Source organism: Candidatus Clavichlamydia salmonicola, from assembly GCF_015356765.1.
GTDB classification, from domain to species: domain Bacteria; phylum Chlamydiota; class Chlamydiia; order Chlamydiales; family Chlamydiaceae; genus Clavichlamydia; species Clavichlamydia salmonicola.
This window is the reverse complement of record NZ_WTCQ01000002.1, coordinates 115,344-230,686: the sequence shown is the minus strand read 5'-3', so window position 1 is coordinate 230,686 and position 115,343 is coordinate 115,344. Positions and strand designations below refer to the sequence as shown.

Annotated in this window: 96 protein-coding genes, 2 tRNA genes, 1 other RNA gene and 2 pseudogenes (2 of these 101 cut by a window edge); 45 read left to right on the top strand and 56 right to left on the bottom strand. The window is 32.5% G+C overall.

Annotated features, from left to right (window positions below; translation table 11 throughout):
• From CLAVI_RS02975 to lon, 4 genes and pseudogenes are all read right to left on the bottom strand, one after another.
• Positions 1-571 carry the 5' portion of a tyrosine-type recombinase/integrase gene (locus CLAVI_RS02975; protein WP_194844112.1) on the bottom strand. 389 nt of this gene lie to the left of the window's left edge, so 571 of the gene's 960 nt are visible here — the first part of the coding sequence; it begins with the start codon at positions 569-571; its stop codon lies off the left edge, out of view.
• Between the two features lie 40 nt (positions 572-611).
• Positions 612-1,520, bottom strand: coding sequence for a ribonuclease Z (locus CLAVI_RS02970; protein WP_194844111.1), 909 nt, complete (start codon positions 1,518-1,520; stop codon positions 612-614).
• Between the two features lie 198 nt (positions 1,521-1,718).
• The gene (locus CLAVI_RS02965) at positions 1,719-2,405 is read right to left on the bottom strand and encodes a hypothetical protein (protein WP_194844110.1); all 687 of its coding nucleotides are present in this window, start codon (positions 2,403-2,405) and stop codon (positions 1,719-1,721) included.
• Between the two features lie 231 nt (positions 2,406-2,636).
• Positions 2,637-5,084: pseudogene (gene lon, locus CLAVI_RS02960) on the bottom strand (endopeptidase La); the annotation flags it as partial.
• 307 nt (positions 5,085-5,391) lie between these two features.
• On the opposite strand from lon, the gene CLAVI_RS02955 reads away from it, so the two are divergent.
• The 4 genes from CLAVI_RS02955 to CLAVI_RS02940 all read left to right on the top strand — a co-directional run bounded on the left by CLAVI_RS02955 (position 5,392) and on the right by CLAVI_RS02940 (position 9,657).
• The gene (locus CLAVI_RS02955) at positions 5,392-6,027 is read left to right on the top strand and encodes a hypothetical protein (protein ID WP_194844108.1); all 636 of its coding nucleotides are present in this window, start codon (positions 5,392-5,394) and stop codon (positions 6,025-6,027) included.
• A 188-nt stretch (positions 6,028-6,215) separates the two neighbouring features.
• A complete protein-coding gene (gene rpsU / locus CLAVI_RS02950; protein ID WP_194844107.1) occupies positions 6,216-6,392 on the top strand; it encodes a 30S ribosomal protein S21 in 177 nt (58 codons plus the stop codon).
• Positions 6,393-6,433: 41 nt separating this feature from the next.
• Positions 6,434-7,609 (top strand): molecular chaperone DnaJ, encoded by a 1,176-nt coding sequence (gene dnaJ / locus CLAVI_RS02945; protein WP_194844106.1) that lies wholly within the window; start codon positions 6,434-6,436, stop codon positions 7,607-7,609.
• 23 nt (positions 7,610-7,632) lie between these two features.
• Positions 7,633-9,657: an alpha-ketoacid dehydrogenase subunit alpha/beta gene (locus tag CLAVI_RS02940; protein ID WP_194844105.1), complete on the top strand. Its 2,025-nt coding sequence runs from the start codon at positions 7,633-7,635 to the stop codon at positions 9,655-9,657.
• Positions 9,658-9,696: 39 nt separating this feature from the next.
• Here the strand turns inward: CLAVI_RS02940 and CLAVI_RS02935 are convergent, their stop codons facing one another.
• Positions 9,697-11,235 carry a ComEC/Rec2 family competence protein gene (locus tag CLAVI_RS02935; RefSeq protein WP_194844104.1) on the bottom strand — a complete coding sequence of 513 codons (1,539 nt, stop codon included), beginning with the start codon at positions 11,233-11,235 and terminating at the stop codon, positions 9,697-9,699.
• Between CLAVI_RS02935 and CLAVI_RS02930 the strand changes: the two genes are divergently transcribed.
• From CLAVI_RS02930 to ptsP, 3 genes are all read left to right on the top strand, one after another.
• Entirely contained in the window at positions 11,200-11,967 is a 768-nt protein-coding gene (locus CLAVI_RS02930; protein WP_194844103.1) for a hypothetical protein, read from the top strand. The two genes, CLAVI_RS02935 and CLAVI_RS02930, sit on opposite strands and share 36 nt — an antisense overlap.
• A gap of 182 nt (positions 11,968-12,149) precedes the next feature.
• The gene (locus tag CLAVI_RS02925; protein WP_194844102.1) at positions 12,150-12,410 is read left to right on the top strand and encodes an HPr family phosphocarrier protein; all 261 of its coding nucleotides are present in this window, start codon (positions 12,150-12,152) and stop codon (positions 12,408-12,410) included.
• Positions 12,410-14,224, top strand: coding sequence for a phosphoenolpyruvate--protein phosphotransferase (ptsP, locus tag CLAVI_RS02920; RefSeq protein ID WP_194844101.1), 1,815 nt, complete (start codon positions 12,410-12,412; stop codon positions 14,222-14,224). Before CLAVI_RS02925 ends, ptsP begins: the two co-directional genes overlap by 1 nt.
• Here ptsP and dnaX read toward each other — a convergent pair.
• Entirely contained in the window at positions 14,211-15,614 is a 1,404-nt protein-coding gene (dnaX, locus tag CLAVI_RS02915; protein WP_194844100.1) for a DNA polymerase III subunit gamma/tau, read from the bottom strand. The two genes, ptsP and dnaX, sit on opposite strands and share 14 nt — an antisense overlap.
• A 337-nt stretch (positions 15,615-15,951) precedes the next feature.
• Here dnaX and CLAVI_RS02910 point away from each other — a divergent pair, with 337 nt between their 5' ends.
• Complete coding sequence (locus CLAVI_RS02910) at positions 15,952-17,949, top strand: HDIG domain-containing metalloprotein (protein WP_194844099.1); 1,998 nt, start codon at positions 15,952-15,954, stop codon at positions 17,947-17,949.
• A 24-nt stretch (positions 17,950-17,973) separates the two neighbouring features.
• On the opposite strand, the gene radA is transcribed toward CLAVI_RS02910, so the two are convergent.
• A complete protein-coding gene (radA, locus tag CLAVI_RS02905; RefSeq protein ID WP_194844098.1) occupies positions 17,974-19,338 on the bottom strand; it encodes a DNA repair protein RadA in 1,365 nt (454 codons plus the stop codon).
• Positions 19,322-20,020 carry a ribonuclease III gene (gene rnc, locus CLAVI_RS02900; RefSeq protein WP_194844097.1) on the bottom strand — a complete coding sequence of 233 codons (699 nt, stop codon included), beginning with the start codon at positions 20,018-20,020 and terminating at the stop codon, positions 19,322-19,324. Before rnc ends, radA begins: the two co-directional genes overlap by 17 nt.
• A 182-nt stretch (positions 20,021-20,202) precedes the next feature.
• Here rnc and CLAVI_RS02895 point away from each other — a divergent pair, with 182 nt between their 5' ends.
• From CLAVI_RS02895 to CLAVI_RS02855, 9 genes are all read left to right on the top strand, one after another.
• Positions 20,203-20,697: a DUF5070 domain-containing protein gene (locus CLAVI_RS02895; RefSeq protein ID WP_194844096.1), complete on the top strand. Its 495-nt coding sequence runs from the start codon at positions 20,203-20,205 to the stop codon at positions 20,695-20,697.
• 135 nt (positions 20,698-20,832) lie between these two features.
• The gene (locus CLAVI_RS02890; protein WP_194844095.1) at positions 20,833-22,611 is read left to right on the top strand and encodes a phospho-sugar mutase; all 1,779 of its coding nucleotides are present in this window, start codon (positions 20,833-20,835) and stop codon (positions 22,609-22,611) included.
• 85 nt (positions 22,612-22,696) lie between these two features.
• The gene (locus CLAVI_RS02885) at positions 22,697-23,332 is read left to right on the top strand and encodes a superoxide dismutase (protein ID WP_194844094.1); all 636 of its coding nucleotides are present in this window, start codon (positions 22,697-22,699) and stop codon (positions 23,330-23,332) included.
• 58 nt (positions 23,333-23,390) lie between these two features.
• The gene (gene accD, locus CLAVI_RS02880; RefSeq protein ID WP_194844093.1) at positions 23,391-24,323 is read left to right on the top strand and encodes an acetyl-CoA carboxylase, carboxyltransferase subunit beta; all 933 of its coding nucleotides are present in this window, start codon (positions 23,391-23,393) and stop codon (positions 24,321-24,323) included.
• 15 nt (positions 24,324-24,338) lie between these two features.
• Positions 24,339-24,794: a dUTP diphosphatase gene (gene dut / locus CLAVI_RS02875; protein WP_194844092.1), complete on the top strand. Its 456-nt coding sequence runs from the start codon at positions 24,339-24,341 to the stop codon at positions 24,792-24,794.
• A gap of 4 nt (positions 24,795-24,798) precedes the next feature.
• Positions 24,799-25,284 (top strand): PTS sugar transporter subunit IIA, encoded by a 486-nt coding sequence (locus CLAVI_RS02870; protein ID WP_194844091.1) that lies wholly within the window; start codon positions 24,799-24,801, stop codon positions 25,282-25,284.
• Positions 25,285-25,965 carry a PTS sugar transporter subunit IIA gene (locus CLAVI_RS02865; protein WP_228547631.1) on the top strand — a complete coding sequence of 227 codons (681 nt, stop codon included), beginning with the start codon at positions 25,285-25,287 and terminating at the stop codon, positions 25,963-25,965.
• A 100-nt stretch (positions 25,966-26,065) separates the two neighbouring features.
• Positions 26,066-26,224 (top strand): hypothetical protein, encoded by a 159-nt coding sequence (locus CLAVI_RS02860; protein WP_194844090.1) that lies wholly within the window; start codon positions 26,066-26,068, stop codon positions 26,222-26,224.
• A 267-nt stretch (positions 26,225-26,491) separates the two neighbouring features.
• Positions 26,492-26,935, top strand: coding sequence for a hypothetical protein (locus CLAVI_RS02855; RefSeq protein ID WP_194844089.1), 444 nt, complete (start codon positions 26,492-26,494; stop codon positions 26,933-26,935).
• Positions 26,936-27,469: 534 nt separating this feature from the next.
• Here CLAVI_RS02855 and CLAVI_RS02850 read toward each other — a convergent pair.
• The 17 genes from CLAVI_RS02850 to CLAVI_RS02770 form a co-directional block, all read right to left on the bottom strand.
• Positions 27,470-28,075: a hypothetical protein gene (locus CLAVI_RS02850; protein WP_194844088.1), complete on the bottom strand. Its 606-nt coding sequence runs from the start codon at positions 28,073-28,075 to the stop codon at positions 27,470-27,472.
• Between the two features lie 66 nt (positions 28,076-28,141).
• Positions 28,142-29,122, bottom strand: coding sequence for a hypothetical protein (locus CLAVI_RS02845; protein ID WP_194844087.1), 981 nt, complete (start codon positions 29,120-29,122; stop codon positions 28,142-28,144).
• Positions 29,123-29,776: 654 nt separating this feature from the next.
• On the bottom strand, positions 29,777-30,508 hold the full coding sequence (locus tag CLAVI_RS02840) for a hypothetical protein (RefSeq protein ID WP_194844086.1): 732 nt from the start codon (positions 30,506-30,508) through the stop codon (positions 29,777-29,779).
• Between the two features lie 498 nt (positions 30,509-31,006).
• Positions 31,007-31,702, bottom strand: a complete 696-nt coding sequence (locus tag CLAVI_RS02835; protein WP_194844085.1) for a hypothetical protein — start codon at positions 31,700-31,702, stop codon at positions 31,007-31,009.
• A 235-nt stretch (positions 31,703-31,937) separates the two neighbouring features.
• Positions 31,938-32,678 carry a hypothetical protein gene (locus CLAVI_RS02830; protein WP_194844084.1) on the bottom strand — a complete coding sequence of 247 codons (741 nt, stop codon included), beginning with the start codon at positions 32,676-32,678 and terminating at the stop codon, positions 31,938-31,940.
• A gap of 495 nt (positions 32,679-33,173) precedes the next feature.
• On the bottom strand, positions 33,174-33,920 hold the full coding sequence (locus CLAVI_RS02825) for a hypothetical protein (protein ID WP_194844083.1): 747 nt from the start codon (positions 33,918-33,920) through the stop codon (positions 33,174-33,176).
• A gap of 349 nt (positions 33,921-34,269) precedes the next feature.
• Positions 34,270-34,443: a hypothetical protein gene (locus tag CLAVI_RS02820; RefSeq protein WP_194844082.1), complete on the bottom strand. Its 174-nt coding sequence runs from the start codon at positions 34,441-34,443 to the stop codon at positions 34,270-34,272.
• A gap of 362 nt (positions 34,444-34,805) precedes the next feature.
• On the bottom strand, positions 34,806-35,492 hold the full coding sequence (locus tag CLAVI_RS02815; RefSeq protein ID WP_194844081.1) for a hypothetical protein: 687 nt from the start codon (positions 35,490-35,492) through the stop codon (positions 34,806-34,808).
• A gap of 594 nt (positions 35,493-36,086) precedes the next feature.
• Entirely contained in the window at positions 36,087-36,824 is a 738-nt protein-coding gene (locus CLAVI_RS02810; RefSeq protein WP_194844080.1) for a hypothetical protein, read from the bottom strand.
• Positions 36,825-37,628: 804 nt separating this feature from the next.
• Entirely contained in the window at positions 37,629-37,829 is a 201-nt protein-coding gene (locus CLAVI_RS02805; RefSeq protein WP_194844079.1) for a hypothetical protein, read from the bottom strand.
• Positions 37,830-37,880: 51 nt separating this feature from the next.
• The gene (locus tag CLAVI_RS02800) at positions 37,881-38,066 is read right to left on the bottom strand and encodes a hypothetical protein (protein ID WP_194844078.1); all 186 of its coding nucleotides are present in this window, start codon (positions 38,064-38,066) and stop codon (positions 37,881-37,883) included.
• The gene (locus CLAVI_RS02795; RefSeq protein ID WP_194844077.1) at positions 38,053-38,244 is read right to left on the bottom strand and encodes a hypothetical protein; all 192 of its coding nucleotides are present in this window, start codon (positions 38,242-38,244) and stop codon (positions 38,053-38,055) included. Before CLAVI_RS02795 ends, CLAVI_RS02800 begins: the two co-directional genes overlap by 14 nt.
• Positions 38,245-38,602: 358 nt before the next feature.
• Positions 38,603-39,364 (bottom strand): hypothetical protein, encoded by a 762-nt coding sequence (locus tag CLAVI_RS02790; protein WP_194844076.1) that lies wholly within the window; start codon positions 39,362-39,364, stop codon positions 38,603-38,605.
• A 98-nt stretch (positions 39,365-39,462) separates the two neighbouring features.
• Positions 39,463-40,290 carry a hypothetical protein gene (locus CLAVI_RS02785; RefSeq protein ID WP_194844075.1) on the bottom strand — a complete coding sequence of 276 codons (828 nt, stop codon included), beginning with the start codon at positions 40,288-40,290 and terminating at the stop codon, positions 39,463-39,465.
• A gap of 216 nt (positions 40,291-40,506) precedes the next feature.
• Positions 40,507-41,850, bottom strand: coding sequence for a hypothetical protein (locus CLAVI_RS02780; RefSeq protein ID WP_194844074.1), 1,344 nt, complete (start codon positions 41,848-41,850; stop codon positions 40,507-40,509).
• A gap of 406 nt (positions 41,851-42,256) precedes the next feature.
• A complete protein-coding gene (locus CLAVI_RS02775; protein WP_194844073.1) occupies positions 42,257-43,501 on the bottom strand; it encodes a hypothetical protein in 1,245 nt (414 codons plus the stop codon).
• A gap of 492 nt (positions 43,502-43,993) precedes the next feature.
• The gene (locus tag CLAVI_RS02770) at positions 43,994-44,785 is read right to left on the bottom strand and encodes a hypothetical protein (protein WP_194844072.1); all 792 of its coding nucleotides are present in this window, start codon (positions 44,783-44,785) and stop codon (positions 43,994-43,996) included.
• 164 nt (positions 44,786-44,949) lie between these two features.
• Here CLAVI_RS02770 and CLAVI_RS02765 point away from each other — a divergent pair, with 164 nt between their 5' ends.
• A complete protein-coding gene (locus tag CLAVI_RS02765) occupies positions 44,950-45,108 on the top strand; it encodes a hypothetical protein (protein WP_194844071.1) in 159 nt (52 codons plus the stop codon).
• A gap of 350 nt (positions 45,109-45,458) precedes the next feature.
• The gene (mnmA, locus tag CLAVI_RS02760) at positions 45,459-46,559 is read left to right on the top strand and encodes a tRNA 2-thiouridine(34) synthase MnmA (RefSeq protein ID WP_194844070.1); all 1,101 of its coding nucleotides are present in this window, start codon (positions 45,459-45,461) and stop codon (positions 46,557-46,559) included.
• 84 nt (positions 46,560-46,643) lie between these two features.
• On the opposite strand, the pseudogene CLAVI_RS02755 reads toward mnmA, so the two are convergent.
• Positions 46,644-49,062 (bottom strand): annotated as a pseudogene (locus tag CLAVI_RS02755) (ATP-dependent Clp protease ATP-binding subunit); the annotation flags it as partial.
• 237 nt (positions 49,063-49,299) lie between these two features.
• Between CLAVI_RS02755 and CLAVI_RS02750 the strand changes: the two are divergent.
• The 11 genes from CLAVI_RS02750 to CLAVI_RS02700 all read left to right on the top strand — a co-directional run bounded on the left by CLAVI_RS02750 (position 49,300) and on the right by CLAVI_RS02700 (position 60,658).
• The gene (locus CLAVI_RS02750) at positions 49,300-50,001 is read left to right on the top strand and encodes a lipoyl protein ligase domain-containing protein (protein ID WP_194844068.1); all 702 of its coding nucleotides are present in this window, start codon (positions 49,300-49,302) and stop codon (positions 49,999-50,001) included.
• A 1-nt stretch (position 50,002) separates the two neighbouring features.
• Entirely contained in the window at positions 50,003-51,415 is a 1,413-nt protein-coding gene (locus CLAVI_RS02745; RefSeq protein ID WP_194844067.1) for a phospholipase D-like domain-containing protein, read from the top strand.
• 17 nt (positions 51,416-51,432) lie between these two features.
• On the top strand, positions 51,433-52,863 hold the full coding sequence (locus CLAVI_RS02740) for a phospholipase D-like domain-containing protein (protein ID WP_194844066.1): 1,431 nt from the start codon (positions 51,433-51,435) through the stop codon (positions 52,861-52,863).
• A gap of 110 nt (positions 52,864-52,973) precedes the next feature.
• Positions 52,974-55,109, top strand: coding sequence for a hypothetical protein (locus CLAVI_RS02735; protein ID WP_194844065.1), 2,136 nt, complete (start codon positions 52,974-52,976; stop codon positions 55,107-55,109).
• Positions 55,110-55,132: 23 nt separating this feature from the next.
• Positions 55,133-55,501, top strand: coding sequence for a glycine cleavage system protein H (locus tag CLAVI_RS02730; RefSeq protein ID WP_194844064.1), 369 nt, complete (start codon positions 55,133-55,135; stop codon positions 55,499-55,501).
• 295 nt (positions 55,502-55,796) lie between these two features.
• Entirely contained in the window at positions 55,797-56,486 is a 690-nt protein-coding gene (locus CLAVI_RS02725; RefSeq protein ID WP_194844063.1) for a hypothetical protein, read from the top strand.
• Between the two features lie 43 nt (positions 56,487-56,529).
• A complete protein-coding gene (locus CLAVI_RS02720) occupies positions 56,530-57,192 on the top strand; it encodes a hypothetical protein (protein ID WP_194844062.1) in 663 nt (220 codons plus the stop codon).
• 358 nt (positions 57,193-57,550) lie between these two features.
• Positions 57,551-58,942, top strand: coding sequence for a hypothetical protein (locus CLAVI_RS02715; protein WP_194844061.1), 1,392 nt, complete (start codon positions 57,551-57,553; stop codon positions 58,940-58,942).
• Positions 58,943-59,126: 184 nt separating this feature from the next.
• Complete coding sequence (locus tag CLAVI_RS02710) at positions 59,127-59,471, top strand: hypothetical protein (protein WP_194844060.1); 345 nt, start codon at positions 59,127-59,129, stop codon at positions 59,469-59,471.
• Between the two features lie 111 nt (positions 59,472-59,582).
• Positions 59,583-60,005: a hypothetical protein gene (locus tag CLAVI_RS02705; protein WP_194844059.1), complete on the top strand. Its 423-nt coding sequence runs from the start codon at positions 59,583-59,585 to the stop codon at positions 60,003-60,005.
• A 41-nt stretch (positions 60,006-60,046) separates the two neighbouring features.
• Positions 60,047-60,658, top strand: coding sequence for a hypothetical protein (locus CLAVI_RS02700; protein ID WP_194844058.1), 612 nt, complete (start codon positions 60,047-60,049; stop codon positions 60,656-60,658).
• Here CLAVI_RS02700 and CLAVI_RS02695 read toward each other — a convergent pair whose 3' ends face one another.
• From CLAVI_RS02695 to CLAVI_RS02645, 11 genes are all read right to left on the bottom strand, one after another.
• Positions 60,659-61,243, bottom strand: a complete 585-nt coding sequence (locus CLAVI_RS02695; RefSeq protein ID WP_194844057.1) for a bactofilin family protein — start codon at positions 61,241-61,243, stop codon at positions 60,659-60,661.
• 13 nt (positions 61,244-61,256) lie between these two features.
• A complete protein-coding gene (gene dnaA, locus CLAVI_RS02690) occupies positions 61,257-62,603 on the bottom strand; it encodes a chromosomal replication initiator protein DnaA (RefSeq protein WP_194844146.1) in 1,347 nt (448 codons plus the stop codon).
• A 212-nt stretch (positions 62,604-62,815) separates the two neighbouring features.
• Positions 62,816-63,250: a CDC27 family protein gene (locus tag CLAVI_RS02685; RefSeq protein WP_194844056.1), complete on the bottom strand. Its 435-nt coding sequence runs from the start codon at positions 63,248-63,250 to the stop codon at positions 62,816-62,818.
• Positions 63,247-63,804 carry a DUF5399 family protein gene (locus CLAVI_RS02680; protein WP_194844055.1) on the bottom strand — a complete coding sequence of 186 codons (558 nt, stop codon included), beginning with the start codon at positions 63,802-63,804 and terminating at the stop codon, positions 63,247-63,249. The genes CLAVI_RS02685 and CLAVI_RS02680 overlap by 4 nt, the downstream gene beginning before the upstream one ends.
• Before the next feature lie 221 nt (positions 63,805-64,025).
• On the bottom strand, positions 64,026-67,205 hold the full coding sequence (locus CLAVI_RS02675) for an OTU domain-containing protein (protein WP_194844054.1): 3,180 nt from the start codon (positions 67,203-67,205) through the stop codon (positions 64,026-64,028).
• A 245-nt stretch (positions 67,206-67,450) separates the two neighbouring features.
• A complete protein-coding gene (locus CLAVI_RS02670) occupies positions 67,451-68,008 on the bottom strand; it encodes a hypothetical protein (protein WP_194844053.1) in 558 nt (185 codons plus the stop codon).
• Between the two features lie 166 nt (positions 68,009-68,174).
• A complete protein-coding gene (locus tag CLAVI_RS02665) occupies positions 68,175-70,895 on the bottom strand; it encodes a hypothetical protein (protein WP_194844052.1) in 2,721 nt (906 codons plus the stop codon).
• Positions 70,896-71,010: 115 nt separating this feature from the next.
• Positions 71,011-73,161: a hypothetical protein gene (locus CLAVI_RS02660; protein ID WP_194844051.1), complete on the bottom strand. Its 2,151-nt coding sequence runs from the start codon at positions 73,159-73,161 to the stop codon at positions 71,011-71,013.
• A gap of 215 nt (positions 73,162-73,376) precedes the next feature.
• A complete protein-coding gene (locus CLAVI_RS02655) occupies positions 73,377-73,820 on the bottom strand; it encodes a hypothetical protein (RefSeq protein ID WP_194844050.1) in 444 nt (147 codons plus the stop codon).
• A 331-nt stretch (positions 73,821-74,151) separates the two neighbouring features.
• Positions 74,152-77,253 carry an OTU domain-containing protein gene (locus tag CLAVI_RS02650; protein ID WP_194844049.1) on the bottom strand — a complete coding sequence of 1,034 codons (3,102 nt, stop codon included), beginning with the start codon at positions 77,251-77,253 and terminating at the stop codon, positions 74,152-74,154.
• Between the two features lie 160 nt (positions 77,254-77,413).
• Entirely contained in the window at positions 77,414-80,362 is a 2,949-nt protein-coding gene (locus CLAVI_RS02645) for a hypothetical protein (protein ID WP_194844048.1), read from the bottom strand.
• Between the two features lie 206 nt (positions 80,363-80,568).
• On the opposite strand from CLAVI_RS02645, the gene CLAVI_RS02640 reads away from it, so the two are divergent.
• Together CLAVI_RS02640 and CLAVI_RS02635 are read left to right on the top strand one after the other, a co-directional pair.
• A complete protein-coding gene (locus tag CLAVI_RS02640; protein WP_194844047.1) occupies positions 80,569-81,627 on the top strand; it encodes a hypothetical protein in 1,059 nt (352 codons plus the stop codon).
• A 260-nt stretch (positions 81,628-81,887) separates the two neighbouring features.
• Positions 81,888-84,122, top strand: coding sequence for an ankyrin repeat domain-containing protein (locus CLAVI_RS02635; RefSeq protein ID WP_194844046.1), 2,235 nt, complete (start codon positions 81,888-81,890; stop codon positions 84,120-84,122).
• 26 nt (positions 84,123-84,148) lie between these two features.
• Here the strand turns inward: CLAVI_RS02635 and CLAVI_RS02630 are convergent, their stop codons facing one another.
• The 11 genes from CLAVI_RS02630 to CLAVI_RS02580 form a co-directional block, all read right to left on the bottom strand.
• The gene (locus tag CLAVI_RS02630) at positions 84,149-85,411 is read right to left on the bottom strand and encodes a hypothetical protein (protein WP_194844045.1); all 1,263 of its coding nucleotides are present in this window, start codon (positions 85,409-85,411) and stop codon (positions 84,149-84,151) included.
• A gap of 102 nt (positions 85,412-85,513) precedes the next feature.
• Positions 85,514-86,767: a hypothetical protein gene (locus tag CLAVI_RS02625; RefSeq protein WP_194844044.1), complete on the bottom strand. Its 1,254-nt coding sequence runs from the start codon at positions 86,765-86,767 to the stop codon at positions 85,514-85,516.
• Between the two features lie 95 nt (positions 86,768-86,862).
• Positions 86,863-87,990 (bottom strand): hypothetical protein, encoded by a 1,128-nt coding sequence (locus CLAVI_RS02620; RefSeq protein WP_194844043.1) that lies wholly within the window; start codon positions 87,988-87,990, stop codon positions 86,863-86,865.
• Positions 87,991-88,086: 96 nt separating this feature from the next.
• Positions 88,087-89,232 (bottom strand): hypothetical protein, encoded by a 1,146-nt coding sequence (locus CLAVI_RS02615; protein ID WP_194844042.1) that lies wholly within the window; start codon positions 89,230-89,232, stop codon positions 88,087-88,089.
• A gap of 90 nt (positions 89,233-89,322) precedes the next feature.
• Positions 89,323-90,456, bottom strand: coding sequence for a hypothetical protein (locus CLAVI_RS02610; RefSeq protein ID WP_194844041.1), 1,134 nt, complete (start codon positions 90,454-90,456; stop codon positions 89,323-89,325).
• Between the two features lie 53 nt (positions 90,457-90,509).
• Positions 90,510-91,691, bottom strand: a complete 1,182-nt coding sequence (locus tag CLAVI_RS02605) for a hypothetical protein (RefSeq protein ID WP_194844040.1) — start codon at positions 91,689-91,691, stop codon at positions 90,510-90,512.
• On the bottom strand, positions 91,678-91,881 hold the full coding sequence (locus tag CLAVI_RS02600) for a hypothetical protein (protein ID WP_194844039.1): 204 nt from the start codon (positions 91,879-91,881) through the stop codon (positions 91,678-91,680). Before CLAVI_RS02600 ends, CLAVI_RS02605 begins: the two co-directional genes overlap by 14 nt.
• A gap of 624 nt (positions 91,882-92,505) precedes the next feature.
• The gene (locus CLAVI_RS02595; protein WP_194844038.1) at positions 92,506-93,687 is read right to left on the bottom strand and encodes a hypothetical protein; all 1,182 of its coding nucleotides are present in this window, start codon (positions 93,685-93,687) and stop codon (positions 92,506-92,508) included.
• A gap of 17 nt (positions 93,688-93,704) precedes the next feature.
• A complete protein-coding gene (locus CLAVI_RS02590; protein ID WP_194844037.1) occupies positions 93,705-94,880 on the bottom strand; it encodes a hypothetical protein in 1,176 nt (391 codons plus the stop codon).
• A gap of 79 nt (positions 94,881-94,959) precedes the next feature.
• Entirely contained in the window at positions 94,960-96,048 is a 1,089-nt protein-coding gene (locus CLAVI_RS02585) for a hypothetical protein (protein WP_194844036.1), read from the bottom strand.
• 59 nt (positions 96,049-96,107) lie between these two features.
• Positions 96,108-96,806: a hypothetical protein gene (locus tag CLAVI_RS02580; RefSeq protein ID WP_194844035.1), complete on the bottom strand. Its 699-nt coding sequence runs from the start codon at positions 96,804-96,806 to the stop codon at positions 96,108-96,110.
• A 335-nt stretch (positions 96,807-97,141) separates the two neighbouring features.
• On the opposite strand from CLAVI_RS02580, the gene CLAVI_RS02575 reads away from it, so the two are divergent.
• Entirely contained in the window at positions 97,142-97,483 is a 342-nt protein-coding gene (locus CLAVI_RS02575; protein WP_194844034.1) for a hypothetical protein, read from the top strand.
• A 15-nt stretch (positions 97,484-97,498) separates the two neighbouring features.
• Here the strand turns inward: CLAVI_RS02575 and recF are convergent, their stop codons facing one another.
• Positions 97,499-98,614: a DNA replication/repair protein RecF gene (gene recF, locus CLAVI_RS02570; RefSeq protein ID WP_194844033.1), complete on the bottom strand. Its 1,116-nt coding sequence runs from the start codon at positions 98,612-98,614 to the stop codon at positions 97,499-97,501.
• Positions 98,615-98,731: 117 nt separating this feature from the next.
• The gene (gene dnaN / locus CLAVI_RS02565; RefSeq protein WP_194844032.1) at positions 98,732-99,832 is read right to left on the bottom strand and encodes a DNA polymerase III subunit beta; all 1,101 of its coding nucleotides are present in this window, start codon (positions 99,830-99,832) and stop codon (positions 98,732-98,734) included.
• A 113-nt stretch (positions 99,833-99,945) separates the two neighbouring features.
• Here dnaN and smpB point away from each other — a divergent pair, with 113 nt between their 5' ends.
• Positions 99,946-100,404: an SsrA-binding protein SmpB gene (smpB, locus tag CLAVI_RS02560; protein ID WP_194844031.1), complete on the top strand. Its 459-nt coding sequence runs from the start codon at positions 99,946-99,948 to the stop codon at positions 100,402-100,404.
• Positions 100,405-100,417: 13 nt separating this feature from the next.
• Here smpB and CLAVI_RS02555 read toward each other — a convergent pair whose 3' ends face one another.
• Complete coding sequence (locus CLAVI_RS02555; RefSeq protein ID WP_194844030.1) at positions 100,418-100,915, bottom strand: hypothetical protein; 498 nt, start codon at positions 100,913-100,915, stop codon at positions 100,418-100,420.
• Positions 100,916-101,168: 253 nt separating this feature from the next.
• On the opposite strand from CLAVI_RS02555, the gene CLAVI_RS02550 reads away from it, so the two are divergent.
• A complete protein-coding gene (locus tag CLAVI_RS02550; RefSeq protein WP_194844029.1) occupies positions 101,169-101,528 on the top strand; it encodes a late transcription unit protein LtuB in 360 nt (119 codons plus the stop codon).
• Between the two features lie 145 nt (positions 101,529-101,673).
• Entirely contained in the window at positions 101,674-102,741 is a 1,068-nt protein-coding gene (locus CLAVI_RS02545) for a hypothetical protein (protein WP_194844028.1), read from the top strand.
• Here the strand turns inward: CLAVI_RS02545 and CLAVI_RS02540 are convergent.
• Positions 102,738-104,141 (bottom strand): amino acid permease, encoded by a 1,404-nt coding sequence (locus CLAVI_RS02540; RefSeq protein WP_194844027.1) that lies wholly within the window; start codon positions 104,139-104,141, stop codon positions 102,738-102,740. The two genes, CLAVI_RS02545 and CLAVI_RS02540, sit on opposite strands and share 4 nt — an antisense overlap.
• 14 nt (positions 104,142-104,155) lie before the next feature.
• Positions 104,156-105,211, bottom strand: a complete 1,056-nt coding sequence (locus CLAVI_RS02535) for a class I fructose-bisphosphate aldolase (RefSeq protein ID WP_194844145.1) — start codon at positions 105,209-105,211, stop codon at positions 104,156-104,158.
• Between the two features lie 499 nt (positions 105,212-105,710).
• On the opposite strand from CLAVI_RS02535, the gene rpmG reads away from it, so the two are divergent.
• The 5 genes from rpmG to rpsI all read left to right on the top strand — a co-directional run bounded on the left by rpmG (position 105,711) and on the right by rpsI (position 109,185).
• On the top strand, positions 105,711-105,869 hold the full coding sequence (gene rpmG / locus CLAVI_RS02530; protein WP_194844144.1) for a 50S ribosomal protein L33: 159 nt from the start codon (positions 105,711-105,713) through the stop codon (positions 105,867-105,869).
• Between the two features lie 21 nt (positions 105,870-105,890).
• Entirely contained in the window at positions 105,891-107,453 is a 1,563-nt protein-coding gene (locus CLAVI_RS02525; protein ID WP_194844026.1) for an ABC transporter permease, read from the top strand.
• Entirely contained in the window at positions 107,443-108,126 is a 684-nt protein-coding gene (locus CLAVI_RS02520) for an ABC transporter ATP-binding protein (protein ID WP_194844025.1), read from the top strand. The genes CLAVI_RS02525 and CLAVI_RS02520 overlap by 11 nt, the downstream gene beginning before the upstream one ends.
• Before the next feature lie 184 nt (positions 108,127-108,310).
• A complete protein-coding gene (gene rplM, locus CLAVI_RS02515) occupies positions 108,311-108,763 on the top strand; it encodes a 50S ribosomal protein L13 (protein ID WP_194844024.1) in 453 nt (150 codons plus the stop codon).
• Positions 108,764-108,783: 20 nt separating this feature from the next.
• On the top strand, positions 108,784-109,185 hold the full coding sequence (gene rpsI, locus CLAVI_RS02510; RefSeq protein ID WP_194844023.1) for a 30S ribosomal protein S9: 402 nt from the start codon (positions 108,784-108,786) through the stop codon (positions 109,183-109,185).
• Between the two features lie 95 nt (positions 109,186-109,280).
• Here the strand turns inward: rpsI and CLAVI_RS02505 are convergent, their stop codons facing one another.
• Positions 109,281-110,174, bottom strand: a complete 894-nt coding sequence (locus tag CLAVI_RS02505) for a C40 family peptidase (protein ID WP_194844022.1) — start codon at positions 110,172-110,174, stop codon at positions 109,281-109,283.
• 57 nt (positions 110,175-110,231) lie between these two features.
• Positions 110,232-111,299, bottom strand: a complete 1,068-nt coding sequence (locus tag CLAVI_RS02500; RefSeq protein WP_194844021.1) for a phospholipase D-like domain-containing protein — start codon at positions 111,297-111,299, stop codon at positions 110,232-110,234.
• Between the two features lie 298 nt (positions 111,300-111,597).
• Between CLAVI_RS02500 and CLAVI_RS02495 the strand changes: the two genes are divergently transcribed.
• The 3 genes from CLAVI_RS02495 to CLAVI_RS02485 all read left to right on the top strand — a co-directional run bounded on the left by CLAVI_RS02495 (position 111,598) and on the right by CLAVI_RS02485 (position 112,618).
• Positions 111,598-111,670, top strand: a tRNA-Ala gene (locus CLAVI_RS02495).
• 5 nt (positions 111,671-111,675) lie between these two features.
• A tRNA-Ile gene (locus CLAVI_RS02490) sits at positions 111,676-111,749 on the top strand.
• Positions 111,750-111,835: 86 nt separating this feature from the next.
• A complete protein-coding gene (locus CLAVI_RS02485; protein WP_194844020.1) occupies positions 111,836-112,618 on the top strand; it encodes a hypothetical protein in 783 nt (260 codons plus the stop codon).
• An 11-nt stretch (positions 112,619-112,629) separates the two neighbouring features.
• On the opposite strand, the gene ssrA is transcribed toward CLAVI_RS02485, so the two are convergent.
• Positions 112,630-113,074, bottom strand: a transfer-messenger RNA (tmRNA) gene (ssrA, locus tag CLAVI_RS02480).
• Between the two features lie 192 nt (positions 113,075-113,266).
• Between ssrA and ileS the strand changes: the two genes are divergently transcribed.
• Positions 113,267-115,343, top strand: partial view of an isoleucine--tRNA ligase gene (gene ileS, locus CLAVI_RS02475; RefSeq protein ID WP_194844019.1) — the 5' portion only. Its footprint extends 1,046 nt past the window's final position; only the first 2,077 of its 3,123 coding nucleotides appear in the window; its start codon is at positions 113,267-113,269; its stop codon lies off the right edge, out of view.

Genomic DNA, 115,343 nt, shown 5'->3' with positions numbered 1-115,343 from the left:
TTTTAATCAATAATTCATCAGGATAAAAATGATTCAATTGAAGGTTAGCTAGTTCGCTGATTCTAACGCCTGAACTATAGAATAATTCCATAATAGCGCGATCTCTGAAGCCTTTTATTGTTTCTATATCAGGTTGTGATAAAAGTATTTCTACTTGTTTATAGGATAGTGAAATAGGAAGTTTTTTAGACGTTTTTGGCCCTTTAATCGAGAAGACAGGATTGATCTCAATGAATTTATTAGTCATGCAAAATAAAAAAAAAGATCGAATAGATGCTAAAATTCGAGCGATTGTGCTTTTTTCATACTCTTTAAGCTGAAGAGAACAAAAAAATTCTCTAATGAGTTGTTTTGAAATATTTTTTAAAAATAATGGATTATCCTCAGGCATAGCTTCAAAATAAGAAGAATAGGGAGTAATTTTATGAGATAACCACGAAATGAGTTTATATTCATGTTCAATAAATTCTTTTAATCGGTTTAGGTCAATAGCATAATTTCTTAAAGTATGTACTGATGCATGACGAACATTTTTTAAATATTCAAAAAAAAGAAAAGAATTTTTTAGCATAACATAGTGACCATGGTGATCAAGCGTACTATAAAAATTTTTATTTTTTCGGAAAAGGAATAACTTTTAGGTCTTCAGCAATGTGGATGTTTGGAAATATTGCAGCAGCTTCTTCAAAAAATAAAGAAAGGTCGCGATAACGAGCAGAAAAATGAGTAAGAACAAGTTCTTCTACATTTGCATCTTTTGCAATGCTAGCTGCTTGTGCAGCAGTGAGATGGAAATGATTACGAGCTAAATGTTCATGCTCGCTAAGATAGGTGCTTTCACATAGCAATAAGCGCGCATTTTTGGCAATTTGTACTGTTTGAGGACAAAGAGCTGTATCACTGATAACAGCAACAGAATCACCTTTTTGAATCCAGCTAACATCATCTAGTTGAACAATTCTATCATTTATTTTTAAAAATCCTTGTTCGCTAAGCAGGCGGACTGCAGGACCATGAATTCCCGATGCTTTTAGAGCAGCAGCATCAAATCTTCGAACATCAGGCTCTGTAATTCTCCATGCTATATTTTCTACACCATGATCTAAAAAGACAGCTTCTATTAAAAAATTTTTTAAGTCTTCTACAACACCTTCTTCAGAAACAGGATGTTCTATTACAGTAATAGTTTCATGATACATGGTGCCATAACGCAGTCTATCAAAAAATTTTTTACCTGACGCAGGATAATAGCAATGAATAGTATGACGAACTTTATCTAGATTTAGACGCATTAGCATAGACCCTAGACCAAGGCAATGGTCACCATGGAAATGACTAATAAAAATACGAGTTACTGTAGGGGGTGCTATATTGGCAAAGATAAACTGTCTTTGAGTGCCTTCTCCTGGATCAAATAAAAGTCCCTCTCCATTCCAGCGAATTAAATAAGCGCCATGATTACGTTGTCTAGTGGGTTGTTGGCTGGAGGATCCCAGGATAACCAGTTCTCTTAAACTCATATAATTATAATAGGAGGAGCAAAAATGTTAGCTTTGCTGTAAATAAAAAAAAATTAAATATAGTGTCTAAAAGACCTATATCTTTAGGTTGAAACAAGAGAATCTTATCCAGCACCTTATTAAAAAACAAGCTTAATGGTGAGAGTGAAAAATAAGTCATTGTCCTAAAAGGAAAAAAATATTTGAATAAATTTTTTCTTAAAAAGAAAGGTTAGATAGTTCTGGAAGGGATTGTAATGAAGAAGAACTAGATTTAATTAATGGCAATAGAGTTGTTTCAAGAGGATTATCAGGTAAGGAAATTACAACATCTATAGAAGATCTTTGTGAAATTGGACTATTAGGTATAAGCATTTCTTTAGTTAAAAGAGGTGAATTTTCTGAAGCAAGAGATAAAACTGGAGCAAGTATAGCATGATTATTTTCAGAAACACTATCTTGGTCAGAATGTTGTACAGGTAGAGAAAAAAGAGGTTTTTGATGAAAAGGAGGCGCTTTTTTTCTACGAGGATGTTTAATCAGGCGGGTGTTTTTTTTAATAGGCTCTATTGGTCCAAGAGTTTCTGGTTGAAGAGGAGAATGCTGCTCTAACTTTTTTAATGAAAAGCCATTAGCTTTTGCTGTTTTATGCTTATGGGTATTTAAAATAGCTATGATAATAAAGGGCAAGATCCATCCAGGCAAACAATAAACAGGGGACATTACTGGAATAAAATTAGGAATAGAAAGAACAGCTAAAACAAAAGTAACTAAAACTATAATGACGAGACAAATCAAGCAAATGCGAATACCAAGATCACATAGTGCAATTTTTGATAAAGCAGCTGAAGAAAATTCAGGAACAGTGGTAGCAGGATTTGCTGATGATGTAATAGGTGATGCCATGAAAGCTTATAACAATCAAAATATTAGATAGAGTTAAAAAAAAAATTAAGAAAACTCTTATTTTAATCTCTTTGTATGTAAGTGCATTAAGTTAAAATCTTAAAGCATAAAAGGCTATATTTTTTTCATGAAAAAATGAATAGCCATTTATTTTGTGCAATAATTAAAAATATTTCGAGAAGATTTTTTCTTTGTGATGGATGCTTTTTTTTCTAAAATTACCTCATCACTAGGAAAAGCGATCTTAAAAACTTCATCATAATGTGAAACAAACAAGATGGTGAGATCTTTTTTAAGATATTCTGGTAGTTCTGCATAATCTCTTTCATTATCTTTAGGAAAGATAAGAGTGGTAAGATGAGAACGACGTGCTGCAATTAATTTTTCCCGAATACCACCTACGCCTAATACACGACCTGTAAGAGTAATTTCTCCTGTCATGCCTAGATCATGTAAAACAGGAACATCTATTAATAATGATAACAGTGAAGTCACCATGGTAATCCCTGCTGATGGACCATCTTTTGGAGTAGCGCCTTCAGGAATATGTACATGTACTTGAAAGCGATCAAAGAATGTATGGCCAGGGGCATATTTATGTATAGCGCTATGTAAATAGCTCCAAGCAATTTGTGATGATTCTTTCATTACATCGCCAGCTTGCCCAGTTAGCATCATTTCAGTTTTTAGAGAAGAAACTTTAATAGTTTCAATATATAAAGTGGCCCCACCCATAGAAGTCCAGGCAAGTCCTGTTGTTACTCCAACAGGATTGTTTTCATAAAACCGATCTGCAGAAAACATAGGCTTGCCTAGGTATTCTTCAATGTTGCTAGGAGAAATGGTATATTTCAGTTTTTTTGTATCATTATTTTCTTGTCTTTTGACAATTTTATGAGCAATCTTTCTTAAAATCTTTTTAATCGTATTATCTAAATTGCGAACGCCAGCTTCTCTTGCATAGTTATTAATAAGGATGGGAAGTGAATCTGGAGAAAAAACAGCTAAGTCTGTCTTTAAGCTCATATCTTTTCGTGCACGAGGAATAAGATATTTTGTTGCTATCTCTACTTTTTCTTCAAGAATGTAACCAGATAATCTTAAAACTTCCATTCTATCTAATAATGGTTCAGGAATAGAATCTAAAACATTAGCAGTAATAATGAATAATACTTGAGAAAGATCAACCCGTGCATCAAGGTAATGATCAAGAAAATCTTTGTTTTGTTCAGGATCTAAAACTTCTAGTAAAGCAGAAGCTGGGTCCCCATGATGACTATTTCCAATTTTATCAATCTCATCGATCATGATAACAGGGTTCATGGTTTGGGTATGCTTCAAGGCTTGTACTGGTTTTCCTGGCATGGAGCCAATATAAGTGCGACGGTGTCCTTTGATTTCTGCTTCATCTTTCATGCCGCCAACAGAAAAGCGATAGAATTTTCTATTGAGTACTTTAGCTATACTTTTGCCAATGCTAGTTTTTCCAACACCAGGAGGTCCAACAAGGCATATAATATTACCTTTAAGTCCACCAGAAAGTTTACCAACACTAATTAATTCAAGCACACGTTCTTTAATGTCTTCAAGTCCATAATGATCTCGACTAAGGATTTTTTCAGCTTTTTTGAGATCATGAGATTCTTTAGTTAAAGTGCCCCATGGTAGAATAGTTAGCCAATCTAGATAATTTCTACAAACAACATATTCTGCAGATGCAGTCTCTAATGTTTGAAGTTTTTCAATTTCTTCTTGAATAACTTCCATAATATGTTCTGGAACATGCTTTTTCTTAATTCTATCAGAAAATTTTTCAGCATCAATGAGACGGTCTTCTTTTTCCATCCCAAGTTCTTTTTTTATAGTCTTAAGTTGCTCTCTTAAAAAAAATTCTTTCTGGCTTTTGGTAATAGTTGCTTCAATTTTTTGATTAATACTGCTTTGAAGCCTACTAAGATCTAATTCTTTTTTTAATAAGATAAGTGCTTTGTCTATACGGGAATGCATGTCAAATGCTTCAAGAATTTCTTGAAGCGATTCGCGAGTTGCTGTTGTTAAAGCAACAGCAAAATCAGCAAGTTTTCCTGGTTCAGTAAAATCAGAATGTCCTAAGAAAATTTGTAATTCTTCTTTAAAAAGAGGATTGAGTTTGAGAAGTTCTTTAATTACAGAGATTACATTAATAGAATAGGCTTTAATTTCATCAGTAATATGCTTGCTAGTAGGATAATAGCGAACTTTTGCTTTGAGTAATTTATTTTTCAAAGGCGCTACAATTTCCATGCGCTCTTCCATATTCAGGACAACTTGAGCGCTGCCACCTTCTACTGGAATAATACGAAGTATTCGAGCAAGCACGCCAACTTTGTGTAATTGGGGAAAGCCTGTTTTATAAATATTGGCAGTTTCTTTTTTAGTAAGAAGTAGTCCAATATATTTTTGAGAATCTTTAGCAACTAATTTTAAAGCTTCATAATAAGGACCAGGCTCTATAAGTATAGGTGCAGCCATTCCAGGAAAGAAAGGTCGTCTATTTATGGGGAGAATAAAAACTTCTTCAGGAAACTCTCCAGCAGCAGCTTCATCTACTTCATCAAAAGGGCTATTTTCATCAGAAGCGATCAATTCTTGAAGAGGATCTTGTAGATCGGGGTCGTTTAAATCTTCTTTTTCGTCCATTTAACCTCTACCGGTCTTAAAATATGGGACAGAAAACCAAAAATGATAGAAACTTTAAAGAGTCTCCTTCTAGGATTTAAAGAGCTTTTTTGAAACAAAATGTTTCTACTCAAAATCCATTAATTGGTGCATAGTCCAGGTTTCCTATAGGTTAACATAACAGCCTTTTTGGATATAAGGATAAAAAATTGAAATGAGAGCCTTTTAGTTTTTGTTGTATATAAATAAATATGTTTTTACATACAACTCTTTGATCACAAAGGTTAAGAATTTTTCTAATATATTGACTTTTTGGAAGAGGTTCTTTATGAAATTCCTATTGGTGGATACAGCTTCTTTTTCTCCTTCTTTTACTTTTATAAAAGATGATGAACCAGAGCATATATTTTTTTTACAGGCCACAGGTCGAGGTACTGAAGAATTAAGTGCATGTTTTTTACAAGAGATAGAAAAATATCCTGAATTTATGCCAGAAAAATTATCTGGCATAGGTGTTGTTGCAGGTCCTGGACCATTTATTGCTTTGCGCACTGGAATGATGTTTGCGCGTGGTTTGGCTTTTTCTTTGAACATTCCTTTAATAGGGGTTTCTACATTTAGTGCTTTTATCCCAAGTCAAGAAGGTTCATTTGCAGTTGTAATGGAAAATGGTACACAGGGCGCTTTTATTTCTTTTGGCTATCATAATATAGATAATACTGTTTTTAATGGCAGCCCATGTTTTTATGCTAAAGATGAATTAAAAAAAATTCTGATCAGCAAAAAAATTACACAAGTTGTGAGTATGGGAGGTTCTAGGGTTAAGGAATGGCTAGAAGATAATTTTTTTTTAGAAACAGTAAAGCCCAATATTAAAATTTGGAAAGCTGAATTGTTTAAACAATTTATAAGTAAGAGTACTGGGTCGATTATTCAACCATTTTATTTAAGAAAGTCTTTATAGAAAAGATTTTTAAGATTTGTTCTTATCGTTAGTATCCTACAATTATTGAAGGGGTGGCTATAAAGTTGAACGGTAATATGGTTAAGTGATATGATACCTAGCTTTTTGAAAGCGTCTCTTTTGTCAAAGTATGTAGAGAGCGGTCAAAGCAATAATAAAACAAGTAAGGTAGGAAGTAAGGTAGCAAAATGCCAAGTGTAAAAGTAAGAATCGGTGAGCCTGTAGATAAAGCTTTGAGAGCGTTAAAGAAAAAGCTTGATAAGGAAGGCGTGATGAAATCAGCTAAAGCACATCGATTTTATGATAAACCTTCTGTTAAAAAACGAGCTAAATCTAAAGCTGCTGCAAAATATCGTAGTAGATAATCAAGCTCTTTAAATAGGAGAGAATTAAGATTAGGTAGTTTATGGATTATTATAATGTATTAGGTATTGATAAAACAGCTTCTTCTGAAGATATCAAAAAAGCCTACAGAAAGCTTGCGATCAAATATCACCCTGATAAAAATTCAGGTGATGGTGAAGCTGAAAAACAGTTTAAACAAGTTTCAGAAGCTTATGAAGTGCTCAGCAATCCACAAAAACGAGCTTCTTATGATCAATATGGTAAGGAAGGCGTATTTGGTGGCCAAGGTGGCTTTGCTCAGGGAGCAGGAAATTTTGGTGGTATGGAAGATGCACTCAAAACTTTCATGAATGCTTTTGGTGGTTTTGGTGGTAGCGGAGAATCTTTTTTTGATTCTTTATTTGGTGGTTTTGGTGGAAATGGGCAAAAAGAAGCTCAAACAGCTGAAGTTAATCGTGGCGCAAGTAAGAAAATTAATTTAAAAATTTCTTTTGAAGAAGCTGCAAAAGGAATTGAAAAAGAAGTAGCAGTGACTGGATTAATAGTATGTAATTCTTGCCAAGGTAAGGGTGCAGCATCTGCTAATGCGGTTAAGGCATGCTCTCGTTGTAATGGTTCTGGACAAGTTGTTCAAAATCATGGTTTTTTTGCGATGGCTTCAGTTTGTCCAGGATGTTCTGGTGAGGGGCGAGTAATTACAGATCCATGTAAATCATGTAAAGGTCAAGGAAGAGTTAAAGACAAAAATCGAGTGATGGTTAAATTACCGGCTGGTGTTGATTCTGGAATGCGACTTTTAATGGAAGGATATGGAGATGCAGGAAAACATGGAGCTCCGGCAGGGGACCTATATATTTATATAGAGGTAGCAAAGCATTTAGTTTTTGAAAGACATGGTGATGATATTACCTTAGATTTACCAGTAGGTTTTTCGGAAGCAGCTTTAGGAGCAAAGAAAGAAGTTCCGACTTTACTAGGATCTTGTAGACTTACTCTTCCAGAAGGTACTCAAAGTGGGACTGTTTTAAGAATTAAAGGGCAAGGTTTTCCAAATGTTTATGGTAAAGGACAAGGAGATCTTTTAGTTAAGATTGTTTTAGAAACACCGACTCGTTTATCAGCTGAACAAAAAGAAATCTTGGAAGCATTTGCTCGATCTGAGAAAGTGGAGAATTTACCTAAAAAACGAAGCTTTTTAGAAAAAATTCGATCTTTTTTTGGTGACTTTAACTCTTAAAAAAAAGTTTGTGAGTAATCTTCATGCAAGAAATTCCTTATGAGCAAAGAAAACATCTCTTATTGGAGATGTTTTCTTTAGTATGCCAATCTCGTGCAGCTGACGATAAAATGTTTAAGCTAACTCGACAGAACAAAGGTGGAGGATTCCAGCTATCTTGTGCTGGTCATGAATTAGTAGGTATTGCTGCAGCAAAATTATTAAAGCCTGGTGTTGACTGGAGTTTTCCTTATTACAGAGATCAAGGATTTGTTTTAGCTATTGGTGCAGATATAGGTGAATTATTTGCAGTATTACTAGGGCGTGCTTGTAAAAATCATTCTTCTGGGCGAATGATGCCCCATCATTATTCTCATAAAAATTTACGTATTTGTTGTCAATCTAGCGTGGTAGGATCTCAGCTTTTACATGCTGTTGGTCGTGCTTGGGCTATCAAACAATCAGGAGAAAAAGAAGTTGTATATGTTTCTGTAGGAGATGGAGCAACATCACAAGGTGATTTTCATGAAGCTTTAAATTTTGCGAGTATTCATCGTTTGCCTATCATTTTTGTTGTTCAAAATAATGGATGGGCTATTTCAGTTCCCATAGAAGAACAAAGTGCAGGACAGCGTCTTTCTCATATTGCTCATGGTTATCATGGATTGCAGATTTTTGAATGTGATGGATCTAATCCTGAAGAATTATTTTCTGTTTTCTCAGAAGCTATAGATGGGGCTAGAAATAAGTATAGTCCATCAATTATTTATGCATCAGTAGTACGATTAGAATCGCATAGTAATAGTGATGATCAACGTAAGTATAAAACTAGTATTTTATTAGAAGATGAAGAAAAAAAAGATCCTAAAAAATCTTTCAAGCTTCTTTTAAAAAAATCTTACGATGTTACTGATATAGAAATTTTACAAATTCAAAAAACAGCTGAAGATGTTGTAGAAAAAGCTGCATTAGAAGGAGAAGCAGTTGCATTTCCTGACGCAGTCACTATTAATGATAATTTATTTTTTCAACACAGTGAGCAACATCAATTTTCTCAAGAAGAAACACCCTTGGGTGTTCAAATGGTTATGAGAGATGCGATAGCAGAAGCTATTGATGAAGAAATGGCTAAAAATTCTCATGTTGTTGTTTTTGGAGAAGATGTTGCTGGAGAAAAAGGTGGAGTTTTTGGCGTTACTCGGGGATTAACGCAAAAATATGGAAAAAATCGCTGTTTTAATACTCCTTTGGCAGAATCAACTATTATTGGTGTCGCTATTGGTATTTCTTTTGATCCAAAATGGAAGGCAGTTGCAGAAATTCAATTTTCTGATTATGTATGGCCAGGCATTGATCAATTATTTAGTGAAGCGGCAAGTATTTGTTATCGCTCTAATGGAGAGTGGCATATTCCTGCAGTTTTTCGTATGACTTCAGGTGGGTATATTCAAGGGGGCCCCTACCATTCTCAAAGTATAGAAGCATTTTTAGCTCACTGTCCAGGATTAAAGGTTGTTTATCCAAGTAATGCCCGAGACGCAAAGGGCTTATTAAAAACAGCTATACAGGATCCTAATCCTGTAATATTTTTAGAGCATAAACTTCTTTATCAACGAAAGAAATTTTCAGCAAATGTTGTTGGTTCTTCATCAGATTATATTCCCTTTGGTAAAGCAGCTATTGTTAAAGATGGTCAAGATGTGACTGTTGTTGCATGGGGAGCTGCATTAGTAATGAGTTTAGATGCAGCTTTATTACTAGAAGAAGAAGGTATTTCTGTAGAGGTTATTGATCTTAGAACTATCGTTCCTTGTGATATTGAAACAGTGATTAATTCTGTGAAAAAAACAACCAAATTGCTTGTTGTGCATGAAGCTCCAAGTAATGCTGGTTTTGCTGCAGAAATTATAGCTCAAATTATGGAAAAAGCATTTCATTATCTTGATGCTCCAGTAAAACGTGTCTGTGGGACTAATACGCCTGTTCCTTATAGTAAAGTTCTGGAAGATGCAGCTCTCCCACAGACAGGGGAGATTATTCAGGCTTTAACTGATCTCGCTAACTTTTAATCCATTCGCAAAGAAAAAATTTAAAACTTTCAATATTTTTTATTTAATATCTTTTAAAAACCCTTTGTTGAAGGGTTTTTTTTGTGTTTGCAAGATTATACCTAAAAGAAGAATGAGTGTTAGTGATAGACAGAGAGTTAAAGGAGTCATTTTAATATATATTTTTTTGAATAATAGAGGAGGAAACTCAACCATCAAAAGAATCTTATCTGTTACATAACTTGTTAATGAAAATAAATAAGTACTGTTCATAAGCGTTGCTATCAAAAATAAAAAAACAGTCAGTAAAAAAAATGGAGGCAGTACTAGATTATAGAAGAAGGTTGCTAAAGGTAATGAGCCAAATTGGTGAAATAAGAGAGGTAAAATCATAAAATGTACAGCGCAACTTAAAGATAAGGTTTCTGCGCAATAGATTAATAACGGTTTAATATATGGAGTTAATTTAGGAAATGGAACGAGTTCAGGGTGTAATAGAAAGTGAAAGATAGTAGATATAAAAGGATAAAAAAATAAAATACCAGCAGTTGCTCCAAAGCTTAATTGCCATCCAGTATACAGACAAAATGATGGATTAATCATTAAAGTAATTATAGCAGCGTACCCTAGACGGCTTAAAGAGGTGATAGGTCTTTCTAAAATAATTCCTCCTATTAAAAAAAATTGACTGGCCCATGCTCGGGTTGATGAGGGATTTGTTCCAAAAAACCATAAAAGAAAAGAGCAGGGGAAAAGAAGTATTATTGCTAATTTTTTGGGTGCTATGAAGCCTTTTAATAAATGACGTAAAAAGGTTAGTACTAGTGAAAAATGTAATCCAGAGACCACTAGAATATGCGAAAGACCTAGATTCTGCAGTTCTATATTCAAACAAATATCATCAATCGTAGCACTAAAAAGGGCTGTGAAAAAAGAACAAGCATTTTTTTTAATTATTCTTTTTTTTATAAATTTTTCTAATTGATTATGTAATTTTAGATTGATGCTTTGTAAGCAGAAATGAGTTTGTATTCTCTGAATGATTGAGTGATTAAAAATAAAAATAGTTTTGTTTTTAATTTTTAATTTACATTTGATATTATAATCATTATTTGTTGAATAAATATGAAAAGAGTGAAAAGAAGCGTTCTTATTGTAATACATGTGATTATTAGTATTACAAAAAGTAATAAAACGCCCGTTATAGATATATCCTCTTTTCCCTAAAGTTCGAATGTTTGTGATGCGAAAAGTACCTATTCCTTCTGTTGGACAGGGGATTGTGTTTTTAGATTCTTGATTAGAAACAAAAGACAAAGGAATTAAAAAACATAAAAAACTTTTTATAAACAGGTCTTTAGGGATAAGTAAAAATAATAATGTAATGGGGAATAGGGTTAAAATGTACTTATGGGCAAATAAAGATCCTAATAGCCAGGCAGAACCAAGTAAAAAACCAGGATGACTGGTAAAAAAATTATAAAAAATAGAAAGAATAGAAAACTTCCATTCATAAAAAGTTTTTTTTAATGAAAAAAGTGATCGATTCAGGGAGTAAGTAAGATGTTTTCTGAGAAAACCAGAGATCAAATTTTTCATAAAATTCTTTTGGTCAATGATATTTCTATAAATTCCTGGGAAGAGGTTTCTAAAGAAATTTCATTATTACCAAGGGGCTGGTTTGAGTTAGCCCATCTTTCAAGAGAAGATCGTATCTTATTTACACGAGAATTTTGGTTGTTACGTCTAGGGGATGAAATATCAAGCGTAGATGTCCTGGAAAAATTAAATATATTTTTTGATAACATGGAAGATATTTCTATTTACGCTATCCAACATCTTGAAAATCAAGGGTATGAAGTTAGGATGGTATACAGCATGCGCCATGCTGGATTTTTTTTCCAGGGAGGACCACCAGCTTTTTCACTTTCTATTGAACAGCTCAATCAAAAATTTGATAATATTTTTCCAAAAGATTACTTAGCTTTTATGGGAATTCATGATGGATTTGGAAATTGTGAAGATGTGGGTATTATTCCTACAAAAGAAATGGCAAAGTCTTATCAAAAATTTCAGCAATTTCTTTCTTTAGGAGAAAGAAAATACAATGGAATTTCTTTAGATAAGATAGGATTAATTCCTTTCTATGAATCAGTAGATCTTTATTCTTATCAGTGCTTTTCTATGAATAACATTCTAGCAAATGGTGGAATGGCAAATATAAATTTTTCTTCAACTGATTTTGAATCTAACGAGAAAGGATATACGAGAAAAAGTTGTAAATTTCTATCATTTCTCTCATGGTTTGTTTCATATATAGAACAAGAATAATATTTTTTTTGCTATTATTATAGGCAAAATCCTTTGAGGATAGTTTATCAGTATGCTTGATCAAGGAATTGAGCTTATTTATAGCTATCTACTCTTATCTTTAGAATGAGAAATTTTGATTTTATATCGTAAATAATTCAAAGAGGAAAGCGTGCGTGACTGAGAATATAGAAGAAAGTTACATGATAGAAGTAGAGGTAAAAAATCTCTGTGGATTACATGTTCGCCCTGCTAGCTTAATTGCACGTTTACTACAGAATAGCCATAGTGATATTGAATTTACATATGGGAAAGAAACGATTAATGCCAAAAGTATATTGGGCATTTTGATGTTAGGCGCACCAAAAAATGCCAAAATCATGGTTACCATAAAGGGAAGAGATGCAAAAGAAACGATGGAGCGTTTGGTAACAACATTTAATGACAAGTTTGGAGAAGAGTAATGATAGAAGCTCAAGATACTGAAAAAATAGTGCAAGAGCTTTGCTTTCAAGGTATACCAGTATGTCCAGGGGTGGCTATAGGGGAACTATTTTTATTAAATTCTACAATTCATACTAGTGAAATAAAAGAAGAAAAGGTTCCTTTTGAAAAGGTAGATCAAGAGGTTTCTCGTTATTACAAAGCTTTACAAGATTCCCAAAGTGATATCATTAGCTTAAAAAGTCAAACTGCAGCAGGTATTAAGGGAGAAATCGTTACCAAAATTCTAGAAGCACATCTAGACATTATGAAAGATCCTTTAATCACTCGTGATGTAGCGCATGCAATCCGTAAAGTAAAAAAAAATGCAGAATTTGTCTTTCAAAGTGTGATGGGAGAATTTGAACAAAAGTTCAAAAAATCAATTTCTAAACCATTTTTTATGGAAAGGCTTCAAGACATACAAGATGTTTCTCGGAGAATTATTAAAAATCTTCGCGCAAGAGATACAGAGCGTATGTCTAGTACCACATGTTCCTTTATTATTTTTGCTGATCAACTATTACCATCAGACACCATGGAAGCTGATCTTATGCATATTAAAGGTTTTGTTACTCGGGTTGGAGCGCATACATCTCACACAGCTATTATAGCAAGATCAGGAGGTATTCCTTATGTAGTAGGAATAGATCTTAATGAAATTAATGGTGCAGAGTTAAATAAGGCAACAGTAATCGTTGATGGCATGACTGGCCGTGTTATTTTTAATCCTACAGAATATACTGTTACACAGTATCGTCAAGAGCAGCAGATGTTGTTAAGAGAAAAGAATCATGAAGGATTACAGGCGCTATCTTATCAGGTTAAGCAAAGTGTTAGAAAGAAAGAAAATTTAATATCAATTTCTGCCAATCTTGATACCCCAGATGATCTAGGTAAATTACAAGCTTTTCATCCAAAGGTTTCTATTGGTTTATTTCGATCAGAATTTGTAGTGTTAAGTAATAGGCAATTTCCTTCTGAAGAAGAACAAACAGCGTTATACACACAAATGATTCGTAGTAGTCCAGATGCTCCTGTAATCAGATTATTTGATATTGGTGCAGATAAGGTTACTCCAGAGATTATCAATGAAGCTGAAATTAATCCAGCGCTGGGGTGTCGTGGAATTAGGTGGTTATTAAGACATGAAGATATTTTAGTCACACAATTAAAATCCTTATGGAGGGCTTCTGTATTTGGTAAAATTCAAGTATTATTGCCTATGATTACAGATGTTGAAGAAGTTAAGGTGGTTAAGCTCATAGTTAATATGGTGCATGATGATCTAGTGATGCAAGGATGTTGTTTAATTCGAGCAAATCTTTCGATAGGTTCTATGATTGAAGTACCTTCTGCTGTAATTACAGCAGAAGCGTTAGCACAAGAATGTGGGTTTCTTTCCTTAGGAACAAATGATTTAAGCCAGTATACATTAGCTTCAGATAGGGATAATGCAAGTGTAAGATGTTATCCATTGCATCCTGCTATTGTGCGTATGATTGCCTTAACTGTGGATGCTGCGAAAAAAGCTAATGTGCCATTATCTGTATGTGGTGAAGCTGCTGGAAGTCCTTTATTTCTTCCTTTATTGTTTGGGTTGGGGATTCGTAAGATTTCAGCATCATTAACAGCATTGCCAGGTTTATTTGTAGCAGCAGAACTGCTTGAAGTAGAAGCAACTGTTCTGTTAGCCCAAGAAGCATTAAAGCTATCATCATATGATGATTTAGAGGCCTTGTTAAGGCAGTATGCAACAGAAGCAAGAATAAAGAACAAATCTAAATCTTTTTAAGAATACCATTTAACTCTTTAGCTGCAAATTGCATTAAAGTATCGATGCGACTCATTTCTTTAATAGATGGCTTTTCTTTAGCACTTTCTTCCTTCTCAGAGGGTGTTGGCGCAGGATTAGGAATTGTCCTTTTTTCAACGATATTTAAATCTTCTTGAGATTCTATTTTTTCCTTTTCAACTGAAATATTAGAAGAAGATGATGTTTGTGAAGGATTGCAAGAAAGGGACTTTACTGATAATGAGGCTAATGTTTTTTCTAGATGTAACACTTTGTTCAGTAATTGGTTTAAATCAGGTCTGTTTCGAATACTTATAATATGAAGTAGAAGTGTTTCTATGAATGATTTCTCAAAAGAAGAAAGTTTTATTTTTTGAGCAGCCTCGCTTAGTATCTGTAATATGCGAAGTATTTCATCTTCTTTGTATTGAGGAGCAATTTTTTTATAATAATTTGGAGATAGGGATAGAGGGACTTTAACACCATTTCTGGTTAAGAGTAATGCTCTAAAATGATCAGACAGTTCTTCAATAAAGAAAATAGGATTAATGCCACAGGAAAAAACTGTTTGAGCAATTTTAAAAGCATAAGGAATTTTTTGAGATAAAATTGCTTCATCAAGATCAAAGAAAAGAGTTTCTTCTGGAAGGCTCAATGCTGTCCGTACTGTTTTTTGATCAATCTTTCCATTAGAAAAAGCTAATACTTGATCAAATAAAGATTCTGCGTTACGCATACTTCCTTCTGCTAATTTAGCTAATAAAAGCAATGCGTCTTTGTCATGATCTAATTGAGATTCTTTAGCAATGAAAGTCAGTTTTCCTGCAATTTTTTCTTCAGCAATTCGCTGTAAGCGAAGTTGCTGGCATCGGCTAAGGATAGTTTCAGGGATTTTATGAGGTTCTGTAGTAGCAAGAAAAAATTTTACATGAATAGGAGGGTCTTCTAATGTTTTTAATAAGGCATTAAAAGCTTCCTTAGTTAGCATGTGTACTTCATCAATAATATAAATTTTAAATCGAGTTTGAATAGGTGCAAAAGCGAGACTGTCATTGATCTGTCTAATATCTTCTACCCCTCTATGCGAAGCTCCATCTATTTCTAATACATCCATAGAACTAAATGCGGCAATTTCTTTACAGGAAGCACAAAGATTACAAGGTTCGCCTTTATGAGAATCTTGGCAATTTAATGCCTTTGCTAGTATTCGAGCTAAAGTTGTTTTCCCTGTTCCATGACAACCAGAGAATATGTAAGCATGAGAAGAAGAATTACTTAAAATAGCATTGGTTAAAATGCGTACAACGCTTTCCTGTCCAACAATATCAGCAAAACGCTGAGGGCGATAACGACGTGAAGAAGCAAGATATGATGAAGAATAGAGTGACATAGGTAGCTACCAAGCAAAGATGAGCTTTTCTGAATTATAGAATTGACCTATTTAATTGAGGAGAAGATTTTTATTTCTACTCAAAATTTATAAAAAGACTATTTCTTGGTTTGAGAAAAAAGATTGTAAAGCGATAAGATCTTTTACATGAATAATGTTTTTTTTAAAAGTAAGCGGAATCAATTTTTTTCCTTAAATAATTGTGCACATTTTTCAAAGAAAAATGGAAATGTAAATTTCTTATTTTTCATATTTTCTCTCGTTTTCTTCTCTGTTTTTTTTTGTTCAAACGCGGTTATGCTTTTTTCCTTCTCCTGAAATAGGTTCACGAGCAGAAATGCACTTTACTTCTCCTGTTGATTGTAAATTTGCAGAAGAAAATGCTGGGATACTTTGTGAGGAAAACCCATTAGCAAGCTTTGATGATGTTAAATTATTCAATAAGCATCAAGTAGATAATATTATATCAAACTTATGTCAAGATTGCTTTAATGGAATGCCAGAAGGAACTTTTTTTAATTGTTTTGCAGCTGAAGAGTATACTTTTTCTTTAATATGCATGAGTAATTTCTTATCTTTAGCTCGTTTTATAAATAGTTCTACAGCTAATTATATTAAGCACTTTTCTTTTGATAAACTTTCTTCTCATGCTATTCCTATTTTCTATATTAAGCATAAAAATGATCAAGCAGGATTGGTTACACGTTTTTGGCAATCAGCAGAGGCATATTTGGTAAAAGAGGGTGTTTTACCTGATTTATCTCGTCATATAGTAGATTTATTAAAGACTCAGAAATGGGAAGTTGAAACAGATCATTTATTAGTAGCATACTTTCAGGAAGCTAGTAAAAAAATTCTTTCAAAAGATGTTGTTGATGTTTTAACAGGAGATTTGATCATAAAAAAAGGAAGTGTGATTACTTCTAAAGATTTAGTCATGTTAAGGTTTATTAAACAGGCATATGTTAATCATTATAAATATAATAACATGGATACTGTGATACGTAGTATCTGTATATCATGTGTTTTATCTCTTATTATTGTAAGCATTATAAGGATGTTTTCTGGTCATCAACCATTCAAGAAACAGTTGTTGTGTGTTACTATTTTTATTATTTCTTTATTGTTTTCAAAAGGAATAGAAGCTTTGGTTGTTTTTACCAAATGTAAGGGTGTTTTTGGCTTGGTAGTACCCATAGTTGTACCTTTTGGTGCTTTATTGTTTTATCATTTTTTTAATAAACAAACAGCACTTGTTATGACTGGATGTCTTTCATTTTTATGTGGTTATACGTTTGATTCTTGGGATGGAGTAGTATTAATTGGTGTAAATTTTTTTGTTACTCTTGGTATTATGCTTATTATTGAAAAAATTTCTTTTTTTCTTATAGTCCCGTGTTTAGCAGTAGGTATATGGCTTTTATCTACTTTTTCAATTTATTTATTTGGTTTTTATGATTATGCACATTTAGGAAATGCTTTGTTAACAGACTGTTTAGTTGGAGTATTATCATCATTATTGACTGTAGCTTGCCTTATAGCATCAATGTCTATGTTAGAGGGAGTATTTAGATCTTTAACAGGGCACGCATTATTAAGTTTAATGGATAGAGATCACCAATTATTATCTCGTTTGATGCATGAGGCTCCAGGTACTTATCAGCATTCTTTATTAGTAGCTCAGTTAGCAGAAGAAGCCGCTTTTTCTATTGGATCTGATAGTATTTTATGTCGTGTAGCGTCTTATTATCATGATATAGGTAAGTTGATAGGTCCATCCTTATTTTTAGAAAATCATATAGCTTCATACCATGATGTACATGATTTATTAACGCCATTACAGTCTGTTAAAATTATTTTTGCTCATGTTTCTGAAGGGGTTAAGATAGCAAGGCAATACAAATTGCCGCAAGCAGTTATAGATGTTATTGAACAACATCATGGGACTTCAGTAGTCAGATTTTTCTATAATAAATATATGAAAGAGCAAGGAACAGAAAAAGATGCAGAACAATTTTTTCGTTATCCAGGGATAAAGCCTAAAAGTGCAGAATCTACAATTATTATGATTTCAGATGCTGTAGCAGGAGCTTTTCGGTCTTTAAGGGTAGTTAATCAAGAAAACATTATACAGTTGATAGATGATATTATCTTGGAAAGATTTCAAGATGGACAATTTTCTGAATCAACCCTTTCTTTTGATGAATTAAATTTAATAAAAATCTCATTAATGAAAACATTGTTGGCGATGCATCATGCACATGGAAAATATGCTGTTGTTGTTTTAGAGAAACAGCATCATTTTACTCAAAAATCTATTTCTATAAGGGCATAATAAAATTTATATCTATATCTATATTTATAGACAAAGACGAATAGCTTCTTCTACGCTATGAATTTCAGAAATAACGATTTGCTCTTTGATTTCATCAGTTAATTGAGAGGCATTATTAGCTGGAATAAATGCTTTCATAAAACCCATTGAAATAGCTTGTTTAAGACGATTGTTTAAACAAGCTATATGACGGATTTCACCACCTAAACCAACTTCACCACATGCAATGCAAGAAGGGTCAATCACATTGTTTGTTACTGAAGAGGCGATAGCTAAAATAACCCCAAGATCTGCTCCTGGTTCTGAAATTTTTAAACCTCCTGCAACAGATACAAAAACATCATTACGATAGAGAGAATAGCCAATACGTTTTTCCATGACAGCAAGTAATAAGGCTAAGCGATTAGAGTCAAAGCCAGTTGTCCTACGAGAAGGGGTGCTAAAAACACTTTCTGTGACTAATGCTTGTATTTCTACAAGAATGGCTTCAGAGCCTTCTAAAGCAGGAATAATGACTGAGCCAGAACAATTTTTACTGCGATTTTGTAGAAAAAGTCCAGAGGGATTAGAATTTTCCTTTAATCCATTATCTTTCATTTCAAAGACAGCTATTTCATTAGATGGTCCAAAACGGTTTTTGATGCTTCTAAGAATTCGATAGTGCATATTGCGGTCACCTTCAAAGTATAGAACAGTATCTACTAAATGTTCTAAAACACGAGGGCCTGCAATTTCTCCGCCTTTTGTAACATGTCCAATAACAAAAATGGTTGTAGAGGTATTTTTTGCTAAATGCATGAGGTCTGCGGCGCTTTCTCTTACTTGGGAAACAGAACCTGGAGAAGAAGTAACTGTAGGTTTATAAATGATTTGGATGGAATCAATGATAACAATAGATGGTTTTAAATTGGCTATGTGAAGTTTGATATGATCAAGATTGGTTTCAGAAAGAAGAAAAAGGCTAGAAGAGTTAATATTAAGACGTTTAGCTCTTAAGGAGGTTTGGTTAACAGACTCTTCTCCACAAACATAAAGAACTTTTAGGTTTGTTTGAGCTAAATTATCAGATACTTGGAGTAATAAGGTTGATTTGCCAATGCCAGGATCTCCTCCAATAAGGATAAAAGAGCCAGGAACAATTCCACCTCCCATCACTCGATTAAGTTCAGGCATTTGTAAAGAGATCCGAGCTGTTTTTTCAGGTAAAATATCGTTTACTGAATGTGGAAATGTTAAAGGCTTTGAATCAAGATAAAAAGAAGATGTGCTGCTGCCTTTATCTTCTGTAAGAGTATTCCATTCACCACATTCTTCACAGCGGCCTGCCCATTTTTTTTGTAAAGAGCCACAATCGTTGCAGGCCCATATTGTTTTAGTTTTTACTGTCATTATCCTGAATTGTTGAAAGTGCTTTTTCTGCAGCTTGTTTTTCTGCTTCCTTTTTAGAAAATCCTTTACCAGTGCCAAGTATCATGGAATCTATTTTGACAATGCCTTGAAATAATTTTCTATTATCTGAAGAGTCTTTTTCAGATATTTCATAAGTAGGAGTTTTTTTAAATTTTCTTTGCGTATATTCTTGTAAAAGTGATTTTGGGTTGACCATAGAATAAGAGGCGATCTCTTGAGGAGTAGGAAGAAATCTTATGACAAACTTTTTAGCAACATTACTTCCTCCATCAAGATACAATGCTGCAATGACAGCTTCAAAGAGATTTGCTCTAGCAGAGTGCTTACCTCTTTCATGGTTCAAGAGTTCTCCTTTTCCTAAAAGAAGATATTCTTGTAAGCCAGATAGTTCTAGGTATTTTCTGCAAAAAGAAGCATCAATAAGATAAGACCGTGTTTTAGAAAGATATCCTTCACTAGCACCAGGAAATTCATGATAAAGAAAATCTGTTAAAATCCATGATAAAATCGAATCTCCAAGAAATTCTAGACGTTCATTATGTCCTGGAGAAGAAGTTAAATGTTCATTATGAAAAGAAGGATGGATAAAGGCTTGTCGTAAAAGATTTTTATTTACAAAAGAATAGCCTAATTTTTTTTCAATAGAAGCAATGTCAAACATGAAATCCTAAAAGCGTGTAGGTTATGTTTTATTTAAAGAAGGGGTCAATCTGGTTATAAGCGATTTTTAACTTAAAAGTTTATTAAATTCAATTCTTATATATAAGCCCCCTTTATCCCGGACAAGAAAGCAACGTCTATGAAAGAATGAGTGCTTGATAAAAACCATAATTGTAGAGACCAATGAAATTAATTGTTAGTTTAGAACAAAAAAGATTTTTTAATCGTTATCTTTTGTTGGAAACAGAAGGAGTATTATCAGCTGTAGATTGTAATGCACTGCTGGATGCTATAAAAAGTTTTTTTGCTAAATATAAAACAGTAAATGATTCAGATGAAGATACAGTAATGAATTTGAATCGAGCAATTCCTTTTATTACTCAGCTTATTGCTCGCCGAGGACTAGGCTTGCTAATTGGTGATTTATTGAATAAAAAAAATCTTTGGATGGTTTTTTCTGGATTTTTTAGGTCACCAGAAGAAGTTAACGCTTATAGGCCTAATTATCCCTTTGAATGTGGATTACTAATTCGTCTTTTTCCTAAAAAAGAACAAGGAAATAGTTTTTTTTTTAAAGAACATATGTTGAATATTCCAGTAGATGAACCAGGTGTTTTTCTTGCTCTAATGTTTACCCATAGATTATTGAATGAAGATTTACATCCTCGGGTACTATAGTTATTTTTCTTTTCAGAGATCTTAAAAGTTGCCTCATTTTCCATTTATAGATAGAAAGCAAAGAGTGGGGGTGTTTTTCATTAATATTAGAAAATCATGCCATACAAAATGGAAGTGTTGATGAGGTGATACAAGATGCTGAATGATGACCATCTGCAAGATAATATAAATGAATGGCTTAAAAATTCTTCCTTACAAGAACAAAAAGAGATCGAAGATCTAAAGAAGAGAGATCCTCAAAAATTTCAGAATGCTTTTTCAAAAAAACTTACTTTTGGTACAGGTGGAATTCGAGGAAAAGTTGGCTTAGGAACAGCATTTATTAATGAAAAAACAATCCGAGCGGTAACAAAAGGCTTAGCTTTTTATATTAATAAACAGAGTTTGGCTGCTGGAATCTTCAAACAAGTATTAATAGGTTATGATTCACGTATAGATTCGCGTTTTTTTGCAGAAGAAACAGCAAAGGTGTTAGCAGCAGAAGGGATCAAGGTGTATCTTTTTGACCTTTTAAGGCCTGTTGTGGCTGTTTCTTTTGGGATAAAACATCTTAATTGTTGTGCAGGAGTAATGATTACAGCTTCTCATAACCCTGCTTCTGATAATGGTTATAAGGTTTATTGGAGTGATGGAGGGCAAGTTATTGCGCCACATGATCAGGAAATCATGAATGCTATTGCTCATTTAAAAGATCCATTTCTTGTTCGAGGTGTAGATTCTCTTAATCACCCTCTTATTAAAGAGATAGGTGAAGAGGTAGATCAAGCTTATGAAGAGAAGGTTTCAGGAATTTTATTTCATCCAGATGATAACTTTCGTTATGGGAAAGACTTAGCTATTATTTATAGCAATTTACATGGAGCAGGTATCTCTTGGGTTCCACATTTGTTATCTACATTCGGATTTGATCAATTATCGTTTGTAGAGGAGCAAAGAGCTCTAAATGGAAATTTTCCAGGCCTTAAAGCTCCTAATCCTGAAGAAGAGCAAGCATTGCGTCCTGGATTAGAACAAATGCAAAAAGATAAAGCAGATATATTTTTAATAACAGATCCAGATTGTGATCGTATTGGTGTGGCAGTCATTAATAAAGGAGCTGCATTTTCTTTTACTGGAAATCAAATGGCTTGCATGTTGACTGAGTATATATGTCGACATTTACATCATAGAAATCTTTTAAGTAAAGATTCAAAATTTGTAAAAACTATTGTAACTACAGAGATTCTTAAGAGAATAGTTTCTTTTTATGGAGCTGATTTATCTGAAGTAGTTACAGGCTTTAAATACATAGGAGAAAAAATCTCTTCTTGGGAATCCACAACCTCAAAATTTATTTTTGGTTGTGAAGAGTCTTATGGATATTTATTTGGGACTCATGCCCGAGATAAGGATGCTGTTGTTACAGCTGCTCTTATTTGTGAAATGACATTACAACTCAAATTACAAGGATCTTCTTTAACTGATTTCCTCATGGCTATTTATAGCTTACATGGATTAATGAAAGAAAAAACTATAGCTATTGAGCTCTTAGATGAAGATAAAATTGACACAATTGCTCTGTTACTTAAAGAGTTAAGAGAAGATCTAGATAAAGGGGATACAGCTAAGGGAATTTCTATATTGCAGGCTGAAGATTATAAGACAGGGACTCAATATAATTATGCTCTAGGTTCAGTTCAAAAAAAAAATATAGATGGATTTCCTTGTTCAGATGTTATACGTCTTTTTACTAAAGATGGGTCTAAAATAGTTATTAGGCCTTCAGGTACAGAGCCAAAGATAAAGCTTTATGTTGAGCTTTATGATTCTTCTATCAAAGGAGCTACTACTGAGGAAGTTTTTCAAGCATTTATCTCAGGAGATGATGAAATTGATGCTATGATTCAACATATAAGAGCATTATGGCGATTATAGAAAAAGGTAGGTTTTTGAGATTTTTTAAGTTTCATTTCTTTATGATGCTAAAACCATGTTATTGATTAAATAAAACGGAGGTCTTATGGAAAACAAACCTTATACTCTACCAAATTTATCTTATGAGTATGACGCTTTAGAGCCTGTGATTTCTACAGAAATTATGAAATTACATCATCAAAAACATCATAATACTTATATTACTAACTTTAATGCGGCTTTATTAGCTTTTAATGAAGCAAATAAGAATGAAAATGTAGAAAAAATGATGTCTTTGATTCCTTTATTATCTTTTAATGGAGGTGGTCATGCTAATCATACTTTCTTTTGGAAATGTTTAACTCCAGCTTCTTCTCCTGAAGCGATTCCTTTAGAAGATAGTTTTGTTATGAAAGCCATTACAGAAAAATGGGGAAATTATACTAATTTTCAAGAAGAGTTTCAAAAAAAAGCTTTGTCTGTGCAAGGATCAGGATGGTGTTGGCTGGTGCTAGATGTAAAAAAAGCATCATTAGTTCTTCTTACTACTGCTAACCAAGAAACTGTAGAAGCAAAAGATGCATTGATTCCTCTTTTTGGCGTTGATGTATGGGAGCATGCTTATTATTTACAATATAAGAATGTAAGAGCAGATTATTTAAAGGCTATTTGGAATATTACAAATTGGAACTTTATAGATAATAATTACAAAGAAGCTTTAAGTATAGTGAAAGGCAATTAGAAAAATATATATTTTTTATTTATTTTTCTTCATCATAATTTTTTATTAATAGAGTTTTATGCGTTTTTTTTCTCATGACAAGCCTAAAATAAAGGTTCAAACTACTAAGGCGGATGGTTTTAGTGGTTGGTTGAAGTGTACTCATTGTTGTGATATGATTCATGTTAGTGAGTTAGCTCAAAATTTTAATTGTTGTCCTCGGTGTGATTATCATTATCGTCTTGCAGCTAGAGAGAGGGTAGCCAGTATTGCAGATGAAGGTTCATGGCAAGAGTTATTTTCAGATTTACGTTCAGTAGATACTTTAGAATTCAATGACACACAATCTTATAAAGATCGATTAGCAAAGGCTTCTATAGCTACAGAAAACACAGAAGGTATAGTAACAGGATTTTGTACAATTGAAAGAATGCCTAGTGCATTAGCTGTGATGGATTTTAACTTTATGGCTGGTTCAATGGGTTCAGTAGTGGGAGAAAAATTAACAGCGTTAACAGAAAAAGCGACAGAAAATTTCATGCCATTAGTGATAGTTTCAGCTTCTGGTGGAGCGCGTATGCAAGAGTCCATTTTTTCTCTTATGCAAATGGCTAAAACATCAGCAGCATTGGCTTATCATCATGAAGCTGGATTACCATATATTTCTGTTCTAACAAATCCAACTTCTGGGGGTGTTACAGCTTCTTTTGCTTCTCTTGGAGATATTATCATAGCAGAACCTAATGCTTTGATCTGTTTTGCAGGCCCACGGGTAGTTGCTCAAGTCGTTGGAGAAGATCTGCCTCCAGGTGCACAAAAGTCTGAATTTTTATTAGAAAGAGGTATGATTGACTGTATTGTTAAGAGGCCTTTATTGAAAGAATCTTTAGTCAAATTTATCTCATTTTTAACTGAAAATGATCGCTCTCGTTTTAAGAATTCTAAAGAAGAACCTGAGGTTTTAAACGACAAGATTAAAGCATTTTTTTTATTGACAGATGACAATGAATGAAGGATCATCTCCCCCATGAATCAGTTAGTGAATGAACAGGAAGTCCTGATAGAAATATCAAGCGGCAGCCAAGTCCCTTTCTATGCAACAGAAGGTGCTGCTGGTGCAGATATTCGTGCTTTTTTAGATGAACCAGTAGAGTTGTTATCTGGTAAAAGTATATTAATTTCTACTGGATTAAAGATGGCAATACCTACTGGATATGAGCTTCAAATACGACCACGAAGTGGATTGGCTTTAAAGCATCAAATTACAGTGCTTAACTCTCCAGGGACTATTGACTCTGATTACCGAGGTGAAATTAAGGTGTTATTGATCAATCATGGACTAACTTCTTTTATTATTGAACCAGATATGCGCATAGCGCAAGTTGTGCTTTGTCCAGTTGTACAAGCAAAATTTATTCCTGTAGTAACTCTTGATGACACTTCTCGCGGAAGCGGAGGCTTTGGTCATACAGGGAGGACATAGATTGATGTTGACTTCTCAGAAAGAATTAATTGATGAAGCTTGTGTTTCAGTTTCATCTTACTTATCGCCTAACTTAGTGTTATTTCTTGAGAGAGATACACGGGATGAAGTATTAGAAGATTTAGTAAAATTATTACATAGAGAAGGTTTGGTAGAAAATGCAAATGGCTTTTATCAAGCAATTTTAGCTAGAGAAGATATTTTTTCTACAGGTATAGGGATGGGTGTAGCAGTTCCTCATGCTAAGTTAGAGCATTATGATGATTTCTTTTTAGCTGTAGGTATACATCCACGAGGAGTTGCTTGGAATGCATTAGATGGCCGATCAGTTCGATTAATTTTTATGATTGGTGGGCCAGATGATCGTCAAGGAGCATATTTGCGGTTACTTTCTCGTTTGACAATGGCGTTAAAGGATGACGCAAGACGTAAAAAAATGCTTGAATTACGTAATTCTGAAGATATTTTGGACCTATTCAAAGGAATCTGAATGATGGATTTAAAAGTAGTTGATATTGCTGTTTTACTAAATGTAACTGAAAAAGAAGTTGAGCAACATGTATTAGAGTTGGGTTTACCTGCCTATCAAATAGATCAAGAATATCGTTTTAACAGGGAAGAAGTTGAAGAGTGGATTGTTCGTAGGCAAAGTCAGCTAGAAGAAGATACAACTTTTTCTTGTGGTTCTGATAAAGCAGCTTTAAAATATAGTTTATATAAAGCCTTATTCCGAGGAGATGTCCTTATAGATGTTCCTGGTAATGATAAGGAAACAATCATTCGATCTACCATGAAAATCATGGCGAATAAATTTAACTTAGATCCTGTAGTAATGACAGAGTTATTGCTTAGCAGAGAAAGGTTAATGTCTACAGGTATTGGTGATGGATGGGCAATACCCCACACACGTGATTTTTTATTAAAAACTTATTATGACGTGGTCATTGTAGTCTACCCTGAGCATCCTATTCCATATGCTTCTTTAGATGGAAAAGATGTAGATTTAATGATTTTTCTTTTTGCTAGTGAAGATAAAAATCATTTAAATTTAATTAATAAAATTGTTCATTTACGAACAACAAAGACAGCAAGAACGTTTTTAAGTAGCAAACCAAATAAAGAAGAGCTTTTAATATTCTTAAAATCTTGGGAATCAGCGCTATTTTCTTAAAATAATAGTGTTCATTTGTATATAAAATGATTTGATTTAAAAAAATAAGATATATTCTTTCAGTAATAGAGTCAATTTTATAAATGTTAAAGAATCGAAAATGAAAAAAACACGAATAGCGTCTATTGCACCAGTTAGTTTATTTTTTGTTTTATTGTGGTGCACATGTGCAGGATCAGTAAAAGCAGCAGCAAGCATACAACAGAATAGCAAAACAGAGAATCTATCATCATCTTTCCTTAAATTAGAAAAATATTGATGGAATCATTATGGCTGGAATAGTTGTGGTAGGAATAGTTATTGCTGATAAGATAAAAATCATTTAAATTTAATGACCAATAATAAGGTTTTTAAGTGTAATCTGAAGAAAGAAAAGCTTTTAATATTCTTAAAATCTTGGAAATCAGCATTATTTCCTTAAAAATAATAATACGTGACCATTGTCATATAAACTCAGTTGAGTTAAAAGGTATGACCAGTTATTGTCGCAATAAAGTCAATTTTGTGGGTTTCGGGAGAGTTGAGAATGAAAGGAACACGAACAGTATCTATTATTCTAGCTAGTTTTCTTTTGTTTCACTCTGTTGCCCATGCAGCAACACCAGTAAAGAAAGAAGTTACTACACAGAACAGCAAAAAAAGAAAGCCATCAGCACGTATTGAAAGAAAAAATCGTGAATATCATTCTTCTCGTGTTTTACAAAGTAAAGAGATTAAAAGAAAAAAAGCTTCTCATAAAGGAGTCCTGAGGAAGATCCCAGAGGATTATGCTTATGGAGTCTCTCCACATATGGAACGGCTAAATAAAATTATTCGATTTTTTGGCACAGTTGCTGTCATTCTTTTCACAGGTTATCTAATAGTACATGCAGATAATGGGACAGGGACTGTTGTAACACCTGCTGTTCCAGTTACACATGCAGTTGTAGCAGCTCTAGAAGACCCTTTTCTTGTTCAAATTTATGGATAAATGATTGTTTTAATAAATTGAAACACTCATAGAAGGCATTTTACTTCAAAGTCATCGTAGAAAAAATATTGTCCATTATTCTGATTTTCTAAAATCAAAGACTATTGGCTATGAAATCTTCTTTATACTCATCAGAATAGTTGTCATTAGGTTGTTGATATAGAATAAGATCGTTTGATGTCAACGATAAAGAATTGGAGCTCATTGTTTAATGACTGATGCTCTTAAAACTTCTTTTTATGAATAACTTTTTTATTTTTTTTAATGATTAAATTCAGAAGCAGGACAGAATATGCTTGATGAAGAGGATGGACTATAGATAGTAGTTTCTATAGATAAAATATGGCTTCTGTATGGTCATAGGGCATAAAAATTTTGAAGAAAATCTTTTAGCCAATCTCACTTGTTGTTATAAGACGTATGGATATACTAATAGGTTGAAGGAGAGCTTTTCCAAAGTAGATCTGTGCGTGGATAAAGTTCATGATAATATTATTAATAAGTATAAATCATGAATAACAATAGTTAAAATTTTTATCCACCACCTAATATTTGTTCTCTTGCAAGGAAGGCTAGTCGGATATGAACTAGCCTTGGCAAAGGACGCACGAGTCTGGGAAGAGAAGTAGAAGTCATAGAAAAGAATGCAATGATCATTCTGGTAAGATATAATACAGAAGATAGGGAACCACTTAATATTATATTAGTTCTAAGATTAGGAGATCCAGAGGTGCTAATAAGAAAGCTGGCATTTAATCCTAGCAAGCTTGCCCCTGCCAAGGAGGCAGACTCTAATAAAAATAAGCGAACAGTAGGATTAGAAAAGGGAGAAAAAACTACCAAACTATATTCAGCAGACAAATTTAAGGAAACAAGTGTTAGAGATAGTTGAGCAGCTGCTATCACAGGAAAGATTATGCATTCTGCTGGAGTAAGAGAAAATGAATTTGTTGAATAACCATGAAGAGCGCGATGAGTAATTATAGCCATGTTAACAGATAAAACTGCTGATACAGCTGTATAAGTAATAGTGGACCATTGATGCAATCCTAGATTGTTATATAAATTTCTTCTGGCTTCCTGGAGGCTTCTTGGAGGTCGTCTTCCAAAGAAAGAATATGCTGATGTAATAAAATTCATTCTACGCAAAGTGATAAAATATTTAAGGTTTATGAAAATAATTAATAGTACTTTCTTGAGTTTATGTTAAAAATTAGAGTTTTTATATATAAAAGGATTGTTTAGGTATTCATGAAGCTTAATCTCTTCTTCTTCCTCATTGGATAAATCATCCTCGCTACTAATGGAGAGAGATTTATGTTGTAATGAGCGGCAGTATGGTTCAGTAAAAGGATTAGGGTCATAATCTTCGGGGTTATAATTATTGAAATCTATAGCCCAAGAAGTGCTTATTTCAGGAGCAGTTTCATGATAATCTCTGGAGATGATTTCTTCTAATAATAAGTTTTGTGCTTCTGTAAATAGATTATCATCAGCGTAGTTACAATCAAGGCAATGATCTATTATGCATGTGCTCATGAAGTCATTAGGTGAGGTCTCTACAAAAGAGTCATCAGAGTTTCTTCTTACTTGTACTGCAGAAATATGTAAGGAAGGATTTCTGGTGTCTGATTGATTGTTTGAAATAGACATAAAAAGATAAATAAAAGTACGTAATGCAAAAATTGTTATTGAGATAGAGCTAGTGTTAGTACTAAATTTTTGTAGAGCGTGTGCTTCAGGAGAGTGTAGAGTACTTAAAGGTAAGAAGCTAATAATACTAATGAAGCCGAAAGAGCTGCCTTCTAAGTTTAAGATTTCTAAAGCATATGAGTGTTTTTGGGAAAATAAAGAAGTATTCCTTCTTATTTGATTTCGTCGACTATTTATTAATGAGATTAGAGTCAAGCAAAAAATAATACTATTAGCTGCGGCCATGATAGTTAATGCTGTTATTTTTATTATCTGGCTGTGGGATAGTGATTTATGTTCTTGAATGGATGGAAGAGGCTCATTGTGTAGTACCTTATGGCTCAAGGTGGTCATGGTGATTGTCATAGTGCCAGATATTACAGTTTGTAAGGCAGAAAAAATGCGCTTGCAAAAACATCTAAAGCTTCTGTTTGGTTGTTGCTCAGGATTATAAAGGGAACTGATTTTTCTAATGAATGGGGTGATATAGTTCATGTTAAAAATAAAGATGATTTTCCCTTGGGTGGAAGAGAGGGATATTTTTTAGCATATATAATTAATAGATTGCAATAAACATGCATTATAATCACCTCTTTAAGAGGTAAATAGGTATATCACTGTGTATGATAGGGGAATGTTGTCCCACCTCATTATTTTTTCTTAATTAGTGATATAAAAATCTCGTTATTCAAATTAGCCCATCTCTATGATTATAACTGTGTTATGGTCTCAAAAGGTTTAATTAGAAAATACTCTTTGTTACTGTCTGAAGGCAGTATCCTTTGCTTTTTTTTGAGAAGTAGTTTTTTCAGGACGGATTAAAAGACTAACCACAACTTTTATCATATAAGTTATAGAAGACATGCTTCCAGAGGTTATAGCTAATGTTTGTAATGGATGATTTGCTTGATATTATGTTTGGTTTCCAAGAACAATGCCAAATAGCATAGTGAGGCTGGGAGATAGATCTACGCCTAATTAAGATATAATGCATGATGAAGAAAAAGACTTTAGCGTTTAAAAGAGTCACAGAGGTGTTAATGATAGCTGTAGGTTATAAAAAAAGAGCTATGCATAATCTCATTATTAATATTTTTGCATAGCTTTGTTTTTTCTTAATTAGCGATATAAAAATCTAATTGCTTTAAATTAGTCAATTTCAACAAGTGTACTGGTAGAAGATCTGGATGGAAGAAAATTGTCATCACTGCCAATGCCCAATCCAGAATCTATAGATAAACTAAGTAAGTTCTCCTCATCGTCTGAAGGATCTATGAATTGCCATTCATTTCTTGTATCCTCTTCGTATATTCGAGAAATAGCTCTGTCATAACAAATTAAACAAGAAATAATAGCATCTAGTGTATACATTAGAGAAGAGCCACTTCCAAAGGTTATAGCGAATGCTTGCAATGAATTAACAGATGGGCTCTCTGTATACGTACTAAGTATAAAGTTACAAGTAGCTATTATGCCAAGAGCGCTTGCAGATAGATCACAGATTATTGCACCATATAATCGAGGCATTACAGTAGGTGTTTCTGGGTGTAATGGAGCTAGGTTATTGTGAGTATGAACAAAATATAAAGCATTAATCAGAATTATTGTGTTAGCTGCTGTCAGGATGCTTAAGGCAGATATTTTTATTTGCCTCATTTCTGGGTACCAATTAGAGTTTAAAGAGTGATGATCATCACTTAAAGGATTTCCAGCAAAAATTTGAGTAGTTAAAAACGCCATAGAAATGCTCATGGTGCTTGCTGCAGCAGCTCTCATGATATGACTATTGCATAAGCGACTCATATTATGTCGACAGTTTCTGACTATTTCAGACATGCTTCTTGGAGGAGTTAATCCAAGATAATTATATATAAAACTCATATTACAACTTATGTTAAAAAATATTTATTATTATGCGATTTTATTTTCAAAGATTTTTAATGATTATATTGTTTGCGTCAAGAATATTAAATATATGTTTGAGCTAGCTCTATTTTCAAAAATTATTAAATTCAAATAATTTGATAAAAGTGAAGAAGGGGTTTATTTTTAATTCAATGATTGTCTATTACAATAAAATGAACTGAAAGTTTCATAACAGCAAGGCTTTCTTAGTAAGGTAATTAATGTTAACATCCTCTTTGTATAGAAAGAAGTGAGTGTCCAAAGATCATTTTATTATCCAGATGGAATAGCTAATATTGGTTACTTAGGAATAAGGCTAAATAGTTTAGTGATGCTGAAAGCTGGGCTAAATCTAAGCCCATTAAGATATAATTGATGTATTAATTTGTATAATGAGAGAAATGGTGTAAGTATTTTATTTTTTCATAGCTTTTCTTTTTGTTAATTAAGGCTATAAAAATCTACTTTTTCAAATTAGTCCATTTCAGTAAATATAGTTGTTGTAGTGCTAGAAGATTGGATTAGAGATTCTTCATCATCATTATTTTCGTCTGAAGAATCCATGCGGCTCCATCTGACTGCAGTAGACTCTACAGTTCTGTGAGGGGCAGTGTTTCCCAAGCACATTAAAAAAGCAACAACAGTTTCTGTCATATAAATTGTAGAAGAGATACCTCCGGAAGTGATAGATAATGTTTGTAATCTATTAGGAAGTGGGTGCAGTAAAAAATTGCTAGAAATAAAGCTAAGAATACTTATTAGTCCAAGGGAGCTTGCAGTTAGATTGAAGCTTGCTAATATATATACCCGATCATTTCTAGTAGGAGTTGTTGCGCTTAATGTTGTTGCGCTATTATCTCCAAAAGTAGAAACTAGTGCAGTGCTCATAATAACTGCGTTAGCTAAGAGCATAACTGATAAGGCGCCTATTTTTATTGCCAAAATTGTGACAGAAGGCCTAAAGGGTTCAGGTCGATGAGAATCAATTGAATGATCATTCTGAAAAATTTGAGTAGTTACAAGCGCCATAGAAACGCCCATAGTGCCTGATACAATAGTTTGTATGCTTGGGGAATGGAATAAGCGTCTCATATTGTTTCGACAGTTTCTGGCTGCTTCAGACATGCTTCTAGGCGCTGTTAATCCAAAATAATTAGATATAAAATTCACATTAAAACTCATTAAAAAAATAATATTAACAAAATTTTTAATGATTATATTGTTTTGGTCAACAATATTTATGTTTATTAACTATTAAAAAAATAATTCTATTAAATATCTTTTAGTTAAGAAAAATCATTGCTGAAAAGTATGTTTGAGCTGGGTCTATTTTGACAAATGATGAAGTTTAAATAATTTGATAGAAATGAAAGACCTTATTATAAAAAGTATAAAAAAGGTTTATTTATGCTTCTTTAATTTCAATAAGTGTAGCTCTAGTAGGGATTGGGCTTGGAGTTCTAGTTAAAGGACATACATCTTTTGCATCATTTTCACTGTCTAAGTCAGAATTTATAGAGGTGCTAATTAAGCTCATAGCATCTATTGGCTGCCATCTTCTTGTCATGATCTCTATTTCTCTTTGAGGAATAGCTTTTGCAGTATACATCATAAGAGTAATAATGGCCTTTACTGTATAAATCACAGAAGACAGACTTCCTGAGGTTATAGCTAATGCTTGTAATGGATTAGGATGTCGATTTTGCATAGTACTACTAGAAACAAAGCTAGTAATACTTATTAGCCCAAGGGAGCTTGCAGCTAGATTTAAGTTTGTTAAGATGTATAATCGATGATTTCTAGCAGGGGTTTTTGGATTTAATGCAGTTATGCTAGTCCTTCCACAAATAGAAGTTAATGCATCAGCTAAAAGAGCTGAGTTAGCTACTTCCATGACTATTAAGGTCGCAATTTTCATTACAAATATTCTTGAAGAAGGAGAAGAAGATGGATGATTATTAATTATAGGATCATCATTAAAAATTTCATTAGTTAAAACTGCCATAGAGATGCCCATTAAAGTTGATATAGGGGCTTGTAATGCAGGAAGGCGGCATAAGCGTTTCATGTTATGTTTACAGTTTCTGACTGCGGCAGAAGCGTTTTTTGGAGGTATTAACCCCAAATAATTAGATATAAAACTCATATTAAAGCTCACTTAAAAAAAATAACAAAAAAATTTATCATGATAAAATGTTATTGATTAACATTTTTTAATGATGACATTATTTAGGTCAAGAATGTTTATTAAACATTAAAAATCATTGCTTGAAAATATTTTTGATCTGGATCTATTTATGAATTGATCATGTTTAGTCCTTCTGATCATAGATAACTTTTTTAGAACATATTAAGGAGTAAGCAATAGTGTTTATCAGATAAACATTAGAAAACGTGTGAACTCATATTAGAGTTAATGCTTGTAGATGGTTGTGAAAAGCTTGAGTTGTTAAAAGAATCGTAAAAGCTTTAATGATGCTTGATATAGTAATTTGTATAATGAGGAAGAGGTGTAGGTGCCTTACTTTATATTGATAACTATAGGATGTTAAAGAAAAGCTATGAAAAAATATTAATAGTGATATTTTCTTCTTAGCTTTTCTTTTTCTTAATTAATGATATAAAAATCTACTTGCTCAAATTATTCAATTTCAACAAGTGTAGCTGTGCTATGGGATGAGGTAGACACTCTTCCTGAGGTCCATGAGTCGTCATCACTGTCATTTCCAAAATCAGACTCCATAGTGAGATTAATCAATGGTTCATCATCGCTGTCATCTAATTGTTGGTACCTGATGCGTGCATGATCTACTCTTCTTTCAGCAACAGTTCTTCCAGAACACATTAGAAGAGATATTACAGCTTCTACTATATAAGCTGTAGAAGAAAGACTCCCTGAGGTTATAGCTACTGTCTGTAATGGATTAGGGTGTTGATTTTGTAAAGCACTACTACAAACAAAGCTAACAATACTAATTAATCCGAAGGAGCTGCCAGCTAGATTTAAGCCTGTTAAGATATATAATTGACGATTTCTATTAGGCGTTGTTACATTTAATGCTGTTATACTAGTATCTCCACACAAAGAAGCTACTGCCTCTCCTAGAATAAATCCATTAGCAATTGTCATGACTGTTAAGGTAGCTATTTTCATCCCTAGTATTGCTGGAGAAGAATGATGAGATAAAGAGTGTTGCTGACTATCTAAAGGATCACCAGCAAGAATTTCAGAAGTTAAAACCGCCATAGAGACGCCCATGACACTGGATACAGCAGCTTGTAAGCCAGGAAAGCGGCATAAGCGGTTAATGTTTCGTTGATAGTTTCTAACTGCTTGAGAAAGGCTTGTTGGAGGTCTGAACCCAAAAATATTGGATATAAAACTCATATTAAAACTCACTTTTTTAAAGAATAATCATCAACTTTTAATGATGACATTATTTGAGTCAAGAATATTTGTTTCTATTAAGTATTAAAAAAAGTTATTAATAATGTTTATTCTAAAAAAACCATATTAAATATATGCTGATTAAGAAAAATCATTTCTGTAGCAGATGTTTGAGAGGGGTTAATTTTTAAAAGTGCTTAAGTTGAAATCATTTAATTATCACTAAAGACCTTATTATAAAAAGTGCAAAGCAATTTTATTTATGATTATTGAGTGCTTATTACAATAAAATGACTGAAGGTTCAGTAACAGCATGGCTGTCTTAGCAAGGTCATTGGTGTGGATGTTCTCAGCGTATAAAGAAAAGTGTGAGACAAAGAATGATGATATTACTGGAAGTCATTATTGCTAAAGTATTTGTTTTCATGGTTGTTCTAGAATAGGAAGCTTTTTGATTCTTGTCAAATAATAGGGAAGTTTCATCTAACACTTGAGTTATTAATAAAGTCGCAGAGGCATTCATGATGTTACAGCTCACAACTTGTGTGATATCTTTTATGATTAATGCTTGTTTTCTGGATATTGCATGCTCTCTATTAGAGACAAAATTAATAGGGTCCAATAGTTCAATAGAGTTGAAAAATAGATCTAAGCTAATTGAGTTATAATTGATGACTAGGAAAAGCTTGAGTTGTTAAAAGAATCGTAAAAGCTTTCATGATGCTTGATAAGTAATTTGTGTAATAGGGAAGAGGTATAATGACCTTATTTTTTATTGACAACTGTAGGATCTTAAAGACAAGCCATGAAAAAATCTTAATAAAGATACTTTTTTCATAGCTTGTCTTTTTCTTAATTAGTGATATAAAAATCTAATTGTTCAAATTAGTCAATTTCAACAATTGTAACTGGGCTAAGGGGTGTGCTAGACCCTATCTCTGAGTCATCATCATCGCTATCGTCTAATGGCTGGTATATGATTATTGTACCATCTGTTCTTCTTTCAGAAACAGTTCTTCTAGAACACATTATAGAAGCTACAACAGCTTCTACTGTATAAGCCACAGAAGAAAGAGTCCCTGAGGTTATAGCTGCTACCTGTAATGGATTAGGGTGTTGATGTTGCAAAGTACTATTAAAAATAAAGCTAATAACACTAACTAATCCAAAGGAGCTGCCAGCTAGATTGAAGCCTGTTAAGATATATAATTGATAATTTCTATTAGGTGTTGTTGGACTTAATGTTCTTATACTACGCTCTCCAAGCACAGAAGTCAGTGCATCTCCTAGTATAGCTGAGTTAGCAATTCCCATGATTGTTAAGGCAGCTATTTTCATTCCCAGTACTATTGGAGAAGGAGTATGGGATGAAGAGGTTTGGGGATTAACTAAAGGATCGCCAGCAAAAACTTCAGCAGTTAAAATTGCCATAGAGACGCCCATGACAGTGGATACAGCAGTTTGTAAGCCAGGAAAGCTGTATAAGCGGTTAACGTTTCGTCGATAGTTTCTAGCTGCTTGAGAAAGGCTTTTTGGAGGTGCGAACCCAAAAATATTAGATATAAAACTCATGTAAAACTCATTATGGCTGTCTTAGCAAGGTCATTGGTGTGGATCTCCTCAGCGTATAGAGAAAAGTGTGAGACAAAGAATGATAATATTATTGGAAGTCATTATGTTACAGCTAGCAACTTGTGTGATATCTTTTATGATTGGAGGGGTTATTATCCTAAAATAATATGATTAGAACCTCTTTTAGAGATAATTATTATGAAACATATGAAGAGTCAAGAAAAAGCTTTTATTAGATAAACATTAAGAGGCCTGAGAGCTGATGTTATGGTTAATGCTTCTTTCTGAATATTGTATGCGCGCTATTAGAAACAAAATGAATAGGGTTAAATAGTTCAATAGAGTTGAAAAATAGATCTAAGCTAATTGAGTTATAATTGATGATTAGGAAAAGCTTGAGTGTTAAAAGAATCGTAAAAGCTTTCATGATGCTTGATATAGTAATTTGTGTAATAGGGAAGAGGTATAATGACCTTATTTTTTATTGACAACTGTAGGATCTTAAAGACAAGCTATGAAAAAATCTTAATAAAGATACTTTTTTCATAGCTTGTCTTTTTCTTAATTAGTGATATAAAAATCTACTTGTTCAAATTAGTCAATTTCAACAAGTGTAGCTGGTTCAGTAGTTGGGCTAGGCGTTCTTATTGGAGACCACACGTCTTCATCTGCAGCATCATCGCCAAATTCAAAATTTACTAAGGAATCATCATCAGAACTATCTATTGGCTGATATCTCACTATAATGGACTCTATTCTTCTTTGAGAAAGAGTTTTTGCAGAACACATTAAAAGAGCAACCACAGCTTCTACTGTATAAGCTATAGAAGACACAGTTCCTGAACTTATAGCTAATGCTTGTAATGGATTAGGTTGTTGACTTTCCAAAGCACTGCTAGAAATAAAGCTAATAATACTTGTTAGTCCCAGTGCGCTTCCAGCTATATTTAGGCCTGTTAAGATGTATAATCGATGATTTCTAGCATGTTTTGTTGGATTTAATATTGATATTCTAGTATCTCCACAAACATCAGTTAGTGCTTCCCCTAGAATAACTCCATTAGCCACTGCCATGATTGCTAAGGCGGTTATTTTCATCCCCATCGCTGTATAATCAGTATTATTGGATGAAGATTGTTGGTTACTAATTAAAGGATCACCAGCAAGAACTTCAGTAGTTAAAACTGCCATAGAGACACCCATCACGCTTGATACAGCGGCTTGTAAAACAGGATGGCGGCAGATATGTCTTAGGTTTCTTCGACAGTTTCTGGCTGCTTCAGACACGCTTGTTGGAGGTATTAAACCAAAATAATTAGTTATAAAACTCATATTAAAACTCACTTTTTTAAATAATAATAAAATTTATCGTTATAAAATCTTATTTTTGGCAGGATTTTTAATGATTACATTGTTTTGGTCAAGAATGTTTGTTGATATTAATAATTAAAAAAAAGTTAATAAAAGTATTATTTTTTTAAAAAACATATTAAATATGATCTGATTAAGAAAAATCATTGCTGTAATAGATGTTTGAGCTAGGTTTATTTATGACTGATCATGTCTAGTGCAATAACAGCATGGCTTTCTAACAAGGTAATTCATATTAATGCCCTCGGTATATAGAAAGAAGTGCATAACAAAAAATTATTCTATGAGCGTCCATTATTACTGCTAAAGCATTTTTTTTTGATAATAGTTTCAGAATAGTAAGTTTCTTCATGCTTATCAAATAATAGAGGGTTTTCATCTAAACCCTGAGTTATTAATAAAGTCACCAAGGTCTTCATAATGACATGACTAGTAACTTGTGCAAGATCTTTGTGTGACTGGAAAGATTATTGTCTTAACATAATTTTTAATAGATCTTATTGTAAATATAGAGCTGAAGAATAGATCTAAGTTAATTGAGTTATAATTGATGATTAGGAAAATCTTGAGTTGTTAAAAGAATCATAAAAGCTTTAATGATTTTTCATATAGTAATTTGTGTGATGGGAAAGAGGTATAATGACCTTATTTTTTATTGACAACTGTAGGATCTTAAAGAAAAGGCGTGAAGAAATATTCATAGAGATACTTTTTTCATAGCTTTTCTTTTTCTTAATTAGTGATATAAAAATCTACTTGCTCAAATTAGTCAATTTCAACAAATGTAGCTGGTTCAGTAGTTGGGCTAGGCGTTCTTATTGGAGACCACGTGTCTTCATCTGCAGCATCATAGCCAAATTCAAGATCTAGTAAGATCTCCTCCTTATCATCAGAACTACCTACTGGCTGATGTCTCACTGTAGTGGATTCTAGTATTCTTTGAGGAATAGTTTTTGCAGAACACATTAAAAGAGCAACAACAGCTTTTACTGTATAAGCTATAGAAGATGAGTGTCCTCAAGTTATAGCTAATGTTTGTACTGGATTAGAGTGATGATTTTGCATAGCACTATTAGAAATAAAGTTAATAATACTTAATAGTCTAAGTGAGCTTCCCAATAGATTTAGGCCTGTTAAGATGTATAATCGATGATTTTTAGCATGTTTTGTTGGATTTAATGCTGATAGCCTAAGTATCTCCACACATATTACTACATGCCTTCCCTAGAATAAATCCATTAGCCATTGACATGATTGTTAAGGCGGCTATTTTCATCACCAGTATTGCATGAGTAGTATTATTAGGTTGGGATTGTTGGTTACTAGCTAAAGGATCACCAGTAAGAACTTCAGCAGTTAAAACTGCCATAGAAAGGTCCATCAAGCCTGATGCAGCAGCTTGTAAAGTAGGAAAGCTGCAGAGACGTCTTAGGTTTGGGTCGATAATTTCTTGCTGCTTCAGACAGGCTTTTTGGAGGTTCTAAGCCAAAATAATTAGTTATAAAACTCATGTTAAAACTCATTTATTTGTTGATGTTATAGTTCATGTTTAATGGATTTCTTTCTTGATCTTGTGTGCTTGCCATTAGAGCAAAGCTGATAAAGCAGATAGTTCAATAGATTTGGCAGCTAGATATAAGTTGCTTAAGATATAATGGATGATGAGGAAAAGCCATAAAAAATATTAGTAATGATATTTTTTTATAGCCTTTCTTTTGCTTAATTAGGGATATAAAAATTTACGTGCTTAAATTATTGAATTTCAACAATTTTGAAGAGCTAGAATTTGGGTTAAAAGTTGTCTGTGGAGGCCATTTCCCAGCATCGTCATTGCCTAAGTCAACATCTATAGTATAAGTAATACTATTTTCTTCTTCTTCATACACAGTATCCATTGTTTGCAATCTTATTCTTCTAGTCTCTAGTCTTCTTGGAGAAATAGTCCTTCCAGAAGAGATTAAAAGAGCAACAATAGTTTCTGTTGTATAAGTCATAGAAGATAGACTTCCCAAAACCATAGATAATATTGGTAATGAAGTATTACTGTCTTGTGGTATAAGATTATTAAGAACAAAGCTCATAATACTTATTAGGCCAATTGAGCAACCCTCTAATCTAAAGCATGTTAAGAGGTGTAATCGACGATTTCTATAGGGTGTTCTTGGACTTAATGCTGCTATGCTATTCTTTCCAAACCTAGAAATTACTGTCTTAACTAGAATAGCGGAGTTAGCGATTGTCATTACTGTTAAGGTAGTGATTTTTATTCCCAATATTGCTGAAGAAGGATCATTGGATGGAGATTCTTGCTTATTAATCAAGGACTCTCCAGAAAAAATTGTAGCAGTTAAAAGTGTCATAGAGGCACTCATGATGCTTGATACAGCAATTTGTAGGGCGGGAAAGTGCCATAAGCTTTTCATATTTCGTTGACAGTTTCTGGCTGCTTCAGAAAAATTTCTAGGGGGCCTTAAGGCAAAATTATTAAGTATACAACTCATGTTAAAACTCACTTTATAAAAAATCATTTTAACATATGTTGGATTTAGTTTTATTTTAAAAAGTGATTAACTGGGTTTTAATCTATAGCAGAAGCGCCTTAATCATCATCACTATCATAAAAAACAGAATCGTGTTGATTTATGGTTGGATGGGCTCCTGAAGAAGTGCCTTCAAGTGGATCATCACTATAAGAGTAGTTTTGAGAACCTGTAATTGTATAAGGCTCTAGGGAAAAGTCTACTGTTGTTGAGTCATCATCTAATTCATCTATATTTTGTGTTACTGATGGTGTGCTGTGAATAATTTCTTCTGTAAATGTTTCTTCCACAACAAGTATACTATTGGACACAAATATTGCAGCGCTAGAAGGTCTAGTAGAAGATCTATTACTTATACAAGATAATATTACCATTCCTATAAATTCTGTCATATATAAGGTAGAAGATATAGCGCCTAAACTAATAGATCCTGTTTGTAAACCAAGAGAAGTTTCACTAACAGGTATAAAATGCAAAGACCAGAATGAAAAAATGCCAATATTACCTGTTAAATTAGCTGTTAATGATAGGCCCTCTATTATATGCAGTGTTCTTAAGGTGGGGCCATCATCATTTAAGGCCTCTACTCTAGCTCTTCTCCAGCATCTATAAATTGTTCTACCCATCAAGAAAGTTTGTAATGTTGTTAACATTGCAAAAATACCTATTTCTCCTTGGGGAATTTCTTCGCCTTCAGAGGTTCTAGCGGGTGTGCTTGTAAAAATAAGGGCAGTTATAGATGCCATAGAGGTGCTTAGCCCTAAGGTTAAGATGCTCTGGGGTATGTTTAAAGTATTTATTAAAGGTAATATATTTCTTGTGGTGAGAGGGGAAGGATTTTGAAATCTTGGAAATATATTGCTTAAGTAGGTAGAAAGAAAACTCATTGTAAATGCCTTATTATTTAAAATATAAATATATAACAATAATTAATTTAAAAATGATTTTATATTGTTAAAAGTTTAATAATTAAAAATTAGAAGTTTAAATTTCAATGACATTTATTTTTATATATTTGTCAGCTATAAAAAATAGCTAACTTTTAGCTTAATTATTGGTCTTCAGGCATATCTGTGGAGAAGATTGTGTTATTTTCATTATTTTTAATAAAAATCTTCTTTGGACATATATAAATTTTGGGAAGCGGAAGGAAAAGTAGCTAGAAAAGCAAGCTGATTAGATTCAGTAAAACAGTTTTCATCATCACTGCTGTTTGTGTGCCAAGAAGCTGCATCAAGGCTTGAATGTCTTTCAGATAAGCCTAAGAAGCTGTTGCTGCTTATTATGGAATCAGAATCTTCCATATCTATAAAAGTTATTTCTTGTAAAGAACCTGTTTCATCATCATTCATAGAAGTTTCCCAGGAATATAGAGAGTGCTGGGATAAGTTTGCTAAAGATGCAGCGTCATCTAAATGTTCTTCTGAATGCATGAAATTTGTTTCTAAGGACAAATTATCAAACTCTATAGTAAGACTCTCTAAAGAAGAAAGGTTAAAAAGGTTAATATGTGCATAAATAGGATCAGGCTCATATAAAGAAGGCTCATCTAATGAGGTAGAATATTGATCAGGAATAGGGGGTAACATTCGAGATTGTATGTCATTTTCTATGGATAAGGCAGTGGGATTATGGGAAAGAAGCTGTAAGGGGATTCTTTCATAAATGTTTGATTCTGAATCACCTGAATCTAAATAGAGCTCATCTAATGAGGTAGAATATTGATCAGGAATAGGGGGTAATCTTCGAGTTTGCATGTCATTTTCTATGGAGAAGGTTGTGGAATTATGGGAAAAAAGCTGCATGGGAATCCTTTCATATAGGTTTGATTCTGGATCATATGTTCGTAAGGCTAATTGCCTTAAAGAAAGCATATCCTCTCTTCTTATAACAGTAATTTTAGTAGTTCCTATGTATAAAAAAAAGATAATACAGTTGTACATATACAGTGCTGAACAGGTATAGGCCATTTCAAATCTTACTATGGGATTGCTTTCTGGAAAGTGGACTGGCTTTAAAAAAGGAAACACTCCTTTGCTTAAGCAGGTTATTAAGCTAAGGGTAGTTGTAGGCACTAATGGGCCAGATATTATTACTGTTTTTATCAATTTATGATAATAAAATCTGGTTGTTGGCAAATTGTAAAATAGCAAATATTGTTTAATAGAAGATACTAATATACCAATGTTAGCAATAGTTAGACTAGAGGCTATGATTAATGGGGCTATATTTGAATGATGATTTTCCGAGTTATTTTGAGATGGAGTAAGGGAAAAAAATTCACTAGCTAATGATGACATTCCTAATGTCATGATAGCTGTAGAAATTGTTTGTGCTAGGTGGTAGCAATGAGTTTTAGAGAAGTTATTACGAAGGTTTTGACGAAATTCACCAAAGGAGGAAGGTAATTTTCTATCAAAAAATGATAATAAAGAGAGGGAGTTCATATTAAAGTGCTTGTTAAATGGTCCTAAAGATGGTTATTGACCTTAAAGGAATGATAAAAAAAAAGTTGTGATTATGCAATGAAATATTATAATTGAGATTTTAATCAATGAATGTGATGTTTTTTAATAAAAATCTTTTTTATATCTACATTTTGGTTAGGTGTGCGATGAGTAGCTAAGAAAGTAAGTGAATTAGATTTAGCAGAAAAAGGTCATCATCATTGCTGATTTGTGTGCCAAGAAGCTGTATCGCAGCTACAGCTTCTTTCATGTAAGATTATGGAGCTGTTATAGAAGCAGAATCTTCAATAGTTACATGTTTTTGTCAAAAATATGATGTAAAAATATTAAATTATGTGTCTTCTTAGCCATATCAGAATGGGTAATCAATAAAAAATATTATTTTTTAATCAACCCCTTCTTCATGTGTATCTAAATCCTGTGTAGCTGCATGAGAAGCAGCTAAGAGTGCAAGCTGACTAGATTCAACACAAAAATCTTCATCATCACTGCTGTTTGTGTACCAAGAAGCTACATCAAAGCTATGGCGTCTTTCAGCCAAGCTTATGGAGTTGTTACTGCTTGTTTCAGAAGTAAAATCTTCTATATTTATAAAAATCATTTCATTTAGGGCAGATTGTGTATCCTCGCTCATAGTAGTTTCCCAGGAATGTAGAGAAGATGAGGATAAATTCCCTGAAGATATAGAAGGATTTAAGCTTACTGATAAATGGCTATAAGGGCTATTGGAGGATTCATTGTCAGTAAAAATAGTTGGTTCTTCAGCAAGAGAAGCTTCATCATCACTAGAAGGAAGATTTAGGTTCATATACACCTCAGAAAGGCTATTGCTATCATCTGATTGACTACCTCCTAAGGGAGGAATCATAAGATCTTGGGGTATAGGCGGTAGCAATCGAGCTTGTACTTCTGTGGGGCTAAGTGGTCTTGCTATAAAAGGTATTGTGCTATACAAGTTGTCTGGGCTAAATGTGCGAGAAAAGCGCGTTCGCTGAAATTCGAGTCTATTGCTTAAAACTTCTAAAGGTATCCCATAATTATGTGTAATAATTGTTATTTTTTTAGTTCCTAAATGAATAATGGTTATTACTAAATGAATAGCATACATACTAGAGCAAACTATAGCAGTGAATGTTCTTCTATTATTTCTTGTGGCCACTTCGTTTGCATCTAATTGGTTAGATTGGTCTGTGCTTAGGCGAGGAAAAATTCCTTCTGCTAAACATAAAAAAAATCCTAGCATGCTTGTAGGGCCTAGTAAGGTTGATAAAATGCTTACTTGGATTATTTTAAGGTAGTAAAAAGGAGAATTTGGTTTTGTGCAATAATAAACAGCTTGTACCATACTTCCTAAACAGGTTAGGCCATTCATGTAAGCAAGTGTTAAGCAAAGAGATGATTTGTAAGGGTTGTGGTTGCTTGAAGCATTATTTGAATTATTGACTTCAAGATCAAAAAGAGTGCTGGCAAACGCAGCCATACCAACGCTCATTATTCCAGAGGCTATGGCTTGAGCAAGAAGATACCAGGGACCTGAAGAGCAATTATGTCTTAAATTATTTCTGAGTTCTCTACTATTTGTAGGTAATGTTCTGCCAAAAAATGTAAATAAAGGTGAAATAAAGCTCATCTTATTATTAAGTTAAATATAATAAAAACATTTTAATAGTTTAAATAGTATTAGTCAATCTTAAAAAGATAATTGTTTTTAATAAAATATAGACGTTTTATTTAAATAAACTAATTTATATAGGTAGGGAAGATTTATATACTAAAGAATAGGAGAGATTCTCTTAATGATTTTGGCAGTAACAGTATACAAGGCTTCTTTCTCTAACTTCTCATCTAAGTAAAGTTACTGTTATCAATATCATAGTTGTAAGATTATACTGATGTTGTATCTATATTTTTGCTAATAGTGGTTCTATAATACTCATTATGCTGACTTATTAGAGGAATAAAGTTAATATACACAGTCAAAATTTTTAGCAATAGTAGCTATTGTCTGTGAGGCTTTTCTATTTTGTAATAAATGACTAAGATGAAGAAAGGTATCTTTTCTAAATATTTATTAACAGTCATAGTTTATGAATAGTAGTTTATTCTAATGTAGGGGAAGAGCCTATTCAGTGTTGTCTTCAGAGTTTAATTCGTTGCTATTCTCTTCTGATAATGCATGGACTATAATGGATAAAGGCTCTTCTAACGAAACAGAAGCAAGTAATATTTCTTCTAAAGCAGGAATGCTTAATGACCTTCCTCTTCTTCCTGTTTGGTTAGGGTCAGAGCTAACTAGATTAGCAACATGTAGCCCAACAGAAGATAGATATAAAATGCTGGACACACTAGACATTGTTTGAGAAGAGATATAGGAAGCTGTTGTACTGTTGGTGCTAGGGTCAATTTGACTTGAAATGCGTGTAGATAATGATGTAAGGGTACTAGATAAACCAGTAAGACCAGCAGCAGTGAATGTTAATGAACTTGTCATTACTTGGCGATAAGTGAATGGAGAAGCATGTTTTGGCGTTTTAATACAGGAAATACAAGCTTTACTTATAGAAGCAACTGTTGCAGCAAGGTTTATGGCCCTGACTACACTCATTAATGTTAACGATGTAGGTATGAGTGTTGGAAGAGCAGTAGGCGTTTTTGATTCTGTTGATGTATCAGGATTGTTCTTTGGAGCAGGGTTAAATGAATCATTGGTCATAGAGAGCATACAAACGCTCATAACAGATGAGGTAACTAGGCCAATAAGTTTTGAATTACTTGCCTTAACTAGATTATGTTTTATATTCTCAATACCTTCTCGTATATTTGAAGGGGGCGTTTCTTCCAAAATATCCATAAATACTCTGTATACAGCTTGTTTCTCTTGCTTGAACAATAGTATTTTGGGTTGATTTTTCATACGAATACTGGTGAAGAAATGATAACTTAAGTAAGGGTATACCAGTGCAGGTAAGTCCTGATAGGCTGGCAATAGATAATGGGATGCTCAAAAGGATTACTTTGCGAATAATAGTTGGTCTATGCTTTCGATAATTTTTAGAACAATAGAATGAGCAACTATTCATGATGACCGCTACTAACCCAACTAGATTGACTCCTGCAGCAGCTCCAAAGATACAATATTTTATTATTTTATCTAAAGATGGGTCAGTTTATGTTTGTGTGGAAGATGTAGGGATTGCTGCTAAAGATGAGGAAGACAAGCCTTCAGGAGGGAAGTAAAAAGCAGTTATGGCGGCCATAGCAACGCTCATAATAGTAGAAGTTGTGATTTGACTTATGTGGCAGCAGCTGCTTAGAGGCATTTGTTCTCGAACAGCTAGCAAAAGTTTTTATAACTATAAGGTGGTATTTTTCCAAAATATGTAAAGATAGAATTAATACAAGCCATACTAATATTTTTCATTTGTTTTTACAAAAAATCTTTCTATCAATTAATAATTTATCGACTAATTAATAATTGTTTATATGTCAAGCATAAAAAATGTTTTTAATATATATATGCTATGATGTGGTTTTATTCAATAGTTTGTTATAATAATGTTCTTTTTTCATATATAGTCATTATTTTTATGGTCATAAATAAAAGAACCGTCGTCGTTGGAATGTCTGGGGGAGTGGACTCTTCTGTAACAGCCTTTTTATTAAAAGAAGCTGGATATCGTGTTATTGGTGTTTTCATGAAGAATTGGATAGAAAATGATGAAAATGGAAATTGTCATTCTGTTGAAGATTTTGATGATGTAAGACATGTTTGTCAGCATCTTGATATTCCTTACTATACAGTTGATTTCTCTCAAAAATATTGGGATAATGTGTTTTCTGTGTGCTTAGAAAAATTTAATCAAGGATTAACTCCTAATCCTGATGTTATGTGCAACAGAGAAATTAAATTCAAATGGCTTTTTTTCAAAGCAAAGGAACTTGGTGCTGATTTTTTGGCGACAGGTCATTATTGCCGTGTGGGGAATAAAGATGGGCAATCTGTTTTATTAAAGGGTAAGGATCCTTCAAAAGATCAAAGTTATTTTTTGTATGATATTGATCCAAAGGTTCTTTCTTCAGTCTTATTTCCTATTGGAGAATTACATAAGACTGAAACGCGAAAAATTGCTGAGGAAGCAGGGCTTTCTACAGCAAAAAAGAAAGACAGTACAGGCCTCTGTTTTGTTGGAAAAAGAGACTTTAGAGAGTTTTTAAGTCGTTATATATCTCCTGAAAAAGGAGATATTATATGCGTACAAACTAAGAAAAAGCTTGGAACTCACAATGGCTTTTTCTTATATACTTATGGTCAAAGAAAAGGATTGGGTATTGGAGGACCTGGTGATGCTTGGTATGTAGTAGGAAAAGATCCAGAGCGTAATGAGGTATATGTGATCCAAGGGGATGGAGGTAATGAGTTATTTAATATAGGTTTAATCGCATCTAGGATTAACTGGCTTTACAAGCCAGCGTTACCATGTGTATGTAAGGCTAAAATACGTTATCGGGTTACTGAAGAAGTATGTCATCTTACAGAAATGTGTGATGGAACCATACAGACTATATTTAACAACCCAACCAAGGCTATAACACCTGGTCAGGCTGTAGTTTTTTATGATGGAGAAGTATGCTTAGGGGGAGGCACTATTGATAGAGTGATTACCCAGCAAGAGCACCTTCTTGGGTAACTTCTTGTTTTTTTGTGAAAACTAATTTCTGATCTTGTATGGAAGCAGAATAGTGTCTAGGGTCAGGACCATTGTATGCCTCTTGTAGAATGATTTCTGCCATTGGGTCTTCAACATGTTCTTCAATAACCCTTCTTAAAGGGCGAGCTCCCATTTCAGGTTCATTACCTAATGTAACAAGAAGATCGACACACTCAGAGGGGATATCTAAGAAGATATTTTGATTTTTTAATCGTTTTTGTACTTTGCTAATTTCCAAATGTACAATTTTTGATAAAGATTCTATATCTAATGTGCGGAAGATTACTGTGCCATCTAAACGGTTGAGGAACTCAGGTTTTAGATGTTTTTTCATGGCTGTTTCTATTTTTTCTTGCAAAACTTTGTAATCTGTTAAAGCAGATTTAGCTCCAAAACCAATGTTTGTTGCTTTTCTTACAAGATCAGCTCCTAAGTTAGATGTCATGATAATAATTGCATGGCGGAAATTAACTTTTCGGCCAAAAGCATCTGTTAATCGTCCTTCTTCTAAAACTTGTAGTAAAAGGTCAGCAATATCTGGATGAGCTTTTTCTATTTCATCAAAGAGAACCACGCAATAAGGGCGTTGCCTTACTTGTTCAGTTAAATGACCACCTTCTTCATGTCCTACATATCCTGGAGGTGAGCCCATCATTTTTGTTGAGGAAAATTTTTCCATATATTCAGACATGTCTACTTGGATAAGAGCATCTTCTCCACCAAACATTTGTGTGGCTAATTGACGGGCAAGAAGTGTTTTTCCAACACCTGTAGGTCCTAAAAATAAGAAAGAGCCCATAGGTCTATTTGGGTCTTTAATTCCTGTGCGAGATCGTCGAATCGCTCGGCAAACAATATCAACAGCAGCTTGTTGTCCAATGATTTTGTCATCAAGTGTTTCTTTTAGTTTGATCAGCTTTTGAGTTTCAGCTTCTGTAAGCTGGCTTACTGGGATTCCTGTTTGAAGAGCTACAACATGTGCTACCGCTTCTTCATCAACAGGAAGTCTATGTTCATCTTTACGGGTTTCCCATTCAGTTTTTAATTCTTGAAGTTTTTCTCGTAATTTTTTTTCTTCATCTCTAAGGCGAGCAGCTTTCTCATATTCTTGAGTGTTAATGGCTTGTTCTTTTGCGTGTTTAGCTGTTTCAATTTCAGCTTCTAAACGAATAACATCAGAAGGTTGATTCATCATAGTTACTCTAACACGAGCCCCAGCTTCATCTAAAATATCAATAGCTTTATCTGGGAGGAAACGACCATGTACATATTGATCAGCTAGAGATGCAGCAGAAGAAATAGCTTCATTAGTAATTAATACATTGTGATGATCTTCGTATTTTTTCTTTAATCCATGTAAGATTTCAATGGTGTCTTCTACGCTTGGAGGGTGAACCATGATTTTTTGAAAGCGTCTTTCTAGAGCAGCGTCTTTTTCTATGTGCTTGCGATATTCATCAACAGTTGTTGCTCCAATACATTGTAATTCTCCTCGAGCTAGTGCAGGTTTTAAAATATTAGAAGCATCAATAGCTCCTTCAGCAGCTCCAGCACCTACAATAGTATGTAGTTCATCAATAAACAAAAGAATGTTTCCATTTTTTTTTACTTCATCCATAACAGCTTTGATTCGCTCTTCAAATTGCCCACGGTATTTAGTGCCAGCAATCATTAAAGCAAGATCTAGGTTAATAAGACGTTTTTTTCTTAAATTATCAGGAACTTCACCTTTGATAATTCTTTGAGCAAGGCCTTCAACAATAGCAGTCTTTCCTACGCCTGCTTCTCCAATAATTACAGGATTGTTTTTTCGCCTGCGGCAAAGAATTAAGATAAGTCTTTCTACTTCAGGATTTCTTCCAATGACAGGGTCTAACTTGGATTCTCTGCACATTTCAGTAAGGTCATATCCATAAGCTTTTAGTGCAGAAAGTTTCTCATTGGTTTTTTCTCCACCAATATTTGTTGAAGATTTTCCTATTCCAGATGGAGAAGGATTGATGGGGTTGCCTCTTGATCCAGTAGAAGGAGGAATCTGAAGGTAAAATGTGTCTAGCTCTTTTAGAATTTCTTTGCGCATTTCTAATGGATCAATACCTAAATTTTCCAAAACTTGTACAGCTATTCCATCATTTTGATTCATGATTCCAAGAAGAAGATGTTCAGTGCCAACATAGTTATGCTCTAAATGAAGAGCTTCTTCATTAGCTCTTTCAAAAGATTTTTTAACTCTTCCAGTAAGGGTGGGGTCTCCATATACCTGAATTTCAGGGCCATAACCCACTAATCGTTCTACTTCTTGCCGTACAGTTTCAAAATCAAGACCTAAATTGCGAAGGACATTAACAGCAACGCCTTGGCCTAACTTTAATAATCCTAAAAGAATGTGCTCTGTTCCCAGATAATTATGATTGAGTCTTTGAGCTTCTTTTTTCGCCAACTTGATCACTTGTTTAGCTCGGTTGGTAAATTTATCAAACATAAGAACTCTTATTTGTTTGTTTTGGTAACAAGCATATACGATATTTAAATTAATGATGCAATAGTTGCCAAAATCCTGCTTTATCTATCTTTTTCATAAAATATCTTGACTTTCAATAAAAATCAGAAAAAATCTTGATTTAATTTAGTTTTTAATTAATAAAGTAAAAATTTAATACTCTCTGATAATCAAATGATTCAAGTTGATTTTTTTTTATTTCTATCATAAAATATATTGATGAAATGGCATGTTATTGATGGTCCTAAGATGATGGCCCAAGAAAATATGGACAAAGATTTTCTCTTGTTAAAAAATTTGAAAGCTTTTGGGCCTAGCTTGATACATTTTTATGATTGGTCTACAAACGCAGTAACTTATGGATACTTTATTAATCCTAAGAAGGTATTTTCTGAAAATGCTGCTCTTTTATTTGACTTAGCAAAAAGGCCTACTGGAGGAGGAGTAGTTTTTCATCAGTACGATTTTGCTTTTTCAGTCCTTGTTCCTAGTGGATCTACTTCTTTTTCAGAAAATATTTTGGATAACTATGCTTTTGTTAATCAGGCAGTTATAAAGGCTCTAGAAGGTTTGGGTATTGTAGGAGACTTAATGCCAGAAGAAAATAATGGCAAGGAGATTACAGCATCTTTTTGTATGGCAACACCTACAAAATATGATGTCATGTCAGAAGGAAAGAAAATAGGAGGTGCAGCTCAAAGAAAAACTAAGCAAGGCTTTTTACATCAAGGAGTAATTTTTTTAAGAACGCCTACAAGAGAGTATTTACAGGCTTTGTTGAAAGATGCTCTTTTGGTAGAAAAGGCTATTCAGGATAAAGGTGGTGCTGTTTTAGAAAATCAAAAAGATATATATGTATCAAATGAATTTAAGTGTGAATTTAAACAAAAGCTGATGGCAGCCATAACTAGGAGTCCCTAACATGAATAAAAAAGGTTATACATTTTTTTTAGGAATGCTGCTTACGATGTCTTTTTTGTCATTTAATATAGCGTTTGGAGAAGAGAAAAAAGAAGACAAGGTAGCAGTCTTGGTCTGTCAAAATAGCATGGAGATGTACGATCAAGTATGTTCTTTAGTAAGTAAAGCAGAAGTTCGTATTGATATGGCGCTTTGTTTTACTGGTGGAGAATATTTTAGAAATTTGCTTTCCATTGTTGAAAAGCGCATGACTGAAAATCTTAAAGTGTCATGCTTTATCCTTTATGATCTTATCTTGATGAATCCTGAAGATAAGGAAAAACTACAACTGTTAGAAGAAAAATTTTCCAATCGACTAGAAAGTGTTATCTCAGATTCTGCTGCAATGCCATTTCCTTCAATGAATGTTTATCGCTCTCATGTTAAAATGATTATTGTAGATGGTAAGTATTGTGCTTTTGGAGGCACAAACATAGAAGATAGAGGATGCTCAGAAGGTTCGTATACACCATTGCATATGAATCTAGAAACTACAGAAGCTCTTAATTTATGTGAAAGGCCTTTGGGTAACCGAGATCAAGATATTGTTTGTAGAGGACCAATTAGTCAGCTGCTTAGTGAAACTTTTCATCTTTATTTTGCGCAATGGAAAAAATATGCCTCGACTCGATTTTTTCAGAAAGATCCAGAAGATCAGATAAAGAATACTCTATTTACAACTATTCCTTTAGAAAATGCTTGTAGCGATGATCATTTTGATCAACGTTCAGATTTAATTGCTGTTGAATCATCTAAATTAAAGGTTCTTTTTGGAGGACCTCATCAGGTATGGATAAAAAATCCAATTCATCAAGAGTATATAAAATTAATTAATGAAGCTGATTCTTCTATTCGTATAGCCAGCTTGTTTTTTATGCCAAACGCTGTTCTTAAAGAAGCCTTAATGGCAGCAGCAAACAGAGGTGTTCGTATAGAAATTATCACCAATGGTTGTGATCAAGGCTCAGCTGGAATTAATCAATTTTTTTCCTGGGGAAATCGTATTGCATATTTTCCAATGTTTTATGGAAAAGGTTTTAATTTATGGCAAAAAGCAACAGTTAAAGGTATTTCTCCATTACCTAATGTATTTATTTTTGAATACGCTGTTCCTTTTGTAGAATTACATAAGAAAGTCATGATTATAGATCAAAAAATACTCGCTATTGGTAGTTATAATATAGCTCAAAGAAGTTATTCTTATGATTATGAAATATGTGCTTTTATCGATAGTCCAGGGGTTGCTGCAAATGCTTTAAAAATTTTTGAACAAGATAAAACTCTTTCACGACCAATATCATCACAACAAAGTTATGAATGGTATTTTGATGCCGTAATTAGAGGCAAAGGGATAGTTCAAATGAGATACAATTAATAAAGGGTAAATAATGTATGAAAAAAATGAAACAAAAGGGATTTTGTATAATTTTAGTTTTCATGACTTTATGGGGAATTATAATTTCTCCAAAAGTCGAAGGGGTAGAAAAAACTAATCTTTCTAATGAGGCTATGTTATTGGTTACTCAAAATAGTCAAGAGTCGCTTTATTGGTTAAAAGCTATAATAGCTGAAGCCCAAGAAACTGTAGATATGTGTCCTTGTATGGCAGGAGGAAAGGTCTTAGAAGAGATTTTATCTACAGTGCGTTATAGACTTCAAGAAGTGCCTAATTTAAAAGTGCGGCTTCTTTTGCAGCCCATCTTTCTTGATGAAAATGATTATAAAATTTTACACACTCTTAAAAAAGATTTTTCTAACCAATTTTCTATTCAATTTGCTGATTATATTAATCTCCCATTTCCAGAAATAGGGGTATATGAGTTACATCAAAAACTTACAGTTGTTGATGCTAAATATTTTGTCCTTGGGGGAACAAATTTTGAAGATCTCAGTTGTACTGATGGTTCAGTAACTCCAGAAGAAGATGAAACGCCTCGGCGCTACATGTACACAAAGAGACCTTTAGGAACAAGAGATCAAGATTTTGTTGGAAGAAGTGAAGTTTTAGGACATAAAATAGCTGTAAATTTTGCTAAGATGTATCGTTTATGGGAAGCATATGCTCAAACAAAAGTAACTATTTTGGATCCAGAAGAGTTTTTAGATAGTATAGAAATACGAATTCCTGATTCCATGAATATGGCTTATGTAGAAGAATTAGAAACTTCTTCCAAACTACGGGCTGTTGCTCACAATAATATTGAATTTTTGAGTGGTGGTCCTTATCAACAAAAATCGATAAATCCAATAACAGAAGCTTATTTAGATTTAATTAAAAATGCTAAAACAAGTATTAAAATAACAAATCTTTTCTTTATGCCAAATAAAGAATTATTGAATGCATTTAAAGAAGCGCTGAATAGAGGAGTAAGTATTGAGCTTATTACTAATGGTATCAATGATAGAAGTCCAGATTTAACAAAAATGTTTGCCTGGGGTTCTCGTTATTGTTTTCCAGATCTTTTTTGGGGGCGTTCTATATCTTTTTGGGATCAAAATAAAATTGATTCTTTTCCTATAAAAGATGTGGGCATCTATGAATATTATGTAAAAGAAGTAGAATTACATAAAAAAGTTATGATTGTAGATGATCAGCATGTTATTTTAGGAAGTTATAACATTGGTTATAAAAGTAGTGCTGTTGATTATGAAGCAGTGATTTTAGTTAAAGATCATCCACAAATAGCAGCGGATGCTATTGCTATTTTTAATAAAGATCGTTCTTTGTCAAAAAAAATTACAATTAAAGAAACTAAGCAGTGGTTTTTTAATATAAAGTTAAATGCGTTGGCAATGTTTCAATATAGATGGCAAGTTGGTTAAGAAAGGCTAAAAATTTTATATATAGAGGTTCTTTCTAAAAGAGCCTCTTGCCTTTCTTAGTTAAGTTATTCTAAAATTCTCTTTTTATCAGTTATCAGTCAGGAGATCCTGTGCTTTCATTTTTTTATAAGTATCAGAAACGTTTCTTATTTTCTGTTGTTGCTATACTTCTTTTTTCTTTGATATCGACAGGGGCTATTAAATTATGCTCAGCATTTTCTTTATTTAAGCTAAAAAAACCTGTTGCAGAAGTATTGTACAAAGGGGTTGATGGAAGCATAATTTCTAAAGAATTATTTGAAGATCTTGTTCTTTTTTTAAATTCTGAGGCAGAACCTGTTGGTGCAGGGAATAGTATTTTTTTTCAAAATTTTTTAAATGCAGGAATTGTTTCAAAATTCTTTATGTCTCCAGCTATAGCTGAAGAATTATTTGATTCATTAAATGAGAATTTAATTGAAGAGCTTAAGGAAAAAATTGAGCAAGAAAAAAGCTTTATCCCATATGTTCATCCAGATGCTGCATTTGTATCAACAGAGACTATATGGGAAAATTTTGCGCCAAAATTGAAGAGCGCTTTTACTGCTTTTTCTGATTGTCCAGCCCCTTTTTCTAAGGCAGCTTTTTTACTAAGATGTCAATTGTTTCAAGAGCAAAAAAATTTTTCAGCTACGCTCTTAAAAAGAGCTTTGTTATATCAAGAGCAACATTTTTTGCTAAAAAAAGATGCTTCATTATTACATAAAAACTGTGCTTTATTTGGTTATTCTACGCTTTCAGATTGGTTTGGATCATATTTTATGCAACATGTAGCTAAAGTGATTATGGAAGGTGCTGCTCAAGCAAGGATCAATGGTGTACACTCTTCCTTAAATGAAATAAAATTAGATCTGTTAGTATTTTTAAATACTCTTTTTGAGGATATGCAAGGAGAAAAAGTATTTAAGAATATAGGAGAAATGTATGCCACTTTTTTAAGAAATGGTGGGTGGACTGAAGAAAGGTTCTTGCGTTTATGGGAAGAAGTAGTCTTGTTTAGGAAATATGTGATTTCAGGCAGTAGTTCTATGATTCCTAATGATAGCCCATTCAGGGCTTTTTCTGATTACGCTGAGCAAGGTGTGATAGTTAAAGAGTATAGTTTACCAGAAGAGTTGCAATTAAAATCTACTGAAGATCTTGTTCTTTTTCAAACATATTTAAATGCAGTGACGCCTCCCCAAGATGATAATAACTTAAACTTGCCTAATACGTTTTTGCCAAAAGAAATTATTACAAAGCAAGCTCCTGAGTTATTGGGGTCAGTTTATAAGATCCTTTATTCCACTGTTTCTTTGAAGAAGTTAGAAGGAGTTATAGGTGTCGTAGAAATGGTTGATTGGATGCATTCTTTGGAAAATTGGGCGTTATTACAGAAAAAAAGCTCATTAGCTAAGGAATGGTCTACATGGGAGGAATTTTCTCATAATTCTTTAGCTAAAGATAAACCTATTATAGAATCTTTGGCTAGACAAGAGATTTTAAAATCTTCATTAAAACATGTTCAAACAGCATTAGAAGATAATCAAAAGATTGAGAAAGAGCTTTTATTTTATCAAGGAGCTTCTTCTTTTCTTCCAGGGATCAAAGATAGCGAGCATTTAAAAAAAGCTCTTGATCAAGGTTCTAGTGAATTAAATTGTTATTCTCAGGATGGAGAGACTTATTATCTTTTTGAGTTACAAGAGAAAGAAGCAGAAAAAAGGATCCTTTCTTTTAAGCAGGCAAAAGATATGGGGATATTAAAAAAACTTTCACAACGATTGGCATTCACAGAATTATCTTTAAGTAAGAAAGAAGCTTTGCAAAAGTATCATAGAGAACAACTTGGTTCTATTAATCTTCCTCTACATGAATTGTATTTTTGGCATTTTATGGAAGAACAACAAAAATTAGAACCTAGCATTTTAGCTTCTATATGGAAGCTAACAGAAGTAGAAAAAGTGCTTCGTCAATCAGTTACAGAGCCATCTCTATATAGGCAGTTAGTTTTGTTAAAAGCAGGAGAGCTTTCTGATGTTGTTTTAACTGATTCTGGACCTGTCTTTTATTCTTTTATTAAACAAACTTGTTCAGAATCATCTTTTTCTAAAAATAGAATGAAACGATTATCTATTTTATTAAGATCAGAGTTAAAAGATGCTTATGTTAGTGATTTGCTACACATGAATTTTTATAAACTTGTACCATCTAAAGTGGTGAACTAATTTTTTCTTAAGGATTGTCTTGCATGATTAAGTATTCAGAAAATCATACATGGGTAAAGCAAGTAGGTGATAATTGGCGCTGCGGGATAACAGCGTATATTAAAGCTAAGCTAGGGAAGCTTGTACATGTAGAAATGCCTCTTGTAGGAAATGTTTTTCAAAGAGGAGAAGTAGTGGTAATTTTAGAGTCTTCAAAGTCAGCTATAGAGGTTTGCTCGCCATGTGAAGGGCAGGTTACAGCAATTAATAATACAATTGTTAATGATGTTCATCTACTTAATGAGCAGCCAGAAGATTTAGGGTGGTTGTTTGAGCTTAATTCATTAAATGTTAGTGAAATAGAAAATCTTTTGTCTTTAGAGTCTTATAATGAAATGATACAGGAAGATTAGGTTAGCTGGTTGACTTAGGTCATTATTTGCGTCTATATATTTTTTTGAAAAATATAAAAAAAAAAGAATCTACAAAAACATTCATATTTTTGCTTAAAATGTTGAGCAAAAGTGATTGAAAATCAAGATATTAAAAAATATATAGTTAATTATTTGATAATTGATCGGTAAAGAAAGTTAAAAGTTAATTGAAATATTATATCTCCTTTTAAAGGAATATGTTTTGATTTTTAATCTTTTTTTTGTTAATCTTTTCTTTTTTTTAAACGATGTAAAAGTGTGTATCAAAAAGCTTATGTCTAAGATTGGAAATAATGAAAATATGAGGACAGTTACTTCGAGTGAATTAGCTGGAGTAAAGTGCACATCAGCAAAAAGGGCGCTACCTAGAGTTTTAGTTGTCATGTTTGTTATCAGTTTGATTATTGCAGCTTCATTGTTATTAGTTGCATTTTTAACACCTGGTATTTCTAGCCCTGTTTATTTAGCATTATTGATTACGATTGGTTGTGTAACAACAGTTGGTTTTGGGGCTTCAATAAGTGCACTTTTTTTAAAATGTGTACTAGGTAAAGAAAAAAAAGAAATTTTAGATCCTCGAGATGTTGCTAGTATCTCAAGTAGACGAACATCATCTTGTCTAATATTTGAATTTGATATCAGTCCTGAGGATTGGAAAAAATTTGATCAAGAATCAAGACATGATATAAAAGAGCTTTTAAAGGCAACGTGCAATTTAAAAAATGAACAAGGAGCAAAATTTGCTTTTGACCATCTATATCTTAATTTTTTAAATGAAATTCGTCAGATACAGGAAGTGAATTGGGAAACAAATAAAGTAACTATGCAGTTAGCAGGCCAAGCGTTAAGCCAAGCTATTTTTGGATCATCTAATAGTGTCCAAGATGAAAAATCTCCTACACTTCCAGGTACAGACAACAAAGGGTTGTCTTTGGCAGATGCTGGTCCTTTGCGGTCAAATTAATTAATGTTAAAAAAAAGTTCGACATTAAGGTGGTAGATAACTTATGGCTATAATTGAAGGTAAAGGAATAGCAAACACAGCTATTTTAAGTGAAGAAGCATCAATAAAGCATAAAATTACACCAGCAATGGTTAGAAAAATCATCGCTATTGTGTTTGTTATCAGTTTAATTATAGCTGTGTGTTTATTATTAGTTGCATTTTTAACTCCAGGGATTTCTAGCCTTGCTTATGTCTCAATATTAATAACTGCTGGCTGTCTTGGAAATGTAGCTTTAGGTGCTTTACTAATCAGTATTGTCTTAAAATATTTATTCAGTAAAGGCGAAATAAGGGGCTTGATGATATCAAGTACACATACTTCTCTATCTTCAGATGATGTATTTGAATTAGGGATAAGTGGTCGTGATTGGAAAAAATTTGATGAAAAATCGCAGCAAGAGATGAAAGCTCTTTTGAAGGCGGCTCACACTTTAAAAGTAGAGCAACAACAGGCTTTTGCCCATGAATATTTAATAGAAAACTTTTTAGCAGAAATTTTTTACTCAAAAGAACTTACTTGGAAAGAAAATAAACTTTCAATACAGGCAGCAGGGCAAGCCTTAAGTGATGCTATTTTTGGGACATCTGATGATCAAAGAAAAATTATAACAATTAATGGTTCTGAAGAGATGCTGGCAAGGGTTAAAGGATCTCGATCCATATAAAAAAGGAGCGGTCTTTTTGTATTCATATCCTTTATTATTAATATTTTCTTTAGAGATAATTTTTTTACAAATAGCCATGCATTTTTGACAGTAGTCCTTGTTTTTATAATGCATGCTGCATTATGGAAGCAGTATTTTAGATCTATAAATGCTATCTCATCATTTTCAGGTAAGAAAATTTTTTCCAATCGATTATAGAAGTTTTTAGCAAACAGCCAATACCTTAGATAAAAAAAAGAAAATTAAAAATAAAAAAGCTTATATTTTGATTAAAGTTTTTTCTTTAATGTGATAGTTTTTTTTTCTTTTCTTGTGGTTTTACAAGAAAAGAGATTTATTGACATTATGGTAAAAACAAATGATTCCTAGCATATCTTCAAGTTTTGTAGACAATATTCAAATTATGGCTCAAAAGCATGAAGAGATGAATAAGAAATCTCGTTTTATTCTCCGTGTTATGGCGATTGTATTAATTATTTTGGCTTTAACTAGTATTTTAGTTGGAATTTTTGTGAGTGCAGGGGGGTTACCTTTTTGGAAAATGGGATGGTTAGTGGCATCTTTTGGAATGTTGTTCACTAGTTGTTCTCTTTTGGCTATTACCTTATGTATGCATAATGTGCTAAAGCATAAATTTATTCTTCCAGACCCAGTTATTGTTGATGAAACAGAAGATTCTAGAGAAGGATTACCCTATTTACGTGTTAAATTAGTGTCAGGAGATCAGGATTCTAACAGTGAAAATGTTTCTCGTGATGAAGTAAGTATGTCAGTACCTCATGAGTCTTTTTCTGTAGATGAGGTTCCTCCTCCAGATATAGTAGTAGATTCAAAATTAGAAGCATTAGTACATGAGCATTTAGATCTTCCTAAAGGAACAGTTTTAGATGAAGATCATTTAGCTTCTTTAATAGAAAAAGGTATTCCTATTCCTGGATCTATTCAAGGGCAGTTAATGGATAATATAGCAGTATTAGCTGCTGAAAAAGGTATTGTGAAGCCATTTGAAGGCTTTAATATGAAACAAATAAAAATATTAGCTCAAGCGCATTTAGGGCTTAAGCCTGGAGAGAAGATCTCAGGAGCTCATTTAAAAGCATTAGCAGATCCTTCTTTACACTCTGAAGAAGTTCTTTCAGGACCATTATTAGATAAATTAGAGGCTTTAGTTACTTCAAATGGAGCAATGATCAGCACAAATCTCTTATCTAAAAAAGATTTAGTCAAATTAGCTAACAAATTTGCCCATCTTCCTGCTGGCACAACATTGAATGGGGAGCAATTACAGCTTATCAATGATTCGATGCTGCCAATTTCACCTTTTGGAGGTAAAGGTAAGAAAAAAGGAATATCAGAACAATCTTTGGCAGTAGTATCTAAGAAGGGAATGGTTGGAGGGCAGTTAGGAACCTCTACACAAATCACACCATCTAAAGTAGCAGGAAAGCCACAGATAGCTTTACCTGCTGCTTTAGATCCTAATCCCCATGAAGTTGATCCAGATGGAGGATTTTTAAAGAAAATACCTGTGGTAGGGTCTGCTATAGGTATTGCTGGTAATGTTGCTGGTTTTATTGGTCATAGGATGCAGAAATTGCCAGGTATAGGTGGAGCTATAGGGAATGCATTAGTTATTGCTGATGAGATTACAGACGCTGATGATGTTGGTGATATAGCAAAAATTAAAGAAGATGTTGACCATGAAAGAGTAGTTGTTGCAGCCATAAAGAAAGAAAAGGGGCATCATTAATATTATTGTAAATCAAAAATATGATGAAGGAGTGCTGTTAATTACCTTGATATAATAGGTTTAAAAAATGTATAATATACATGGTTTTTAATTACTTATAATAGCTTATTTTTTTAAGCAAAGTAAGTACCCCTTAAAAAGGAAAAAAATATTAATCTTATCTTAATAAAGTGGAATTACTAATATGTCTCCCTTAAAATTATCATCAAACTTAGAGGCAGAAAAGGGATTATGTCTAAAAAAGACTTTTTATAAAGATTTAATACTTCGTATTGTTGCTGTTGTTTTGTTCATCATAGCTACTGTATTTTTGTTAGTAGGTACTTTTGCTCATCCGCCTTTACAAAGTTGGTTAATAGGTTGGATGGGAGGTGCTGGAATTGTGATCTTATCTGCAGTAATTATGGTGATGGCTTCTTTACATTGTTGTTGTAAGAAGCAGCCACTAGATTTAAAAAATGAAGCAGGCATACCTACCACAATTCCTATTGGTAATGTTATTATTGTTAGGGGTGCTCTGACTAGTTGAATAGAAATGATTAAGTAAATAATGAAATTATTGCTCATTAGGAATTGGAATATTCATTTAAAAGTGGTTTTTGGCCATTCATTTTAACATAATTTTATTTATCAAGGTTATATGGCGTCAGCATCTGTAAGCATATCAGTAGAGTCAAATATAACGAATCTGGTCTTACCAAAAAAATCTACAGAAAGATTTAGGTCTTCTGTACCTAAGTGTATGAAACTAGCTAGCAAGATAACTATTGTTACAGCAGTCATTTTTTTATTTTTCATGACTATTTTGGCGATGACAAGCATGTTTATTTCTAATGTTGGTTGTAAATCTATTATGATGAGTCTGATGATAGCTTCTGGAGTTGCAACGCTAATTTCTTTATCTTGTTTTATGATTATACAAAGTTTGGTTAATAGTAAAAAAATTCAAAATTCTATGAAGAGAAATAGTATTATTATTTCTGATGATCATCCTGATAGCTTTGTAGTCAAGAGTGACGCTATTCTTAATAAAGCGAATAATTTAGTCGTGACAGAAGAATAAGCCTGTAGTTGCTCATTTTGAGGAAGGAAAGCTATCAATTAGTGTTTATAAAAAAAATATTAGCTGACTTATTTCCTTTTTATTGTTTGCACTGTAGAAGGGTAGTAGAAGTAAGAGGATTATGTAGCAGGTGTTTTGACCTGGTGCGACCTCTTTCTCTTTCAGGACGCTGTCATATCTGTTTTAAAGCTACGTTTAAAAGTTCTGTTTGTCAGTTCTGTTTAATAGATATGCCTATTTATCATTCAGTAGCTCTTTTTTCAAATCAAGGACCTTCCTATTCATTAATTCAAAGTTTAAAAATGGGGTCTCTCTATGCTCTAGAATTAATCGTTTTTTTCTTAGAGCAGCATTTAGAAAATTTAGACTGGAAGCCAGATATGATCCTTTCTTTTCATCATCTTTTTTTGTCTAAAGAAAAAAGTGCTTACTATGTAGCGCAGCAGTTAGGCAAAAGATTAAATAAACCTTTGAGTAAGATATGGTGTTCTTTTTTATTTTTTGATAATACATTTGTAACAAAGAGATTATATCATAAAAAAATGCTTTTTCTTTGTGAAAATAAAACAGAATTTATAGAAAATAAAGTTCAAAACATCGCAAAAGAGAGTGATGGCTATGCCTATTTACTCTCTTTAAAGACACAATTGTAATTAGACAAGAATAGCAGCTTCTTCGTGCATGATATAAAGATGACCAAGGATACGCACACCTTCTTCTACAATTAATGAAGCAGCTTTAATATCACCAAAGACAGTAGCGCCTTTAAGAAGGCGAACAATTCCAGTAACTGTAATATTTCCTTCTACATGTCCTTGAATAAGAGCTTCTGAAAGGTTGATATCAGCTTTTACGCTTCCCTGTGGTCCAATGATTATCATTCCAGCGGATACAAGAGATCCTTCAAAGGAACCATCAATACGAAGTAATCTTTCAAAAGCTAATTCACCTTTAAAAGAAACACCTGCTCCAAGTGTTGTTTCTGGGACAGCACGTGAAAGGTCAATAATATGAGAGGAAATTTCTGATTCATGGTGTTCATGAGGCCAGCAATTAGGTTCAGCTAAATCTGGATTATGTGTATTCATTATGGAGGAATGATGAGGGGTTTCAAAAATGCCTGTAGGTATTTCCACCTCTGGTTTTTTATATTTATTATAGGAGGGAGTCATTACTTGATCTTCTGAGTATAATCCATTATGCTCTTCAAAGCCGTTTTTTCCAGAACGTCTAAACATAAAAAAACTCCTATTAAGATTCGATGTTACGCTGACACAGCATTATTTGACGTCTTAAAAATTCATCTGTATTAATTCTGTATTCAATGGTTTTGCATGCATAAAGAATTGTAGAATGAGTTTTTCCAAATGAAGTGCCAATGTTCATTAAAGAGTCATTCATCATCTCTTTAGCTAAATACATAGCTACTTGTCTAGCTAAAGCAACTTCTTTTGTTCTTGAGGTGCCTTTTAAATCGCTAACTTTAACTTGAAAAATTGTAGAAACACTTTTAAGAATATTATCAACAGAGACTTTTTGTTTAGCTGGTATTTGAAATAATTCTCTGAGAGTTTGTTCAACAATTTCTTCTGTTACTTCTTTTCCAAATAGCCGGCAGTGAGCAGTTAATCGATTGATAGCTCCTTCTAATTGTCTGACATTTCCATAAATATGCTCAGCAATAAAAAAAGCTACAGAGCTAGGAATTACAAGGCCTTTTTGTTCAGCTTTATGCTGTAGGATTGCTACACGTGTTTCAAGATCAGGGATTCCAACATGAGCGACTAAACCCCATTCCATGCGAGCAACAATTCTTTCTGAAAGCTTAAGTTGTCCAGGAGGTTTATCGCTAGTGATAACAATTTGTTTATTTTGATTGATGAGTGTTTCAAAAGTATTACAAAATTCTTCTTCAAAGTTAAGGCGATTTTGTAAAAATTGAATATCATCAACAAGTAAAAGATCTAATGAGCGATAAAATCGTTTCATTTTATCTACAGATTTACTTCTTAAACTTTCCACTAAATCATTGATGAAACCTTCTGTAGTAATGCAATGAATGCGAAGACGCTTGTGATTTTCTTTTACATAATGACCAATGGCATGAAGTAGATGAGTTTTACCAAGACCCACACCACCATGAATAAAAAGAGGATTGTAAGAACGGCCAGGTTTGTTTCCAATGCCTACAGCAGCAGATTTAACAAATTGATTAGAAGGTCCTTCAATAAATGTTTCAAAACGATAAGAATTATTTAATTTTAGCTCATATTCTAATTCTGCTTCTTTGAATGATGGTGTGTTAGGAGCAATAACTTCAGTGGTAATAATTGGCAAGGGCTTCAGTTCATTAACAATGAAATCAATAGCAGGCTCGCCTTGATTATTGACTGGAAGGAATGAACACAGTTCTTCCTTGTAGTTATCAAGTAAGTATGTTTTAACAAAAATATTTGGAATTTCTAAAAAAACTTTTTCAGAAGAAATTTCTAAAACTTTAATAGGAGCAAGCCAATTTTCAAAGGCTGTTTGAGAACATCGGGTTTTGATGTAATCAATAAACTGGGACCATGTGTTGGGCTCATCACAAGTCAACATAGGGCAGTCATGTAGGGTGCTGGTATGTTGATCCATGGGCTAAGGCAAGCTAGAGTTTTGTTATCATAAGAAAGGTGAATGTAGCACTACGAATCATAAGGAGGCAACATTTTTTCAGTAAAATAGATTCTTTATGGAGAGAAGATGTTTTATTTTTTTTAATTTTTTCTCTATCAAAGAGAGTAAAAATTAAAAAAAATTGAAGAAAAAAATTAAGAAGAGGAAGCAATAGAAAAACCATAAGCCATGAGTAAGGCTTCAGCATTATGTTTAATATAAGGATCAGCTGATTGAAGTAAATTAAAGGCAATGGCAGATGCTTTTTGTTTTTTTCCAAGGCTAAATAAAGCTTTTACTTGGTTTAAAAGGGATGGTTCATGGCCTTCTTCAAGGCGAAGAGCTTTATTCAGGAAATCAATAGCTTTTTGATTTTCACCCCGTTCTAAATATAAAGCTCCAAGGGTTTGTAAATCATAAACACCAGTGGGATTTAAAATGATTAAAGCTTCAAAAAATAAAATAGCTTTGTTATATTGTCCTTGTCTTAAAAAAGAAAACCCAGCAAAGCGAAGATCTTCTAAATGTTCTTCACTCCATCCTAAGATGGCTTTCCAATTATGTTTTGTTAAAGAAGAAAAACTACTCATCCTTGCACAAATTGAAACATACGAGAAATGATATAATCAATCATCACATTGCTTGATTTTATTCCAAGATCTAATACTTTAAGTATTTTTTTTCCTTGAGATATCATTGGGTCTTGATCCTCATCTTCATCATGATTTTCTGATTCTTCTTGAGATTCTTCGTCAAAAGATTTTTGTTTTCCAATAAGGCTAACTTTACTGGAATAAAAGAACTGACCACCTGTCATTGTATGTAAAAATGAGCAAATTTTTTCCATATCTTGATCTTGTTTTTCACTAGATCCTAATGATGGAACAAGATAAGGAGATCGAACTCGTTGAGAACGAAAATTCGTAGGTGGAGAAAAATGAGCCCAAGAAATCTTTTGATCAGTTCCCATTAAAGAGGAAAGAGCAGACGATCTAGGTGTAACATCTAAGACACTAGCATGTAATGCCATTTGCCTAAATGTGTGAGGCTGAACGCTCAGCTTTTGCTGAAATCCTTGAAGAGCTTTTTGCTCTTGGACAAAGCGTTCTTGTACAGAAGAACTGTAATTGAAAATTTCTACCATGATCACATATTAAGAAGAATAGGATTTTGTTTTCAACTATTGAAAAGGATCTTTGCTGTGGTATTTTTATTTTTTAATATCTTTGGAAGAAGAAAAAAAATATGTGTCAGAGAATTTATAAAATTTAAGATCTATTAGAAGCGCATAGAAAGCTGATCCTTAAATTTTTTTTTGATGATATGAATTTCCTAAGGTTTATTCTTATTTTTTAGCTAGAGCTCTTAAGATATCGTTTTTGGCTTTGGAATGAGACTGGAATAGTGGTTGTTAGATCGAAGAATATGGACGCCTCCATCTGTTAGGTTAGGAGGCACAAATCCACCTCCAATGAAACCAAGATTTAGATTTATTTGATCAAGGGTTTTACCATTTACTTGATTACTTGGATCCCAAACACCTTGACAAAGAGAAAAAGGTGTAAATTTAGATGTCATGATTTGAACATGGTCTGCTTCTGCTTGGCCTTTTTTTTCATTAAGAGCATCTGTTTGTATTTGGCGAAATAGAGGTATAAGAATAGGATCATCCTTAAAAAAGGTATTTAATTTTTTTCTCACAGGATTAAGGTGTAACAAATGAGAAAGCAACAATGAGTTTTTTTCATTACATTCATCCATTAACATCAACATATCTTTGCTGGATAGTTCCCATGAAATATTTTGAGCAGTAAGGGTATACGCTTTTGTGTAAGGAATCATGAAAGCATGGAAAGGGTGATCTTCAGAAAGATGAGATTCTGTAATTGCTGAGTTTATTGTTAGAAATGAAAAAAGTAATTGATAATATTCAATTTTTGTTGAATTGCCTGAGTTGGGGCTCATTTCATATATAGATTGTGAGACAGCTTCAGAATGGTTGTTACAAAAATCCTCCCACTGAATTTGATAATGATCATTATCTGCGAGGGCTTCTAATGCAGATAGGTAAAGAGAATAATGAAAAGGATCTTGAGGCCAATGTTTGATAATGTTTTGGTTAAAGATGTTTTGAAATTTAATATAGTGATGGCGAAGGTGCAAAGAAGAAAATGTAGCTTCAATTTGTAGTCCTAGAGTCATGAATATCAAAAGATTTTTTTCTTTAAGAGAAGAAGTTGTTTTTATTTTTTGTATTCTTTCTTTTGAGAAAGGGGCTAATTGGTTAATTACACTTAAGAAATATTGTATCGAGATTTTTGGAGGAGCTATAAAGTCAGAGGTATTATGTTCTGCAAATTGATGAAGTCGTTGAGCTGTGTTAAACCAAGTTTGAAGTGAGGGTTCATTTGTCATAATCGATTGATTTTGCTGAAGATATATAAGAAATTTTAAGGGGAATGAAATATTATGGGTGATATTTTTGGCTTGAATATAAAATTGCTTAAAGTTAGCTGCAACAGCTTTGTATAAAGGAGAATGTCTATTGAGTTGTTTATATAGATGGTAATCTTCAAGCGAAATAAGGCCTTTAGTATAAGCAGCAGAAATTTCTGTTTCTAAATAATTAGAATGATCAACAAAAAAATCTTTTATAATTAATTTAAATTGATCATAAAAATTTAAATGTTTTTTGATATCATCGTAAATTGATTTTAAAATTATAACTTTTTCTAAAGCAGGTTGTAAGAAGGGAATATTTTTTTCTGGTGGATAGATACTTATTAAGCTGCTGTTTTTCAAGGCTTTAATTATTGGTTTAATGCAATTATTTTCATAATTTAATAAAAAATTAGAACAAATTGTTGCATGTTCTGATGGCATTACAGCTAAGTAATGTTTTAAAAAACAAAAAAGAATACCAGGGGATGGGAGAAGATACCCATTAAAAGAAGAGCAAAATTCTTTGTAAGCATGTTTAAGATACTTATTTTGTTTAATGATTTTTTCTAATTTTGCGAAAGTCGCAGTAATCTTTGCATCTAAGTAACAATTTGCTTTTTCTAAGATGTAGGGAAGAAAATGACATAGTATTGGAGTTAATGACCAGCCTGCGGGATGATTAAATGCTGCTTCAATAAATTCCTTCATGCTAAATAAACAAGGTTTTTCTTCAGTATAACAGAGATTAAAAGTCTCTATTAATAAGGGGGCAGTGATGGGGTTTATTTGTAATTTGATCCATATTTGATCTATAAAATCATTATCAGCAGCGAGTAAGGTGGCAATTAACGCATCTGGTTCTAGGTTGTGCATGTGAAGAAAAGTAGACAATGATCGAAAATAATGAATTAAGGGCATCATATATTTTTTTTCTAAAACAATTTTTTCCATAATTGCTGTAGGATTTTCAATTTTTCCTGCTTGTAAGACAATGGATGAAGCGGTAGTGCTTAATGCTGCTGCTTGCGTGCTGGACGCGATAAAATCTTTTTGAGAAAGGATAAATTGCGCAGCATCTATAAAAGCTTGAGAATTACCTATAGAAACTTTTTGAGAAAGAGATATTAACCAAGATATAATAAATGCTCTAAAGAAACACATGCCATCACCTTGTACTTGGCACACTAAAAAATTTTTATCTAATAAAGCAATTTGTTTTTGTGTAGCTAAAGCTCTTATAGATTGGGAATTATCCATGTCTTGGTCAGCATGAATAGGAGTCATTAAAACAGGGCATTCTTGATTAGCATATATTTTAATGGAATAAGGATAAGAACCTGAAAAATTCTTATTTACATATTTGTAAGAAGAAATTCCAGGTTGTAGCTTTTCAAGCATTTGGTAGGCATTCACAGGGGCTTTACCAGCTTGAAATACATCTGACATATTTAAAATTTCTTTTTGAAAGCAGTTGTGAGAAAACATTTTTTGTTGTTTTTTTAAGCTTTCAAGGCTTTTATACAACCATTCAGGAGTTAAAATTTTAGATTTTTTAGCTAAAGATGTATGAACACTAGCAGTTAGTGTTGCTACATATGAGTTTATAGGCGTGATTTTTAATTTTTTTAAGAATGGTAATGTTTGAGGACTTATGCAGTAAGGGTTATAGGCAAAAGAAGAAGGAAAAAAGGGTAAATGGGGCGGTCTTATCTTTTTGTGATTTCCAGTAAAAGTAGAAAAAGGAAGTTGTGTAGAGTTTGTTCGATGAACCTTTTTTCTAATTTGTTTGTTATGGTTTAACAAACGTTGAGCTTCTAGAATTTTAACAGGAAAATTATTAATTTTTTTTTGTGCACCATCGCTATGTGGAAGGTAGCCAATTCCATGACATAAGTTGTGCTTTAGCAAATGATGGATAAAGAGAGGTATGCCTATGGTTAAGGTATGAAAAACAATTGTTCCAATTGCGTAAAGCATGTGCTTTATTTTAGAATTAAGCTTTGTATTCCATATGGTATGAAATAGTTGAGGGCATGATGATCTATGATCATCAAACACAGCGCTTAATCTTTTTGCATTGGATGGTAAAGAAGTAAAAGACATAACATCGATAATAATTTTTTTATCTTAAGTGTTAATTACTAGCAATATACAGTAATTGCAAAATGCTATTTTTATAAAAAAATTTAAAATAAAGAGGAAAATTCTTTAGTTAAGGGTTTTAATATTAAAGATTATGAACTGTCATAAGAATAGAGAAAAGAAAATAGCATTTTTTTTTTAGTAAGCAAAAGATAAGAGTATAAGGTTTAAGGTAGATAGAATTTTTTTAAAAGCCGCTTATTATTTCAATCGCGGAATGAATGAGGAGGAGTAGGGGGAAAATGTTTATTTATGACAGATTGAGATCTAGGCATGGAATTTAGAGAATAAGAAGAAGAGCTAATAGAGGAAGAAGAAATATAGCATACAGGCAATTTAACAGAATTTTCTTGAAGAGGGTCCAATACTTTAGCTTCATCTGAAGGAGAAGTAAAAAATCTAAAATTTCTTGCAGTTTTTGGGCTAGGAAAAAAAGGATTGTGGCTTAAAGAGGATGTAGCAGGCGAGTTTATGGATGAATTTTTACTATCAAAGGATGATTGTACAGCCAAAGGATTATTTTGATTACTGTGCTTTTTTTGCGAAGATTGAATCATTATAGCTAGCTTACGAGGGATCATATTGCAACAAAGAATATGTCTAAAGATGTAATGAAAAAGTAGAGGTATTCCAAATGTTAATATATGAAAGACAAGAAAATAAAAAATATGTGACATACGCTTTACAGTAGATGCAGTCTCATTATTCCAGCTGGGGTGAAACAATGAAGAACATTGCGATGTAGAAATAGGAGCAGTAGACATAAGAGATATACTAAGGAGAACCAAGGGTTTTTTGCATTAATAAAAATGCATGAAGAAATATATTTGAAAGAAAATGGAAAATTAGCAGTTGAGTGCATGAGTCTTATGCATAACAATACATTAAAGGTAGCAAGATCAAAATAAATACTCATCACTAGCAAAGGTTTTAATATGTTTCTTTATTATTGTTCCCCATTTTTAAAATGGAATTTTTTGGAATAAGGCTTAAGTACTGGTTATTGGCTGTAAGTAAATGTATAGAACCATGAGAAGGGTCAGGATGAGCAAAACCATTTTGTAAAAATCCTTCAGGGGAGCATGTGTTATCATAAGATAATGAATATCTTTCACATGGATCATTATTATCCCAGAAGCTAGAACAAAGAGAGATAGAAGGGATAATGGGATCTAAAAGCTTTAGGTAAATCGGATTATTTTTATGAGAAGAAGAAAAGAGAATTTTTTTAGTAATGTTATTGATTAGGGATGTGAATTGAGGATGTTCTTGTAAAAATTCATGAAATTTTAGCTGAACAGAAGGTATTTTTAATAAATTAGAGTAAAGAGCAGCGTGTTGATTATTAAAGTTATTCATTAAAAGGATTAAATTTTCATGTTCTTCATGACTCCAGGTCAGCATGTGAAGAACTTGGTCAGATATCTTATTAAAGCTTTGATTAAACATAATTAATGGATGATGAGGGTCTTTGTAGGCTTCAAGAAGATTTTTTGATTCAGTAGTTAAGAAAAGAGATAAAATCTGAGGCGTATCAATAAGAGAAGATATTTGATGATTATGCATTATATATTTTTGATGACTACTAAAAAAAGAAGTTTGAAAATCATGAAAAGCGTTTTCTAAAGCAGGGTTGGAGTGAAGAAATGATAAAGCTGTTGTGTAGGATGTGTTAAGAGATGAGGAGACCTTTAAGGCTATGCTTAGGGGTTGTTGTTTTTGGAGAAAGAAATTTTTCATGCAAGGATTTTGAAAAGTAGCATCAAGATTAATGGTTAAAGCTTTTAATATCAAATTACCTTGTTGAGAGATAGAGCTAGATGAAGAAGCATTATGAAGTATTTTTTTTGAAAATGGCTTAATAAAATTTAGTTCTTTAAGCAAGTTGATAATATTAGGGTCTTCTAATTTCAAAAAATCAGTAGCACGATAGCCTGCAAATTTGTGTAATTGCGTAGCATTTTGATGCCAGGATGTCATTAAAGGAGATTTTTCTAAAACATGAGGATGATAATTTAAGTACATATGTAAAGCTTGTTCTGTGGAAAGTTCACTAGGGATAGCTTGAGATGTAAATTCCTTAAAATCACTCCGTTCAATTATTTGCATGTATTTCGTATAAATGCCCTGAGTATTGCGAAGATGGTAAAAATCATATGCAAGAGGGTCTAAAAAGCCATCGCTGTTAGATGCTTCAATGCTTAGTTCTATATGTTTACTATGAGCAATAAAAAACTTATGAAAAAGAGGGTGATGGTTTCTATAGAATGGATAAGATTTTTCCATGCTTTGGTAAATACCCTTTAATATCATGGCTTTTTCTATAGAATCTTTTATTGAAGAAAGAGGGGTTGCAGGTGAGCATAGAAGAGGAGAGGATGATGCTGCGATGCTCTGGATAGCAGGGATCATACATTGATATTGATATGTCGTTAGAAACTTGTTGTATGAGTCATAATTTTTTCCAGCAGAGATGGGTAAAACAAGTTTTAAAAAACAAAAAGTTAATCCAGGAGTAGGAGCATGCTTTTTCATAAATTTTTGATAAAAAGAGCTTATGCAAGGATGAGATTGAAGTCGTTCATGTGCTTCATTAAACAAGGAAAAAATAACTTCATGGGTTAATAAATCTGCTTTTTGCGTCAAGTCTGTTAGAAAAGGAAATGTTGTAGAATCTAATGTCCAGCCAATAGGTTCTTTTATGATGGATAAGAGTAATTGTTCGATGTTAATATGAGGGTTGGTTTCTTTTACTGTTTTTTTCATGTGAAAATGATTTTTGAGTGCATTGCAAACGCTAGGTGTTTCTAGCAAAATTGACCAGAGTTGACCCATAAAATTGTTATCATTTGTTAATTCTTTAGGTAATACAGGGTTAGATGCAAATATTTTCTGATAATTAAAGAGAGAGAAAAGAGTTAAATATTTTATTAATACAGACATTTTTAGTGAATCTGGTGCTATATCTCTAATGATGAAATCTGCGCTTGGCATTTTTCTAAGGTCAGAAATATAAGTAGCAGATAAGTAACTAAGCTGAGCAGCTTCTGAGCTTGAAATTATGAATTCTTCTTGATGTAAAATTAATTGAGATATATCTGAAAATATATCAGGTTGACCAATTATGGATCGTTGAAAAATAGAAATGAGCCAAGAAGTAACAAGGGCAGGAAATACACTTAAATTATCTTGCAAAGGATGGTAAAGTAAAAATTCTTTATCAAGTCGAGAGATTTGAGTTCTAATTCTACATGCTTTTTCATGCTTAGAAGCTTTATGCATAAACCCAGCTAATTCTTTATTAGCATAATTGGAAAAATTAAAAATTTGGTCTCCTAGTAGAAGATCCTCTTCTATTTCTTCATCTTCTTTACAATAAAATAATTCAATTTCTTGAACAGAATTAGGACGGGTTTTATTGATAAAACGAGAGTAGGGAGCTCCAAAATTATCATTTGTAAAAAAATATCCACATAGGTGATGTCTGAATATATAGTGTATGAATAAAGGAATGCCCAAGGTTAGGATATGAAATACTATCGTACCAATGGTCTTAATGATTCTTAGGATGTTAGCGTCAATGGTAGTGTTCAGTAAGGAATGAAATACTGAAGAGCAAGGATAACTATAGGTTGAAGAGCATAGAGACATAGAAATGATTTTTAATTAAAATTTGACCAGCTGAGTAATGTCTGAGAAACGATACAGTATAAGAAATTTTTAAAATATAAAAATTTCTTATACAGATTGAAAATTAAAGCCATTTCTAATCATTAGGAAGGTCTTCATTATTTAATTTTTGAAAATTAGGAATTAAAGAGAAGTAATGATTATTAGCAGTTAGGATAGATGGAATTCCTTCACTTAATATTCTTTCTATAGAATAATTTGGAGTAATAAAGCCATGATTAGAAGTTATAATCTGAAAAAATTCATCATCTATAGCAATATCATCATCCCATGCGCCAATACAAAGAGAAACAGGGCTAAGATAAGAGGATAATGTGCGTAAATGAATAATGTTATTGTGATGGTTGTCTTCTAATAAAGCTTCTTGAATAGCGGTGTATATATGTGGAGTGAGTAAAGGATCACTTAAACACAAATTATTAAACGCTTCATGCATGGATGGGATGCTAAGTAAATGAGAAAATAGTAATGAATTTTTTTTATTAAAATGTTCCATGGCAATGATTAACATATCGTTTTCTTCCTTGCTCCAAGAAAGTTTTTGAAGAGTATTTTGGTAAAGGGTTTGATATTGGCTTAAAAACAAGGTTAAAGGATCATCAAGGTATGACAAAGCTTCTTCAATAAGTTCTGGAAAAGATTGTAGAAAAAGGAATAGTTGTTGATTTTCATCAATAAAGGATTTTGAAATACTATCATTTTTAAGATATATTTGTAGTTTACTTGAATAAGAGTTTTTAAAATTATTAAAAGCAATTAATATACTGGTATTTTCATTTAAATAATTGAAAGCATTTTTACATGTGATATGATCTAAAGGTGTTAATTGTACTAAGCGATTAAATTCATCTTGTTTGTTTATAAAAAAGCTTTCTGTAGATTTTTGAATGCATGTTGATTCAAGGGACATTACTAATGTTTGAAAAAGTATAGAGCCCTGAAAACTTGTAGAAGAGCTATTTTTAGCAAGATTTATTTGATCTTTATCAAAGAGAATAAGTTGGTTTAAAGTTGTAAGTAAGGATGTAATTATAGGTGCAGAAAGGTTGTCAAAGTATTTACTATTTAGAGAAGCTGTTTTATAAAGTTTTGAACTATTTTTATACCAATTTTTTAATGCAGGGATATTTTCTGTTAAATGAGGTCGATGAGATAGATAGATAAATAGTTGAAAAGGGATGCTAAGGTTTTTGATAATTGAAAGAGAAGAAAAAACCCTAAAGTCTTTAGTTTCCATTATCTCTAAATAAAGAGGGGTAATGCTTTCATGGATTAAAAGATGTCTTTGATAAATATATTCAGGAATAGCTTTATAAGAAAATACTGTTTCAAGAGTAGCATCTAATGCTGAGATATAAGAGCAGAAAAATGTACTGAATACAGGATGTGATTGGCTATATAATTCAGGATTTTGAAACATATCTGAATAAAGATTTTTCAGTAATATTATTTTATTTTGGGTAAATTTTAACTTAGCTAATTCGCCAGGTTTATCAAGTATTAAGGATGAAGGATCTGCTGTAAATTTATGTATGGATGGAATTAAAAAAGCTTTTTCATACGCTATTACAAAATCTTTCGAAGTTTTGTAATCTGTTTCAGAAAAGATTAAAGAACTAAATTGTTTTAAAAAGCAATACAATACACCAGGAGAAAAATCATTACGATTAAATGCGCTCTGAAATTTGTTGTAAAGGTTGAAACAAGCATGATTTTTTCTTAAACGCATATCTATGGATTTACCTAGAAAAGAGATATTAGAATCAATAATGCGATCAGTTTTTTCGATTAAATCTTTTAGAAAAGGAAAAACTTTAGGCAACAAGGGTAAGGCGTTAGGGATTTTAAATATAGATAAGATGAATGCTCTCTTATCGATAAAGGTATCATTATCTTCAGAAACATTTTGAGATGTAAAATATGATATAAAAGCAAAGCGAGTTTCAGCTTTTTCTATTAATTTAGACCATAGAGTACTTAAAAATAGATGATCATATGTTAATAATTCATTTTTAATATTTTTATTTTTTAAGAATATTATATATTTAAAGGTTGAAAATAATTTTAAATATCTTATGAAGATTTTCATGTGTTGATCATGATGGATCATTTCATAGATAATGGTTTCTTCTGTAGGGTATTCCATAGCTTGTGAAAGAAGATAACTGACTAGAGGATGTAGTTGATGAGCTTCTTCACAAGTGTTAAGAAATTCTGTAGCATTCAAAAAAGTTTCTTTAATATGTGTTAATGATGCTGTTTTGCCTAATCTTGCTTGTTTAGAAATAAATGATAACCAAGAAAAAATAAAAGCAGGAAAGATGCTTTGGCTGTCTTTTGGATAATGGCAGATAAGAAAATTTTCATCTAATAAATCAATTTGAACTTGTACTGTATGAGATTGGGAATAATAAATTTGTTTTTCTTGAAAAGCATTTTCATTTACTGATGTTTTTTTAATAATTCAGGAAAAGTTTTTAAAGCATAATAAGATAATGATAAAAAAATATTTTGCTTGCGATCAATTTGGTTTGCAAATTGGAAGCTATTTTTTTGGGTGGCAAAAGAAGCTATAAAAGGCCATATTGTAGAATTATGTTTTTTTTGAATTATTAATTGAGTTAATGGTTCTGGAGCTTGTGAATGTGGTATAGAATGAGGGAAATCAGGTTTTTGTATAGTTTTAGAGATATTAATGCTTAAGCTTTGGCAATGTTTAAAAATATACTGAAAGATTAAGGGAATGCCTAAAGTTAATATATGAAAAGCTATGATGCTGATGCGAACCAGCAATTCAACAGTTTTAGAATCATTTTTACAAGATTTTAATGGATGAAATAGTCCTAAAGAGCAAGTAGACGGGTAGAGAATAGGATTGATAGGCATAAGGTCAAAAAGTACATAGGTATAAAAATATATTTAGTTAAGGATCATAAATTAATCTGAAAGATATTTTTTTTTAAATAAGATTCATCTTTCGATAGTTGAGTAAGGACTCTCCTAAAGCAAATATTATCTGTATTTAATAAAAGAGATCTTTAGTGTATATGGGGAAAAGCTTTTAGAGAAAAAATATAATAATGTCAGATGAATCATGCATTTTTTTTGATCTTCTACATAAAATTTGCTTAATAAAGAAAGAGTTTATGGATGTGATAAGCAACAGTTAATTAATCAGCTTTTCTTAAAAATCAAAAAATAATATGTAAATTTATCTTTATGGTTTTGGAATAAGGCTCCAATAATGGTTATTGGCTTTTAGAATATGAATACCAGATCCTTTAGGATTAGGAGTCGCAAATCCTCCACCAATAAAGCCTCCATGTGTTCTAGCTAAATTATCTAAATGAGAAAGTTGGAAATCATATTGCGATTCCCAGGTTCCTTGGCAAACAGAAAATTCAACAAAATGTTTCAGTAATGCTTGTACATGGGAGGTTTCTCCCTGTCCTTCTGATTCAGTCATGGCTTGTATTATAATTTTCTTAAAAAGAGGTAATAAATTATCTACATGTCTTTTGAAGAAAGAATTTAAAGTCTTTCTTATAGGATTTAATTCTAAGTCAAAAGCACCCTCATTAGATTGGGCATTTAAAATTCTGATAAATAGGGAGTTAGAATTTGCGTCATTAAATGCCATCTGTATGGGAAGAGAAAGAATAAGATGTTCAGGTGAGGATGCATTATCTAAAGCCATTTCATATATAGATTGATATGCTTTTAGAAAAATAGATAATGGATTCTCAAGATTTATTTGCTCATAATTTTTAAGAAGGTCTGGATTAGATTTACAAAAGAAAAACAACTGTTGTTCTTCTGGGATAAATGCAGATAGACCTTCACGTGCAGAGATCAGTTGATCTACTTCTTCAGAGTGTTGAGAGTGATGACGAGACCATCTATGAAATCCAATTGCATCATCTTTAAGGAAATTAAAAGCATCTAGGTAACATTGTGGATTCCAATTTACTGCATTACATATTTCTAGTAATTTTTTATTTAATAATCGTTGTTGATTTTTAAAGTATGAGCTTAAAGAATATCCAGAGAAATCTGCTGCAGACAATGTTGTTTCTAATCGTGTTTGCATTGCATTAAATAGAAGCTGACTTTGTTTTTTTATATTAGGTAGTGCACTCACTTTATCTAGTAAAGTATTAGAAAATGGAGCCATTTGATTTATTACATTTAGAAGATTGTTAGTTACTTTATTTGGAGAGACTAAAAAGTCAGTAGTGTTTCTTTCTGCATATTGATTTAATCCTAAGGCTAATGTATACCATTCCATTAGTGGTTTAGAGATTGATAGAAAATGACTATTTCTTCTTAAAAATATAAATAATTGTTGCCTGATATTTAAATCTTTATGTAAGGGTAGCGCTTGAAATTGAGAAAATTCTAAATCTAAAAAAGTATTACCTTTTTGCAGATTTTTTAGATTTGGAAGAGGTGGATGCGTGTATTTTTGATATTGTTCTGCAGATAATTCTTTCATTTGAAAAGCCCCTTCGATAAGGCTTTCTAAATGATTAGCATGTGTTGTAAAAAAGCTTTTAAAAGGGCCTGTAAAGAAATTATAAAGATCAGAATTTAACTGAATATTTTTATAAATAAGTTCAAGAGTGTTGTGTTTTTCTAGCAAGGGTTTGAGAGAGAGGGCATTAATGGCTAATGCGTTTGCTGGATGTATATTTTGTTGAGGTATGGTTCTGATGATAGGTTTTAGGCATTTTTTTTGATAAAATGTCATAAATGCAGAGCATTTGGCTTGATCAGATGTAGTAGAAAATAAATATTGATGTGTTTGTAAAAAGCAGTAAAGTAACCCTTGGGAAAACGTATTATTGTTTTGCATGTTAACAGAGAATAAATCAAAAGATTGTTGTAATACAGGGTACTGTTTCATCATCTCCATAACATCTTTGTGCTTATCTTGTCCATTTGCTGATACTGAAATGGCATTTGCACTGTTAAGGATAGTATTTAATAAATCAGTAATGACAGAATCCATAAACCAGATTGATGGAGTGTGACATACTGTCATTAAGAAATCTTCCATTTCTATAGAGCTTTCAAAATTTGAAGTTGTTTGAAGTCCATCAAATTCATCGATAAGTAATGATCGAGTAATTGGATTTGCTTGAAGTTTGCTCCAAATACGAGCTAAAAAATCAGTATCACAAGATACAAGATCTGATAATAAACTTTCTGAATCTAAGTGTTCTGTATGCAGAAATGTAGATAAAAGTCTGAAGTAAGCTATTAATTTATCCATAGAGGGTTTGTGAAGAACAATAGCATCCATAATAGCTTGAGGACCGCCAAGAGTTCCGGCTTCCAAAAGCAGGTAAGCCACTTCTTGGCTTAATTTTTCTATAGAAGGATTTAATGTAATAAAATTTTGATGTTTTAAGATAAGATTAGAAGCATCCACAAAGGCATTTTCTTCTCCTAAGGACACTTTTTTTGCTAAAAAGTTAAGCCATGAGATAGTGAATGCGCGGAAGAAGCACATGCCATCTCCCAGTACTTGACAAATCAAAAAATCCTTATCTAAAATTTCTATTTGTTTTTGAACGATTTGTGCACGGACATTTTTATTTTGGGTCATGTCAGCGTCTAATGATAGGGGGATCATTAATCCTTTTAGATCGCTTTCAGCAAAATGTTTTACTGTATATGGGTAAGATCCAGAGAAATAACTATTGATAAAGGAAGTAATTTGATTATTTCTCATTTCAGAAAGCAGAGGATAAGAAGCAGAAGGAGCTATCTTTTTTTCATATAATGTAAGCATGTTTATGATGTCAGAAGAGAATTCTTTAGGAGAAATACGAGCTTGTCGTGCAATAAGGCTTAAAGCAATTGAGGGTCTATTTGGAGATGGAGTTTTATGTAATGAATTAGTGGATTGTGAGTCTGAATTTTTCGTTGAAACATCTTCTTCAAAATTTTCTGATAATGAAGATCTAGGGTTTATAGTTAATGGAGAATCAGCAGAGGGAATATCAAAAATGAAAGATGAAGATTCTATGTTTTGCATGGGCTGTCTAATTGGTGTTTTAGAGATAGTTTGAGAAGGGGATTGTTTGGAAATATAGCAAGCACATAATTGATGCTTCAGTACAGAGTGAATAAGTAAAGGAATACCAAGGGTTAATATATGAAATATAGTACTTCCTGCAGCATAAAGTATGCGGCCAGTTGTAGAGGTAATTCTCTTGTTCCAAATAGAATGAAATAATGGGGAAGAACAGGAAGTTTTACTGGGCACTAAGGTTGGATATGGTTCTTTAAGATTAAATAATGGTGAGGTCATATTATATGTATTTAAGATGGGTTAATCATTTTATTATAAGAAATTATTATTTAAATAATAATAATATCTTGGGTGAAAATTAATATTAGTTGTTAGAAGCATTAATTTAAATTTTCATAATATAAGATTTAACATGATTTTATAAAAAAATAATGAATGCTTATTCCGATAAGCCCCTAGGTATTAAGCTGTAGTAGTTATGATTGCCAGTGTACTCATGGAGAACATGAATGCCATCGTTTAATTTGGGAGTTGCAAAAGAATTTTGTATAAAACCATTACAAATTTTTGTTTTTTGTAATAAAGAAGGAGTTGCTGGAACATCTAGACTCCAAGTTGCTTCACAAAGGGCAAAAGGAGTGAAGTAGGAATTTAGTGTTGTTATACAAGATGTTATGTCTCTAAGATCTTCTGAGTAAAGTGCTTGTTTTATCATAGATAGGCAGCGTTGATTGTTGAGATGAGCATCTAAAAATTTCTTTACTCTTTCTTGTATAGGAGAGAGCTCTAGAAGAAGAGTGAATAATTTTGAAATGCGCTGGTTTACTAAATTCATTTCTTGATGAATAGTTTGGTTACTCCAAGATACTTCTTCCAAAGCTTTGATATAGATAGGATAATAATTATCCATAAATAAGACCAAAGGGTTATTTGGGTCTATTTGAGAGGTGTTTTCAAGAAGGTATGGATCAGTAAGAAGAAGAAGAAAGATTTGTTGTTCGCCAGACATTAATATTTGAGAAGGAGTATCTAAGTTAAAAATTTTTAGAACTTTATTAGAGTGCTCATTTACAAAAGTAGATACAATTTGTCGATATTCAGGGTTTGCATTTAAGTAATATTGAGCCTGAGCATAAATCATTGGATCACAAGGATATTTTTTTAAAATGGCTATTATTTTTTTTTGATGTTGAACAAAGAAAGAGTATAAAGGTGGTGATGAACAGGTAGATTCTAGATTTAGAAAAAGAGCATGGAAGATTTGAGCTTGTTTACTGGTTTTTTTTAAATTATCGATTGCTTGTATTTTTTTAATTGAAAAAGGTGTCATTTGGGTCATAATACTCAAAAGATGAGCAATTTCTATTTGATTAGGCTTTATTAAGTCTGAAGAGGTGATGGAAGCAAATGCATGTAATCTTGAGGCTAAATGATACCAATCTTGGATCAGTGGATGTTGATTTAAAAATTCTTCATGATTTTTTAAGAAAAACAATAATTGTTGTGAGGCAGAGAGAGTTTGCACGAAAGGATGTTCACAAAATTTATCAAACTGCATTGCAGTATGATGATCTTTGATATCTTCGCTGTGGATTTGTGGCGGCTGTTTATAAAGAGTAAGTACTTCTTTAGAAATAATATTTCTTTGATATGCTGAAAGAATCATATCTTCTAAATTTTTAGAATGAGTAACAAAAAATTTGGTGAATGCAGGATTAATATGATGGTACGCAGCATGGGATTTTAAAAAATTTTCATATACAGATTGTAAAAAAGAGGTTTCATCTAAAGATAAAATAAAATTTTGGAGATTAGCATTTTGAGGACAGAGAGAGTTAAATTCTTTTAAGGATAAGTTATTTATAAATGGATTTAAGCCTGTTAATTCATATTCAGAGATAAACGCAGAGAAAATTTTTTGATCTACTTTTGATGTTAGCAGTGGAAGATAGCTTTTCAAAAAACAAAACATAAAGCCAGGATCAGATTTATTTTTATGAAAAGCTTGAAGTTCTTGATTAAATGCTTTTAGTAAGGATGGATTTTTTTGAATAATATTAAAAGCAGTTTGGTGACTTAAGTCAATGTGTCCAGGAAGTAAGGGATTTATTTTTTTAATAATTTGATTTAAAAAAGAAAGAAAGTAAGGCTCAATTTTCCATCGAGCTGGTTGTTCTAAAAGAAGAAGAATAAAATTTTTACGAATTAATGGATTATTTTCAAGATTTTGAAAATGAGAGCCTTGTTTGATTTCTTTGAATAAAGGGATAGTTAATGATGTAGCTGCAAATTCTTTTTCTAATCGAGACCATAGACTATAGATTAGAGAAGGGGAGCTTTCCATGGTAGCTTCTATAAGTTCATTATTTGTAAGCATTTCTGTGTGAAGAAAATTGATTAAGGTTTGGAAATAATCTACAAGTAATTCCATATTAGGCTTATAAAAGGCAAGAAAGTTCATTACAGTTTTTATACCTTTCATTAACTTTAGCTCTTGTAGAAGGTTTACGACTGCCAGGCTTACCTTAGTTGCTTTAGGGTGGGATTGCATAAAAGCTTCATGAGCAATAATTTTTTGGATTTCATTGTCAAAGGCGTGTATTTTTCCTAAAGCAACTTTTTGAGCAAGAGAGATGATCCAAGAGATGATAAAAGCGCGGAAAAAATCTTTCTCATCATTTTTCTTTACTGTGCAAATAAAAAAGTGTTCATTAAGTAAAGAAATTTGTTTCTGAGCTATTTTCATAGCAAGATTAACGCTGATGTTATTATTTAGATTGTCTGAAAATCCAGGTAATGTTGTTAAAGCAAAGTAGGTTAAAGAATGAGGATAAGAGCAGGTAAAATAAGGGTTAATAGTAAAATTATTAAGGCTTTTATTTCTTTTGCAGAAGAAAGAGTATGTGTGTTTAGGGGCTTGGTTGCTTTCGTATAATTTTGCCATATCTGATAAAGATTTTTGAAAAAGCTGATGAGATATAGGTTTTTTTGGGGTGGGTAGAAGAGATTCAAAGTTAGTTGTTTCTTCTGTCTCATGTATAGAGGGGGAGTGTTTTAAGAATTTTTTTATGTTGCTAAATGATTGAGGTGAACTGCTGTGATCATTAATTATTTGAGTTGATGGCGTAGGAGGGGAGAATTTGTTAAGACAGGAAATTTTGGAATTGCAATTCAATAGGATATCATGTTTATCAAGATAATGAATCAGTATGGGAATCCCTAAGGTGATTACATGAAAAAATATAGCTCCAATAGCATACATAATTCGAGCTGCTGTAGAACTTATCTTTACATTCCATAAAGTATGAAAAAATGAATTAGCACATTTTTGAGAAGAACAAGGATGGGCGGCAGGTCGAGGGGGATATGGTTGAATTGATTCTGGCATAATTATTTTAAATATATTAAGCATAAAAAAAATTTATTCATAGTTTTATTAAACTATAGAATAGTTTTAAAAATATATATAAATATTTTTAATAGCACGATTAAAAAAAAATATTACTAACGTAAGAAAAAAATATATTTTTAAAACAGTGAAATTTGTAGATTGGTTGCACATTTTATTGACCATCACCTATTGCAGCAAACCTTATGAGCACTACAATTTCAATGGAGCAAGGGACTCCTCCTCCTCCCCCTCCTATAGACAGAGAGGCTTCTAGAAGACCTCCTTCTAGCCTTAGACGTTTTGATGGATTAAATGAATGCCAAAAAGAATTGATAACAGCGATTTTAATGTTATTGGGTCTTTTAGGGTTTGCTTGCGCGATCACCTGTTTTGTTATTAATCCTTTTCATCTGCAGAAAAATAATCAACAGACTGTTGCAACTGTAGCTTCTACGCATTCTTGTCAAGCATCTGCAGGCTATGGCATGGGGATGGGAGTAGTTTCTGTTATGGCTGGTGGTGTTGCCTTGGGTCGTCTTTTAAGAAGTTGGCTAATAAGGAGAAGAATTATAAAGGTTGTTACAAGAGCTAATCAAGGAGATGAAGTAGATGGCATTTCCAATGGTTTGATGGTAAGAAGAGTTCGATTTCATGAAGGAGTATGGACTTTACCACAATGTTGTACTCGATTAGTGCGTCGTTATACCAGAGGATGTATTGGAAGTGGTGCAGTGTTATATGGTGTTACTTCTTTGGTGATGGGGATATTGTGCGCTTTGTGTCAGGTTCGAACTTATTGTGACATTCCATTGCATGGCATGAGTAATCAGGTAAATTCCTCATTTACAGAGTGTTCTGGTAATAACTTTACAAACACAGTCTTTTATGGAAATGAAACAGTAGTTCCTCCTGCTTGCATCATAAATAATTGCGTTGTTATTTCTTCTCTTGATTTAATGACTGCTGTAGTCTGTCTTAGCGCAGGATTGTACTTATGCATACGTCCTAATTTTCCACTAGAATCAGCCCCATTAGTGCCAGAACAGAGTTCTAGAATTTCATTTATTCAATTGGAGGATACAAAAATTTCAGAAGTGATTGAACAGGATGAGCATGGTGATTCAGTTGATCCAGAAAGATTAGGAACTATTTCTCAAAGATCTCGATTAAGAGAGGTAGATAAGAGGAGGCGTATTCATCTAGAAGTTAAGAATGGTGTTGTTGTAGAGAAAAAAAAGAAGCGCTCTAAAAGAAGTAAATAAGGTCAGGTATCAATACGATTCGATAATTGAGAAGAAGGAGCATAGTAAAAATAGAAAACCAAATGATAAGGAAGATTTGATTTTATAGATAAAAAGAAGAGATGAAAAACACAATTAAATTAATTTAGGGATAATAAGTTTAATCAGATATACTTTGTCTGTATAACATTAAATATTTATTAAGAAATAAATATATATTTATTTTTGTAATTGATGCAGATGGATAAAAAATAGGTTAGAAACTATGGAGACAATAAAAAATGTTAAGCACATCTAGTATAAAAAATACTTCAAAAAGCTTCCATAGTTGTTTATCATCTCGTAATACACAAAGATATTTGATGCTTAGCTTAATAATTTCAGTTGTTATGTTGGGATTATTTTTGATTAGTTCTGTACTTTTAAGAGGTACTCTATTAGGGGAGATATTAATAGGGGCGGTCTTTTTTTCTTTAGTTTCCATTTTGATTTATAGTTGCTTATATACTCTATCCTGTAAGAGGCGCACAAAAGAGGAGGCAATTCTTGCTTTAGAAGTAGAAAAATTTATTCTCTCTAGTGGGGTTAATAAAAAAATTATTCGAAAGGATAAAAACAATCAAGTATTGCTCAATGCTACATTAAGCAAGCTGAATACTGCTGATGAGCAAGTTTTAAAGCAGCTATATAATGCAGATAAAGGCCAGCAATTTATGGCCAAATTTTTACCTCATATTTTGGTGAAATTTGAAAAAACACCAGCTATTCCTTTAGTAATTCTTTCCCCTGAAGAACAGCTGCATAAATTTTGCTTAGCAGTAATGAAGACAACATCTTTAGATGTGTTTAAAAGGGATTTCCAGGGTCTTACATCTCCTGATCAAGAAAATATTCATGGCTTAACTCCTATGTGGTATGCCATAGGATTTGGTAATATATCAGCTATTCAATTTTTATTAGATAATGGAGCCAATATTAATTGGCAGCATCCATCATCTAGATATTCTTTGCTACATTATGCTGTAGAGAAGGGTGATAATCAAATTATTAAAGAATTGATTAGTCGTGGAGCTGATCATAGTATTAGAGACGCATTAAAAAGAAATATATTACATCAAGCTATAGACTTGCATGATATAGAGATCAGTAAGTTGTTGATCAGGCTTGGAATATCCATTGTAGCTCAAGATATTAGGTGGGTAACGCCTTTTGTTCAAATATTTTTACAAAGGAAAGATGTTAATTTAGCAAAAGAGTGCTGGAATGAAATGACAGCTGATCAAAAAGTTATGGCAGTATCATTTGTGCATGATAGTGGAGAGACCCTTTTACACTTAGCTAGTAAAAATGGATGGATTGATTTCATTATTTGGTTTATTGACATGGGCATTAATGTTAATGCGCAAACTCAATTAGGTGTGACGCCTTTAATGGCTGCTGCAGCAGAAAATCAAATTAAGTCAGTAACAACATTGTTGCAATATAATGCTAATCAGAGTGTATGGGATTCACTGTTTCGCTCTGCATATGATTTATGTTCCCCAAAATCCTCTCTTAAAAAGATTTTATCTCCACAAAAAGGCGAAAGGATGGAGAAAATTGCAGACAATGAATTGCATATGTCTCTTTTATTGGGTAAAGCTGATGAATATGTAAAAAATCTTTTAATACTATCCCCAGCTTTATTAGGGCAGCGAAATGATTATGGAAGGACGCCATTGTTTTATGCTGCAATTTATGGTGATCAAGACCTAATTAATCTCTTGCTTAATCAAGGAGCGAATATTTTTCTAAGGGATCAAGTTGGCATGACAGCAGCTTTTTATGCGTTAGTAGAATCAAAAGTAGAGAATTACCAGCTTTTGATAAATCATCAAAATCATTATGGAAAAGATGCTGTAGATGGCATGTTATCTGAATTGTTTATTGAAAATGAAGATCTATTACAATTGCGAGAATATCAAAAACTTGTGCCATTAATTCGCTCAAAAAAAACAGATGATTTATTGGCAATAATTTATCAAGATTTATTATTTAGTGATGTTGTTGATTTATTGGATGTGCATTTGCATACCCAGTTATTTTATGCGATAATGGATCAGGATTTAGAAAAATGTAAACTATTAGTTCATGCTGGTGCAGAAGTATTAATTGCTCAAGGACCAAGACAAGAAAGTGTTTATCATTATATTGTTAAAAAAAATCATTTAACTATATTAGATTTTATTTGTTCTCCTGCAATGCAACAGATTCTTAATATTCCAAATAAAACTTTCTTAAATATTTCTTCTGCTTATGGTGAATCTTTGATGCATATAGCCGCACAATGTGGTCATCTAGAAATGTTAAGAAAGTTGTACAGGCTAGGATTTTCTGTTCAGGATATTGACTATTTAGGTGATACTCCTTTAGTGCATGCTAAAAGGTTTGGTCATAATGAAATAGAAGAGCAAATTAATATTTGGACAGTTAATGTAGGGTACTATACTTGTCATACAGGGTTATCTAATAATTAATCTATAGAAGATTAAAAATTAAATATTTACACTCTGCTTTCTTGCATAAATATTCTAAGCATTTCCTCATCACTGCTTGTTGATGGTGGGTGAACATGAATAGGTGTAGTTTCTGGCGAAGACAGTTGGGGTAAAGGGTATTCAGCATATGCAGGAGGTGCTTCTAGGCTTAATGGTGCTGAGGTAAGGTTTCTTGATAGATGATTAGAAGAAATTGTCATTAGTTCATATTCAGGAGGAGGACACAGAGATTGGAATTGAGGTAATGATAGCGAAATGTTTGCAGGAACTTCTATTGCATGCAAAGCAACAAAGTATCTAGTTAGGGTGTGTACTGAAGATAATATTATGGCTAATGTACTTTGGTTATGGAATCCCCTGAGAGGGTGACTAATTTCATATATTTGAGATGTTAGATTACTCAACTCTTCACAAATCTCTGGACTATATAGATTAGAGCTTTGCATTAAAATATTTTCTAAGCATGAGATTCTAACTATAGCTTGCTGCAGGAGAACACCAATTTCAAGATCTTCAGCATGTATATCATCGGGCGCGCTTGTCATAGACATTTCTAAGATACTAGCTACGAGAGAATCTAGTTGGCTGAGCATATTAATTATTTGTGTTGATGGATAGAGTCTTTGACTTCTGAGGGAGTTTAATTCTATTTCTGTTTCTTCTTGAGGTATTATGGGGATAAGTTCTATAGCTTGAGGGGGTATTGGGAGGTCATTAGATAATAAAATGAATAACAAGTCTTTTACAGCGAACAAGGTATAGCCAGCTCCAAGTAAAGCTGATGTAAGGCCAATAAGAGAGCATGCTGTAGTGTTTTGTTCTTTTTTTGACTTGTTTTCAATAAGACAAGCTATAATCATTAAGGCATTAATCAAAACTGTAGATGAAAGAAATAGTGATTGAGTAAAACTCACACAAATTTTTTTGTAGCTGCTTCTAGGACCGCCTTTAAATAATGAAAAGCAAAAGGTAATGCTTAATTTATACACAATGCCAATGCTCATTAGGGTGGAAGTGGCTATCCCAGGTATGCATCTAATTAGGTTGCCTTGATGATCATCAGTGGATGAAGAGCGAGGAAGTTCAGGTAAACAAAGAAGACAATGATTACATAACTTATCTGCGCACAGGCCTGTTACGCCTAGAATTATAGAGCCAGTAATTCCTAGAATTTTTAAAGTATTTTTTTTCATATTGTTTAAAGCTTCTGTAGGTGATGAGGGAGCTCTTAATCCAACAGAATTTAATATATGATTGATTTGTAGCATGATATAGGTATGGATTGATGAGTTTAAAATAAATTTATTTTTATTTTCTAATATGGTTTTTTATAACATTAATTAATTTATAGCATATTAAAGATTGAATATTTATACGCTACTTTCTCGCATAAATATTCTAAGCATTTCTTCATCATCATCGCTTGTTGATGGTGTGCGAGAATGAATAGGTGTAGTTTCTGGCGAAGAAAGTTGAGGTACAGGGTATTCAGCATATGCAGGAGGTGCTTCTAGGTTTAATGGGGCTGAGGTAAGACCTCTTGATAGGTGATTAGGAGAAGTTGTCATTAGTGCATATTTGGGAGGAGGACACAGAGATTGGAATTGAGGTAGTGATAGCAGAATGTTTGCAGGAACCTCGATTGCATGCAAAGCAACAAAGCGTCTAGTTAGAGTGTGTGCTAAGGATAACATTATGGCTAATGTACTGTGGTTATGGAATCCTCTGAGAGGGCGATTAATTCTACATATTTGAGATGCTAGATTATCTAATTCTTCAAAAATCTCTGGACTATATAAATTAGAGTTTTGCATTAAAATATTTTCCATGAATGAGATTTTAAGTATAGCTTGCTGTAGGAGAAGATCAATTTCACTATCTCCATTATCAGGCGTGCTTGTCATAGATATTTCTAAGATACTAGATACAAGAGAATCTAATTGGCTAAGTGTATTAATTATTTGTGTTGTTGGATAGAGTCTTCGACTTCTGAGGGGGGTTAATTCTATTTCTGTTTCTTCTTGAGGTATGATGGGGATAAGTTCTATAGCTGGAGGGGTAATGAGTTGGTTTTTAGGAAATATGATTAACAAAAATTCTCTAAAAGCAAACAAGATATACCCACCTCCAAGCAAGGTTGATATAAAACCAACCAAAGAACATGCTTTAGTTTCGCTGTTTGATGCTAAACTTACTTTAAATAAACAAGCCATAGCTATCGAAGAAGAACCCATAGCAATCGATGAAAGAAAAATTGATTTAGTAACAACCCAACAAATTTTTTTATAATTTTTACTGTTTATTTGTTTAAAGAATGAAAAGAAAGAAGTGTATCCGAGTATGTATATAATTCCTATGGTCATTATGGAGCTAGGGGCTATTCCAATTGTGCACCAATTTCTGATAACTACATGGGAAGGAGTGGTGGTGTTAGGAGATGCAGGTAAACAAAGAAGACAATGATTGCATAACTTATCTGAGTAAAGGCCTGCTGCACCTAGAATTATAGCGCCAGTAATTCCTAGAAGTTTTAAAGTATTTTTTTTCATATTGTATAAAGCTTCTGTGGATGAGGAGGGAGCTCTTAACCCTACATAACTTAATATATGATTGATTTGTAACATGAGAGAATTATGGATTAAATAATTTAAAAAATATTAGTAGAGTTTTCTTTTAAAATCATATCTTTTTAAGATGTTTTATTACAATTATTAATAACTTAGAAAGATGTTGTAGCTATTTCAGAATTTTCTTCATATGATGGTGGAGAGGCTAAGTATAGTGAAGGCAATGTAAGTACAGTTGAAGTATTCATTGAGCTAGTCTGTTTTTCTGTATATTCAGGAGGAGGGCAAAGAGCTTGAAATGAAGGTAATGCGAGTCTAATCTCTATTGGCACTGTTATTGGATGAAGAGCAACAAGATTTCTAATTAAGGTGTGTAGTTTTCCTAGGATGGTGGATATGGAAATAATATTGTGTTCTAGTTGAAGTGGAAATATTATACTCTTTGACATAACAGATAATTCATTGATTTCTAATAGAAAATATTGTCCATAGTGAGCTAATTTTCTAAGAAAAATAGAGTCTATTTTTTGAAATAAGAGAAGAGCCTTATTTAATATTAACTGAACATCTTCTTCTATCATAATAGAATCATCGATGGCATGGTTTAAGAGATGAGAAAAAATTTGATCTACTTGTCCAAGTAAATCTAATAATTCTGTTGTAACAGGTTGTTGGGGATGGTCTATTTCTTCTTCTAATGGAGTTAAGAGGGTAATTTCAATAGGTTCTGGAAGAGCTGGTAGATTTATAGGAAGTAGAATAGATAACAAGTCATTACAGGTAAATAATATAAGGCTACTTCCGGTTAAAGCTGCCATAGGACTAGTAAGAGAGCATGCGGTAGTGTTTAAGTATATTTCGAAGAAGGTTTGAATGATACAAGTTGTTGTTATTGAAGCATTAATAACAACTATACTGAGAAAAAAGACTCCTTTAGTCAAGTTCCAATAAGTTTTTTTCAAATTTTTTCTAAATGTTGGTTTAAGCGCTAGGGTGAAAGAGGAAATGCCTAATCCATTCACAATTATACAGCATACAGCGTTATAAGAAGCTATTCCAATTATGCAGTCAGTACTGAGATTTACAGAAGGAGGAGTAGTAGTAGATTTAGTTAAATGATTACATAACTTATTTGCAAAAATGCCAACTATGCCCAAAGCTATAGTGCTAGTAATTGCTATAATTTTGCCGATATTTTTTTGAATATTTTTTAAAGCTTCTCTAGGTGAGGAAGGGGCTCTTAACCCTATATAATTTAATATACGATTGATTTGTAACATGAGAGAATTATGGATTAAATAATTTAAAAAAAATATTAATATAGATTTTTTGTAAATCATATCTTTGTAAGATGTTTTATTACAATTATTAATAACTTAGAAAGATGTTGTGGCTGTTTCAGAATGTTCTTCATATGATGGTGGAGAGACTAAGTGCAGTGAAGGCAATGTAAGTACGGTTGAAGTATTCATTGAGCTAGTCTGTTCTTCTGTATATTCAGGAGGAGGGCAAAGAGCTTGAAATGAAGGTAATGCGAGTCGAATCTCTGTTGGCACTTCTATTGGATGAAGAGCAACAAGATCTCTAATTAAGGTGTGCAGTTTTCCTAGGATGGTGGATATAGAAGTAATATTGTGTTCTAGTTGAAGTGGACCTATTATATTTTTTAAAATAAGAAATAATTCATTGATTGCCAATAGAAAAGATGGCCCATAATGAGATAATTTTCTAAGAAAAATAGAATCTATTTTTTGAAGTAAGAGCAGAGCTTTATTTAACATTGACTGAACATCATCTTCTATCATAGGAAAATGTTCGATGGCATGGTCTAAGAGATGAGAAAAAATTTGATCTACTTGTCCAAGTAAATCTAATAATTCTGTTGTAATAGGTTGGAGGGGATGGTCTATTTCTTCTTCTAATGGATTTAAGAGGGTCATTTCAATAGGTTCTTGAAAAACTGGTAAATTTATAGGAAGTAGAACAGATAACAAGTCATTACAAAAAAATAAGATAAGCCCACTTCCAAATAAAGCTGACATAAGACCAGTAAGAGAGCAAGCTGTAGTGCTTATGTCTGTGGGGAGTTTGTTTTGACCAAGACAAGCTATGGCTATTGAAGAATTTATAGTAACTATAGTTACAAGAAAGATTGATTTAGAGAAAGCGTAACAAGTTTTTTTGAAATTTTTTCTGCGTGCGTGTTTCAATAATGAAAAGCAAGAATTCTGGTTTAATGTGTATACAATTAGCATACATACTGTAGTAGAAATGCCTATTCCAGGTACGCATTTTGTTCTGTGATCGTTATAAGAAATGGATGAATTTTTAGCAGATTTAGGTAAACAAAGAAGACAATGATTGCATAACCTATCTGCATATATGCCAAGCGTTCCCACAATTATAGCGACAGTAATTTCTATAAGTTTTGCAGTATTTTGTTTTATATTGTGAACAGCTTCTCTAAGTGAAGAGGGAGTGCTTAACCCTACATAATTTAATATATGATTTATTTGCAGCATGAGAAAAATTATGAATTAACTAAGGTAAAATATACATAGTATTTCATGGATCATAACTGTGGAAGAGATTTCCTTACAATTATTAATACCTCAGAAAGATGTGACAGCTGTTTCATAATGTTCTTCATATGATGGTGGGGAGGCTAAATATAGAGGGTGGGATGTAGGTATGATTGAAATATTTATTGTAGTAGTGTTTTCTTCTGTATATTCAGGAGGAGGGCAAAGAGCTTGAAAGGAAGGTAATGCGAGTCGAATTTCTCTTGGTAATGCTATTGGATGAAGAGCAACAAGATCTCTAATTAAGGTGTGTATTTTTCCTAGGATGGTGGATATAGCAGTAATATTGTGTTCTAGTTGAATTGGAGTTATTATATTTTTTGAAATGAGATATAATTCATTGATTTTTAAGAGAAAACATTCTTCATAGTTAGCTAATCTTATAAGAAAAATAGAGTTTATTTTTTGAAGTAAGTACAGAGCTTTATTTAACATTAATTCAACATCTTCGTCTATAATAGTATCATCATTTAAGGCCTTGTCTAGGAGATGAGAAAAAATTTGGTCGACTCGTCCTAGTAGATCTAATAATTGTGTTGTAGTTGGTTGTAGGGGATGGTCTATTTCCGTTCTTAAGGGAGTTATGAGGGTCATTTCAATAGGTTCTGGAAGAGCTGGTAGGTTAGTAGAAAATAGAAGGAAGAACAATTCGTTAAAAGAAAATAAGATATACCCACTTCCAAGTAAAGCTGACATAAGACCAGTAAGAGAGCATGCCATAGGTTTTCCTATTGTGGTGCTTTTGCTTTCAATTATACATGCTATAGTCAGCGAAGAATTTATAATAACTACACTTAAAAGAAAGATTGATTTAGTGAGACGCCAACAATTTTTTCTATGCGTGTATTTACAACATGAAAAGAAAGAGTTAGGGTTTAATTTATACACAATTACTGTACATATTATGCTAGACATGGCTATTCCATGTGCGCATTTGTTGCTGAGAGATAGTAAAGAAGGGGATAAAGCATTATTAGATTCTGGGAAACAAAGAAGACAGTCATTGCATAATGTATCTGAATAAAGGGCTAAGCTGCCTATAATTAAAGCGCTAGCAATTTCTATAAATTTTAAAGTATTTTGTTTTATGTTGCGCAAAGCTTCTCTAGGCGAAGAGGGGGCCCTTAACCCTGCATAACTTAATATATGATTGATTTGTAGCATGATAAAAATGATGAATTAATTAAATTAAAATGACTTTTTCTGTTGTTAAGAACTTAGAAAGATCTTGTAGCTCGTAGAGAATATTCTTCATATGATGGAGGAGAGGCTAAATATAGAGGGTGCGATGTAGCAGAAGTATTAATTTCAGGCATGTTTTCTTCTGAATATTCAGGAGGAGGACAAAGAGCTTGGAACGAAGGTAATGCTAATTGAATCTCTGTTGGTACTGCTATTGGATGAAGGGCAACAAGACCTCTAATTAAGGTATGTAATCTTGCTAAGAGGGAAGATATAGCAATGATATTTCCTTCTTTGTGCAATGGAGGTGTTATGTTCTTTAAAATAAGAGATAATTCATTAATTTCCAAAATATAAAATTGTCCATAACTAGCTAATTCTTTAAGAAAAATAGAATGTATTTTTTTAATTAAATAAAGAGCTGCGTCTAACATTAATTTAACATCGTTTTCTAGGACAGCATCATCATTTAAAGCTTGGTTTAAGAGTTGAGAAAAAATTTGATCTACTCGGCCAAATAAATCTAATAATTGTGTTGTAAGGGGTTGTAGGGGATGGCTGCCTTCTATGCTTAAGGGATTTAAGAGAGTCATTTCAATAGATTCTGGGATATGTGGTAGATTAGCAGGAAGGATGAGTAGTGTTAATTTTTTTAACGCATAAATACAATACCCTATTCCTAAAACAGTGTTCATGAGGCTTGCTGTCGAGCATATGATGGCATTTGGAAAAGTGTTTTGTTGCATGTTAAGGATGCATTCTAATATAGAATAAAATTCAGTCATAATCAGAGCAAATAGAACGCAAGTTTTTAGTATCCCATAAGTTGCAGATAATTTACTAGTACTTGTTAAAGCATAAAAACATGAGTGGTATACATGACTGAAAAGTAAATAAATAATGTTACTATTCATTATGACATTGACAGTAATCGTTGCAAGGCTACGAGTGTTGTTTGGTAAGTGATAATTATTATTTTTAAAAATATGTGTAGATAAATTATTAAAATCTAATGAGTCGTTAGAATTGGAGATTCTTTGGCAGAGTGGACAGTCATAACATAAAAGCCCAGCGCAGATGCCTGAGATGCCTAAGATTGCAGAGCTGGTTATTTTTAATAATGTTCGAGAATTATTTTTCAGATTCTTAATAGCTTCTGTTGTAGAAGTGGGGGCGCGTAGTCCTGCGTAGCTCAATATATTGTTAATATGAATCATAATAATTTACTGAAGTTTTAGTAATAGACGATTTTAAAGAGATTAGTTGGCTTTGAGGACTTTCTACAGAAAATCCATGTATGCTGTTACTGGTTCTTTTAAGGGCGTTTAATAAAAAAAAGCAGATGTCAGCGCTCTTTATGCGAGTATTGCTTGCTATTTTTAGTAGTTTTTTAAAATGGGTTTCCATGTTGTGAGGAGCTTTTTTAGAAGATATAGAGGCTCTTAAGCCTACATAGATTAATATAATTGATTTGAAACATGAGAGAAGTATGGATTAATCAATACAAAAAAAAATTATTTTAAAATTATAGCTTTGTAATAGATTTATTTACAATTATTAATAATACAGAATGATGTTATAGCTTTTAGCAAATGTCCTTTATATCATGTTGGGGAAGCTAAGTGTAGAGGTCTAATGTAAGCATGGTTGAAGTAGTCATTGAACTAGTATTTTCTTTTGTATATTCAGTAGGTGGGCAAAGACTTCGAAAAAAAAGTCATGGCTCGCGCAATGGAGATAGTATATTTTTTGAAGAAAATAAAGGACTGCGTTTAAGATCCCTTCAACATTTTTTCTATAAAAGAAGAATTATTTAAGATTGGGTCTAAGAGATGAGAAAAAATGAGAGCCATGCTTCTGAATAAATCTAATAATTGTATTGAGATGGCGGTGTAGGCATGGTGGTCGTCTGTCCTTAAGGGATTTAAGAGGGTATTTTCAATAGATTCTATGAAGGGTGGTAGATTAGTAGGAAGAATAACAAGGCCTGGAGCTTAATTTTGAGATAGGTTTTTTATTATTATTAATAATTCAGGATGATGTTGCAACTGTTGGCGAATATTCTTCATATGATGGAGGAGAGGCTAAATATAGAGGGTGCGATGTAGCAGAAGTATTAATTTCAGGCATGTTTTCTTCTGAATATTCAGGAGGAGGGCAAAGAGCTTGAAATGAAGGTAATGCTAGTTGAATCTCTGCTGGTGCTGCTATTGGACAAAGAGAAACAAGATTTCTAATTAAGGCGTGTAGTCTTGCTAGGATGATGGATATAGAAGTAATATTATGTTCTGGTTGAGATGGAGATGTTATATTTTGTGAAATAAGGGATAATTCATTGATTTCCAAGGTATAAGATTGTCCATGGCTGCCTAATTTTTGAATTAAAAGAGGCTTTATTTTTTGAAATAAGTACAAAGCTTTATTTAACATTAATTCAATATTTTCTTCTGTAACAGAAGAATCATCTAAAATCTGGTCTAAGAGATGAACAAAAATTTGATCGACTCTTCCAAGTAAATCTAATAATTGTGTTGTTGTGGATTGTAGGGGATGATCTGTTTCTGATCTTAATGGAGTTAAGAGGGTCATTTCAATAGATTCTGGAAGAGGTGGCAGATTAGAAGGAAGTAGGAGTAAGAGCAATTCTATTAAAGCATAAGAACAATATCCTGTTCCTAACAGGGTGCTCATTAAGGTTGTTTTAGAGCATATAATATCATTTTTTAGAGTTGTTTTTTGTATATCAACCATACATTCTAATATAGAATATAATTCAGCCATAATAAGACACGTTAACATTACAGTTTTTATTATGGAAAAGGTGAAGGCTAATTTCTTTTTATTTATCAAAGCCTTAGTGCATAAGGTCCTTTCATGTACGAGAAGCGTATACCCAATGCTGCCACTGATTATTGTATTGGAGATAATCGTTGGAATACAACGAATGTTTATTTGTGAATGGTGATTATTTTCAACAAGAATATTTTTTAAGAGATTATGGGAAGATGAGGATTGAGTAGAAGGGTTTATGGGTATGCATAAGGGACATTCATGACATGAAAATCCAGCAAAGATGCTTGAGATTCCTAAGATTGCAGAGGTAGTGATTTTGAGTAATTTTATAGAATTATTTTTCATGTTATTAAAAGCTTCTGATGGCGAAGTAGGGGCACGGAGTCCTACATAGTTCAATATGTTGTTAATATTAATCATGATAATTTACTTAATTCTTAGTAATGGTTGGGGATGGAAGAGTGTTGTTCATTTTGAGGGGTTTCTTCAGAGAATCCATTTGATGTTGGTAATGAATATAAAGGAGGAGATTCAAGGAGAAAGGAAGTTGTTATAATGTTATGAGAACAATCTCTAAGTAAGGGCTCTTCTTCTAAGCTGTAAACAGGAGGAGGACATAGAGCCTGTAGAGAAGGAAGAGCAATATTTGTAGTTAAAGAAGATTCTAGCGCACCAAGAGAAACAAGTTTACTTGTTAGTGAATGTGCATGCCCTAAAATTTTTGCTAATTGAATAAGATTATTTGAGTGAGAGAGGGGCAAAGTAACTTTAAGTAAGATATTTTGCATGAAGGCGATCTCTTGAATAAAAGAAAGATTATAGGAGCTAAGTTGAAAAGCTTCAGATAGCTCTTTTATATTGGTTTGAGCTATTTGTAATAAAGACAAGTCTGCTGCATTATTCGAAAGTTGATTTATAGAAGAAGTTAAAAGCTGAGTGATAGATATGTCTATCTGACAAAGTAGATATAATACTTTTAAGTGACTTTGTGTGGTGGGAGCAGAGTTTATTAAAGATGTAACAGGTAGCATTTCTATATACAAGGGAGATTGTGGATATGAAGGGGTAAGCATAGAAAATAAAAATATCTGTAAAGCATGGAGACAGTATCCACAACCAGCAATAATCCCAAACATTTCAGTTACTTTGCATCCTATGCTTTGGGACTGTTTAGAGCCAGAAAGATTAATTTGTGCTAACATGCAAAATAGATTCGAGCTAAGTCCAAATAAAGTAAACAGTATAAGAGTAATATTTTTTCCTGTTATCCAGGATGATTTTTTTAAGATGTGACTGCTTTGATGAGTACGTGTTGACATCTTATAATTATTTTTTAATAATTTTAGTATTCCTACGTACATAGTGAATGAGCTGAGTAACCCAGGCAGACAGTATAAGTAAACTGAAGATGGATGAGCTATTGTAGAGCTGCTCTTTTCATTAAAGTCAGAGGAGTCAGATGAATAACATAACATGCAGTTATTACATATAAGGCTAGTAGCTATTCCAGTGATGCCTATAACAGCAATAGCAGTAATTTTTAATAGTAAAGAGGTGTTATGGCGAGTGTTATGGATAGCTTCCTGAACTGATGTGGGTGCTTTAAGTCCCACATAGCTTAATAAATGATTGATTTGTAGCATGAAAATAATATAAATAAATTAACATAAATTAACATAAATTAACATAATTTTATTGAACTATAGAGTATGGAGGGGGTGTTTCCAGTATTAATTTTACTTTAGATTTAGGAATTGGGATTGTGGAAGAGCTTAAAGCTTGATCATCACTATAATCAGGGGGAGGGCAAAAAAGTTGAATATGTTGAAGTCCTATAAGTCTTATTTTAACAAGATCAATATTATGGGTACAAATAATATGCTCTTCAAGTTTATGAAGCGTGTCTAACATTGGGAAAAAAATACTCATATGTTGTGCAGACAAAGGAATGGATATCGATTTTAATGTAACTATTAAAGAAAAAAAAGTCTGTTGCCAATTGTCATTAATTAATTGAGAATTTTTATTCAGTGTTTCAATAATTGTTTGTATGATATTTAAGGCAAGCTCTAAAAGCATTGTAATTTCAGCTCTTTCTGAATCATTCTCTTCAATAGCTTTTTCTAAGATTTCATTAAGTAATAGATCCACTTCAAAAATTAACTGAAGAAGGTTTTCTTCAGGGGTGGCGTTGGTTTCTGAAAGTGTTGTTATAGCTGTCATTTCTATATCTTCAAATATAGGTAATGGTTTAATTGGTGCTATGAGGTATAGGTATGTTTTTAGATAAAAAATACTATAGAGAATGCCTGTTAATAATGTTAAAAAGCTGGTACTGGAGCAATTCTTATCGAGAGAAAAGGCAATTTTTTTATGAATGCATATGGCGTTAACACTTAGTCCAGTAATGCTTAATATCAGTACAAGAATATTTTTTAGTAAAAGGCATAATACTTTTGTACAGGTAGGATTGCTGTTAGAATTACATAGAAAAAATCCATGTGTACTAAATAATCCGCATAGCATGTCGCTATACATACATGTAGAAACGATGACAGCAGGTATGCAGTGAGATACAAGGGTAAAAGGAGCATTTGTGATTAAGGAAGGACTCAGGGATAAGCATTGAGCTCCTGTGTAGATGCCAGTGCTTCCTAATATCAGACGAATACTTAATTTAAAAATTTTTCTACTGTTATTGATAATATTTTGAACGACTTCGCTAGGTGAAGAAGGCGCCTGTAAGCCAATGTGGCTTAGTAAAGTATTAATATATATCAAAATAAAAAATAATAATAAAAAAAAAGAATTTTATTCTGTTTGTCAAAAAAAAGACAATATTAAAAATTTTCTTCTTTCATTAATGGTGGAGTTAAAGAACAAACATCAATTTCATCAGATGAAGAAGAAGCTCTTCTTACATGTTGTTGAATGATGGTTGGACTGGTAGTGGTTAGGGGTGCTGCAAGGCTATAATTATGTTCTATTTGTGTAAGTGATTGAGTGAAAGAGCCAACATTAATTTCTTCAGATGAAGAAGAGGCTCTTCTTGTATGTTGATGATTTAATAATGGTCTAGAAGATATAGAGAGATCAATAGGAAAATTGTTATTTTCTACAGGATGGGCAGCTTGGTTTCTTCTTATTCTGTCTAGATGCTGTATATGATTTAGTAATTGAATAGTGCTTATAGTACAATTTTGTAGTACTCTGTCCTGTTCAGATCCAAAATCATTAAATTGAGGAATCATAGTTCGAAGTAGTTGATTTACATAATCAATAATTTGTCGATACATGATGCTACTGTTAGTGGTTACTATACGAGGAAGAGGTAGACCATGGTTAATACATAAACATCTATTAATAATGGCATATTGCATTCGAGCAAAGAAATCTTCCATTCCCATTAAAAAAATTTCTTGATTAGGTTGATAATGAAATAGTCGATTGCCTACTAGTATAGGGAGCCAGTAAAATGGGTTCATCTCTACACAAAAAGAATGATTATTATTACTATAAAATAAAAAAGGGAAAGACATTAATAAAAGCAAAAATTTTAAGAAAGTTAATTATATGCATCATTTCAAAAAAAACATCAATATATATTAAAATTAAATATTTTCAAATAATTATTTGCTATGAACTGCTAGTTCAGAATTGTTTATTTATAAAGGCATATGCTTTTTTTGATATGTTTTTACAGGATACAAATTTTAAATTAATAACCAATTTATTATTAACATTTCAGGTGTCTACAAAAAGTTGAGATATTTATGGGGGGAGAAATCATTAGAAGTGAAGTTTAAAAATTTTCTTGTTTGTTTTTTTTCTTTTGTTTTCTCATTCTATTTAAAAAATATTACCAGGAAAAATGATGTACATTTCTCATTCTTATGATGATTTATCTATGAGAGATAGATTTAACTGTAATGAATGTTTAAATCGTTCATGTCGAAGTGTTTTGGGATTATGTGCACTTACATTAATCGCTGGGCTGATTGCTTGTACTGTTCTATTTTGGGGTCTTCCTGCAGGTATTGGTTCTGTTGGGGGGTTATGTGCTATTTTTATTTTAGGAGTTATTACTTATCTTATTTGTTGTAGGCAGAATAGATGTACGGGATCATCTGGTTGTAATGTAGAAGATATGATTGGAGGGATATTGACAGGGTGTTTATGCCTTTGTTGTGCATCAGCTTTTTCAAGGCGTGTATAGTAAAAAAATGTAACTTTAGGCAACAGGACAGGTTAAGAGGGAATGTTCTTGGATAGATCCAGCAATGACTTGTAACAAATGTGTGGAAGGAGGTAAAGAACTTCTTAATTGAGGAGAAGATATAAACATTTGTCCTGATTCAGGTATTTCTTTGCATAAATTTTCAGCTCTTTCGTTGTCCAAGCTTGTTTCAGGATCATCAATACACATAACAGGTCTTATATCCTTCAAGCGGTCAGATAGAATGGCATATTCTGCAAATTTTAATGATGCAGTACAGCAGCGTTGTTGTCCTGTGCTAGAAAAAGCTAGAGCAGCTTTTTCTTGGTTTAATATGATCATATCATCTCTATGCGGTCCTGTTAAAGTATTACCAAGTTCTGCTTCTTTGCTGCGGAGCTTTTGAAAGCTTCTATTCAATAACAGGATTAATTCTTTTTTTTCAAAGGAATTATTTTCTTTAATTCCAGGTTTATAGATAACTTCAAGTTGCTCATGAAATCCCCAAAAAGATTGATGAAATTCCTGACTTTTTTGGTTAATAAGATTTATTAATGAAGAGCGAGCTTGTATGAGGTAAGCCCCTGCTATTGCTAATTGTTCTTCCCAGACCTCTATGGAAGCAAAATTTTTGATTTTAAGGAGAGTATTACGATTTTTTAAAGAGCGATTGTAGCGACTGAAATGATAAAGATAGAAAGGATCACTTTGTATTAATTGTAGATCAAGAAAAGATCGACGTTCAGCAGGGCTTCCTTTAATCAGATGGACATGGTCAGGGTGTAAGATAACCCCAGGAAGAATTCCTGGTAAAGTGCTTAATGTAGGAAGAGGTGTTGTGTTATAAAGAATTTTTTTCCCTTTTCTATCAAAAAAAAAAGATAACGACTGGTCTATATCAAATTTTTTAAAAATAATTTCTAAGAAAAAATGCTTTTCTCCCCAATGAATGCAATCTGCTAAATGAGAGGTTTTAAAAGATCTTCCTGTCATAAATAAAGAAAAAGCTTCTAAGAGGCTAGTTTTTCCTTGGGCATTTTTTCCATAAATAAAATTTAGGTTGTCTCCAAATGTTACGAACTGTTCTTTATAATTACGGAAATTTTTTAAATATAAAGATGTAATTTTCATTCGAATACTAATTGTTGATTTATTCAGATGAATGTAAACAATGTTCCTGCTTCATCATCATAAAGATGACAAAAAAGACTTTTTAATGATGAAGCAAGACATGATTATAAGGAGTAGTTATTCATCATGTAAACGCATTGGCATAATGATAAATAATGCATTTGTTGAGTCTGTAATCACACCAGGATTATATGAATCTGAAAGCCCAAGTTTTAAAGATTCATCTTTACTATGTCTTAAGATATCTAAAAAGAAAAATGGGTTAAATGCTATTTCTAACTTATCACCTGCATAATTGACTGGCATGCTAACTTTACCTTCTCCAACTTGAGCACAGTTAGCAGTCAAAATTAATTCCCCAGGAAGAAAAGTAAATCGAACTGATTGGGCAGAGTCATTCGTAAATAAAGCTACTTGTTTTAAAAGAATAATGAGTTCTTCTCGATGTAAATCTAACGAGATTTGGCTATTTGTAGTGACTATAGGTTGAAAATCAGGATATTCTCCAGAAATGAGCTTAGTGATTAATAAAGCTGATCCTGATTCAAATGCTACTTTATCTTCTGTTAAGAAAAGAGTAGTAGTTGGGTCTTCGCCAAACATTTTACTAATTTCATCAACAGCTTTTATTGGAAGAACATATTCTCCAGATAATTCAGAAGGACCTGTAATATTAATTTCTGTTTTAGCTAATCGTTTTCCATCTGTTCCTACAAAGATAGCTTTTCCATCAATAATTCTCAGTAATACACCTGTTAAAACATAGCGACTATCTTCTTTTGAAACCGCAAATGCTGTTCGGGAAAGAGTTTCTTTTAGTTGTTCTGTAGAAAGGGTTACTTTTACAGCTTCTCTAAGATCTGGCAAATCAGGAAATTCTTCTTTCTTTAAACTATGTAAACGAAATTTTGAAGATCCTGATACAATTTCTACCATAGAACCTTCATAAGAAGAAATTTCAATATTAGGATCTGTTAATTCTCTAACAAGTTGAAAAAACCTACGAGATGGAATAGAAAGAGATCCTTTTTCTTGTGTGCGTGCTTTAGCTGAGCATTTGGTTCCAACTGTTAAATCTGTTGCAGTAAATACCAATTCATCATTCTCAGCTTCAATAAGAACATGAGAAAGAATAGGAATAGGTGCATTAGGTGGAACAACATTTTGGATTTTTCTAATGAGATTACTAAGCTCACTACGTGATACAACAAACTTCATGAAAATACTCTATTTGAGTTATGCATCTACAAAATAAAGAGGATCATTTTCAAAAGTCAAGAAGAAGAAAAAAAAAACCAATTCTGTTATCCTAGATTTTTATAAGTGAGATTATGACATACAAAGAAGTTGTTTCAAATAGACGTGCTTTTCGTGATTATGATATTTCAGAATCGTTTGAAGCAGGAGTAGTATTACAGGGTACTGAAGTGAAATCATTACGGGATCATGGAGGTGGTTTAACAGAAGCGTATGTACGAATTATTCGTAGTGAAGCTTGGTTAATAGGATCTTCTATAGCTTTGTATCGTTTTGGTAATTTTAATAATCATGAAGAAAAACGTGACCGTAAATTGTTACTACATAAAAGAGAATTAAATAAATTAAAAAAATTTGCTGAAATGAAGGGGTATACATTAGTTCCTTTAGCACTTGTATTAAAAAATGGTTTATTTAAATTAAAAATTGGCTGCGGAAAAGGTCGGCGGGAATTTGATAAGCGCCAAGCTGTGGCAGAGAAAGAAGGAAAACGTGCTGCTGCACGTGCCATAAAACGGTCAACAGAAAGTTAATATTTCAAAAAGATCATGGTATTCTTGATCTGGAACTTCCTTTAGGTCGTTGATTACTTATCCAGTAAGGAAGAGTATAAGTTAAAATAGCAAATATACAGTTTATGAAAATCATTTCAGGTAAAGCTTTTATTCCTTTAGTAAGTAAGGAATAGGTGGATCCAATGCTAAAAAAAGGCAGGATGATGCAGCTATTTATAAAAAATATAAAAGAAAAAATACCAGAAATTAAAGGAAAAGATAGGAAGCGATCTTCAAACAAATGTCTTGCTAGAATGCTGGTAGTTAATGTAGTTAGGGGATACAGAATAAGGTTTGTTCCAAATACATCACCAAAAAGATCAGATATTAGGCCACATAAAATACTCTTTCTTAATGTCACATGAGAAGGAAATTTTCTATAGCATAGAGCAATGTAAGGGGCAAAGAATAAAGGAAGAAAGAAAATACCAGTGGTTGGAAGCAAGGTTACAGTGAAACAGCCAATGTAGAATAGAATAATGGAATTCATGAGGTATAAAGCTCAATCTTTAGTAATTTTTTATTTTCAAGAAAGACAAGTCCTTTGTAAAGCAAAGAAAAAGCTATTTATATTTTTGATAATGGATTCATATCAAAAGAGCTGTAGATCTATAAGTAAATAAGAATTAAAAAAACATAATATTTATTTTAAATATAGTATGTATTTAATTTTGTTAATTAGTTAGCATGACAATAAATATGTTTAAAACAGGGGTTTCTATTTTTATCACCCTGGAGATTTTGTGAAAAAGAAAATTAAAGAACAAACTAAAATTTTAATAAAATGTGCAAAAAAAGAAAATTTTAAACCTATGAAGATGCTGTCTAAGAAAGTAAGTAAAGAAGCAAAAGATCTTATTCAAAAAGATGTGCTAAGCAAAAAACTAAAAAGTAAACAAAAAATTGCATCTTCAAAATTCAAAATTACACATAGAATAACTGATCAAGCGCGTCAATTTGATCTTTTAATTCAATCGTTAATATGTAAAAAAAAATCTTCTGAAAAAGATACTAAAATACTGTTGTTTAATCATGATAAGGGTTTTGTTCTAGCAGATTTAGATGTTTTTGAGATGTATCCAAATCAATCATTTAATAAATAATATATTTATTAATTTATTTTTCTTATAAAATTTTATTTAGTAATACAAGCTATTTAGTTTATTGCTAATGATTAGTAATAAATAAATATAAAAAAGGATTTTTAGAAGATAATATCTTCAGTAAAGCAGGGATTGCTTAATATTTATGTCAAATGTACAGCCCCCAGGATCTCATCCTTCAGAGTATCCAAGTGAAGAGGTTCTTCATTTTGTTGATGCAGCGCAAGAAGCGCAAGTTATTGGAGCAGAGTACTTGTCTCTAGAAGTCCAGAATCAAGATGATTTATATGCACCATTATCAACAGCATTGTTTGGAGTTTCAGATCATCCCATTCAAAGTGATGAAGTTACATCAGTTAGGCACGAAGAGTTAATGCAAATGGGGAGGATTACCACATCAAAATTATTAGCTTCAGAAAAAACAGGATCTGTTCCAGAAAACGTTACTGATAAAGAAGGAGCGTTAGCTTCAATAGAAGAGTCTAAAATTATACCTCAAGATGGCAAAATGGCTAGTTTAAAAGGAGAAATTACTCCTGAAAAATTGCCTTTTGTTGCACAAACTTCTGCTCAAATAGCAGATTCAACAGATATTAATTGCCCAAAAGATATAAAAATGGCTGATCCTATTCAAGATGTGGAAGTAAAGGTAGCTTCAAAAGAAAGCTTATTAGAAGATTTTTTTGATGTTCCTGTAGAAGAGCTAGCTTGGATGCTAGCTCCGGAATTAGAACGAAAAGAACAAGAAAAAAGAAACCGAGCTTCATCTTTACGATCATCATATTCTCATTTAAACAAAAAAGAAGAAGATAAGCTCGGATCAGTTTTAATTGATATTTTAGAGAACGAGCAAGGAAAAGAAGACCAAGAAGAAGAACCTAAAGAAGAAGAAATTTCTTTAGATCCTCTTAATCAAAAAGTTCAAGATACAGCTCATAATCAAATCCCTACAGAAGATTTCAATTTTTTGAAAAAAGAAGAGATTCAGCTTAAAAAATCATTAGTGATTCCTAAAGGAGATGGAGTCAAAGCTGTTCCAGATTTTTTATTAAAACAAGAAAGATTCTATCCTTTTCGTTCAGTTTCAGGAAATTCTTATAAGGTAAATGAGGTTTTGCCTGTAGAGACAGTAGATAATGATCTCTTAAACAAAGAAACAAGGATGAATCAACTGCAAGTGAAGGAAAAAAACAAGCATCTTAAATACTCTTAAGAAATTTGATTTTTTTTATCTTGATACATAAAAAAAGGTAAAGCTAGACAAATCAAAAATCCACTGATTATCACTGCTTCGTATATAAATCGTTGATCTGGAGTGATTAAATTGTATGGGGGAATGAAGCCAATTCCAAGTGCACATAAGATAGATAATAAACCTAAAATACTTAGGCTCCAAATGGAAAAATTACTTTTTAGTAATCCATATTTTTGTTTTTTTTCTGGATGTCGATGATGTAGAACAAGGGCTGCGCATATCATAATGATATACATCATAAAGCATACTTGAGTGCATAAAAGATTTAATATCCAATAAGCAATACTAAAATTAGAGATAAATAAAAATCCACAAGCAGCAATTGAAACTATACATGCTTGAAAAAGAAGGATAAAAACAGGGCTATTATTCTTATTAACTTTAGTAAAAGCTTGTGGTAGGCATCCATATTGAGCGCTATTCCATAATCCTTTAATGGGACCAAGCATCCAAACATTCATTTGACCAAGGATACCTAAAAGGATGGCTATCGATAAAGTTTTTGTCAGCCAATCATGTCCTGTAGATCCAAGAAAGATTCCTAATGCATCCAATAAGGCAGTAATAAGATTGAGTTCTTCTTTAGGAATGGCTATAGCTACAGCTAAAGTACCACCAACAAGAAAAAACATTAATAAGCCTGCCGCCATGAATAATGCTATAGGATAGTTTTTTCTTGGATTTTTCATTTCTAAAACTAAGTTAGAATTAGTTTCTAATCCTGTAAATGTTAAAAAAGCGCCAGAAATCATAGCAATTGATGTCATTAATCCATTAGATGTAGGAAAGATTTCTCTCGCTGAAATGGACAGATAGCTATGATTACCTTTAATTAGCCAAATAAGAGCCATTCCTGAAAGAATACATCCTGGAATGATGGTTCCTATAAAGAGGCAAATAGTGCTTAGATAAGAAGAAAATGATAATCGTAAGAAATTAATAAAGGTTAAGCTCCAAAAAATTACTAAAATGACGCTTAAGAAAAAGAATTTATTTTCAATGAGTTCAGGAAAGACCAATCTTCCAAAGCTGAGAGTAAAAAAAGCTAATACAGCTGGGTACCAAGTAATGTTATGAAACCATTGAAACCAGACTGCTATAAATCCCCAGCGAGGACCAAAAGCTTCTTTGACCCACACAAAGATACCCCCAGGAAAAATAGATACTAAATCAGCAGCTATGAGAGCATAGGGGATCATGAAACAGCTAACAGCAATGCCATAATAAAAAATAGTAGAAAGTCCTTGGCCAGCTAAAAATGCTAAATTTCTTAAGCTAAGTACAGACCCAAGAGAAAGTAGCATGATAAAAAAAGTTCCTAATTGTTTCTTTCCAGATCCTTTTTTTGTGATATGCATGGACTTTTTACCTTTTAAGCAATGGTGACATTTTGGTTAAGATAAACATTTTGAATGGCATTAAGTAGTGTAATGCCCTCATTAAAAGGTTTTTGAAATGCTTTTCTTCCAGCAATTAAGCCCATTCCACCAGCTCTTTTATTGATAACAGCTGTACGAACTGCTTCATTCAAATCAGCTTCATCAGATTTTAAGGAAGGGCCACCTGAATTAATTAATCCAATCTTTCCCATATAGCCATTAGCTACTTGATAACGACATAGATCAATAGGATGAGGGCTAGATAGTTCAGAATACATTTTAGGATCAGATTTTCCATATTTTAAAGCAGTAAAACCACCATTACATGTAGGCATTTTTTGCTTTACAATGTCAGCGCCAATGGTAGCGCCAAGGTAATTTGCTTGACCAGTAAGGTCAGCAGCAGCATGGTAATCATTTGTAGAGGTAGAAAAAGCTGCATTCCTAAGATAACACCATAAAATAGTTCCCATACCTAATTCATGAGCTATTGAAAAAGCTTCAGAGACTTCTACTATTTCTTGAGCACTTTCTTCTGATCCAAAATAAATGGTTGCACCAACAGCTTGAGCGCCCATGTCATATGCATTTTTGACTTGAGTAAAGAAGATTTGATTGTGGCGATTTGGGTAAGAAAGTAATTCATTATGATTAAGTTTTAGGATAAATGGGATTTTATGAGCGTACTGACGAGATAAAATAGCCAAGGTTCCATAGGTAGATGCTACAGCACTGCAGCCACCTTCTAATGCTAAGCGTACAATATTTTCAGGATCAAAAAAAAGAGGATTAGGGCAAAAGGCAGACCCAGCAGAGTGTTCAACGCCTTGGTCTACTGGTAGTATAGATAAGTAACCAGTATTTTTAAGATTTCCAGTATTAAAAAGTTGAGCTAGGCTGACTAAAACGCGGTTATTGCGATCAGAATTCTTAAATATACGATCAATCCAATCTGAGGAAGGTAATATTAATTGATCTTTAGTGATTCCAGAGCTTACATGTGTTAATAAATTTTGTGCATCAGCACCTAATAAATTTTCTATAGACATAGTATCTGTCATTTTAACCCCTATAACTCAATTTGTTTTTAACTCATCATATAGTTTTTAAAAATTTTGCTTCATCTATTAAAATTTATACTCACATTTTTTTTCTATTAATTTATATTAAATAAAATTATCTAAAGTTTTCTGGTTTTTCTAAATATAGATGAAGATGCTTAGAAAATAATCTATAGAGGAAATAATTCAAAGCAATCAATGATTTAAAAATAAAAATATGACAGAGTCCATTTAATGAAAGACATAAAAGAAATAATTCTTTTTAAAACTCATATAATATGCAGAATAATATGAATTTTATAAAAGAAGAGAAAAGACTGTAGCTATTGGATACCTTACTTAAGTGTACCAGCTGTAATTTGACAAATCCTATAGTTGCATAAAAACGTTTATTTTTTTACAATCACTTTTCGTTTAGGGAGCTCTTAACCAGTCTATGGTATTTGATCCCATCCTTCTGTTTTTATCAAAACCCCCAGGTTATCCCATGGCAAGTAAGCAAAGAGAGATCATTAAGCTTAAAAGTTCAGAAAGTACTGATGTTTATTGGACAATAAAAAATCGTCGTAATACAACTGGTCGTTTAGAATTAAAAAAATTCGATAAAAAGCTACGTCGTCATGTAATCTTTAAAGAAGCCAAATAAACCTTCTTTAAGAGCATTGCTATGCGATTTGAGTTTTCTGTAGCCTTTTGGTATTTATTTCCACGAAAAAGACGATTATATTCTTCACTCATGTCGCTATTTTCTATATGTGTCATTGCCTCAGTAGTATGGTTATCGACTGTTTTTTTATCTGTAATGGAACAAGCTGAAAAAAAGTGGATTCATGATTCATTAATCTTGGGAGCTTCTTTAAAGATTGTTCCATCAAGAAATTATTTTCAGTCTTATTATTACAAAATAGATGAAGCTTCTGAAGCTTCAAATTTTTCTTGTAAAAACTTACAAGAAAAATTAGTAAGCATAAAGACAGATCCTTTTAATGCAGATTATGATGAAGAATTATCTGAAGAGTTACCTAATCCAGATTTAAATGCTGATGGGACAGTTAAGGATATTGTAAAAGATACTTACGCTTTACTGTCAAATTATTTACCTTCTCAAGTAACGATTGAGCCTCGAATTATTTCATTGGGAGATTTAAGAGTTGTTTTGCGAGACAAAGGGTTAATGCAAGAAAGATTTATAGGACAAAGTTCATATGCAATTCCATTGCAGATTTCAGACAATATCCTTTTTGATGCTATCAAGCCATTAACAGCTAAGGAAATTACCTTTCTTTATAATGATCATCTAGCTGAAAAAGGATTACAATTAGATTTTTTAAAAAAACAAGGTTCTCATTTTTTATATCAATTTTTTCATCTTAAAGACTTGGCAATAAATCCAGTGGTACTGCCAGCTCATTTTGAATCTTCAGGAGTTCTTATAGGAGATAAAGGGCATTTTACTTTTCATGCAGCTGATTTTGGAAGTTTTCAAGAGCGGAATATTCCTGTGCAGGTAGTGGGCTTTTATAATCCAGGCTTAAGTCCATTTGGAGGAAGAAGTGTTTTAATGTTTCCTGAAGGATTTGCGCAATTGGCTTCTAATGCTGCTTTTATAGAGGGTATATTCGAAGAAGCTTTGGACATAAGGGCTGCTAATATTTCATTAAAAAATATTGGGAAAATGAAAAAAAATTTAGAAAATTTACTCCAAAAATCTGGGTTTGGAGATTTTTGGGAAGTAAAAGCTTTTTATGATTATTCTGATATAAAGCCTTTTTTAAGTCAGCTACATACTGAAAAGGTTCTTTTATCTTTGGTCTCTTTGATGGTTTTAGCAGTAGCTGCGTCAAATATTGTAGCGATGTTAATGCTACTAGTTTATCGGAAGCGTAAAGAAATAGGTATTATGTATGCCTTGGGAGTTTCTAAAAATAAAATGATGTTAATTTTTGGCTTATGTGGAGTTTTGACAGGCTGTGCAGGATCTTTAATAGGTGGCTTTTTAGCCTGGATTACTTTAGAAAATCTAAATAGCTTAATCAGTTATGTTGGATTTATAAAGGGTATTGATCTTTTACAGATAGGTGTTTTTGAGGCGTCAATTTTTTCTAAATCTGGAGGATGTACATATCTTGTTATTGTTATAGCTACCTTATTTCTTTCTTCTATAGCTGCCATTTTTCCTGTGAAAATGGTTTCTGCTATGAATCCAACAGAGTTGTTAAATGGTGAATAAATCTCCTACTTTATTTTTAAAAAAGATTAGTAAAGGCTTTCAAACAGATCATTCTTTTAAGCTTTTTTTGAATGATATTTCACTATCTCTTTTTTCTGGGCAAAGTATGGCTATAACTGGTTCTTCAGGTTCTGGTAAAACAACATTGCTGCATATCGCGGGAGGATTACTAAAGCCTGATCAAGGAAGTGTGACAATAAAAGGTAAAAATCCCTTTTCTCATGATGGGGCATTTATCAGAAATCGTTGTATAGGTTCGATTTTTCAATTTTTTCATTTATTAGATGATTATGATGTTTTAGGAAATGTTATTTTTCCAGCCTTGATCAATATGGATTCTAGAAGATCCAAAAAAGAAATTCATAAACAGGCGTTAGATTTATTAAGTAGTGTTGGTATGGATCATCGTATACATGCTTCTTGTCAAGATTTGTCAGGAGGAGAAAAGCAGCGAGTGGCAATAGCAAGAGCTTTGATTAATGAGCCAGACCTTATATTAGCAGATGAGCCTTCAGGAAATTTGGATCAAGGAACAGCAAAAAATATTCATGAGTTGCTTTTAGAGCTAGCTACAGAAAAAAATTATGCTCTTTTAATAGTTACGCATAATCCACTGCTCTCTTCTTTATGTGATATAGTGTACCAATTAGAGAAGGGGAAGTTAATTGCTTAATTACATAATTTTTTCTATTTATCTTAGATATAGGGTCTTTTTTTCTTTCAAATATAATATCGCCCATCAATAGAGATTTTTTTTTGAGCTAGTGATTTTTTTCCATAAAAGGGAAAAAAGAGAGGTTTTTTGATTGGAAAAAAAATCTTCGTTCTCTAAAATGACCTCCTTTACAGAGGTTTTTATGGAAAAGCGACAGGACACTAAAACAACCTTTCTTAAAGCTGCAGAAGTTATTGGAAAGAGTTGGGTAATCTTAGATGCCAAAGGAAAAACTTTAGGGCGATTATCCTCAGAAATTAGCAAAATTTTAAGAGGAAAGCATAAAGTTACCTATACACCTCACATAGATTCTGGAGATGGAGTTATTGTGATTAATGGTGATCAAGTAAAATTGACTGGTAACAAAGAAGCTCAAAAGATGTATAGATACTATACAGGTAATATTGGTGGAATGAGAGAAGTGCCTTTTAGGCATATGAAGGCAAGAAAGCCAGAATATGTTATTACTCATGCAGTTCAAGGTATGATGCCAAGAACTCGTTTGGGTAGAAAACAAATGAAAAGTCTGCGTGTTATTGCAGGAGATGATAAGAGTGCTTTCGCTGCGCAACAACCAGCGGAAATTAAAATTTGATGATATATAGAGTGTTATAGATGGTTAAATCCACAAAAGATGATATTACAGCGACAGGAAGAAGAAAAAGAGCCGTTTCAAGCGTAAGGCTTCGAAGAGGTAATGGTCGCATTGATGTTAATGGAAGAGAATTTTCTGAATATTTTCCTTTAGATATTCAGAGAAGAATGATCATGGCTCCTATGGAGACAGCAGGTTTAGATGGAACATTTGACATGATTATTCGTGTAAATGGTGGTGGTGTTTCTGGACAAGCTACAGCTACACGTTTAGGGATCGCTAGAGCTCTTCTTAAAAACAGTGAAGATTTAAAGCAAGAATTCAAACCTCTTGGTTATTTAACGAGAGATCCTCGAAGAAAAGAAAGAAAGAAATATGGTCATAAGAAAGCTCGTAAGAGCTTCCAATTCTCCAAAAGATAATTGCTATATTTATTTTTTCAAAAAAAGCTTGCGAAGACTATCTTTTCAAGCTTTTTTTAATTTCTATCGTTAAAAAAAATATATGATAGTGGTTCTTAAATAAAAGTGTGTCTAGTTGTTAATAATGGAATTCCAAAAAGGACTTTAAAAGATTGCGATGGCTTTAAGTCATTATGAAAATTAATAGTATTATTGTTAATTTCAAAATCTTTTCCTTTACATCGTCGAATAACACCACCATCTAAAAAAGAAGAATCAGTGATAGTATTAAGGCTATCTTTAAGCATCACATGGTTTATGTACTCTGCAGCCTCAGTTTTTTTAATAGTAAAAAGACATCCTCCAATAGGTAATTGATTAAAGGAAGAAATTGGTTTACAAGCTAAGAATTGATCTTTTGCATCTCTTGGCAGATGAAATCCTTGAGCCCCGTGGATAAGGTGAATAAATCCAGAGCAATCAACACCGCCTGTTTTTTGTATTTTATTAAAAAATCTCCCTCCCCAAAGATATGGAATATTAAGAAATTTCATGGCATCTAATATAAGTGTATCAACACAAAAAGGAATATTTTGAATAAATCGAAGATGAATAGGATTACAAGTACCTATTTTTTTATCTGGAAGTTGAATAGATCCTTTTTTATTTGCTTCTACAAGAGACCCAAAAGGTAACAAGATGTTGTAAGGATGTAGAACAGCTTCGTGAGAAACGATTCTATAGTTAGGCATATAATCATCATTTTTAATAATGCTGTTTTTGTTGGAAATCCATCCTGAATAAGCTTGCCATTGAAGATATTTTTTACAATGAAATGGTTGTGCAAAAGCTTTAATAAATAGGTGGTCAGGGTGATTTTTTATAATGCTTACTCTTTCTCCAAGTAATAATTGAGATACTCGGGTTTCAGATTGAGGTTTAGCTATATTGGAAAGCATTTTTGAGGATAAATCAATAAATGGCTCAGTAATAAAATTAGAGAAGTCCATGATCACAAAGAGAAAGTTTAATTTTTTTAATATAAAAGATTCTATAAAATTTATGCGTTATTTAGCCACAGCGAAAGATGAGCCAGATTTTTTTTGTTTAAGAAGAATTGTTTCTGGTTTTAATGATGGGAGTAATTTTTTGGTGTAGCTTAAATCTTTCCATATAAGGTGTAATTTTTTATTTTGAGTATGAGTCAGATTATTAATAATAATCACATCTTCTTCGTTCATATCAAACCCATTTTTAGTCCAATTAGCAGAACCAAAAATTAAAATACGATCATCAATCCATGCAAATTTATGATGAATGCAAGGAGATTGAGAGCTTAGATAAAATTGATTTGGGCAGACACTATTATCAATAAAATGAGATCCTCTCTTATCCACGATAACTTCTACAAAAACCCCACGTTGATGAGCTTTCACAAGGGCTGAAAATAAATCAGGATGGGTAAAGAAAAACATCGCCATTTTAATTGATTTTGTTGCTGAATTTAAAACATCAATTATTTCTTTAAGACAGGATGCAGAATCTTGGGGTAGGAGCCATACTTTAATAGACTGATTTTTAATTATGCATTCGCCAGAACAATTTTTTTGAAAGATAGTAGCAAGATCTTTATTTCTTACTCCTACCATAAGATTATCATCACTGATTAATGATTCTTTACTTATGTTTGCAGATCCTAGCCAGACTAAATCAGAATCAATAATTAATATTTTTTGATGCATATAGCCTGCTGTTCGTAATTTAGGCTCTACTTTGATGCGTGGTGCTTTTTTGATAATTTCATCGCTATGTTTATTGGAGTGGCATTTAATTTTTATGGGAATGCCTTCACGGGATTTTTTAACTAATGCACGACAAACATACTCTTCAGTAAGAGTGAAGCTTTTTAATAAAATATTTTTTTGTGCTTTTTTGATGGAAGATGTTAGTAAAATTCTAAAATTATCATGGCATTTATTTGCATAAAATACTGGATAGGTACTTTTTTCTACTTGTTTGAGTGTGTCTGCTCTTTGTCCAGCAAAAACAAAGTAAAGAAAAAAAAGAGAACAGGTAAGAGATAATTTTTTCCAGGGATATTTTTTTGATTTTTTTTGGTTTTTATTAATGTTCATAATTTTCGTCATCTATATTTAATTTATTATTAAAATTTAATTAATGAACATTTTCAATCTTATTGTCTATAAAACTTTAATATAAAGAGTTTTAATTATGCTTTTAGTTTTTTTAAAATTATCAAAAAAAAAATTTTTTGTTGATAATAGTTCACTGAAAGCGGCGAAAGATTTATGAAAAGCTGTTACAAAAGATTTGCGAAAAACTTTATTTTGTGGCAAATTCATCAAAATTCTACAGCATCTCTTCTTTGGTCTTAAATGGCTTAAAAAAAGAGTTTTTATTGCTGACTTAATGGGGGACTTAGCTCACTTGGTAGAGCGTTTGACTTGCACTCAGAAGGTAAGGAGTTCGAATCTCCTAGTCTCCAAAATCGCGGTTATAGCTCAGTTGGTTAGAGCGCGACACTGATAATGTCGAGGTCCCAAGTTCAAGTCTTGGTAGCCGCAACCTTTCTTTTTTATTTTTCTAATAAAGTAAGATTACTTCTTTTTTTGTTCTTGTTTTATTGATTAGATTTTAAAAATAATTATTTATGAGTTTGTTGCCAGCACCTTTTATTGCTACCTATAATCGTGGTCTATTACAGGAGTCTCTTCCTGAGCTTATAATTCAACACAAACAAATGAAACGAATCACTACTGTGGGTGGAACTGTTTCTATTCTTGCCTCTTTTATTTTATTAGGGTCTTTTATCATTTTATTTGCTTCTGTTGTTTGTATTATAGTGATGGGAGCTACAGATATTATATCTCTTTTTGTCCTTCCTGTATTTCTTCCAGTAGGCATAGTTCTTTTATTATCGATTCCTTTAATTGTAGTGATGGTTAAAAAACACAAAGCTAAACAAATTTTGCAAAATAAGATAGCTGATACAAATTTAAAATTAATTTGTAATGAGCAGATGTCTCCATCTCAACCTGGAAAAAAAGATTTATCTATGTTTATCAGAGATCAAATCTTATTCATGGATAGGAATAAATTTTATAAAAAAGAGATGATAGAAAACATTAAAGGTAAATTACCAAAAAAAGCAAAGCGAAGTGAAAAAGATAATTTTATATTAGAGTCTTTAGACAAAGCTTCAGGCTATGTTCTTACACCTAAAGAAGCTCAAAGAGAGGATGAGCGAGAAGAAAGATATGCTGAAGCTAACCGAGCATTAACAACAGAAGAAGTTGTAGAAGAAACAACAGATTCAGTAGAGAGTAGTAGCATTTCTAGTGACGATCAAGTTCTTCCTGTAGATAACTTAGAAAGAATTGCAGTGTTGCATAAAGAGGTTATCATCCACTTAGAAGAGCAGATGGAAGATTAAAGTTATTAAAAAAATGGAGGTGGAGAGAATCGAACTCTCGTCCTCGACAAACTCCCTAAAGATATCTACATGCTTAGTTTTCGAAAAAATACAACTAGAAACTCAATCAAAAACAGCTATATCTCTAGAGGGCTTTTTTTATCTTGAGAGGAAAAGCGAAAAAACAAAAACACTTTAATCTCATACTGAGTAATACGACGGTGGAATTAAAAACCCCAGTTCAATCTTAATCCACCGGGTCATTTAAGGCGCAAGCCCCAAACAACATCTATGCAAAATCAAAAATTAAGCAGCCAATCTAACTTCAGAAGAAGCTTGAAGGTCAGCAAAGTTTACGATTTCACAATTAGCCTTAGGTTCGGCATTTAATGTTTTGTCAGCTTTTTAAGGAGGCCGGCTGACAACCCCCGCATGCAATCAATGCTTCATTTTCGAGTCGAAACCAGATACACCCCCATAGACATGATCTATTTCTTCTTAAGGAGAGTATATCTTAAAAAAGGTTTTTTTACTGAGAAATTTACTTAAATTTTCATTAATAAATCTTATGAATCTCTAACATTTTTAGTTTTATATATGAATACCTTCTAAGGTAGACGAAAACTCAGACTATAATTTATTATAATAGTCTTCATATAAGGTGTTATTATGTTTGAAAGTTTTTTAGGAAAGCAATTTTCTTTTCCTAAAGCAGAAGAAAAGATCCTAGATTTTTGGCAAAAAAATAATATTTTTCATCAAAGCATTGAAAATAGAAAAGATGCGCCATCTTTTTCTTTTTATGATGGTCCTCCCTTTGCTACAGGCCTACCTCATTATGGCCATTTTTTAGCAGGTACAATAAAAGATGCAATAGCTCGTTATAAAACTATGGAAGGATTTTGTGTTTTGCGGCGATTTGGATGGGATTGTCATGGCCTACCTGTTGAGTGTGAAGTAGAAAAAGAATATGGCCTCAAAGATTCTGTTGCTATTATGCAGTTTGGTATAGATCGTTTTAATGAAGCATGTCGTAGTATTGTATTAAGGTATGCAGGGGAGTGGCAAAATAAAGTTTTACGCATGGGGCGTTGGGTAGATTTTTCTCAAACATGGAAAACTATGGATCTTTCTTATATGGAAAGTGTTTGGTGGGTTTTCAAAGAAATTTATAATAAGGGCTTAATTTATGAAGGAAAAAAAGTTTTACCTTTTTCAACTAAATTAGGAACACCTTTGTCTAATTTTGAAGCAGGTCAAAATTATAAAGAAACTGATGATCCTTCAGTGATAGTCGAATTCATTTCAGATGATGATCATCATACTGTTTTTTTAGCCTGGACAACAACACCATGGACATTGATATCTAATATGGCATTGACTGTTCATGAAAATCTTGACTATGTAAAAGTTAAGCTTCAAAATTCTGATAAAAAATATATCATTGCTCAACTAGCTCTTTCTCGTATTTTTCCAGAGAATGATTTTCAAATTTTAGAAACATTTAAAGGAAAAGTGTTAGCAGGAAAAGGTTATCAACCATTGTTTTCTTATTTTGCTGATAAAAAACAATCAGGAGCTTTTAGAGTTATTATAAATGATTTTGTTGCTGCAGATGAAGGAACAGGTATAGTTCATACAGCTCCTGCTTTTGGAGAGGTAGACTATTATGCTTCTGAAAAAGCAAAAATTCCTGTTGTCTGTCCAGTAGACAGAGAAGGTAAATTTATGAGCTCTGTTTCTAATTACGAAGGTGTTTTTGTTAAAGATGCAGATAAAGCAATTATTAAAGACCTAAAAGAAAAAGGACATTTATTTTCTTTAAGTAGAATTCGCCATAGATATCCTTTTTGTTGGAGAACAGATACGCCACTTATTTATAAAGCAGTAGAGACATGGTTTTTATCTGTTGAAAGTATAAAAAAACAAATTATTGCAGCGAATGATTCTATTTACTGGATGCCAGAGCATATAAAACATGGACGTTTTGGAAAATGGTTAGAAGGAGCCCGAGATTGGGCTATTAGTCGTAATCGATACTGGGGAACGCCAATCCCTATATGGAAAAGTGAGGATGGTGAAATTAAGGTAATAGGTTCTATTAAAGAACTAGAAGAACTTGTAGGCCAACCAATTACTGATTTACATCGTCATTTTATTGATCAATTAACGTTTTCAGAAAATGGTAAAATTTTTAAACGTATTGATGAAGTATTTGATTGCTGGTTTGATGCAGGCTCGATGCCATATGCTTCTTTTCATTATCCTTTTGAAAATAAAGAAATAGCAGAAAAAGCTTTTCCTGCTGATTTTATAGCAGAAGGTGTTGATCAAACACGGGGCTGGTTTTATACTTTAACTGTGATTGGGACAGCGTTATTTGGAAAATCTGCTTTTAAGAATGTTATCGTCAATGGAATTGTGTTAGCTGAAGATGGCAATAAAATGTCTAAACGGTTAAAAAATTATCCTGATCCAGAACATATTATTAATAAATATGGAGCTGATGCTCTTCGTTTTTATATGTTAAGTAGTCCTATTGTAAGAGGGGAGGATCTTAATTTTTCTGAAAAAGGACCAGAGTCTATTTTAAGAAAAATCTTAATTCCTTTATGGAATGCCTATTCTTTTTTTAGAACTTATGCACAAATATATAAATGGCAAGCTTCTGAAGCATCAGAGAAATTGCAACAATCTATTGATTTATGGATTGTATCAGAACTTAATGAAGCTGCAGATGGTGTAA

What these genes read in the sequence shown, in the direction of transcription:
- CLAVI_RS02970 (WP_194844111.1), bottom strand. Translation starts at nt 1,520, where the DNA reads ATGAGTTTAAGAGAACTGGTTATCCTGGGATCCTCCAGCCAACAACCC.
- CLAVI_RS02965 (WP_194844110.1), bottom strand. Translation starts at nt 2,405, where the DNA reads ATGGCATCACCTATTACATCATCAGCAAATCCTGCTACCACTGTTCCT.
- CLAVI_RS02955 (WP_194844108.1), top strand. Translation starts at nt 5,392, where the DNA reads ATGAAATTCCTATTGGTGGATACAGCTTCTTTTTCTCCTTCTTTTACT.
- rpsU (WP_194844107.1), top strand. Translation starts at nt 6,216, where the DNA reads ATGCCAAGTGTAAAAGTAAGAATCGGTGAGCCTGTAGATAAAGCTTTG.
- dnaJ (WP_194844106.1), top strand. Translation starts at nt 6,434, where the DNA reads ATGGATTATTATAATGTATTAGGTATTGATAAAACAGCTTCTTCTGAA.
- CLAVI_RS02940 (WP_194844105.1), top strand. Translation starts at nt 7,633, where the DNA reads ATGCAAGAAATTCCTTATGAGCAAAGAAAACATCTCTTATTGGAGATG.
- CLAVI_RS02930 (WP_194844103.1), top strand. Translation starts at nt 11,200, where the DNA reads ATGTTTTCTGAGAAAACCAGAGATCAAATTTTTCATAAAATTCTTTTG.
- CLAVI_RS02935 (WP_194844104.1), bottom strand. Translation starts at nt 11,235, where the DNA reads ATGAAAAATTTGATCTCTGGTTTTCTCAGAAAACATCTTACTTACTCC.
- CLAVI_RS02925 (WP_194844102.1), top strand. Translation starts at nt 12,150, where the DNA reads ATGATAGAAGTAGAGGTAAAAAATCTCTGTGGATTACATGTTCGCCCT.
- ptsP (WP_194844101.1), top strand. Translation starts at nt 12,410, where the DNA reads ATGATAGAAGCTCAAGATACTGAAAAAATAGTGCAAGAGCTTTGCTTT.
- dnaX (WP_194844100.1), bottom strand. Translation starts at nt 15,614, where the DNA reads ATGTCACTCTATTCTTCATCATATCTTGCTTCTTCACGTCGTTATCGC.
- CLAVI_RS02910 (WP_194844099.1), top strand. Translation starts at nt 15,952, where the DNA reads ATGCACTTTACTTCTCCTGTTGATTGTAAATTTGCAGAAGAAAATGCT.
- radA (WP_194844098.1), bottom strand. Translation starts at nt 19,338, where the DNA reads ATGACAGTAAAAACTAAAACAATATGGGCCTGCAACGATTGTGGCTCT.
- rnc (WP_194844097.1), bottom strand. Translation starts at nt 20,020, where the DNA reads ATGTTTGACATTGCTTCTATTGAAAAAAAATTAGGCTATTCTTTTGTA.
- CLAVI_RS02895 (WP_194844096.1), top strand. Translation starts at nt 20,203, where the DNA reads ATGAAATTAATTGTTAGTTTAGAACAAAAAAGATTTTTTAATCGTTAT.
- CLAVI_RS02890 (WP_194844095.1), top strand. Translation starts at nt 20,833, where the DNA reads ATGCTGAATGATGACCATCTGCAAGATAATATAAATGAATGGCTTAAA.
- CLAVI_RS02885 (WP_194844094.1), top strand. Translation starts at nt 22,697, where the DNA reads ATGGAAAACAAACCTTATACTCTACCAAATTTATCTTATGAGTATGAC.
- accD (WP_194844093.1), top strand. Translation starts at nt 23,391, where the DNA reads ATGCGTTTTTTTTCTCATGACAAGCCTAAAATAAAGGTTCAAACTACT.
- dut (WP_194844092.1), top strand. Translation starts at nt 24,339, where the DNA reads ATGAATCAGTTAGTGAATGAACAGGAAGTCCTGATAGAAATATCAAGC.
- CLAVI_RS02870 (WP_194844091.1), top strand. Translation starts at nt 24,799, where the DNA reads ATGTTGACTTCTCAGAAAGAATTAATTGATGAAGCTTGTGTTTCAGTT.
- CLAVI_RS02865 (WP_228547631.1), top strand. Translation starts at nt 25,285, where the DNA reads ATGATGGATTTAAAAGTAGTTGATATTGCTGTTTTACTAAATGTAACT.
- CLAVI_RS02860 (WP_194844090.1), top strand. Translation starts at nt 26,066, where the DNA reads ATGAAAAAAACACGAATAGCGTCTATTGCACCAGTTAGTTTATTTTTT.
- CLAVI_RS02855 (WP_194844089.1), top strand. Translation starts at nt 26,492, where the DNA reads ATGAAAGGAACACGAACAGTATCTATTATTCTAGCTAGTTTTCTTTTG.
- CLAVI_RS02850 (WP_194844088.1), bottom strand. Translation starts at nt 28,075, where the DNA reads ATGAATTTTATTACATCAGCATATTCTTTCTTTGGAAGACGACCTCCA.
- CLAVI_RS02845 (WP_194844087.1), bottom strand. Translation starts at nt 29,122, where the DNA reads ATGAACTATATCACCCCATTCATTAGAAAAATCAGTTCCCTTTATAAT.
- CLAVI_RS02840 (WP_194844086.1), bottom strand. Translation starts at nt 30,508, where the DNA reads ATGAGTTTTATATATAATTATCTTGGATTAACTCCTCCAAGAAGCATG.
- CLAVI_RS02830 (WP_194844084.1), bottom strand. Translation starts at nt 32,678, where the DNA reads ATGAGTTTTATATCTAATTATTTGGGGTTAATACCTCCAAAAAACGCT.
- CLAVI_RS02825 (WP_194844083.1), bottom strand. Translation starts at nt 33,920, where the DNA reads ATGAGTTTTATATCCAATATTTTTGGGTTCAGACCTCCAACAAGCCTT.
- CLAVI_RS02820 (WP_194844082.1), bottom strand. Translation starts at nt 34,443, where the DNA reads ATGAATGCCTCTGCGACTTTATTAATAACTCAAGTGTTAGATGAAACT.
- CLAVI_RS02815 (WP_194844081.1), bottom strand. Translation starts at nt 35,492, where the DNA reads ATGAGTTTTATATCTAATATTTTTGGGTTCGCACCTCCAAAAAGCCTT.
- CLAVI_RS02810 (WP_194844080.1), bottom strand. Translation starts at nt 36,824, where the DNA reads ATGAGTTTTATAACTAATTATTTTGGTTTAATACCTCCAACAAGCGTG.
- CLAVI_RS02805 (WP_194844079.1), bottom strand. Translation starts at nt 37,829, where the DNA reads ATGTGTTCTGCAAAAACTATTCCTCAAAGAATACTAGAATCCACTACA.
- CLAVI_RS02795 (WP_194844077.1), bottom strand. Translation starts at nt 38,244, where the DNA reads ATGGACCTTTCTATGGCAGTTTTAACTGCTGAAGTTCTTACTGGTGAT.
- CLAVI_RS02790 (WP_194844076.1), bottom strand. Translation starts at nt 39,364, where the DNA reads ATGAGTTGTATACTTAATAATTTTGCCTTAAGGCCCCCTAGAAATTTT.
- CLAVI_RS02785 (WP_194844075.1), bottom strand. Translation starts at nt 40,290, where the DNA reads ATGAGTTTTCTTTCTACCTACTTAAGCAATATATTTCCAAGATTTCAA.
- CLAVI_RS02780 (WP_194844074.1), bottom strand. Translation starts at nt 41,850, where the DNA reads ATGAACTCCCTCTCTTTATTATCATTTTTTGATAGAAAATTACCTTCC.
- CLAVI_RS02775 (WP_194844073.1), bottom strand. Translation starts at nt 43,501, where the DNA reads ATGAGCTTTATTTCACCTTTATTTACATTTTTTGGCAGAACATTACCT.
- CLAVI_RS02770 (WP_194844072.1), bottom strand. Translation starts at nt 44,785, where the DNA reads ATGAAAAATCAACCCAAAATACTATTGTTCAAGCAAGAGAAACAAGCT.
- CLAVI_RS02765 (WP_194844071.1), top strand. Translation starts at nt 44,950, where the DNA reads ATGATGACCGCTACTAACCCAACTAGATTGACTCCTGCAGCAGCTCCA.
- mnmA (WP_194844070.1), top strand. Translation starts at nt 45,459, where the DNA reads ATGGTCATAAATAAAAGAACCGTCGTCGTTGGAATGTCTGGGGGAGTG.
- CLAVI_RS02750 (WP_194844068.1), top strand. Translation starts at nt 49,300, where the DNA reads ATGAAATGGCATGTTATTGATGGTCCTAAGATGATGGCCCAAGAAAAT.
- CLAVI_RS02745 (WP_194844067.1), top strand. Translation starts at nt 50,003, where the DNA reads ATGAATAAAAAAGGTTATACATTTTTTTTAGGAATGCTGCTTACGATG.
- CLAVI_RS02740 (WP_194844066.1), top strand. Translation starts at nt 51,433, where the DNA reads ATGAAAAAAATGAAACAAAAGGGATTTTGTATAATTTTAGTTTTCATG.
- CLAVI_RS02730 (WP_194844064.1), top strand. Translation starts at nt 55,133, where the DNA reads ATGATTAAGTATTCAGAAAATCATACATGGGTAAAGCAAGTAGGTGAT.
- CLAVI_RS02725 (WP_194844063.1), top strand. Translation starts at nt 55,797, where the DNA reads ATGTCTAAGATTGGAAATAATGAAAATATGAGGACAGTTACTTCGAGT.
- CLAVI_RS02720 (WP_194844062.1), top strand. Translation starts at nt 56,530, where the DNA reads ATGGCTATAATTGAAGGTAAAGGAATAGCAAACACAGCTATTTTAAGT.
- CLAVI_RS02715 (WP_194844061.1), top strand. Translation starts at nt 57,551, where the DNA reads ATGATTCCTAGCATATCTTCAAGTTTTGTAGACAATATTCAAATTATG.
- CLAVI_RS02710 (WP_194844060.1), top strand. Translation starts at nt 59,127, where the DNA reads ATGTCTCCCTTAAAATTATCATCAAACTTAGAGGCAGAAAAGGGATTA.
- CLAVI_RS02705 (WP_194844059.1), top strand. Translation starts at nt 59,583, where the DNA reads ATGGCGTCAGCATCTGTAAGCATATCAGTAGAGTCAAATATAACGAAT.
- CLAVI_RS02695 (WP_194844057.1), bottom strand. Translation starts at nt 61,243, where the DNA reads ATGTTTAGACGTTCTGGAAAAAACGGCTTTGAAGAGCATAATGGATTA.
- dnaA (WP_194844146.1), bottom strand. Translation starts at nt 62,603, where the DNA reads ATGTTGACTTGTGATGAGCCCAACACATGGTCCCAGTTTATTGATTAC.
- CLAVI_RS02685 (WP_194844056.1), bottom strand. Translation starts at nt 63,250, where the DNA reads ATGAGTAGTTTTTCTTCTTTAACAAAACATAATTGGAAAGCCATCTTA.
- CLAVI_RS02680 (WP_194844055.1), bottom strand. Translation starts at nt 63,804, where the DNA reads ATGGTAGAAATTTTCAATTACAGTTCTTCTGTACAAGAACGCTTTGTC.
- CLAVI_RS02675 (WP_194844054.1), bottom strand. Translation starts at nt 67,205, where the DNA reads ATGTCTTTTACTTCTTTACCATCCAATGCAAAAAGATTAAGCGCTGTG.
- CLAVI_RS02670 (WP_194844053.1), bottom strand. Translation starts at nt 68,008, where the DNA reads ATGTCTACTGCTCCTATTTCTACATCGCAATGTTCTTCATTGTTTCAC.
- CLAVI_RS02665 (WP_194844052.1), bottom strand. Translation starts at nt 70,895, where the DNA reads ATGTCTCTATGCTCTTCAACCTATAGTTATCCTTGCTCTTCAGTATTT.
- CLAVI_RS02655 (WP_194844050.1), bottom strand. Translation starts at nt 73,820, where the DNA reads ATGCCTATCAATCCTATTCTCTACCCGTCTACTTGCTCTTTAGGACTA.
- CLAVI_RS02650 (WP_194844049.1), bottom strand. Translation starts at nt 77,253, where the DNA reads ATGACCTCACCATTATTTAATCTTAAAGAACCATATCCAACCTTAGTG.
- CLAVI_RS02645 (WP_194844048.1), bottom strand. Translation starts at nt 80,362, where the DNA reads ATGCCAGAATCAATTCAACCATATCCCCCTCGACCTGCCGCCCATCCT.
- CLAVI_RS02640 (WP_194844047.1), top strand. Translation starts at nt 80,569, where the DNA reads ATGAGCACTACAATTTCAATGGAGCAAGGGACTCCTCCTCCTCCCCCT.
- CLAVI_RS02635 (WP_194844046.1), top strand. Translation starts at nt 81,888, where the DNA reads ATGTTAAGCACATCTAGTATAAAAAATACTTCAAAAAGCTTCCATAGT.
- CLAVI_RS02630 (WP_194844045.1), bottom strand. Translation starts at nt 85,411, where the DNA reads ATGCTACAAATCAATCATATATTAAATTCTGTTGGATTAAGAGCTCCC.
- CLAVI_RS02625 (WP_194844044.1), bottom strand. Translation starts at nt 86,767, where the DNA reads ATGTTACAAATCAATCATATATTAAGTTATGTAGGGTTAAGAGCTCCC.
- CLAVI_RS02620 (WP_194844043.1), bottom strand. Translation starts at nt 87,990, where the DNA reads ATGTTACAAATCAATCGTATATTAAATTATATAGGGTTAAGAGCCCCT.
- CLAVI_RS02615 (WP_194844042.1), bottom strand. Translation starts at nt 89,232, where the DNA reads ATGCTGCAAATAAATCATATATTAAATTATGTAGGGTTAAGCACTCCC.
- CLAVI_RS02610 (WP_194844041.1), bottom strand. Translation starts at nt 90,456, where the DNA reads ATGCTACAAATCAATCATATATTAAGTTATGCAGGGTTAAGGGCCCCC.
- CLAVI_RS02605 (WP_194844040.1), bottom strand. Translation starts at nt 91,691, where the DNA reads ATGATTCATATTAACAATATATTGAGCTACGCAGGACTACGCGCCCCC.
- CLAVI_RS02600 (WP_194844039.1), bottom strand. Translation starts at nt 91,881, where the DNA reads ATGGAAACCCATTTTAAAAAACTACTAAAAATAGCAAGCAATACTCGC.
- CLAVI_RS02595 (WP_194844038.1), bottom strand. Translation starts at nt 93,687, where the DNA reads ATGATTAATATTAACAACATATTGAACTATGTAGGACTCCGTGCCCCT.
- CLAVI_RS02580 (WP_194844035.1), bottom strand. Translation starts at nt 96,806, where the DNA reads ATGTCTTTCCCTTTTTTATTTTATAGTAATAATAATCATTCTTTTTGT.
- CLAVI_RS02575 (WP_194844034.1), top strand. Translation starts at nt 97,142, where the DNA reads ATGTACATTTCTCATTCTTATGATGATTTATCTATGAGAGATAGATTT.
- recF (WP_194844033.1), bottom strand. Translation starts at nt 98,614, where the DNA reads ATGAAAATTACATCTTTATATTTAAAAAATTTCCGTAATTATAAAGAA.
- dnaN (WP_194844032.1), bottom strand. Translation starts at nt 99,832, where the DNA reads ATGAAGTTTGTTGTATCACGTAGTGAGCTTAGTAATCTCATTAGAAAA.
- smpB (WP_194844031.1), top strand. Translation starts at nt 99,946, where the DNA reads ATGACATACAAAGAAGTTGTTTCAAATAGACGTGCTTTTCGTGATTAT.
- CLAVI_RS02555 (WP_194844030.1), bottom strand. Translation starts at nt 100,915, where the DNA reads ATGAATTCCATTATTCTATTCTACATTGGCTGTTTCACTGTAACCTTG.
- CLAVI_RS02545 (WP_194844028.1), top strand. Translation starts at nt 101,674, where the DNA reads ATGTCAAATGTACAGCCCCCAGGATCTCATCCTTCAGAGTATCCAAGT.
- CLAVI_RS02540 (WP_194844027.1), bottom strand. Translation starts at nt 104,141, where the DNA reads ATGCATATCACAAAAAAAGGATCTGGAAAGAAACAATTAGGAACTTTT.
- CLAVI_RS02535 (WP_194844145.1), bottom strand. Translation starts at nt 105,211, where the DNA reads ATGTCTATAGAAAATTTATTAGGTGCTGATGCACAAAATTTATTAACA.
- rpmG (WP_194844144.1), top strand. Translation starts at nt 105,711, where the DNA reads ATGGCAAGTAAGCAAAGAGAGATCATTAAGCTTAAAAGTTCAGAAAGT.
- CLAVI_RS02525 (WP_194844026.1), top strand. Translation starts at nt 105,891, where the DNA reads ATGCGATTTGAGTTTTCTGTAGCCTTTTGGTATTTATTTCCACGAAAA.
- CLAVI_RS02520 (WP_194844025.1), top strand. Translation starts at nt 107,443, where the DNA reads ATGGTGAATAAATCTCCTACTTTATTTTTAAAAAAGATTAGTAAAGGC.
- rplM (WP_194844024.1), top strand. Translation starts at nt 108,311, where the DNA reads ATGGAAAAGCGACAGGACACTAAAACAACCTTTCTTAAAGCTGCAGAA.
- rpsI (WP_194844023.1), top strand. Translation starts at nt 108,784, where the DNA reads ATGGTTAAATCCACAAAAGATGATATTACAGCGACAGGAAGAAGAAAA.
- CLAVI_RS02505 (WP_194844022.1), bottom strand. Translation starts at nt 110,174, where the DNA reads ATGGACTTCTCTAATTTTATTACTGAGCCATTTATTGATTTATCCTCA.
- CLAVI_RS02500 (WP_194844021.1), bottom strand. Translation starts at nt 111,299, where the DNA reads ATGAACATTAATAAAAACCAAAAAAAATCAAAAAAATATCCCTGGAAA.
- CLAVI_RS02485 (WP_194844020.1), top strand. Translation starts at nt 111,836, where the DNA reads ATGAGTTTGTTGCCAGCACCTTTTATTGCTACCTATAATCGTGGTCTA.